Source organism: Streptomyces sp. NPDC031670 (assembly GCF_055580545.1).
On sequence record NZ_JBVILC010000015.1, the window covers coordinates 1 to 112,426 of the forward strand.

Genomic DNA, 112,426 nt, shown 5'->3' on the forward strand with positions numbered 1-112,426 from the left:
CCTCTCCTCCCCGACACCCTCCTTCGTCGTTCGGGACCCCCCCCCCCCCCCAGCCCCCCCCCCCCCCCCCCCCCCCCCCCCCCCCCCCCTCCCCCCCCCCCCCCCCCCTCCCCCCCCCCCCCCCCGCCCCGTGCCACCGTGCGTCCGCGCGTCAGCCCGCGTCGGCCTGGAGGCTCATCGGGCCGTAGATCTTCTTGCCGTCGTCGAAGAGGTGCACCTGGTCGGCCCCGCCCTCCAGCAGGTCCTTCCAGACCTCACCGATCCAGGACTCCGCGTCGCCCTGGGTCGTGAACTCCTCCGGTGCCACCGCCGGCTCGACCTCCGTCCCGTCGGACTTCTCGAATCGCCACGTCCACGCCATGTCCGCCTCCCGGGTCACGTTGCTGCCCGCAGCGTATCCGGGCGCGCACCGCCCGCGGTGACGCGGGAGGATCGTCTTCGTGGAACTGACTCTCCTCGGCACCGGCGCCCCCGACGGGCTGCCGCGCCCCGACTGCCCCTGCGCCGCGTGCGCCTCGGCCCGCGGTGACCAGGCGCGCGCCGCGACCGCCCTGCTCGTCGACGGCGCCCTGCTGCTCGATCTGACCCCCGGGGCGGCGCTGGCCGCCGCCCGGTCCGGGCACTCGCTCACGGGCGTACGGCAGGTCCTGCTCACCCATCCGCACGACGGGCCCGCGGTGGAGCTGCCGCCCGGGCTGCCCTCGGCGGGGCGGGTGCCGGACGGCCGGGTCCTGACGCTGATCAGCGGGCACCGGGTACGGGCCGTGCCGATGGACGCCCCGGGCACGGGGTACGAGGTGACCTCGCCCGAGGGCGAGCGGCTGCTGTACCTGCCGCCCGGCGGGGCGCCGTCGGGGATGGCCGGGGCCCCGCTCCCGTACGACATGGTGGTCTGCGACGTGCTGGGGCGGCCGGACGCGCTGGCCCGGCTGCGGGCGGCGGGCGCGGTGGGGGCCGCCACGGACGTGGTCGCCGCGCACATCGGCCACGACGTGCCCCCCGGGCACGAGTTGCGCCGCCGGCTGGCGGCGGCCGGGGCGCGGGCGGTGCCGGACGGGTCGACGCTGATCGTCGGGGAGTACCACGCGGTGCCCGATCTGCCGCGCCGCACCCTGGTGCTGGGCGGGGCGCGCTCGGGCAAGTCGGTGGAGGCCGAACGCCGTCTGGAGGCCTTCCCGGAGGTGGTGTACGTGGCGACGGGCGGCACCCGGGAGGGCGACCCGGAGTGGGCGGCCCGGGTCGGCCTGCACCGCGACCGGCGGCCGGGCGCCTGGCGTACGGAGGAGACCTGCGAGCTGGTGCCGCTGCTGGCCTCCGAGGGGCCCGCGCTGCTCGTGGACTGTCTGTCGCTGTGGCTGACCGACGCCATGGACCGGGCCGGGGCGTGGGAGGAGGAGAAGCTGCCGCAGGCGGTGCGCGAGCGGGTGGCCGAGCTGGTCGCGGCGGTGCGGGCGACCCCGAGGACCGTGGTGTTCGTCAGCAACGAGGTGGGGTCGGGGGTGGTGCCGGCGACGCGCGCGGGGCGGGTGTTCCGGGATGAGCTCGGCAGGCTCAACTCGGCGGTGGCGGCGGAGTGCGAGCACGTCCTGCTGGTCGTCGCGGGGCAGGCCCTGGTCCTGCGCGGCTGAGCCGCTGGGCGCCGGGGCCCGATCTCGCCGCACCACCGGTGGGGCGGGCCCGCGCTGCCGGTACTGTTCGGCGAATGAGCAGGCTGAATCTCGACGACTTCTCCGATCTGATCGAACGCCCCGACAGCGGTGTGCGGCGTGACGCCGAGGAACGCCGGGAGCGGCTGACCGTGCCGTCCGGCGCGCTCGGCCGGCTCGACGAGCTGGGCGAGTGGCTGTCCGCCGCGCAGGGCACGGTGCCGGTCAGGCCCATCGAGCACCCGCGCGTGATCCTCTTCGCCGGTGACCACGGCATCGCGGAACTGGGCGTCTCGGCGCGCCCGGCGGGCTCCGCGCACACCCTGGTGCGGTCCGTGCTGGACGGCGCGGGTCCCGTCTCCGTACTCGCCCGGCGGCTGGGCGCCCCCGTACGGGTCGTGGACGCGGGGCTGGACTGCGACCCCGCGCTGCTTCCCGAGGACGTCGTACGGCACCGGGTGCGGCGGGGCAGCGGGCGGATCGACATCGAGGACGCGCTGACCGTCGAGGAGGCCGAGGCGGCGGTGCGCCTCGGGATGCGGATCGCCGACGAGGAGGCCGACTCCGGCACCGACCTGGTGGTGCTGGGCGACCTCAGCGTGGGCGGCACCACGGCCGCGGCCACCCTGATCGCGGCGCTGTGCGGCACCGACGCCTCGGTGGTCACCGGGCGTGGCGGGGCGACGATCGACGACCTGGCGTGGATGCGCAAGTGCGCGGCGATCCGGGACGCGCTGCGCCGGGCGCGGCCGGTTCTGGGCGACCAGCTGGAGCTGCTGGCGGCCGTCGGCGGGGCCGACCTTGCCGCGACCACCGGTTTTCTGCTTCAGTGCGCGGTGCGCCGAATGCCGGTCATCCTGGACGGGGTGGTCTCGTCGGCCTGCGCGCTGGTTGCTCAGCGGGCCGCCTTCCGGGCTCCGGACTGGTGGCTGGCCGGTCAGCTGAGCGGGGAGCCGGCCCAGTCCAAGGCATTGGACCGGATGGCACTCAACCCCCTGCTCGACCACGGCGTCACTGTGGGTGAAGGAACCGGGGCCCTGCTCGCCCTCCCTCTCGTGCAGGCCGCCGCCGCCCTGGCCGCGGAGCTTCCCGAGCGCGCGGAGACCGAGGGGGATCGCGCCGAAGACTGAGCCGCGGTGCGGCCGGGCGCCGCCCGGCCGCGGCCGTGACCGCCATGAGGCGCGATGTCCGATGCCCCATATGATCGCGTTTCATGGGAGAAGTCCGCTTGACCACCGAAGGATTGAACCGGAACACCGTCCGGTCGCGACGCAGTGCGGCATTCGCCGTCTGGTACCTGCGAGCCGTGACGTTCATCAACTTCCTGAGCGCCGTGTGGGTTTCGCTGGGCCAGGACCTTCGGCGTCACAACACGGACAACTATTTCACGCCGTACCTGCTCGACGCGGGGTTCGCCTCGGGCGTGTTCACGCTGTTCCTCGCGGTCACCATGCGCCGCCGCAAGCGTGCCGCCTGGATCCTCAACATGGTGCTCAGCAGCCTCGTCCTGCTGCTGTTCGCGTTCGTCATGGTCTTCCCGGAGATCCGGCAGTACGCGCAGAACTGGGTGTCCCTGGTCCTCACCGCGGCCTTCGTCGTCGCCCTGCTGCTCGGCCGCCGCGAGTTCTACGCCAAGGGCGACCGCGCCAACCCCCGTCTCGCGGCGGTCGTCGCGGCCGGCGGCCTGCTGCTCACCTCGCTGCTGGCCACGCTCCTGGTCACGGTCACCAACACGTACGAGGGCAGCCAGCACTCGACGTTCCTGGGCCGCTGGCGCTACGGCGTGATGCGGCTCGTCTCGCTCGTCCCCGACGACCACGACATCACCGGGATCGACACCCCGGGCTGGGTCAACGTGGCCATCAACGTGCTGTCCACGCTGCTGCTGATCGCCGTGATCTACGCGGCCTTCCGCAACCGCAGGGCCGTCGACCCCCTCTCCGTCGAGGACGAGGAGAAGCTGCGCGCGCTCCTGGACAAGCAGGGCGAGCGCGACTCGCTCGGCTACTTCGCGCTGCGCCGCGAGAAGAGCGTCATCTGGTCCCCCACCGGCAAGGCCGCGGTGGCCTACCGGGTGGTGGGCGGTGTCTCGCTGGCCTCCGGCGACCCCATCGGCGACCCCGAGGCGTGGCCGGGCGCGATCGAGCCGTGGCTCGCCGAGGCGCGCGAGCACGGCTGGACCCCGGCGGTGATGGGCGCCAGCGAGGAGGGCGGCACCGTCTACGCCCGGCACGGCCTGGACGCGCTGGAGCTCGGTGACGAGGCGCTCGTGGAGACCGCCGACTTCACCCTGGACGGCCGCGCCATGCGGACGGTGCGTCAGGCGTACAACCGGGTGAAGCGTGCCGGGTACGAGGTGAGGATCCGCCGCCATGCGGACATTCCTGCCGATGAGATGAGTGAACTGCTGCGCAAGGCCGACGACTGGCGCGACGGCGCCACCGAGCGCGGCTTCTCCATGGCCCTGGGCCGCCTCGGGGACCCGGCGGACGGCCAGTGCGTGATGCTGGAGTGCACCGACGGCGAGGGCGCCCTGCGGGCCGTCCTCAGCTTCGTGCCGTGGGGCCCCAACGGGCTCTCGCTCGACCTGATGCGCCGCGACCGCGACTCCGAGAACGGCCTGATGGAGTTCATGGTCATCGAGCTCCTCCAGCGCGCCAAGGAGATCCAGATCACCCAGGTCTCGCTCAACTTCGCCATGTTCCGCTCCGTCTTCGAACGTGGCTCGAAGCTCGGCGCGGGTCCGGTGCTGAGGCTGTGGCGCTCGCTGCTCAGCTTCTTCTCCCGCTGGTGGCAGATCGAGTCGCTGTACCGCGCCAACGCCAAGTACCGCCCGATCTGGGAGCCCCGCTTCATGCTCTTCGAGAAGTCCGCCGACCTGCCGCGCATCGGCATCGCCGCGGCTCGCGCCGAAGGCTTCCTGGAGGCGCCCGGACTGCCCAAGTGGCTGCACCGCAGGCATCTGGAGTCCCAGAGGTGAAGGTCCCCCTCTCCCTGCCGGGCAACGGACCAGTACGTCGGTTCGCCCGGCGGGAGTGGGGTCCCCTCCACCTTGCCGTCCGCTACGCGCTCTCCACCCAGCGCTGGCGGGCGGTCCCCATGACGCTCGGCGCGGTCGCGCTGACATCGTTGTTCCAGGTCGTGCAGAACCAGCCCTGGGGCTTCCGCCCGGTCCAGCTCATCGGTTCGGTGAAGGCCGAGGACGCCCTGTGGATCTCCCTGCTGCGCACCCCGCTCTCCCTCTTCGTCCCGGCCCTCGACCTGCCGGTGTGGGGCGCGCTCGCCCAGCTGCTGCTGGTCTTCGGGGTCGCGGAGATCTGCATCGGCCGCCGCCACACCCTGCTCATCGCCTACGCGGCGACCCTGGCCGGGACGATGTACGCGCGCGTGGGCATCGCGCTCGGCCCCGACGGCGTGCTGGGGCTGCCCGCCTCGGACGCCCGGATGGTCGACACCGGCCCCTCGGCCGCGGTGGTGGGCCTGGCGCTGTACGTGTGCTGGCGCTACCGGGCGTACTGGACGGCCGGGGTCGTGGCCGCCTCGATGGCCGTCGAGGTGCTGGCCAAGGACAATCTGGCGGGCAAGGAGCACATCGCGGCCATCGTCGCGGTGGGCGGGCTGTGCTGGGTCACCTCGGTGCGCCAGAAGCGCCGCCGCGCCCGCGCGCGTCAGGGGCGGCGCACGGGCAGCCTGTCCGGGGCCCCGCCGATGAAGTCCTGAGCCCGCCGCCGCAGCCGCGTCCAGCGCCGGTCGTGCCGGTAGAGCCGCAGGGCAGACCGGGCGCGGGCCCGGGCGCGCCCGCGGTAGAACCGGCGCGCCCACGGGGAGCCCGGCCGGGCGAGTCGGACCGCGGCGACGAGCGCCACGAACGGGACGAGCGCGCCCACCACGGCGAGCCGGAACTTGCCCTTGACGAGCGCGATCAGCACGAACCCGAAGTTGACCGCGACGGTGAGGATGAACGACGCCCGGTCGTGGCTCTCCTGCGGGGTCACGTCGTTGACGCCGAGCGGCGAGAACCCGGCGAGGGCCAGCAGCACCAGGGCGGCGGTCATCACCACCACCTCGACGCTCTTGCGGCCCTGCTCGGTCCAGTAGACGTCGTCCAGGTGCAGGATCAGCGCGAACTCGTCGAGGACCAGGCCCGCGCCCATCCCGAAGACCACCGCGAAGACACCGGCGCCGATCCCGTGCCGCCCGCTGGCGACCGCTCCGAACCCGCCCACCACGGAGAGGACCACCCCCGGCACCACATGGTGGATGTGCAGTCCGCCCGGCCGGATGTTGCGGAACGGGCCGCGCCCGGCCCGGATGAGCCGGGTGATCGTACGGGTGACGACGAAGGTCAGCACGAACGACGCCAGGGCGAGCAGCATCGGCAGCTTCCCCGGCTCGACGAAGTTCCGGTTGAACCAGCTCATCCCCATCCGATCCACATGGTGGCAATAGGGGCAATTTACCCCTGTGGGGCTTCGGACGGCGGCCGGGATAGCCTGCGCCCGATGAATCCCATGGACGGCATACGCTTCGCCTTCGGCACGCTCACCGTGCTCCCGGTACGGGTCACCCGCTGGGACCGCGAGGCGGCCCGCTCCGGGATGCTCTGGGCCCCCCTGGCGGGTCTGGTGGTCGGCGGCTGCGCGGCGGCCGTCGGGGGCGCGCTGCTCCTGCTGGACTCCGGCCCGCTGCTCGCCGCCGTCGCCACGGCGGCGGTCCCGGCCGCGCTCACCCGGGGCCTGCACCTGGACGGGCTGGCGGACGTGGCGGACGGCCTGGGCAGCGCCAAGCCCGCCGAGGACGCGCTGCGGATCATGAAGCAGTCGGACATCGGCCCGTTCGGGGTGCTCACCCTCGTCTTCGTCCTGCTGGGCCAGGTGGCAGCGCTGGCCGAGCTGTACGCGGCGGGCTGGGCCCGGGGCGCGCTCGCGGCGACGGCGGCGGCCGTCACGGCCCGCCTCGCCCTCACCCTGGCCTGCCGCCCCGGAGTCCCCCCGGCCCGCCCGGACGGCCTGGGGGCGGCGGTGGCGGGGGCGGTGCCGTGGCGGGCGGCGGGCGGGGTGGCCGTAGTGGTGGCGGCGGGGTGCGCGGCGGCGGCCGGGCTGACGCTGGGCCCCGGCGCGGCCCTGCACCACACCCTGGCGCTCCTGGCGGCCCTGACGGCGGCCCAGCTGCTCCTGGCCCACTGCGTACGCCGCTTCGGCGGGGTGACGGGAGACGTGTTCGGCGCGGTGGCCGAGACGGCGGCGACCGGGGCCCTGATCGTGGCGGCGCTGGGGGCGCGTTAGGAACCGCGGGCCGTCCGGGGCCGAGCACGGCGTGGAAGACGGGGGGTGGCCCGCGTAGCCGTAACTCTCCGCCGCCGTGATCGGAGCGCGTCCGCGCGCGTACGCTCGTATCCGCGCCCAACTCGGCCGAATTACGATGCGCCGGGGCACAGCCGACCCATCCCTCGGCTCGAGAACTCAACGGAAGAGAGACTTCACCACCGTGACTGCTCTGACTCTCAGCACTGCCGGTGCCGCGACGCTGCGCGCCGACGCCGTGGTCGTCGGCATCACCAAGGGCACCGGGCCCAAGGGGGGTCTGGTCGTCGCGCCGGGCGCCGAGGCCGTGGACAAGGCGTTCGGCGGCAAGCTCGCCGGCGTCCTGGAGACCCTGGGCGCCTCCGGTGCCGAGGGCGAGGCGACCAAGCTGCCGTCGCCGTCCGGTCTGAAGGCACCCGTCGTGCTGGCCGTCGGACTCGGCACGGCCCCCGACGAGGACGAGACCTTCGCCGCCGAGGTGCTGCGCACGGCCGCCGGTGTCGCGGCCCGCGCCCTCACCGGCACCAAGAAGGCCGCGTTCGCGCTGCCCGTGGAGGCGGCCGAGGACGTGGCGGCCATCGCGGAGGGCGCGCTGCTCGGCTCGTACGCCTTCACCGCGTACCAGGACGGCGCCAAGAACGGCAAGGCGCCGCTGGCCGAGATCGCCCTGACCGGCGCCAAGCCGCGTGACAAGGCTCACAAGGCGGCCGTCGAGCGCGCGGTCGCGCTGGCCGAGGAGATCAACCGCGCCCGCGACCTGGTGAACACCCCGCCGAACGACCTCTACCCCGAGTCCTTCGCCGCCGTCGCCACCGCGGCCGGCAAGGAGCACGGCGTCAAGGTCCAGGTGCTCGACGAGAAGGCCCTCACCAAGGGTGGCTACGGCGGCATCCTCGGCGTCGGCGCCGGCTCCGCCAACGCCCCGCGCCTGGTGCGCATCGGCTACACCCACCCCAAGGCGGAGAAGTCCCTGGCCTTCGTCGGCAAGGGCATCACCTACGACTCGGGCGGCATCTCGCTGAAGCCGGCGGGCCACAACGAGACGATGAAGTGCGACATGGCCGGCGCCGCCGCCGTCTTCGCCGCCGTCGTCACGGCCGCCCGCCTGGGCCTGAAGGTGAACGTCACCGGCTGGCTGGCGCTCGCCGAGAACATGCCCTCGGGCACCGCCACCCGTCCGGGCGACGTGCTGCGCATGTACAGCGGCAAGACCGTCGAGGTCCTCAACACCGACGCCGAGGGCCGGCTCGTCCTGGCCGACGCCCTGGCCAAGGCGTCCGAGGAGAACCCGGACGCGATCGTCGACGTGGCGACCCTGACCGGCGCCATGATGATGGCGCTCGGCAGCCGCACCTTCGGTGTGATGGCCAACGACGACGCCTTCCGCACCGCCGTCCACGAGACGGCCGAGGAGGCCGGCGAGCAGTCCTGGCCGATGCCGCTCCCCGCCGACCTGCGCAAGGGCATGGACTCCCCGACCGCCGACATCGCCAACATGGGTGAGCGGATGGGCGGCGGCCTGGTGGCCGGTCTGTTCCTGAAGGAGTTCGTGGGCGAGGGCATCACCTGGGCCCACCTGGACATCGCGGGCCCGGCCTACAACGAGGGCGCCCCCTTCGGCTACACCCCCAAGGGCGGCACCGGCTCCGCGGTCCGCACCCTGGTCCGGCTGGCCGAGCGCACCGCCGACGGCGAGCTGGGCTGACCCCTGTGACACGGATGGCCTCGGGCATATGCCCGAGGCCATCCGTGTTCACCCCTCGCACGCGGCCGGGTTCCGCTGTGGACGAAATCCGGGGATACGTACCCGGTGATCGCCCGCCAGAGGGACGATCGGCCGTCTCAGACCCCGGCCCCGCGTCCCGCCTTCAGTCAACAAGTGCGAAGATGGGTTCTCGGCAGGACAGGGCCCCCACCACAGGGCCGAAGAAAAGCGGCCGAACACCAGCCGCCGCCGGTCATCGACGACCGCGCCCGGCGCACATGCATGGAGGACGTGACGTGGCGAACGACGCCAGCACCGTTTTCGACCTAGTGATCCTCGGCGGTGGCAGTGGCGGGTACGCCGCGGCCCTGCGCGGAGCGCAGCTGGGCCTGGACGTCGCACTGATCGAGAAGAACAAGCTCGGCGGCACCTGCCTGCACAACGGCTGCATCCCCACCAAGGCCCTGCTGCACGCCGGCGAGATCGCCGACCAGGCCCGCGAGGCCGGGCAGTTCGGCGTCAAGGCCACCTTCGAGGGCATCGACATCGCGGCCGTCCACAAGTACAAGGACGACGTGATCTCGGGCCTCTACAAGGGCCTCCAGGGGCTGGTCGCCTCCCGCAAGGTGACGTACATCGAGGGTGAGGGCCGGCTGTCGTCGCCCACCTCGGTCGACGTGGGCGGGCAGCGCGTCCAGGGCCGCCACGTCCTGCTGGCGACCGGCTCCGTGCCGAAGTCGCTGCCGGGCCTGGAGATCGACGGCAACCGGATCATCTCCTCGGACCACGCGCTCACCCTGGACCGGGTCCCGCAGTCCGCGATCATCCTGGGCGGCGGCGTCATCGGCGTCGAGTTCGCCTCGGCGTGGAAGTCCTTCGGCACCGACGTCACGGTCGTCGAGGGCCTCAAGCACCTGGTGCCGGCCGAGGACGAGAACTCCTCCAAGCTCCTGGAGCGCGCCTTCCGCAAGCGCGGCATCAAGTTCAACCTGGGCACCTTCTTCCAGAAGGCCGAGTACACCCAGAACGGTGTCAAGGTCACGCTGGCCGACGGCAAGGAGTTCGAGGCCGAGGTCCTCCTCGTCGCCATCGGCCGCGGCCCGGTCTCCCAGGGCCTCGGTTACGAGGAGCAGGGCGTCGCGATGGACCGCGGCTACGTCCTGGTCGACGAGTACATGCGCACCAACGTGCCGACCATCTCGGCCGTCGGTGACCTCGTCCCGACCCTCCAGCTCGCGCACGTCGGCTTCGCCGAGGGCATCCTGGTGGCGGAGCGGCTGGCCGGTCTCAAGACCGTCCCGATCGACTACGACGGTGTGCCGCGCGTGACGTACTGCCACCCCGAGGTCGCCTCCGTCGGCATCTCCGAGGCCAAGGCCAAGGAGATCTACGGTGCGGACAAGGTCGTCGCTCTGAAGTACAACCTCGCGGGCAACGGCAAGAGCAAGATCCTCAAGACCGCGGGCGAGATCAAGCTCGTCCAGGTCAAGGACGGTGCCGTGGTCGGCGTCCACATGGTCGGTGACCGTATGGGCGAGCAGGTCGGCGAGGCCCAGCTGATCTACAACTGGGAGGCTCTGCCGGCCGAGGTCGCGCAGCTCATCCACGCGCACCCGACGCAGAACGAGGCGCTCGGCGAGGCGCACCTGGCGCTGGCCGGCAAGCCGCTGCACTCCCACGACTGATTGCCCTCGGGCGCGACGACCACTTCCGCAAATCTGTAAGGAGAAACTGAAACCATGTCGGTTTCCGTAACCCTTCCGGCGCTCGGCGAGAGCGTCACCGAGGGCACCGTCACCCGCTGGCTCAAGGCCGAGGGCGAGCGCGTCGAGGCCGACGAGCCGTTGCTCGAGGTCTCGACCGACAAGGTCGACACCGAGATCCCGGCCCCCGCCTCCGGCATCCTGGCCTCCATCAAGGTGGCCGAGGACGAGACCGTCGAGGTCGGCGCCGAGCTGGCGATCATCGACGACGGCTCCGGCGCCCCGGCCGCCGAGGCCGCCCCGGCGCAGCAGGCTCCGGCGCAGGAGGCTCCCGCTCAGGAGGCCCCCGCACCGCAGGCCGCGCCGTCCACCGAGACGCAGACCCCCGCCCCGGCCCCGACGGCCGAGGCCGCGTCCGGCGGCAGCTCCGCCGAGGGCACCGACGTCGTCCTTCCCGCGCTCGGTGAGAGCGTGACCGAGGGCACCGTCACCCGCTGGCTGAAGCAGGTCGGCGAGGAGGTGGCCGAGGACGAGCCGCTGCTGGAGGTCTCGACCGACAAGGTCGACACCGAGATCCCCGCCCCGGTCGCCGGTGTGCTGCTGGAGATCGTGGTCGGCGAGGACGAGACCGCCGAGGTCGGCGCCAAGCTGGCCGTCATCGGCGCCGCGGGCTCCGCGCCCGCCGCGGCTCCCGCCCAGGCCGCCCCGGCCCCGGCCGCGGCACCCGCCCCGGCGCAGCCCGCCCCGGCCGCGCAGGCCCCGGCCCCCGCGCAGCCCGCCCCGGCGCAGCAGGCCCCGGTGCCGGACCCGGCTCCGCAGACCCCTGCCGCCGCCCCGCAGGCCCCGGCTCCGGCCCCGCAGCCCGCCGCGGCGCCCGCCGCCCCGGTGCAGCAGGCCCCGGCCGCCGCTCCGGCTCCGGCCGGCGGCGCCGGTGACGACGGCGCGTACGTCACGCCGCTGGTGCGCAAGCTCGCCTCCGAGTCCGGTGTGGACCTGGGCGCGGTCAAGGGCACCGGTGTGGGTGGCCGTATCCGCAAGCAGGACGTCATCGCCGCGGCCGAGGCCGCCAAGGCCGCCGCCCCGGCGCCGGCCGCCGCCGCCGCGCCCGCCGCGAAGGCCGCCCCCTCCCTGGAGGCGTCCCCGCTGCGCGGCCAGACGGTGAAGATGACCCGGATGCGCAAGGTCATCGGCGACAACATGATGAAGGCCCTGCACTCGCAGGCGCAGCTCACCACGGTCGTCGAGGTGGACATCACGAAGCTGATGAAGCTGCGTGCCGCCGCCAAGGACTCCTTCGCCGCCCGTGAGGGCGTCAAGCTGTCCCCGATGCCGTTCTTCGTGAAGGCGGCGGCCCAGGCGCTGAAGGCCCACCCGGTCGTCAACGCCCGGATCAACGAGGACGAGGGCACCATCACGTACTTCGACTCGGAGAACATCGGCATCGCCGTGGACTCCGAGAAGGGTCTGATGACGCCGGTCATCAAGGGTGCGGGCAACCTCAACCTGGCCGGTATCTCCAAGGCCACGGCCGAGCTGGCCGGCAAGGTCCGCGCCAACAAGATCACCCCGGACGAGCTGTCCGGCGCGACCTTCACGATCAGCAACACCGGCTCGCGCGGCGCGCTGTTCGACACGGTCATCGTGCCGCCGAACCAGGTCGCCATCCTGGGCATCGGTGCCACGGTCAAGCGCCCGGCGGTCATCGAGACCGCCGAGGGCACGGTCATCGGTGTCCGCGACATGACCTACCTGTCGCTCTCCTACGACCACCGTCTGGTCGACGGCGCCGACGCGGCCCGCTACCTGACGGCCGTCAAGGCGATCCTGGAGGCCGGCGAGTTCGAGGTCGAGCTCGGCCTGTAGGACCCGCGGCCGTACGGTCTGTGACGAAGGCGCCCCCGCCCGGAGTGATTCCAGGTGGGGGCGCCGCCGTATTGTCTAGAGGTCACCGCTCGCGCGTGAAGGAGCCCTCATGACCCCGCCCGTCGTCCACTCGCTGCGCGAGCAGATCCGCGAGCACATCGTGGAGGGGATCGTCAGCGGTCGCTGGAAGCCGGGCGAGCGGATCGTGGAGCGCCGGATCGCGGTCGAGCTCCAGGTCAGCCAGACGCCGGTCCGGGAGGCCCTGCGGGAGCTGGAATCCCTGCGGCTGATCGAGTCGGCGCCGAACAAGGGCGTACGGGTACGGAACCTGACGGCGGCCGACCTGGAGGAGAGCTACCCCGTACGGGCGGGTCTGGAGCAGATCGCCGCGGAGCTGGCGGCGGACCGCCTCGCCGCGGACTGCTCGGCCCTGGAGCCCCATGTGGCGGCGCTGTACGAGGCGGACGCGGCGGCGGACGGGACGGCGCAGGTGCGGCACACGGTGGGGTTCCACCGGGAGCTGGTGCGCGCGGCGCACAACGGGGTCCTCCTGCACACCTGGGAGGGCCTCGGGATCGAGGTGTTCACGGCGCTGTCCATCCGGTGGCTGGGCACCGTGCAGAAGTCGTACGCGGAGGAGCACCAGGAGCTGGTGGAGGCGTTCCGGCGGCACGACCCGCGGATCGGCACGCTGGTGAAGTCCCACGTCCTGGGCTGCGCGCCCCGAGCGTAACCCCCTCCGGAGCCGCGCCCCCCGCTTTCCCGGCCCCCAGCGACCCGCCTATAACACCCGAAGTGCCGACCCTGCGACCCCACCAGGGCTGACCGCGCAGTTCCCCGCGCCCCTTGAAAGGCCGTCGGTCATCCGCGCGCCGTCCCGGGTTGCTCGCGCAGTTCCCCGCGCCCCTAGGTGGTCTGTGGCTGAGCCAAGTTCCCCGGCTACCGGAACCCCCCTAGGGGCGCGGGGAACTGCGCGACGAGCCCCCACCGGCCCGCAGACAAACACAAGGGGGCCCGGGGCGCAGCCCCGGTTCGTTGGAGGGAGAGGGGTGCGTGACCCCGCTCAGAATCCGGCGCACCCGCTCATCCGAACCCCACCCCACCTGGGAAAACAAGGCACCCCGTGCCCCCATCCACGGCACCCTGTGCCGACTTTCCCCGTAACGAGAAGTTTTTCGCTCAACACTTTGATCGATCATCGATCGTCGGCTTACAGTCAACGGCGGACTTACCCGGTCCACGAGCCCTGTCCTGCCAGACACGGCACCCTTCTCCACCCCCCTCCTGTCCGGAAGGCGGCGATCATGATCGACCCCACGCGCAAGTCTCCGAGCGAGCTCGACCAGCTCCCGGACCGTGACACCGAGGAGACCGCCGAGTGGGCGGCCTCCCTCGACGCCGTCGCCAAGGCCGCCGGCCCCCACCGGGCCGCGTATCTGATGCGCCGCACGCTCCAGCACGCCGAGGGCGCGGGCCTGGCCCTGCCCAAGCTGCTGGAGACGGACTACGTCAACACCATCCCCACCTCCGCCGAGCCCGCGGTCGACGGTGACGAGGAGATGGAGCGCCGGATCACGGCCTGGAACCGGTGGAACGCCGCCGCGATGGTCACCCGCGGCGCCAAGCACGGCGTCGGCGGCCACATCGCCACCTTCGCCTCCGCCGCCTGGCTGTACGAGACCGGCTTCAACCACTTCTTCAAGGGCAAGGAGGCCGACGGGTCCGGCGACCAGCTCTACATCCAGGGCCACGCCTCCCCCGGCATCTACGCCCGCGCCTTCCTCGACGGCCGGCTGAACGAGAGCCACCTCGACAACTTCCGGCAGGAGTCCGCCGGCCACGGTCTGCCCTCCTACCCGCACCCCCGCCGCCTCCCCTGGCTGTGGGAGTTCCCGACCGTGTCCATGGGTCTGGGGCCGCTCTCCGCCATCTACCAGGCGCGCTTCAACCGGTACCTCACCAACCGGAAGATCAAGGACGTCTCGGGCTCCCACGTGTGGGCCTTCCTCGGTGACGGCGAGATGGACGAGCCCGAGTCGACCGCCGCACTCGCGCTCGCCGCGCGTGAGGGCCTCGACAACCTCACCTTCGTCATCAACTGCAACCTCCAGCGCCTCGACGGCCCGGTCCGCGCCAACTTCAAGATCGTGCAGGAGCTGGAGGCCCAGTTCCGCGGCGCCGGCTGGAACGTCGTGAAGTCGCTGTGGGGCGGCGCCTGGGACGAGCTGTTCGCGCTCGACATCACCGGCGCCCTCGTCCGCCGGCTCCGCGAGGTCCCGGACGCGCAGGTGCAGACGTACCAGACGCGGGACGCGGCCTACATCCGCGAGGACTTCTTCGGCAAGGACCCGGTGCTCGTCGAGATGGCGAAGCTGATCGGCGACGACAAGATCCTTGAGTGCTTCCACCTCTCCCGCGGCGGCCACGAGCCCCGCAAGGTGTACGCCGCCTACAAGGCCGCGCTCGAGTTCAAGGGCGCGCCGACCGTCATCCTGGCGCAGACCGTCAAGGGCTTCACCCTCGGTGAGGGCTTCGCGTCCAAGAACGCGAACCACCAGATGAAGAAGCTCTCCAACGACGAGTTCAAGAACATGCGGGACCTTCTCGAACTCCCCATCTCGGACGCGCAGTTCACCGACGGCGTGGTGCCCTACGGCCACCCCGGCGCCGACTCCCCCGAGGTCCGCTACCTCCAGGAGCGGCGCGCCGCCCTCGGCGGCCCGGCCCCGGCCCGCCGCACCCACGCGCTGGCCCCGCTGCCCGCCCCGGCCGACAAGGCGTTCGCCGCCTTCGACAAGGGCTCCGGCAACCAGTCCATGGCCACCACCATGGCCTTCGTCCGGCTGGTCAAGGACCTCATCCGCGACAAGGAGACCGGCCGGCGCTGGGTCCCGATCGTCCCGGACGAGGCCCGCACCTTCGGTATGGAGAGCCTCTTCCCCTCCCTCGGGATCTACTCCCCCAAGGGCCAGACGTACGAGCCGGTCGACCGCGACCAGCTGATGTACTACCGCGAGGCGACGGACGGCCAGATCCTCAACGAGGGGATCACCGAGGCCGGTTCGATGGCCGACTTCATCGCCGCCTCCACCGCGTACGCCACGCACGGCGAGGCGATGATCCCGTTCTACATCTTCTACTCGATGTTCGGCTGGCAGCGCACCGCCGACCAGATGTGGCAGCTCGGCGACCAGCTGGGCCGCGGCTTCCTGGTGGGCGCCACCGCCGGCCGCACCACGCTGACCGGTGAGGGCCTCCAGCACGCCGACGGCCACTCGCCGGTGATCGCCGCGACCAACCCGGCGGCGCTGACCTACGACCCGGCGTTCGCGTACGAGATCGGCACCATCGTCAAGGACGGTCTGCGCCGGATGTACGGCGAGGCGGCCCCGGGCGAGGACCGAGACGTCTTCTACTACCTCACCGTCTACAACGAGCCCATGCCGCAGCCCGCCAAGCCGGCCGGGATCGACGAGGGCATCGTCAAGGGCCTCTACCGGTTCAACACGGCCGAGTCGGCCGGGCTCGACGTGGCCGCCGTCAACCCGCCGCGCATCCAGCTGCTCGGCTCCGGCACGGCGATCCACTGGACCCTGCAGGCCCAGAAGCTGCTCGCCGAGGAGTGGGGCGTGGCCGCCGACGTGTGGTCCGCGACCTCCTGGACCGAACTGCGCCGCGACGCCCTGGAGGCGGACGCCGCGCTGCTGCGCGGCGAGGAGAGGATTCCGTACGTACGTCAGGCGCTGGCCGGTGCCGAGGGCCCGGTCCTCGCGGTCAGCGACTACATGCGCCAGGTCCCGGACCAGATCGCGCAGTGGGTCGAGCAGGACTGGTCCTCGCTCGGCGCCGACGGGTTCGGCCTCTCCGACACCCGTGACGCGGCCCGCCGCCACTTCGGTGTGGACGCCGAGTCGATCGTGGTCGCGGCCCTGGCCCAGCTGGCCCGGCGCGGCGAGGTCAAGACCTCGGCCGTGAAGGAGGCCCGCGAGCGGTACGGCCTGTAGGCCGGCCGAAGCGGTGTACGCCCCCGGGGGCGCGGCTCTGTGCCGCGCCCCCGGGGGCGTTCCTGTCCCGCCGCGCGGGTGCCCGTGGGGGCGCGGGCATCATTGCCTCATGCGTGCCGCCCGGCTCATCAAGATGGTCCTGCTCCTCCAGTCACGGCCCTCCATGTCCGCCGCCGAGCTGGCGCGCGAGCTGGAGGTCTCCGAGCGGACCGTCACCCGCGACGCGCAGGCGCTGGCCGAGGCGGGCGTCCCGGTGTACGCGGACCGGGGCCGGGCCGGGGGCTACCGGCTGGTCGGCGGGTACCGCACCCGCCTCACCGGGCTCGCCAGGGACGAGGCCGCCGCGCTGTTCCTGTCCGGGGTGCCGGCCGCGCTGCGGGACATGGGCCTGGAGGACGCGGCCTCGGCCGCCCGACTGAAGGTGTCGGCGGCCCTGCTCCCCTCGCTGCGGGACGCGCCCGCGAGCGCCGGGCGGCGCTTCCATCTGGACGCGCCCGCCTGGTGGCGGGAGCCGGGGACGCCCGGCCATCTGCCGGCCGTCGCCCGTGCCGTGTGGGCGGACCGGGCTCTGCGGGTGGTCTACCGGCGCCGCGACGGGGAGGCGGTCGAGCGCCGTCTGGAGCCGTACGGGCTCGTCCTGAAGGCCGGGGTCTGGTACGTGTGCGCCCGCGCCGACGGGGAGCGCCCGGGCTTCCGGGTGTACCGGCTGGACCGGTTCGACGAGGTGCGCGAGGGCGAGGAGGTGTTCGTCCGGGACGAGTCGTTCGACCTGGCGGGCTTCTGGGCCGAGCGCGCGGCCGGCTTCGCCCGGGCGATACTCCGGGAGACCGTGCTCGTGCGGGTGTCCGAGGCGGGCGCCGCCCGGCTGCCGCACGTCATGGGCGACCGGGAGCCGGTCCTCGCGGCCCTGGCGGCGGCCGGCGCTCCGGACGAGCGGGGCCGGACGACCGTGGTGCTGCCGGTGGAGTCGTACGACGTGGCGTTCGCCCAGCTGATGTCGCTCGGGCCGGAGGCGGAGGTGCTCGAACCGGCCGCGCTGCGGGGGCGGTTCGCCGCCGCGGCCCGTGCGATGGCCGGACTGTACGACCGCGTGCCGGACGGTCGGGGCGAGTGAGACGGGGCCCGTGGGGCCCGTGGGGCGATCGGTCCGCCCGAAGGGCTGATTTGTACGGCTCCGCGTGCGCGCCCACCCGCCAGCCACGATGCTGGACACCGTGATGGACGAGACGGAATTCTGGGAGCTCATCGACAGCACCCGCGAGGACGCCGAGGGCGACCCCGAGGACCACGCGGAGCTGCTGGTCGAGCGCCTGCTGCAACTCGACCCCGAATCCGTCCTGGACTTCGCCCGGCACTTCGAGGCCCGCTACAACCGCGCCTACGCCTGGGATCTGTGGGGCGCGGCGGCCGTACTGCTGGGCGGCGCCGGTGACGACGCCTTCGACTACTTCCGCTGCTGGCTCATCGGGCAGGGCCGCGAGGTGTTCGAGGGCGCCGTGCACGAGCCGGACCGGCTCGCCGAGCTCCTGGACGACTTCGACGAGGAGATCGACGGGGACGGCGAGGACCTCGGCTACGCGGCGGACGAGGCGTACGAGCAGCTCACCGGGGCCGTCACGCCCGATCTGGGTATCTCGCCCCAGCCCGCCGAGCCGGTGGGCACCGCGCTCGACCCGGAGGACGAGGGCGCCCTGGCGGAACGGTTCCCCCGGCTGTGGGAGCGGTTCGGCGGCTCGCTCTAGCCCGGGCGGTCCGTGGCCAGCGCCAGCAGTGCCACATCGTCCTTGGCCCGGCCCGCGTACCGCACGAGGTCGTCGCGTACCGCCTCGGTGAGCGTCGCCAGGCCGTCGCGCGGGGCCAGCGCCGCCAGCCGTTCGGCGAGCGGGTAGAAGACCCCGGCCCCGTCGCGCGCCTCGGTCACCCCGTCCGTGTACGCGAGGATCCGGTCCCCCTCCGCCAGCTCCACCCGCAGCTCGCGGGGCGGCGCGAGGCCCGCAAGCCCCAGGCCCAGCGGCGGCGCGGGCTCGGCGGCCAGCTCGGCGGCGCCGCGCCCGCGCAGCAGGAACGGCCGGGGGTGCCCGCAGCTGACCACCCGTACGACCCGCTCGCCGGGCGGGAACTCCAGCAGGAGCGCGGTGGCGAACAGCTCGCCCTGGCCGTCCGCTCCCGCGTCGGTCACCAGGCGCCGGTCGAGGCGTGCCGCGACGCCCGGCAGCGTGGGCTCGTCGAGGACCGCTTCGCGGAAGGCGCCGAGCAGCGCCGCCACCGTGCCGACCGCCGCCAGGCCGTGGCCCTGGACGTCCGCGATCACCGCCCGGACGCCGTGCGGGCCTTCGCGTACGTCGTAGAAGTCGCCGCCGACCAGGGTGCCGCTCTGGGCGGCCTGGTAGAGCCCGGCGCAGCGCACCGGGCCCACCGCGTCCGGCAGCGGCGGCAGCACCGCGAGCTGCGCGGCCTCCGCCACGGTACGGACGGTGACCAGCTGGTGTTCGCGGTGCTGACGCACCCGGGCCACCACGACGCTGAAGACCACGACGACCGCGAGGGTGAGGATGTCGCCGGGGTGCGGGTACCAGTCGCGGGTGTGCGGCAGCAGGACGCCGACGAAGGTGACGGTGGCCAGCACGACCGTGCCGAGCGGGCCGTAGGCGAAGGCGGCGAGCGGCGGCACGGCGGCCAGGAAGTATCCGAGCTCGACCCCGTTGGGGGTGGCGAGCTGGGCGGCCGTGATCGCGGCGAGGACCACCACCGGCAGCGCCCGCTGCCACAGGGGCCGGGGGGCGACCGGCAGCAGCCCGGACGCGTCCTCGACCGCCATGGGGAAGCTCCTCGTCCGCCGGATTTCTGCTGTTACCTCCTGTTCTACGTCACTCGGTGAGCGAGCGCCCCATCAGCACGTCGTCCACGTACTCCCCGTCCAGCAGGAACTCCCCGGGCAGCACGCCCTCGACCGTGAAGCCCTCCGAGGCGTAGAGGGCGCGGGCGGGGGCGTTGTGGCCCAGGACGCGCAGGGTCAGCCGGCGCGCGCCCTGGCGCCGGGACTCCTCGACGGCGGCGCGCAGCAGCGCGCGGGCCAGGCCCCGGCCCCGGGCGCCTTCGGAGACGGCCAGGCCCCGGATCTGGCGGACGTGGCCGTTGCACTCCAGGCCGGTGGGCGGGACCAGCCGCAGATATCCGGCCACCCGGCCGTCGAGCTCCGCCACCAGGTGGCACGCGGGCGGGTTCGCGGGGTCGAAGAACGGGGCGAACGGAGGCTGTGGCGGGGGCTGGACCGAGTGCAGCGGCGACCAGACCTCGCGGTCGATCTCGGTGAGGGCGGCTGCGTCAGCCAGACGGGCGGGACGTATGTACGGCACGGACATGGGGCAACTGTGCCATCGGGTACGGATGAGGAAGCATGGTTTTCGCCCCGGAGCGGGGCACCCTCCACCATCGGGAGAAGGCGGCATGCGGATCGCGATCACGGGCTCGACCGGGCTCATCGGCACGGCGCTGGGACGGTCGCTGCGGGCGGACGGACACGAGCTGGTCCGTCTGGTGCGGCGTCCGGCGCGGACCGGCGACGAGGTCGAGTGGGACCCGCGGCGCCAGTACGTGGACGCGGCGGGGCTCGCCGGGTGCGAGGCGGTGGTCCATCTCGCCGGCGCCGGGGTCGGGGACCACCGGTGGACCGAGGCGTACAAGAAGGAGATCCGCGACAGCCGGGTGCTCGGCACGGCCGCCCTCGCCGAGGCCCTGGCCTCGCTCGACCAACCGCCGAAGGTGCTGCTGTGCGGCACGGCGATCGGCTACTACGGCGATACGGGCACGCGCGCGGTGGACGAGGAGGCGCCGCCCGGCGACGGCTTCCTCGCGCGGGTGTGCGTGGAGTGGGAGGAGGCGGCGGCCCCGGCCCAGGAGGCGGGCATCCGTACGGTGTTCGCCCGCACCGGGCTGGTGGTCGCCCGCGAGGGCGGCGCCTGGGGCAGGCTCTTCCCGATCTTCAGGGCGGGGCTGGGCGGGCGGCTCGGCGACGGCCGCCAGTACTGGTCGTTCATCTCCCTGCACGACCACATCGCGGCCCTGCGGCACCTCCTGGACTCCCCCGGCCTGTCGGGCCCGGTGAACCTGACGGCCCCGGAGCCGGTCACCAACCGCGAGGTGACGGCGGCGATGGCCCGGGTGCTGCGCCGGCCGGCGCTCTTCCCGGTCCCGGCCCCGGCGATCCGGCTGGCCCTGGGCGAGTTCGCCCAGGACGTCCTGGGCAGTCAGCGGGTCCTGCCCCACCGGCTCCTGGAGTCGGGCTTCAGATTCGCGTTCCCGGGGATCGACGGGGCGATCAGGGCGGCCGGGTAGGCGCCGGGCAGGCGCGGGGCGGGACTCCGGCGGCCGTCGGCGGGGCGGGCTCCGCGTACCCGTCTCGCGTACCCGTCTCGCGGGCCTGTCTCGCGGGCCCGGTCGAAAGGACACCCGGCGCACGGGGTGCGCCGCCGTGCATCCGTGCCCGGTCGTGTGCGCGACCCGTGGAATCGACCGCGCTTTCTAGTCTCTCTCTCCGAACTCCTGCATTTCGTGAACCGGTTGGGGGCATGAGGCCTCCACCAAGCCGCGCCGACCTCAGGGAGGGGCACGTGCTCAGTACCGCACATCAGGCGGACGTCGTCATCGTGGGAGCCGGGCTCGCCGGCCTGTCAGCGGCTCACCAGCTGACCGGCGCGGGGGTCTCGGTCATGGTCCTGGAGGCCGCCGGGGAGGTGGGCGGGCGCATGTCCACCGAGCACCTCGACGGCTTCCGCCTCGACCGGATCGGCCAGTTGCTCTCCACCTCGTACCCGGAGCTGACGCGCACGCCCGGCCTGGACGGCCTGGCCGTGAGCGCGTTCGCGCCCGGGGTGCTCGTCCACAGCGCGGGCCGCCACTACCGGGCGGGCGTGCCGCGGAGCGCGCGGGGCGCACTCGCAACAGCGCGCGCCCTCGCAAGCGCCCCCAGGGGAGGCCCCCGGGGCGTGCCCAGGAGCACCGCGCGGGGCGCCGCCACCCCGCTGGGCGGCGCGCTCGACCAGGCCCGGCTGGGCGCCTCGCTCGCGCGCCTCGCCGCGACGCCGGTGGAGCGGCTGCTCGCCCGGCCCGAACTGCCCATCGGAACGGCCCTGCAGACCCGGGGGCTGCCCGCCCGCACCCTCGACGGGTTCGTACGCCCGCTGCTCTCCGCGCTGCTCTGCGACCCCGACCTCACCACCTCAAGCCGGTGCGCGGACCTCGCCCTGCGCGGCTTCGCGCGCGGCCGGCTGTGTGTGCCGTCGGGGGGCGCCTCGGCCCTGCCCGAGCTGCTCGCGGCGGCGCTGCCGCCCGGCACGGTCCGCAGCGGCGTCAAGGTCACCTCGGTCGCCACGACCGCGGTGACCACGGCCGACCACGGCGTGATCGGCTGCCGCTCGCTGCTGCTGGCCACCGACGCGCGCGCCGCCTCCGAGCTGCTGCCCGGGCTGCGGGTGCCGCCGTTCCACCCGGTGACGGTGGTGCACCACACCGCCCCCGCGTCCCCACTGGCCGAGCCGGCGCTGCTGCTGGACGCGGACGGGGGCGGGCCGGTGGCGCACACGGCGGTGATGAGCGAGGTCGATCCGGCGCGCGCGCCGCGCGGGCGGGCGCTCATCAGCTCCACCGTGCTCGGCCCGCCGCCGCCGGACCTGGAGGCCTCGGTCCTGGCCCACCTGGAACGGCTGTACGGCACGTCCACGACGGACTGGGAGCTGCTGGCCGTCCGCCACACCCCCGAGGCGGTCCCGGCCATGCCCGCACCCCACGACGTACGCCGCCCCGTGCGGCTGCTGGCGGGCCTGTACGTGTGCGGCGACCACCGGGACACCAGCACGGTCCAGGGGGCGCTGTACTCGGGCCGCAGGGCCGCGCACGCACTCCTGACCGACCTGGGCCTGCGCCCGGCAACCCCGGAGCCCACGACCATGAGGCCGGCGGCCTGAGCCCGATCGCCCACGGCGCCGCGGGCGGTGATGTCGCCCGCGGCCCGTGGGCGCCTGGCCACGCGGTTCCCCGCGCCCCTGGGCTTTTAGGGGCGCGGGGAACGGCGCGAGCAACCCACCACAACCCGCAGACAACCACGGCCCAAGGGGCGCGGGGAACTGCGCGACCAGCCCACCACCGCCCCGCACACGACCACCGGGCAGAACAGCCGGCGGCGCCTACCCGAGCGCGGCGACCCGGTCGCGATACGTCCGTACCGCCGCCGCGTCCCGATACGGCTCCAACCGCCGCTCGAAGTCCCGCACGTACTCGACCGCCCGGACCGACCGCATCTCACTCGCCTGCTGCGCCGCCTCCGCGGCGAGCGCGCACGCCTGGTCGAGCTCCCCGAGCCCGAGCCGGGCGCACGCCAGCACCACCCGGCAGAAGAGCCGGGACCGGGCGTACGCCGGGGCGCGCAACTGCAAGGAGCGCTCGGCGTGCTGCGCGGCGGCCCGGTACTGCTGGAGGTCGCGGTGGCAGTGCCCGAACTCGTCCGCCAGCTGCGCGTCGTCGAAGAACCGCGCCCAGTGCGGCACCTCGTCCCCCGGCCGCGCCGCCTCCATCGCCCGTTCCGCCCGTACCAGCGAGGCGGTGCACGCCCGGATCTCGCCGAGCACCCCGTGTCCGCGCGCCTCCACGGAGTGCAGCAGGGCCTGCACCACCGGCGGCGCCGAGGACCCGACGCCCTGCTGGGCGACCCGGGCCAGTTGCACCGCCTCCCGGCCGTGGCCGAGGTAGACGGCCTGGCGGCTCATGGTGACCAGCACATACGACCCGTACGCCCGGTCACCCGCCGCCTGCGCCAGACGCAGCGCCTGGACGAAGTACCGCTGCGCCAGCCCGTGCGCGGCGATGTCGTACGAGGTCCAGCCCGCCAGCCGGGTGAGGTCGGCAGCCGCCGCGAAGAGCCTGCGGCCGACGTTCTCGCCGTAGCTGCCGCGCAGCATCGGCTCGGCCTCGTGCTCCAGATACCGCACCAGGGCCTGTCGCGCGTGGCCGCCGCCGTAGGCGTGGTCCAGGGTGCGGAAGAGCTCCCCCACCGAGCGCAGGGCCGCGATGTCGCCGCTGGTCACCCGCTGTCCGGGGCCGCGCTCCGAGCCGCGCTGCCGGGGCACGGCGGGCCGGCCCTGGGTGGGGATGCGGGGGGCCGCCGCGGCCGTCTCGCCCGCGAAGCGCGGGGTGGGGTCGCCGTGGCTCACGCGTTCGTCGGCGCGTCCGATCAGCCAGTCCCGGCTGGGCACCACGAGCCCGGCCGGGGTGAAGGCGATCTTCCGGAGCTCGACGTGGCTGCCGGAGTCCTTGCGCCACAGACCGCTGACGATGTCGACGGCCTCCTCCGGGGTCGCCGCGAACTCCAGCCCGGCGTACACCGGCGCACAGGCGTCGAGCCCCAGGTCCTGGGCCGAGAGTCTGCGCCCCAGGCGCCGGGTGAACACTTCGGCGATCAGCGCGGGCGTGGTGCCGCGTGGCTGCTGCCCGCGCAGCCACCTGGTCACCGACGTCTTGTCGTACCGCAGATCCAGGCCGTGCTCCAGGCCTAGCTGGTCCACGCGGCGCGCGAGCCCCGCGTTGGAGAATCCTGCCTCCGCGATGAGCGCGGCGAGTTGTCGGTTGGGTGTGCGCTGCGCGGGTCGTTCCGTCATCAGCTGTGCGATCTCCTGCCTTCCGGGCCAAGCGGGCAGCCCTCATGGAACGGGGGGAATTTAGCGGCCAATAACGCCCTGACCGCCGCCTTCGCCCCGCATTCATCCGATCGTGTGAGGAGGTGCCGTTTCTGCCCGCCGCACGCTGCCGTCGAACGCGGTCGTACAGTGGCTGAGGCGGATGGATGCACTGGGTGAGGAGCCGGCGTGAACGAGCTGCGATTTGTCCGATTGGGTTTCGGTGACGACGCGGTCGAGTACCAGGAGGCCTGGGACGAGCAGCGGCGGGTGCACGCGGCCCGGTTCGCCGACGAGATCCCGGACACCTGTCTGCTCGTGGAGCACCCGCCGGTCTACACGGCGGGCCGGCGCACGGACCCCAGCGAGCGCCCCCTGGACGGGACGCCGGTGGTGGACGTGGACCGGGGCGGCAAGATCACCTGGCACGGCCCGGGGCAGCTCGTCGGCTACCCGATCCAGAAGCTGCCGCGCCCGGTGGACGTGGTCGCGCATGTGCGCCGCCTGGAGGAGGCCCTGATCCGTACGGCCGCCGACTTCGGTCTGGAGACCACCCGGGTCGAGGGCCGCAGCGGGGTGTGGGTGCTGGGCGACCCCGTCGAGCAGCGCCCCCGGCCGGGCGGCCTCTCTCTCGACTTCGACCCGCGGCTCACCGACGAGGAGTTCGACCCGCGGCTGAACGGCCCGGAGTACGCCCCCTCGAACGCGGGCCAGCGCCGCGAGGACCGTAAGCTCGCCGCGATCGGCATCCGCGTCGCCAAGGGTGTGACCATGCACGGCTTCGCGCTGAACGTGAACCCGGACAACACCTGGTTCGACCGGATCGTGCCGTGCGGCATCCGCGACGCGGGCGTGACCTCGCTCTCGTACGAACTGGGCCGCGAGATCACGATCGCCGACGTCCTGCCGGTCGCCGAGAAGCACCTCAAGGAAATCCTGGAGAACGCGGAGCCGGCGCCGCGGGAGATCGAGCGGGCTACCGCCTAGTACGCCGGGGCGCACCCGGGAAACGGGAATGCGCCCCTCTGGCCATGGGTTGGCCAGACGTAATGCCACGCAAATAACGGGCGTACCCTGGTGTCCGCCGAAGAATCGAAGTCATAGGGAGCACGTCGTGTCCGCAGTCGCACCCGACGGACGCAAGATGCTGCGCCTGGAGGTCCGGAACAGCCAGACCCCCATCGAGCGCAAGCCCGAGTGGATCAAGACCCGGGCGAAGATGGGCCCCGAGTACACCAAGATGCAGAGCCTGGTGAAGAGCGAGGGGCTGCACACGGTCTGCCAGGAGGCGGGCTGTCCCAACATCTTCGAGTGCTGGGAGGACCGCGAGGCGACCTTCCTCATCGGCGGCGACCAGTGCACCCGGCGTTGCGACTTCTGCCAGATCGACACCGGCAAGCCCGAGGCGCTCGACCGCGACGAGCCCCGCCGGGTGGGCGAGTCCGTGGTCACCATGGACCTGAACTACGCCACCATCACCGGCGTCGCCCGCGACGACCTGGCGGACGGCGGCGCCTGGCTGTACGCGGAGACCGTGCGCCAGATCCACGCGCAGACGGCGGACCGCGCCGACGGCCGCACCAAGGTCGAGCTGCTGGCCCCGGACTTCAACGCGGTGCCCGAGCAGCTGGCCGAGGTCTTCTCGTCCCGGCCCGAGGTCTTCGCGCACAACGTCGAGACCGTGCCGCGCATCTTCAAGCGCATCCGCCCCGGCTTCCGCTACGAGCGCTCGCTCGACGTCATCACCCAGGCGCGCGACTACGGCCTGGTGACCAAGTCGAACCTGATCCTCGGCATGGGCGAGACCCGCGAGGAGGTCAGCGAGGCGCTCCAGCACCTGCACGACGCCGGCTGCGAGCTGATCACCATCACGCAGTACCTGCGGCCGTCGGTGCGCCACCACCCCGTGGAGCGCTGGGTGAAGCCGCAGGAGTTCGTGGAGCTGAAGGAGGAGGCCGACGAGATCGGCTTCTCCGGTGTGATGTCGGGCCCGCTGGTCCGCTCCTCGTACCGGGCCGGCCGGCTCTTCCAGCAGGCGATGGAGCGGCGGGGCGCGAAGGCCGCGACGGAGGGCGCCGCCGTCGGCACCGCCGCCGAGACCACCGCTGAGGCCGCCCCCCTCGGCGTGTGAATTCGCGCACAAAGTATTACCGGCCGGTAATGGCCGATTCGACGCGGTTCCCGCACCCTTCGCAGGTAGGAGGGGCGCGGGGGCCGCGTCGCTGTTTCTCCGGCGCGCGTCAAGGTTTCATTGCCGTTTGACCGTCCGGACACGCCCTGGTAACACCAGTCAGTGACGCTGTCTTCACGCACCGCGCACGCTCCCCGTGTGTGCGCCCGCGTGCACGCCCCGCTGCTTGTCCTGTCCTAGGGAGGACCCCATGACGCAGTCCGCGACGACCGTACGCGCCACCGCGCTCCCGTCCGTCACCGACGCGCTGCGTGCCATGGAGTCCGTCCTGCTGGCCGCCGGCCAGCGCACGGCCCGCCGCAACGCCTGGACGGCGGTCCTGGAGGACCGCCGCCGCGCCAAGGACCGGACCGAGGCCCAGCACGTACTGGAGGCCGTGGCTAGCCGTCGGCCCTGAGCCACGTAAACTTCGGTTCATGGCGAGGAAGGAAATCGCAGACACTACTGCGAACACCGGGCGACTGAAGCAGATCGCCCTCACGTACAAGATGACCCGCAAGGCCGACTCCAAGGTCGGTCTCGTCGTCGCGGCAGTGGGAATCGTCACCTTCGGCGTCTTCCTCGCGCTCGGGTTCCTGATCGGTCACCCCATCTACCTGGGCATTCTCGGCTTCCTGCTGGCCTTCCTCGCCATGGCGATCGTCTTCGGACGCCGTGCCGAGCGCGCTGCCTTCGGGCAGATGGAAGGACAGCCGGGGGCCGCGGCGGCGGTGCTCCAGAACATCGGCCGCGGCTGGACGACGACCCCGGCGGTGGCGATGAACCGCAGCCAGGACGTCGTGCACCGGGCGGTCGGCAGGGCCGGCATCGTGCTGGTGGCCGAGGGCAACCCGAACCGGGTGAAGTCGCTGCTGGCGGCCGAGAAGAAGAAGATGGCGCGGATCGTGGTGGACGTCCCCGTCCACGACGTGATGGTCGGCGACGGAGAGGGCCAGGTGCCCTTGAAGAAGCTCCGCACCACCCTGCTCAAGCTCCCGCGCGTCCTGGCGGGGCCGCAGGTCACCGCGGCCAACGACCGGCTGCGGGCGATGGGCGACCTCATGAGCAACATGCCGCTTCCCAAGGGGCCGATGCCCAAGGGGATGCGGATGCCGCGCGGCGGGAAGGCGCGCTGACCCTCCGCCCAGGCGGACGGGAAGGGGCCCGGCGGAACCGAGAGGTTCCGCCAGGCCCCTTCCTTTTACCGTTCTCTTCCCCTGTGGCCCTCTGCCCTCTGCCCTCTGCGCCCTCTGCTAGATCCGGACCTGGACCGCTCGCGAGAGGCGGTCGTGGAGGCCGCGGCCGTCCCGGTCCCAGACCAGGGCGGGGATCGCCAGGCACAGCAGCACACTGCGCAGCAGGGCCCGGGGGAAGCTCAGCCGCCCGCCGCCCTCCGCGATCAGACGCAGACCCAGGAGGCGCTTGCCGGGCGTGGAGCCGACCGTGCCGACGGTCAGGATGCTCATCACCAGGAAGACGACGAGCGCCCAGTTGTTGGTGAGGTGGAGCTGACGGTGAGCGAGCAGCCCGTATGCGATCAGGGCGCTCACCGCCCAGTCGATGAAGATGGCGCCGAAGCGCCGGCCCAGGGGGGCGATGGCGCCCGGCCCCTCCTGCGGCAGACCGAGCTGCTCGCCCCGGTAACCGAAGTCGACGCCCATCTCCTCGGCCGCCGCCTTGGGCCCGGAGAGCCACGATCCGATTGCTTGCCTGTTGTCCACGCTTCCACGGTACCGGCCGGGGTACGCGACCCGGCCCCCGGGATGGCCCAGAGGCCCGGGTATATCCGATTTGTACGGGTCTTGATGTGACCTCGGCCCGAGCCCCGGTTAACTTGGGCGAAACAAACGGGTCACGCTTGAGAAATCCCGCCTGCCTATGGTCGGGTCCAGCGTGTGCCACCGCACTGGCCGCACCACGAGCTACAACCCCGTCTCCCCCGGACGGGAGTAGGAGGAGTTGGATGTTCCAGAACGCCGACGACGCCAAGAAGTACATCGCCGACAACGACGTCAAGATGGTCGACGTCCGGTTCTGCGATCTTCCCGGCGTGATGCAGCACTTCACGATCCCGGCGACGGCGTTCGACCCGGCCGAGGAGCTGGCGTTCGACGGCTCGTCGATCCGCGGCTTCCAGGCCATCCACGAGTCCGACATGGCGCTCCGCGCCGACCTGTCGACCGCGCGCCTGGACCCGTTCCGCCGCGACAAGACGCTGAACATCAACTTCTTCATCCACGACCCGATCACGGGCGAGCAGTACAGCCGCGACCCGCGCAACATCGCCAAGAAGGCCGAGGCCTACCTCGCGTCGACCGGCATCGCGGACACGGCGTACTTCGGCCCCGAGGCCGAGTTCTACGTCTTCGACAACGTCCGTTTCCAGACGTCGGCGAACGAGAGCTTCTACCACATCGACTCCGAGGCCGGCGCCTGGAACACCGGGTCCACGGAGAACAACCGCGGCTACAAGGTCCGCTACAAGGGCGGCTACTTCCCGGCCCCGCCGGTGGACCACTTCGCCGACCTGCGGGCCGAGATCTCCCTGGAGCTGGAGAAGTCCGGCCTCCAGGTCGAGCGCCAGCACCACGAGGTGGGCACGGCCGGCCAGGCGGAGATCAACTACAAGTTCAACACGCTGCTGGCCGCGGCCGACGACCTGATGCTCTTCAAGTACATCGTGAAGAACGTCGCCTGGCGCAACGGCAAGACCGCGACCTTCATGCCGAAGCCGATCTTCGGCGACAACGGCTCGGGCATGCACGTCCACCAGTCCCTGTGGACCGGCGGCGAGCCGCTCTTCTACGACGAGCAGGGCTACGCGGGCCTGTCGGACACCGCCCGCTACTACATCGGCGGCATCCTCAAGCACGCCCCGTCGCTGCTGGCCTTCACCAACCCGACGGTGAACTCCTACCACCGCCTGGTCCCCGGCTTCGAGGCCCCGGTCAACCTGGTGTACTCGCAGCGCAACCGCTCCGCCGCGATGCGCATCCCGATCACGGGCTCGAACCCGAAGGCCAAGCGCGTCGAGTTCCGCGCCCCGGACCCGTCCTCGAACCCGTACCTCGCCTTCTCGGCGCTGCTCCTCGCGGGCCTGGACGGCATCAAGAACAAGATCGAGCCGGCCGAGCCGATCGACAAGGACCTCTACGAGCTCGCCCCCGAGGAGCACGCGGGCGTCCCCCAGGTCCCGACCTCCCTCCCGGCGGTGCTGGAGGCCCTGGAGGCCGACAACGAGTACCTCCAGGCGGGCGGCGTCTTCACGTCCGACCTGATCGAGACGTGGATCGACTACAAGCGCACGGCGGAGATCGCCCCGATCCAGCTGCGCCCGCACCCGCACGAGTTCGAGCTGTACTTCGACATCTAAGAACAACGTGGTTGGACGGCCGGGGCCGGGCCCCGGCCGTCCGGCACGCACATGAGGGCCGCCGTTCCCCGTGGATGGCGGCCCTCACGCGTACCCGGAACATCGGATACGTGAAGCCCTCCGCTAGCCGAGAGCCTTCGTTGCCTCGTCCATCAGCAGGTAGAGCAGGCCGACCAGGCTGCCACTGCTGACGATCTCCCGGCGGTCGATCATTCCCCGGATCTCCGAGATCGGGATCCATTCGATCCGGTCCGACTCGTTCAGTTCTGTCGGCGGGCCCGCGTATGTGGCGCCGTCGGCGCGGAAGACGTGGTGCTCGGAGTCGGTGATGCCGTTCGCGGGCTGCGCGTAGACGAGGGGCTTCATGGCCTCGACCCGCCAGCCGGTCTCCTCCTCCACCTCACGAGCCGCGGCCCGCTCCGGTGTCTCCTCCGCCTCGATGAGACCCATGGGAAGCTCCCAGCCCCAGGTGTCGGTGATGAACCGGTGGCGCCACATCATCAGAACCCGTTTGCGGTCGTCGACCACGGCCGCCACCGCCAGGTGCCGCATACGGACGACGTGGTGCTCCCAGCGGCGGCCGTCGGGCTGCTGGACGTCCACGAGCCACAGATTGACCCAGGGGTTGTCATAGATCTGCCGTTCGCCATGGACGGTCCACCGCATGACCCGACTCCCCTTCGCCGCCGATCCGGATTCCAGGATGCACCCCCGGGAACAGTCCTGACGCACCGCGCGGGCACCGCGCGCCGTCGATCGTGAACTCGACCTCCCCGCCCTCCCCTTGGCAAGATCAGGCCCCCGGCCACCCCCACCCCCGTCGGGCCGGTCACCTCCGAGAGGAACCCCCCTTGCCCTCGCGCCCCGCCCTCCGCACCGCCGCCCTCGCCGCCGCCCTCCTCGCCTCCGTCCTCCCCACTCGGGCCGGCTCCGCCACCGCCGCCGACGTTCCCCTCAAGACCGAGGCCGTCTTCAACAACCCCCTCGGGACCGCCGCCGAGCAGCAGGCCGTCGTCGCGCGGCAGGTGGAGCTCGTCGGCGGGGCGCCCGCGGGGGCGCGGATACGGCTCGCCATGTTCTACGCCGACGATCCGGCCCTGCCGGACGCGCTGGTCGCCGCTCATCGGCGGGGCGTCGAGGTGCAGGCGGTCTTCGACGAGAAGGCCGTGGGCATGGCCCCGTACAGGAGTCTGCTGGCCGAGCTCGGTGGGGACACCGCCAAGGCCTCGTGGGTGATGAGCTGCGGGGCCGGGCGCGGGTGTGTGGGGACGCGGGCGCTCGGGAGCGTCGACGCCATCAACCACAACAAGTTCCTGCTGCTGTCGGAGACCGGGGGCACCGCGCACGTCGTCGTGCAGTCCTCCGCCAACCTCCACGCCGGCCGCGACGGCACCAAGGGGTGGAACAACGCCCTGGTGCTGGTGGGGAACGAGGGGATCTACTCCGCCTACGACGGGTACTTCGACGACCTCAGGGCCCGGCGCGCCAACAACGACTACTACAGCACCGGGCGGCCCCCGGTCGCCTCCGGCAACGCCAAGGCGCACTTCTATCCGCGCGCCGAGAGCAACGGCTCGCCCTACGACGACCCGTCCGAGGACACCGTCGCCACGGTGCTGGACAACGTGAGGTGCTTCGGGAACTCCACGTACGGCACGAGCGACAACCACCGCACCCGCATCCGGGTCGGCATGACCATCTTCAGCCGGCCCTACCTCGCCGAGCGGCTCGCCGAGCTCGACGCCCAGGGGTGCTACGTGGAGGTGTCCGAGACGTACAACCCGGACAGCGCGCTGGAGAAGCAGTCGCTGGAGACGCTGCTGAAGAAGACGTCCAGTGTGTACGGCGGCGTCATCACCAAGTACTACTGCCAGTCCGACTCCACCTGGATCCACGACAAGTACCTGCTGGTGGAGGGGAACTACTACAACACCCCGGACCGCAAGGTGCTGTGGACCGGCAGCCACAACTGGAGCGGGAACTCGCTGCGGCAGAGCGACGAGACGATGCTCCAGCTGGAGGACGGCGGCGTCTTCGACTCCTACGTCGCCAACTTCAACAAGCTGCGCGCCGCCACCACCCACCAGCCCGCCAACGGCGCCCCGGCCTCCTGCTGAGGCCCTCGGCGGGGAGTGGGGGGGGGGGGGGTGGGCGGGGGGGGGGGGGGGACAACCCCACATGCCTCCAAAGGACATCAACAGAACACCCCCCACCCCCTCTTCTCCCCTTTGTCGCCAACTCCACCACCCTGCGCCCCCCCCCCCCCCACCACCCCACCCATTGCACCCCGCCCTCCTCCGACTACCCCAGCCTGGGATCCCCCCCCCCCCCCCCCCCCCCCCCCCCCCACCCGCACCGTCAGCGGCCCGAGCGGATCAGGGCCCGGACCATCCGGCACGTCGTGTCCGACGGCGGGTGCACACCGATCAGCTCCGCCGTGCTCCGTATCTTGCGGTTGGGCGCGTGCTCGGGCTGGTAGACCCCCGTGTCGAGCAGCGCGATGGCCAGGCGCATCGCCTTGAGGCGCCTGTTGTGCGTCTCGTACCACACCCGCGGGCGTCCGGCGGGCAGCGGCACCTTCTTCAGGGACATCAGGGACAGCTGTTGCGGGGCGCGCGACGTCAGTACGGCAGCGGCCATGGGCATCCTCCTGGGCTGTCGGGAACCCTCACGAACTGCCTCAATTTTACTGCCCACCACTGACAATCGCCGCTGGTCGGACGGTCTTTGACCAGGTCACAGGCGTACCGGCGGTACCGTGTCCCCCATGGAGATCTGGATCAACCCCGCCTGTTCCAAGTGCCGCAGCGCGGTCGACCTGCTGGACGCCGAGGGCGCCTCGTACACCGTCCGCCGCTACCTCGACGACGTGCCCTCCGAGGACGAGATCCGGGCCGTGCTCGACCGGCTCGGCCTGGAGCCGTGGGACATCACGCGCACCCAGGAGGCCGAGGCGAAGGAGCTCGGGCTCAAGGAGTGGCCGCGCGAGGACGCCTCCCGCGGGCGCTGGATCGCCGCGCTCGCCGCGCACCCGAAGCTCATCCAGCGCCCGATCATCACGGCGGACGACGGCACGGCGGTGGTGGGCCGCACCGAGGAAGCGGTACGGGACGCGCTCTCGCGGTGACCCCTTGTCTCGCGTACCGCCCTTTGCCCCCACTGGCGGTGACGTCCTCTTGCGCTGACGCCCCGGGGCCGGGCGCGCCCGGCCCCCGTCAGCGCGCGGCCCGGCCCCTCACGCCTCGCCCAGCTGCCGTTCCGCCCGCGCCAGCACCTCGCTCACCCGCGCCCCGAACCCCGCGTCGCACGGGTGCGGCACCCCGCCGCGTACCGCTTGCAGCAGCGCGTCCAGCGCCGCCGCGAACCCCTCCTCCGCACCGCCCCAGTCCGGCAGCCGCTCCACGCCCCGCTCGCCCAGGAGTTCCACGCCAAGACCCGCCACGGCCTCGGGCGCGCCGAAGCCCAGCGTCACCGTGGCGGAGGCGCCCGAGGCGTGGCGCAGGACCAGATGGACGGTGTCCTCGGGGCCGGGCGCGGCCGTCACCCGTGTCACCTCGCCGAGCACCGGCAGCAGCACCGACAGGACGTGCGGGCCGACGTCCCACAGCGCGCCCTTCTCCCGGCGCCAGGGCGAGGCCGCGTACGGGCTCGGGGAGGCGCCGGGGGTGAAGAGCGAGCCGAGCCAGTGCGCGTGCGCGGTGAACCAGCCGTCCGCCGCGGCCCGCTGGTCGATCCAGCCGGCCGTGGCCGGGGCGAAGCGCAGGGTGAAGAAGACCACGGAGGCGACCCCGGCGCGCCCGGCCGCCTCCGCGACCTCGCGCGCCCGGTCCGCGTCGGTGGCGACCGGCTTGTCGAGCAGCAGATGGCAGCCGGCCCCGGCGGCCCGTACGGCCAGGGGCGCCTGGACGTCCGGTGGCAGCGCGAAGGCGACCGCGTCGCACGCCGCGAACAGCTCGTCCACGTCCTCGTACACGGGAACGGAGTGCGCGGCGGCCAGTTCGGCCGCGGCTTGCGGGCGGCGGCCCCAGATCCCGGCGAACTCGACGTCCGGGTGCGCGGCGAGCGCGGGCGCGTGGGTGGCGACGGCCCAGGGACCGGTGCCGAGGAGGCCGACACGCAGGGGTGCGGGGCGGGTGGTGGGGGCGGATGCGGCGCCCGATACGTCGGTCATACCGAGCAGTGTGCTCGCCGGTCGCGCAGGAAACCCTCGGGTTTACGGACGAAACCCGGGTAACACCGGGTTCACATGCGGGCAACGGACGGGAAATCCCGGGATGTGAGGCTGCCCCCAGCAGCCCCGGACGCCCCGCACGGCGCCGACGGCCCCGCCGCACCGCGGCTCCCGCACCACCAGCAGCTCCCGCAAAGGATGGCTTCCGTGACGTTCAAGGCTGAGTACATCTGGATCGACGGCACCGAGCCGACCGCCAAGCTCCGCTCGAAGACCAAGATCATAGCGGGTGTGCCGGACGGCGCCGAGCTGCCGGTGTGGGGCTTCGACGGCTCCTCCACCAACCAGGCCGAGGGCCACGCCTCCGACCGGGTCCTGAAGCCGGTCTTCTCCTGCCCGGACCCGATCCGCGGCGGCGACAACCTGCTGGTCCTGTGCGAGGTCCTGGACATCGACGGCACGCCGCACGCCTCCAACACGCGCGCTCTGCTGCGGCCGGTCGCCGAGCGGTTCGCCGCGCAGGAGCCGATCTTCGGCATCGAGCAGGAGTACACGTTCTTCGACGGCGCCCGCCCGCTGGGCTTCCCGGTCGGCGGCTTCCCGGCCGCGCAGGGCGGCTACTACTGCGGTGTCGGCGCCGACGAGATCTTCGGCCGCGAGATCGTCGAGAAGCACCTCGACCACTGCCTCGCCGCGGGCCTCAGCATCTCCGGCATCAACGCCGAGGTCATGCCGGGCCAGTGGGAGTTCCAGGTCGGTCCGGTCGGTCCGCTGGAGGTCTCCGACCAGCTGTGGATCGCGCGCTGGCTGCTCTACCGCACGGCCGAGGAGTTCAACGTCTCGGCGACGCTGGACCCGAAGCCGGTGAAGGGCGACTGGAACGGCGCGGGCGCGCACACCAACTTCTCCACCAAGGCGATGCGTGAAGGCGACCAGGGCTGGGGCGCGATCATCACCGCGTGCGAGTCGCTCGGTGAGGGCTCCAAGCCGATGGACCACGTCAAGAACTACGGCGCCGGCATCGACGACCGCCTGACCGGTCTGCACGAGACCGCCCCGTGGAACGAGTACTCCTACGGCGTCTCGGACCGCGGCGCCTCGGTGCGCATCCCGTGGCAGGTCGAGGTGGACAAGAAGGGCTACATCGAGGACCGCCGCCCCAACGCGAACGTCGACCCGTACGTGGTGACCCGGCTGATCGTCGAGACCTGCTGCACCGGCCTGGAGAAGGCCGGCCAGGTCTGAGCCGAACGACGTGCCTCCGAGGGCGCCCCCGCACACGCGGCGGGCGCCCTCCGGGCTTTGCGGCAGGGCGAGTTCCGGCCATCGTGCGGCCGAGTTCCGTACCGGTGTGGGGGACGACACTGCTCGCCGCCGGGGGCATCTGGTTCAATGTGCACATGGCCAGCCATCCGAACCCCGCGACAGGTCGCAGTGACCTGGAGCCGTTCTGGCCGTCCCGTCAGCACCACGACTTCGACCGGGTGTGTTGCCGCGCGACGAACGCGCCGGCCCTCTAAAGCCTCCCCCTCACCGAAGGCCTTCGGCCCGCGCGCGACGACGTACGTCCCCCGACGACTCCGCGCGAAAGAGCTGACCTCTCATGGCGAACGCCCCTGTTTTCTCCACCTCCGCCGCGACCGCCGCCCGCCCCTCCCCCGTCCCGCCGGGACGCCACCGGCTCCGTGCCGTCGACCGCGACGAAGTGGCCGCCACCGGCACGGTCGCCGACTTCCTTCCGCCGGGCGCCACTTGGCTGCCCGCGCCCCCGCACACCCTGCCCGTGCTGCCCGGCCGGCCGCCGATGGTCGGCTATCTGGTGCTCCTCCCGGCCGACCAGCAGCCGCCGCCGGCCGCCACCGCGCCCACCGCAGCGGCCGTTCCCGTCCCGGCCCCGGCCCCGGCCCGGGAGCCGGGCGCCGATCCGGCGACCGAGGGCGACGCGCCCGTACGTATCGACACCGCCCGCCGCACCGCCGAGGTCGACGGGCGCCCGCTCGACCTCACGTACCTCGAATTCGAGCTGCTGGCCCATCTGGTGGCGAACCCCCAGCGGGTGCACACCCGCGACCAGTTGGTGACCACGGTGTGGGGGTACGGCCACGTCGGCGACGGCCGGACCGTGGACGTCCACATCGCCCGGCTGCGCCGCAAGCTGGGCGCCCCGCACCGCCACGCGATCCAGACGGTCCGGCGGGTGGGGTACAAGTACGCCCCCTGATCCGCCGCCCTCGGGTCCGTCCCCGGACCGCCCCGGCCCCTCCCGCCCCGCGACCGGCGCGGGAGGGCAGGATACGAGGCCGGGGGGTGGTGCCAGGTACACCCCGGCCGGGGGGACCGGCCCCGTGACCGCGCCCGTGCGGCGCGGCCAGACTGGGTCCGCAGACACGCGGGGCCCACGAAGGGGGACGAGGACGATGGTCACACGTATACGGGCGGGGCTGGTCGCCGGCGGCAGGGGGTTCGGTCTGTCGACCAGCGCCATGGCCGTCGGGATCTTCCTGTTCACCCTGGCCGTCGTGTCGATCGCCCTGATCCCGGTCGGCGTCGGGGTGTTCACCACCCCGGCCGTGCTCGACGCGGTACGGGTGTACGCCAACCGGCGCCGCTCCCTCGCCCGGGAGTGGCTGGGGATCGAGATCGCCGTGCCCTACCGGGCCCTCCCCCGCGAGCGGGCCGGGGTGATCGGTGCGGCCGAGCGGTGCCGGCTGCTCCTGAGGGACCCGGCGACCTGGCGCGACCTGGAGTGGCTGTTCGTCGACATGACGGCCGGCAGCCTCGTCGCCGCCCTGGCGCCGGCGCTGCTCCTCTACAGCGTGTGGGGCACGGTGCTCGCGGCAGGCGTCTGGAAGCCGATCGACGAGGCGGGCGGCGGTCTGTGGTTCACCTTCCTCCACGTCACCTCGCAGTCCACGGCCGTCCTCGCGGCGCTCCTCGGCATCGCGTACACCGTCCTCGGTCTGTTCGTGAACCCGGCACTGATCCGGGCCAACTTCGCGATGTCCCGGTCGCTGCTCTCCCCCACCCGGGAGCAGGCGCTCGCCCTGCGGGTGGAGCGCCTGACCGAGACCCGGCACGACGCCGTGGACACCTCGGCCGCCGAACTGCGCCGTATCGAGCGCGATCTCCACGACGGGGCGCAGGCACGGCTCGTCGCGGTGGGCATGAGCCTGGGGACCGTCGAGGCGCTGATCGAGAAGGACCCGGCGCGGGCCAAGGCGCTGCTCGCCAGGGCGCGCGAGTCGTCCGCCGAGGCGCTGACGGAGCTGCGCGACCTGGTCCGGGGCATCCACCCGCCGGTGCTGGCCGAGCGCGGTCTGGGGGACGCGGTGCGCGCGCTGGCGCTGCGCCTGCCGGTGCCGGTCGAGGTCGACGTCCAACTGCCGGCCGGGCGCGCCGACGCCCCGGTCGAGTCGGCCGCGTACTTCGCGGTGAGCGAGGCCCTCACCAACGCGGTCAAGCACGCCGAGGCGGACCGCATCTGGGTCGACCTGTCGTACTCGTACGAGAGCGGGACGCTGCGCATCACCGTCACCGACGACGGGCACGGCGGGGCGCGGGTGGGCGGCGGGTCCGGGCTGAGCGGTCTGGAGCGGCGACTGGGTACATTCGACGGCGTCCTGGCCGTCAGCAGTCCCGTGGGCGGCCCCACCATGGTGACCATGGAGATTCCTTGCGCGTTGTCCTAGCCGAAGATCTCTTCCTGCTCCGCGACGGGCTCGTACGGCTTCTGGAGGCGTACGACTTCGAGATAATCGCGGCGGTCGAGAGCGGGCCCGAACTGACCAGGGCGCTGGCCGAGTCGGAGCCGGACGTGGCGATCGTCGACGTACGGCTGCCGCCCACCCACACCGACGAGGGCCTCCAGTGCGCCCTGGCCGCGCGCCGGGCCCGGCCGGGGCTGCCGGTGCTCGTGCTGTCCCAGCACGTGGAGCAGTTGTACGCGCGCGAGCTGCTGGCCGACGGGAACGGCGGGATCGGCTATCTGCTGAAGGACCGTGTCTTCGACGCGGAGCAGTTCGTGGACGCGGTGCGGCGGGTGGCGGGCGGTGGCACCGCGATGGATCCCCAGGTGATCTCGCAGCTCCTCTCGCGCCGGGCGCGGGAGTCGCCGGTGGGCCAGCTCACCCCGCGTGAGCTGGAGGTCATGGAGCTGATGGCCCAGGGGCGGTCCAACGCGGCGATCGCGCAGCAGCTGGTGGTGACGGAGCGGGCGATCGCCAAGCACACGTCCAACATCTTCGCGAAGCTGGGGCTGCCGGTGTCCGACGACGACAACCGGCGGGTGCTGGCCGTGCTGGCCTATCTGGAGCGCGGCTGATCGCGGGCTGTCCGGCCCCCTCCACGCGTCGGTGGCGCGGAGCGCCGGCCGCGGCGGGTTAGCCTGGCGGACAATGAACCGGATGACCACGCCCTGGGGCGCGTACGAGCTGACCCGTTTTCCCGAGGACCCGCGCGACCCGCTGCGGGCCTGGGACGCCGCCGACGAGTATCTGCTGCGGCATCTGGAGGGGATCGACCTCTCGGGGTCCGTGGTCGCCCTCGGGGACCGGTGGGGTGCCCTGACGACCGCCCTGGCGGCCCGGGGCGCGGGCTCGCTCATCCAGATCGGCGAGTCCTTCCTCGGCCAGGAGGCGACCCGGGCCAACCTGGCGCGGGCGGGCGTGGCCCGGGACTCCGTCACGCTGCTGTCCACCCATGACGAGCCGCCCGCCCGGGTGGACGTGCTGCTGGTGCGCGTACCGAAGAGCCTGGGTCTCCTGGAGGACCAGCTGCACCGGCTCGCGCCCGCCGTGCACGCGGGCACCGTGGTCGTCGGCACCGGCATGGTGAAGGACATCCACACCTCCACCCTGAACCTCTTCGAGCGCCTCCTCGGCCCGACGAAGACCTCGCTGGCCGAGAAGAAGGCCCGGCTGATCTTCTGCGAGCCGGACCCGGACCTGGCCCGGCCGGTGAACCTGTGGCCGCTGACGTACTCGCTGGAGATGGGCATCGGCCCCGCCTCCGGGCTCGCCGTCACCAACTACGCGGGCGTGTTCTGCGCCGACCGCCTCGACATCGGCACCCGCTTCCTGCTCCAGCACCTGCCCACGCGTACGGGCCCGGACCGGGTCGTCGACCTCGGCTGCGGCAACGGCATCGTGGGCACCGCGGTGGCGCTCGCCAACCCCGAGGCGCGGGTGGTGTTCACGGACGAGTCGCACCAGGCGATCGCCTCGGCCCGCGCGACCTTCCGGCTCTGCGTGGGCGCGGCCCGGGAGGCCGACGCCGAGTTCCGGCTCGGCGACGGGCTGAGCGGGTTCCCGCCGGGCACGGCCGATCTGGTGCTCAACAACCCCCCGTTCCACACCCATCAGGCGACCACCGACCGCACCTCCACGCGGATGTTCACGGACGCGCGCGAGGCGCTGCGGCCGGGCGGCGAGCTGTGGGTCGTCGGCAACCGGCACCTGGGCTACCACCTCAAGCTCCAGCGGCTCTTCGGCAACAGTGAACTCGTCGCCAGCGACCCGAAGTTCGTGGTGTTGCGCGCGGTCAAGCGCTGACCGGTGTTTCTGGAGATACCTACGAATTAGCCGGGGCGTTGAACGCCCCACGCGCCCCTTGCGTATGGAACGACGCGCTGCTTCAAGCGAAGGAGTTCCATGGGACGCTCAATACGAAAACGGCCGACCTTCCCTCGGCGGATGACGATGGCCGCCGCGGCACTCTTCATCGGTGGGGGCGGCCTTGTCGCGGTGAATGTGTACGCCTCGGCGAGCGACGATCCGGGGAAGGCCCAGGTACGGGCCGCCCCGGTGACGAACGCCTCGACGATCGACTGCCCGGACGTGTCCAACAGCCTTCCGGACGTGCCGGAACCGGCCCGCCCCGAGGTGGACCGGGAACTGGCGGCCATTGATACACAGATCACCGACGCATACGAGAAGTTCGCCTCGAACAAGGATCAGGTCGACCGCGATCCCGGCTATGCCCAACAAGCCGTACTGGGTCCGCTGAAGGACAAGCGGACGGCGTCGCTCGACCGGATCGCCGTGGCCGTCGGCCGCAGTGGCGGCAAGCAGCCGCAGGGCATGCAGGGCCTGGCGCCGTGCACCCTGCGCGCGGACGACGACGCCAGGGGCGGGGGCGGCTCGGGAGCCGCCGGCCAGGCCCAGAACCAGGGTCAGAACCAGGGCCAAGGTCAGGGTCAGGGTCAATGGCCCGGCCAGGGCCAGGGTCAGAACCAAGGCCAGAACCAGGGCCAGGGCCAGAACCAAGGGCAAGGCCAGAACCAAGGGCAGGGTCAGGGGCAGAACGTCGGGAACGGGCCCGCGAAGAGCGACTTCGTCGACATCCGCTCCGTCCGGCCCAACGTCCAGGCCCCCCGCACCCAGCGCAACGGCTCGACCGGGTTCTTCACCAGCAGCTGCGGCGTCAACCAGAACGCCAAGCGGAACCCCGACAACGTCATCGTCGCGCCCGGTGTCAGCAATGGCGCCCACCATATGCACGACTATGTCGGAAACCAGGCGACCGACGCCTTCTCCAGCGACGCCGATCTGGCCAAGGGCGGCACCAGCTGCCGTAATCAGGGTGACAAGTCCACCTATTACTGGCCCGTACTGCGCCTTCAGAACGGGCAGAACGAGAACGACGCCAATGCGGACGGCGGCGGCCGGGACAAGAACGTCGGAAAGATCCAGACGCCCTCCCAGGTGACCATCAAGCTCGCCGGAAATCCCGTCAGCAAGGTCACCGCCATGCCGCGCTTTCTGCGCATCATCACCGGCGACGCGAAAGCCTTCACCAACGGCAACGCGAATGCCAACGCGTCCTGGAGCTGCACCGGATTCGAGAACCGCCAGCTCAAGGACAAATACCCGATCTGCCCCCAGGGCAGCAATGTCGTCCGCACCTTCAATTTCCAGAGCTGCTGGGACGGGAAGAACACGGACAGCGCGAACCACCGGACGCACGTCGCCTTCGCGGGCAGGAACGGTGCGTGCCCGCGCGGCTTCAAGGCGATCCCGCAGCTCCAGCAGCGGATCGTGTACGCCGTGCCGCCGGGCCCCGGGTTCGCCGTCGACTCCTTCCCGGAGCAGCTCCACAAGCCGGTCACCGATCACGGTGACTTCATCAACGTCTTCAGCGACCAGCTGATGAGGAAGGCGGTGACCTGCATCAACACGGGGCGCAGTTGCGCCTGACAGCCAGGGCGCGCACGCCCCTGGAAACCCGCTCCCCCTGATGCGCTCCCCCGGGTCACCCCACCCGGGGGAGCACGCACCGCGCGGTCAGCTCATGTGGTGGTGTCCGGAATGGTTGGTCCCGGTCTCGACACTGCCACCGAGCCGGCCGCGCAGTGCGTCCACCACGCTCTCGTCGCCCACGGCGACCCATTTGCGGCCCACCAGATAGGCGCCGCCGTAGTCCTTGGCGCCGTTGATCCACTCCCGCTGGCCGCGGTCGGTGGCGAAGGTCGCCAGGACGTACCTGCCGTCCGCGGTGTCGCAGTTGGCCTGCCGGAGCTCGGCCGCGTTGGTGGAGATCTTCGGTTTGCAGGCGGCCTGGGCCGCTATCTCTTCGAGGGTTCCGCCGGCCGTCTTGGGCGCGTCGTGGCCGCCCCCGCCGCAGCCCGCGGCTAGGGTCACGACCGCGGCTGCCAGGGCCGCTCGTACAAGGGTGCGCATACCTCCATCGTGCCTTCAACCACCCCTCCCCCGCGCGCATTTGGCCATTTCAGTGGCCCCATGACCCGACGGTCGCCCCGCCGTCACCGTGCGCTCCGCAAGCGCCCGCTGTCCCCCCTTACGACCCGAGGAGCGCCGAGCCCATGACCGTCGCGCCGCCCCCGCCGAACGCGCCGCGCGCGTCGGGACGTACGGCGCCGGGCACCTCGGGAGCCACCGGCGCCGGGTCCGTCGCGGGGGTGCCGGACCCCGCGCCCGCGGCCCCGGCGCCCTCCGCGGTCGCACACCCGCTTGACAGCGGCACCGGCCGCACCAACCTGGCGGCCCGCGCCCGGCCGCCCCTGCCCCAGGGGTGCGTCCGCCCATGACCGCGATCCCCGCCACCAGCGTCGCCAACCTCCGCGATCTCGGCGGCGTCCAGCTCGCCGGCGGCCGTACGGTCCGGCCCGGCCTGGTCTTCCGGGCCGGGGCGCTGGACCGGTTCGACCCGGCCCGGGACCCGGCGGTGGCCGGGCTCGGGCTCCGGACTGTCGTCGACCTCCGTACGGACGCCGAGCGCGCCGAGCGGCCCGACCGGCTGCCCGACGGGGCGCGGCTGGTCGTCGCGGACGCGCTGGCGGACGCGGTGAGCGCCTACGGGGCGCCCCCGGCCGCCCAGCTGCGGCGGGTGCTGGCCGACCCCGTCGCGGCCGAGCAGCACCTGGGCGGGGGCCGCGCGGCGGCGGTGTTCGGGGACCTCTACCGGAGCCTGGTGACGTCGGAGTCGGCGCGGGCCGCGTACCGGACGCTGCTGAACGAGCTGGCCGCCGAGGACGCGGGGCCGCTGCTCTTCCACTGCACGGCGGGCAAGGACCGTACGGGGTGGGGGACGACGGTGCTGCTGTCCCTGCTGGGGGCCGGGCCGGAGGTGGTGGAGCGGGAGTACCTGGCGGTGAACGCGGCGGTGCGGCAGGCGTTCGCGCCGCTGGTCGAGGGGTTCACGGCGCAGGGCGGCGACCCGGAGGTGGCGCTCGCGGTGATCGGCGTGGTGCCGGAGTACCTGGCGGCGGGCCTGGAGGAGGTGGCGTCGCGGTACGGGTCGATGGAGGCGTACGTACGGGACGGGCTGGGGGTGGACGACGGGACACTCGGGCGTCTGCGCTCCCGGCTGACGAGCGCCCCCTGAGCCGGGTGCGACCCCGCGGACGGGGGCCGGGCACGGGCAGGCGCGGTGACCATCCCACGATTCGCTCGTTTTGCTGAACGTGGCCCCGCCCCAGGACATCCTCACCCGCCCCACCCCCATCGGCATCGAGCAGGCCGAAGCCGCGCTCGTGGAGCACTACCCCCGGCTGACCCGGCTCGCCTATCTCGTGCTGCCGCCCTCCCTCGGGCGCAACCGCCGGGTGCTGACCGCGCACGCGCTGGTGCAGCGGTCGCTGCCCCGGGGCCGCGCCGCCACCCGGGCGGCGATCCCGGCGCCCCGGCGCGGCGACCCGGGGTACGGCTTCGTGCGGCGCCAGGTCGTCCGGCAGGCGCTGGAGGCCGGGCTGCCGCTGCGGCGGCGGGCCTGGCCCAAGCGGGCGCAGTTGCCGCCGGTGCTGCCGCAGGTGTGGGGGCTGCGGCTGTTCCCCCGCTCGGGCGGCGCCGATGAACTCGCCCTGGACCAGCGGCTCTCCGCGCTGAGCGGTCCCGCGCGGGCCGCCTTCGTGCTGCGCGGTCTCGACGGGCTGAGCGACGCCGAGGTGCGCAGGGAGCTCGACGCCGTGGGCGTCGAGGACGCCGGGGCCGCGGTGGAGGAGGCGGGCGAGCCCGGCGCGGCGGCGGCGCTCCTGGAGGCCGCCGAGTTCGACCCCTGCTCGCTCCAGGCCCGGCCCACCGACCTGATGCGCCGCCGCCAGCATCTGCGCGCCGCCCTGGTCGCCGCCGCGGCGCTGGCCGTCTGCGGCACGCTGCTGGGGCTGCCGGGCGACGGCTGGGGCCCGGACGGCGCCGCCGCGCCGCCGTACGCGCGCAACCCCGCCGCCGAGGCCGCCCTCGACCCCGCCCGGGTCGTCCGGGTGGACGCGGCGGTGTGGCGGACCTCGCCCCGTACCGACTTCTCCGTCTGGCCCGCCCGGGGCCCCCTCACCGGCGACAGCGCGCTGCTGCGGCGCGCGCTGGCCGTCTGGGCGCGGCCGGGCCGCTCCGTGCAGGTCTCCGCCACGCCGAGGACGCCGTCCGGCCCGCCGATGGGCGCGCCCCAGCTGCTGTACGCGGGCAAGGTCGACCGGGCCTCGGTGGTGCTCTTCTACGACGGCCTGCGGGTCGCCCGGTACGCGGAACCGCTGGAGGGCACCGCGGGCGCGGCGCTCGACTTCGCGCGCGTGGACGGGGCGGACACCGCGTCCGCCGGGGCGCTCGTGGTCGGCCGCACCGACGGCAACGTGCGCTATCTGACCGCCCCCTGGGTGCGCGAGGCGGCCGTGCGGGACCTGCTCGCCCCGGGGGCCGCCCCCCGCCCGCTCGTCCGCGACGGGGACGGTGTGACCGCCCCGCTGGTCTCGCCCGCGCAGGCCCGCGACTGCACCTCCTGGGACGTGCTCCAACTGCGCGACGCGTCGGCGGCGCGGCTCCTCACCGACCTCGGCGAGCTCGCGCCCGCCCGGCTCACCTGGGGGGCGCCGGACGCGCCCGGGGACATCACGAGCGCGTCCGCCCGCGAGGCCTGGGCCCGTACCGCCTGTCTGCTGCCCACGGTCCGCTCGCACGGCGTGCGGACGGTCAACTCCTGGCAGTACGCGCGCCAGCCGCTGCCCGAGGCCAACGGGACCGCCGCCTGGCTCTGCACCCGGGCCGACACCTGGTCCGGCACCGACAGCCGGGTGCTCGCCCAGTTCCAGGCGCCGGGCGCGCCGAAGGGGGCGGCGGGCGCGGTCGCCGCGCGCGCCGACGACAGCGCCGCCTGCGGCACGCACCGGCCGCAGGTGCTCGCCGGGGTGCTGTGGAAGTCCCGGGGCGGGCACTGGTACGTGCTGGCGGCCGGCAGCGAGGATCTGGCCGGGGTCGCCGTCTCGGGCGGGGTGGAGGCGTCCGAGCGCGGCCATCTGCTCGCCGTGCGCACCCAGGAGGGCGCCCGCGCCCAGCTGGGCGGGCGGCTCGCGGACGGCACCGAGGTCGCCGCCCTGCGCTGAGCCCGGGCGCGCGGGGTGCGCGGTCCGTACGGACAACTCCTCGCGCACCCCTGTTGCCAGATGCTTACCCGTCAGTACATTGACGCCATGTCTAATACGCCGCGGTCCGCTCCGGTGGTCTCGGAGCACCGAGAGCTCAAGGCCAGGAACGTCTCGTTCGCCTGGGAGGGGACGCCGCTGCACTGGATACCCGGCGACCCGTTCACCGGGCACACCATCAACGTGCTGCATCTGCTGCTCCCGGCGGGCGAGCGCTGGTTCGTGCAGGTGTACAAGCAGGTGCTGCCGTACATCCGCGACGAGCGGCTGCGCGAGGACGTGATCGGGTTCATCGGCCAGGAGGCCACGCACTCGGCGGCCCACGACGACGTGCTCCCCCACCTCAAGGCGCTCGGCCTGGACCCCACCCCGTACACCGCGCAGGTCGACTGGCTCTTCGAGAAGCTGCTCGGCGACCGGAGGCTGCCGCCGGGGCGGGCGCGCCGGTGGTGGCTGATGGAGCGGGTCGCCACCATCGCGGCCATCGAGCACTACACGGCGTTCCTGGGCGACTGGATCCTCAACGCCGACGCCCTGGACGAGCGCGGCGCCGACGCGGTGATGCTGGATCTGCTGCGCTGGCACGGCGCCGAGGAGGTCGAGCACCGCTCGGTCGCCTTCGACCTGTTCCAGCACGTCGACGGCGGTTACCGGCGCCGGGTGCGGACCTGGGCGACCGCGTTCACCGCGCTGGTCTTCCTCTGGCAGCGCGGCGCCCGCTTCTTCATGGAGAACGACCCCACGCTGCTGGACGGCAAGGCCACCTTCGGCGCGTTCCTGCGCGCCGGACGGCAGGGCACGCTGCCGACCGCCGGGGCGATGGCGCGCTCGGTCCCGCGCTATCTCAGCCGTACGTACCACCCCTCGCAGGAGGGCTCGACGGCGCAGGCCATGGCCTATCTGGCGAGCTCGCCCGGCGCCAACGGAGGCCGCTGACATGCCCCGTACGAGCTCCGTGGCGCTGGCCGCGGGGGCGGCGCTGCTGGTGCGGCGGGCGGTCCGCCGCCGGATCGCCGCCTCCCCGCTGTGGCCGCTGCCCGCGCTGGAGACACCCGTCTCCGGCCGGGGCGGGCGCAGGACGGCCTCGCTGCGGCTCACCGTCGCCGAACGGACCGTGCCCGCCGAGGGCGTGGCCCTGCTGCGGCTCGCCTCACCGACGGGCGCGCCACTGCCCGAGTGGCGGCCGGGCGCCCATCTGGACCTGCTGCTGCCGTCGGGGCTGGTCCGGCAGTACTCGCTCTGCGGCGACCCGGCCGACCGCACTGCCTACACCGTCGCCGCCCGGCTGATCGAGGACGGGCGGGGCGGCTCCCGTGAGGTGCACGAGCAGTTGGGCGTGGGCGCCGGACTGGTCGTGCGCGGGCCGCGCAACCGCTTCCCGCTGACCGAGGCGCCCTCGTACGCCTTCGTCGCCGGCGGCATCGGCATCACCCCGGTGCTGCCCATGCTGCGGGCCGTCGAGGCGGCGGGCGGTGAGTGGCGGCTGCTGTACGGGGGGCGGTCGCGGGCCTCCATGCCGTTCCTGGACGAGATCGAGAAGCTGGGGGCGGGGGGCGCGCGAGTCGCCGTGGTGCCCGAGGACGAGGCCGGACTGCCCGATGTGGCCGCGTTCCTGGCGGGTTCGGACGGGGGCGCGGCGGTGTACTGCTGCGGCCCGGAACCGCTGATGGACGCGGTGGCGGCGGCCCTGCCCGAGGGCCGCGCCCTCCATCTGGAGCGGTTCACGCCCGGCGCGAGCACCGCGCAGCCCGGCACCTTCGAGGTCGAACTGCGCCGCACGGGCCGCACCCTCACGGTCCCGGCGGGCCGCTCGGTGCTCGCCACGGTCCGCGACGAGCTGCCGAACCTGCCGTACTCGTGCGAGCAGGGCTTCTGCGGAACCTGTCAACAGCGGGTCCTGGAGGGGGCGGTGGACCACCGGGACGAGCTGCTCACGGACGCGGAGCGCGAGGACTCCATGCTGATCTGCGTCTCCCGCTGCCGGGGACGCAAACTCGTGCTCGACCTGTAGGTACCCTGTTCGCATGACGACCGGGGTGCGGCGCAGGATGGGCGTCGAAGAGCGCAGGCGACAGCTGATCGGGGTCGCGCTGGAGCTGTTCAGCCACCGCTCCCCCGACGACGTTTCCATCGACGAGATAGCGGCGGCGGCCGGGATATCCCGGCCGCTCGTCTACCACTACTTCCCCGGCAAGCAGAGCCTGTACGAGGCGGCGCTGCGGATGGCCGCCGACGAGCTGGCGGCCCGGTTCGTGGAGCCGCACGAGGGGCCGCTCGGGGCCCGGCTGCTGCGGGTGATGGGCCGCTTCTTCGACTTCGTCGAGGGCCACGGTCCGGGCTTCGCCGCGCTGATGCGGGGCGGACCCGCGGCCTCGGCGGGCAACTCGACCACGGCCAACGCCATGATCGACGAGGTGCGGCACGCCGCCTACCTCCAGATCCTCGCCCATCTCGGCGTCCAGGACCCGCCCGCGCGGCTGGAGTTGGTGGTGCGCTCCTGGGTCTCGCTCGCCGAGTCCACGGCCCTGATCTGGCTGGACGGCCGCCGCATCCCGCGCGGCGAGCTGGAGTTGCAGCTCGTGCACGACTTCGCGGCGCTGGCGGCGGTGAGCGCGGCCTACGACGAGGAGATGGCGGCGGTGGTCCTGCGCATGCTCGCGGAGGAGCCGCCGGAGGGCCCGTTCGGGGACCTGGTGGCCAGGCTCATGGCGCTGGCGTCCCGCTAGTCAGGGGGCCGTACTTTGATCACCATGACGACATCGACGGAGACGCTCTCCTTCCGCCTCGCCGACGAAGAGGATCTGCTCGCGCTCGTGGCCCTGTACGACGGCGCCGCCCGCTGGATGCGGGGCAGCGGCATCGACCAGTGGCGGCCCGGCGAGAAGGACGCGGACCACTTCCGGCGGCGGATGGCCGAGGGCGAGGTCTGGCTGGCGCTGACCGGCGACGGCCGGGCGGCCGGGGCGTACGAGCTGTGGTGGCGGGACGAGCCCGCCTGGGGCGTACGGCCGCCGGAGGCGGGCTATGTGCACCGGCTGATGACCGACCGGGCGCTGGCCCCCGCCGGGACCGGCCGGGCCCTGCTCGCCCACGCCGAGCAGCGCATCGCGGCGGCCGGGCGCCCGCTGTCCCGGCTGGACTTCAAGGCCTCCAGCCCGGGGCTGCGCGCCTACTACGAGCGGGCCGGGTACGCGGTCGCGGGCGAGCAGCCCTTCAAGGAGGGCGGGGGCGGCAGCGCCTACGCCGTCGTCCTGATGGAGAAGCGGCTCGGCTGAACCGGACCCGCCTCAACCGCCCTGTGCGACATCGCCCTTGAGGGCGTCGCTGAGCCCCTGGTCGAGCCCGGCGCGCGCCCCCCGGTGGAAGGCGCTGTCGTACGCCTGGTCGCCCAGCGCGGCCCTGGCCCGGCGCTCGCACTCCTCGCGGACGGCGGCGAGCCGGGGCGCGCCCATCTGGGCCTTGCCGACGGTACGCCAGTACTCCTGCCCGGTGCCGAGGACCAGGGCGCCCCGCTCGCCGTCGCCGCGTGCGGCGAGCGCGCAGGCGAGCATGTCGAGGCCGAGGGCGATGCCGAAGCTGTCGTGGAGCAGCCGTTTGCCGGTCAGCATGGCGCGGGCGTGCTCGGCGGCCTCGGTGGCGCGGCCCAGCGCCAGCGCGGTGACGGCGAGCATGTAGTCCGCGTACGCCCGCATCCAGCGCTCCCCGCGGCTCGCGCACCGGTCGCGCAGCCAGGTGGACTCGGCGGCGGCCTCCTGGTGGCGGCCCAGATCGACGAGGGCGTAGACGCGGACGAGCGCGCACAGGGCGAGGCCGGGCGAGAAGTCGGTCTCGGCCGCGTCGATGGCGGGGGTGCAGATGTCGAGGGCGCCCGCCGCGTCGCCCGGCATCAGGACGGCGGCGGCGAGCAGATGGGCGGCGCGCAGCCGGCACTCGGGGTCCGTGGCGCGCGCGACGGACCGCCGGCCGTGGCGCAGCGCGGTCTCCAGGTCTCCCTGGAGGAGGGCGATGGCGCCGAGCACCCATTCGGCGCGGTCGCGGCGGCGGCCGGGCTCGGGGCCGAGGGCGAGGGCGCGCTCCAGATAGCCGCGGCCCTCGTGCAGATGGCCGCAGCAGAACCAGAAGAACCACAGCGAGGACGCCATGTCGAGGGCGGCTTCGGGGTCGTGGGCGAGCAGGTGCTCAAGAGCGGCGCGCAGATCGGCCTGTTCGGCGTCGACCCGCTCGTACCACTCGACCTGGTCCGGGCCCAGCCACTCGGCCTCCGCGGCGCGGACCAGCCGGCGGCAGCGCTCGGCGTGCCGACGGGCCACGGCCGCCTCCTCGCCGAGCTCGCGGAGCCACTGGCGGCCGTACTCGCGGATGGTGTCGAGCATCCGGTAGCCGGGCCGGCCGCGGTGCGGGCCGGCCCGGACGACGGACTTGGCGGCCAGGCCCGCGAGCGCGGCCGTGACGGCTTCGGGGGCGAGCGGACCGCCCGCGGCGACGTCCTGGGCCGCCGCCAGGTCGAAGCCGCCGGCGAACACCGAGAGCCGGGCCCACAGCAGCCGTTCCAGCGGGGCGCACAGTTCGTGGCTCCAGCCGATGGTGGTACGCATGGTCTGGTGCCGGGGCAGCCGGTCGGAGCGGGTGTCGGTGAGGACCTCGAAGCGCGAGTCGAGCCGTTCGGCCAGCTGCTCGACGCTCCACAGCCGCAGCCGGGCGCCGGCGAGTTCGATGGCGAGCGGGATGCCGTCGAGCCTGCGGCAGACGGCGGCGGCGGCCTCGGCGCGGGCGGGGGTCTCGAAGGATTTCAGCGACAGGTGCGGGACGGCGTCGACGGCACGTTGCTTGAAGAGGGTGAGGGCCGCGCCGGCGGGCGGCAGCGGGCCGAGCGGGAAGACCCGTTCCTCCGGGCGTCCCAGGGGCTGCCGGCTGGTGGCCAGGACGGTGAGCCCGGGTGAGGTCTGGAGCAGCTCGCCGATGAGGTGGCCGCAGGCGGAGACGAGGTGTTCGCAGGTGTCGAGGACCAGGAGCAGCCGTTTGTCGGCGAGCCGGCCGCAGAGCGCCTCGGCGGCGCTGCGGGTGGTCTGGCCGGTGACGCCGAGGTGGTCGGCGACGGTGGCGTCGAGGAGTTCGGCGTCGCACAGGGGGGACAGCTCGACCCACCACACCCCGTCGGGACAGAAGGCCAGGCGCCGGCGGGCGCCGCGCAGGGCGAGCCGGGATTTGCCCACGCCGCCCGGGCCGGTGACGGTGACGAGCCGGTGGTCGAGCAGCAGCTTGTCCAGGGTGGCCAGCTCCGCCGACCGGCCCACGAAGCTCGTGGTCTCCGCTGGAAGATTCCCCAACACGGGCACAGTCTGGACCAGACGATCGCCCGCTCCCGCTCCGAAGGCTGGTTCAACCGGAAACAGTCGCAATGCGGCCAGGATTGATCAGATCGACGCCAGTTGTGCCCGCCCGGAGAACACTCCTGACACCCCATGCCACTCCATGACGGCCCGCGCCACCCGATGGCGCCCGTTCGGTCAGTCCCGTACGCGCGCGGTGGACCCCCGTACCACCAGCTCCGGCTGGAACACGAACTCCGTCCGCTGCACGGGGTTGCCCCGGATCTCCTCCAGCAGCGCCCCCACCGCGGCCGTCGCCATCGCCCGCACCGGCTGGCGGACCGTGGTCAGCGGCGGGTCGGTGAACGCGATCAGCCGTGAGTCGTCGAAGCCCACCACCGACACCTCACCGGGCACCGCGAGCCCGCGCTCGCGCGCCGCGCGCACCGCGCCGAGCGCCATCATGTCGCTGGCGCACACCACTCCCGTACACCCCTGGTCGAGCAGCGCGCCCGCCGCCACCTGGCCGCCCTCGACACTGAAGAGGGTGTGCCCGATGTACGCGGCGGCCTCCTGGGCGCGCAGCCCGAACCGCTCCCCCAGCGCGGCCGTGAACCCCTCGGCCTTGCGCCGCGAGGGCACATACCGCGCCGGACCGGCCGCCAGACCGATCCGGGTGTGTCCCAGATCGGCGAGATGGCCCACCGCCATCGTCATCGCCGTGTGGTCGTCGGGCGAGACGAAGGGGGCGGGGATACGTTCGTTGTACCCGTTGACCAGGACGAACGGCACTCCGCGCTCGCTGAGCGCCAGATAGCGGGCGGGGTCGGCGGCGGTGTCGGCGTGCAGCCCCGACAGGAACACGATGCCGTTGACCCCGCGCTCCTCCAACTGCTCGACCAGCTCGTCCTCGGTCACCCCGCCGGGCAGCTGGGTGCAGAGCACCGGGGTGTACCCGTGCCCGGCCAGCACCTGCTCCACGGCCTGGGCGAAGGCCGGGAAGATGGGGTTGGTGAGCTCCGGGGTGACCAGGCCGACCAGTCCGGCGCTGCGGTGGCGCAGCCGGGCGGGCCGCTCCCAGCCGAGGACGTCCAGGGCCGCGAGCACCCGCTGCCGGGTGGTGTCGGCGACACCCGGGCGCCCGTTGAGCACCCGGCTGACGGTGGCCTCGCTGACGGCCGCCTGGCAGGCGATGTCGGCGAGGCGCGGCCCGGCGTCGGTCACACCGCCCACCACACGGTGGTGTCGGAGCCGAGGACGAACTCCCCGTCCTCCACGACGACCTCGCCGCCCCCACTGGAGAGCAGGACCTTCCCCGATGCGGGCGCGGGCAGCCGGACCCGCTCACCGGTGAGGTTGACCGTGCAGACGAACCCCTCGCGCGCGAAGGCGAGCACGCCCTCGGGCGCCTCCAGCCAGCGGACCGTGTCGCCCCTGCCGAGACCGGGGTGTTCGCGGCGGGCGGCGAGGGCGGCGCGGTAGAGCTCCAGGGTCGAGTCCGGGTCGCCGGTCTGGGCCTCGACGGAGAGCGCGCCCCACCCGGCGGGCTGCGGCAGCCAGCTGCCGCCGCTGCCGAAGCCGTGGCTGGGCCCGTCCTCGGTCCACGGAATCGGGACCCGGCAGCCGTCGCGGAAGCCGTCCTGGCCCTCGGCGCGGAAGAAGGACGGGTCCTGGCGCACCTCGTCGGGCAGGTCGGTGACGTCCGGCAGGCCCAGCTCCTCGCCCTGGTAGAGGTAGGCGGAGCCGGGCAGCGCCAGCATCAGCAGCGTCGCGGCCCGCGCCCGGCGCAGCCCCAGCTCACGGTCGCCCGGGGTGCGCAACTGGGTGCCGAGGCCCGGCGGGTTGGCGAAGCGGGTGGCGTGCCGGGTGACGTCGTGGTTGGAGAGCACCCAGGTCGCGGGCGCGCCGACGGGGCGCATCGCGGAGAGCGAGCCGTCGATGACGTCCCGCAGCGCGGCGGCGTCCCAGGGGGCGCCCAGGTACTGGAAGTTGAAGGCCTGGTGGAGCTCGTCGGGGCGTACGTAATGGGCGGTGCGCTCGACAGTGGGCGTCCACGCCTCGGCGACGGCTATGCGCTCGCCCGGGTACTCGTCGAGGATCAGCCGCCAGGAGCGGTAGATCTCATGGACGCCGTCCTGGTCGAAGAACGGCATGACATCGTTGCCGAGCAGCTTGAGCTGCTCACTGCCGCCGATGTCGGGCAGCCCGGCGGCCTTGACCAGGCCGTGCGCGACATCCACGCGGAACCCGTCGACGCCCATGTCCAGCCAGAACCGCAGGATCGAGCGGAACTCGTCGGCGACGGCGGGGTGCTCCCAGTTGAAGTCGGGCTGCTCCGGGGCGAACAGGTGCAGATACCACTCGCCGTCCTCGGTACGGGTCCAGGCGGGCCCGCCGAAGATGGACTCCCAGTCGTTGGGCGGCAGCTCGCCGCTGTCGCCGCGGCCCGGGCGGAAGTGGTACCGCGCCCGCAGCGGCGATCCCGGCCCCTCCCGCAGGGCCCGCTTGAACCACTCGTGCTGGTCGGAGGAGTGGTTGGGGACGAGGTCGACGATGATGCGCAGCCCGAGGTCATGGGCGTCGCGGATCAGGGCGTCGGCGTCGTGCAGGGTGCCGAACATCGGGTCGATGGCGCGGTAGTCGGCGACGTCGTAGCCGGCGTCGGCCTGCGGGGAGGCGTAGAAGGGGGAGAGCCAGACGGCGTCGACGCCGAGGTCACGGAGGTAGGGGAGGCGGGCGCGGACGCCGTTGAGGTCACCCATCCCGTCGCCGTTGGCGTCGGCGAAGCTGCGCGGATAGACCTGGTAGATCACGGCGTCCTGCCACCAGCCGGCGCGGGCGGTCCCGGTGGGGGTGGTGGCGGGGGCGGTGAGGTGCGGGGTCATTTCTTCCCTGGGTCCTGGGTCGGTGTGGTGGTTTCTCTGGGCGGGGCGCCCTTGTTTGGGCCCGGGCTTCGTCTGCGGATCGTGGTGGGCTGGTCGCGCAGTTCCCCGCGCCCCTTAAGGGCCGCCCTCGGGCGGGGCGATCAAGTCCCTTCGGCGTTTGAGGAGCGGGGGCCGGGGCGGAGCCCCGGTTCTTCAGGGGCGCGGGGAACTGCGCGACCAGCCCCCGCGGACCCGCGGACGAACACGAACCGGGGTCCAGGGGCCGCAGGCCCGGGGGTGCTGGGGGCGTAGCCCCCGGCCGGGGGTCCGGGGGCAGGCCCCCGGAAACAGACGTCACCCCTTCGTCGCCCCCGCCGTCATCCCCGCCACCAGATGCTTCTGCGCGAACAGGAAGAACACCGCCGCCGGCACCGCGATCAGCACGGACGCCGCCGTCATCGGCCCCCAGTTCGCCGTGTACTGGGTGACGAACGTCTGGAGCCCGCCCGCCAGCGTCAGGTTCTCGTCCCCGACCATGAACGCCGACGAGTACGCGACCTCGCCCCACGCCGTGATGAAGGAGTAGAAGGCCGTCACGGCGAGCCCCGGCTTCGCCAGCGGCAGGATCAGGCGCCAGAACGTGCCGAACGGGTTCAGCCCGTCCACCCGCCCCGACTCGTCGATCTCCACCGGGATGCCGTCGAAGAAGCCCTTCATCATCCAGGCGCAGAAGGGGACCGCGATCGTCAGATACGTGATGATCAGGCCCACCGGCTGGTTCAGCAGCCCCAGCTGGCCCATGAGGTTGTAGAGCGGGACGATCAGGATCGCCATCGGGAACATCTGGGTGATCAGCAGCGTCCACATCAGCGGGCGCATCCCGGGGAACTTGAAGCGGCTCACCGCGTAGCCGGTGGTCGCGGAGATGAAGACGCCGAGCAGTGTCGTCACCCCGGCGATCAGCGCCGAGTTCCCGAACCAGGTGAAGAAGCTCGTCCTGTCCACCAGGTAGCGGTAGTTGTCGAGCGTCGTGTCCTTGAAGAAGTCCGTGGTGATCGCGTACTTCGCCGGCTTCAGCGAGGTCAGCAGCACCCACAGGACGGGGAAGACGGCGATGACCGACGCCACGATCAGCGTGGCGTGCAGCCCGACGGAGGCGAGCGGCGAGCGCCTGCCCCGCACCGGCCCCCGCGCGGACGCGGACTCCGGTCCCGGACCCCGCCCGCGCGCACCCTCCCGTACCGGAGCACCCGTACGCGCGGACTCCCGTGCCGACGACATCGTCACCACACCTCTCCCTGCTTGCGAAGCGAGCGCCGGTACACGAGCGCGAAGACCATCAGCACCGCGAGGATCAGCACGCCCCACGTCGCCGACCCGGCGAAGTCCCGCGGGCTCTCCACGAAGGCCTGCCGGAACGCCTGCGTCACCAGGATCTCGGTGGAGTCGCCGGGACCGCCCCGCGTCAGCAGGAAGATCACCGGGAACATGTTGAACGTCCAGATCGTGGAGAGCAGGATCACCGTGGAGGAGACCGCCCGCAGGCCCGGGACCGTGATGTAGAGGAACCGCTTCCAGGGCCCGGCCCCGTCCATCTCGGCGGCCTCGTACAGCTCGCCCGGGATCGACTGCAGGCCGCCCAGGAGCGCCACCATCATGAACGGGACGCCCAGCCAGACGTTGACCGCGATGACCGAGAACTTCGCCCAGGTCGGGTCGTCCAGCCACGGCACCGCCGAGATGCCGCCGCCGTCCAGGACCTTGTTGAGCAGGCCGTTGTCGCGGTTGAAGAGGAAGCGCCAGGCGAACACCGACACGAAGCCCGGTACCGCCCACGGCAGGATCAGCATCATCCGGTAGGCGGCGCGGCCCCGGAACTGCCGGTTGAGCATGTTCGCCAGCGCCAGGCCGAGCAGGAACGTGGTCGCGACACAGCACACCGTCCACACCACGGTCCACGTCAGCCGCTGCAGGAAGACCGGGTCCTTCAGCACGTCCACGTAGTTGTCGAGGCCGACGAACGTGTACGTGGCGTCGATGTGGTTGGCGCCGATCGTGCGGCCGACGTTGCGCTCGTTGGCGTCGGTGAGCGACAGATAGACGCCGCGGCCGAGCGGCCATCCGATGATCACGCCGAGGACGATCACCACGGGGGCGACCATGGTCCAGGCGTACCAGTGGGTCGAGAGCGCCCGCCGGAGCCGGCCGGGGCGCTCGCCGGTCGCGCGGCCCCGGCCGCGGGCGTCCTCGCCCGCGGCCGTCGCCGTCGACTGGCCGGTGTGGACAGTCATGTCAGTCAGTACCCGTCTCCCGCTGCCCGTCCGCTACTTCCAGTCCTTGAGGATCTTGTGGAAGGCGGTGGCGGCGTCCTTGGCCGCCTCCTCGGGCGAGGAGGCGCCGGTCACGGCCTTGGTGAACTGGAGCTTCAGCGGCTCGAAGAGGGCGCCGTTCTCCGGGATCCAGGCGCGCTCGACGGCCTTGTCGACGGCAGGCTTGAAGAACTTGACCATCTCGTTGGACTTCACGTCCGGCTGGTCGTACGCGGCGGTCCGGGTCGGCAGCAGGCTGAGCGCCTTGGTGGTCTGCACCTGGACGGTCTGCGAGGTCAGGTAGTCGACGAAGGCGTGCGAGGCGTCGCGGTTCTTGGAGCCCGCGTAGACGGCGAGGTCGTGGCCGCCCTGCGGGGCGCCCTGGGCGGCCGAGCCCGCCGGGACGACGGCGACACCGAGGTTGGACTTGTCCTTGAACTCGTCACCCGCGTAGACATCGGCCACCGACCAGGGGCCGTTGACCATCATGGCGACCTTGCCCGACTTGAAGGCGGTCTCCATGTTGTTCCACCCGTCGGTGGCGTTGGTGATCGCGGCGCCGGAGGTGACCAGGTCGCGGGCGGCCTTGAAGGCCTTGACCCCGGCCGGGGCGTCCACGGTGACCTTCTTGTTCTTGGCGTCGACCAGGTCGCCGCCCTCGCCGTAGATGAACGGCAGGAACCAGAAGGAGTCGTCGCCGCGCAGGTAGAGGCCGGTCTTGCCGGTCTTGGACTTGATGGCGGCGGCGGCCGTCTTCACCTCCTCCAGGGACTTCGGCGGCTCGACGCCGGCGTCCTTGAGCATCTTCTTGTTGTAGAAGAGGCCGAGGGTGTCGATGACCTGCGGGACGGCGTACATCTGGCCGTCGTACTTCCCGCTGGCCGCGGCCTGCTTGAGGAAGGCGGAGTCCACTTCCTTGGCCTTGGCGTCCGGGACCTTGTCCAGGTAGCCGAGCGAGGCGAAGTCGGAGACCCAGCCGACGTCGGCGCGGATCACGTCCGGCGCGTCGGAGCCGCCGCTGAACGCGTTCTTGATCTTGTTCTGCGCGTCGCCGTACGGCACGTTGACGTACTTGACGGTGACCTTGGGGTGCTGCGTGTGGAAGTCCTCGGCGATCTTCTTGAACGTGTCCTTCTCGGTGTCGTTCGAGGTGTCCCACCATGTGACGGTGCCGGAGAGCTCGCCCGAGCTCTTCTTGTCACCGCTGTCACTGCTGTCACTGTCGCCGCAGGCCGTCGCCGCGAGCGCCAGGGTCGCGACCAGCGCGGTGGCCGCTATGCCACGTCGCATGTGAACTCCTTCAACGGGTGCCGCGCCATCACGGCGCCGGATCGCCAGGAACGTAACAAGGATGAAAGAAGACCGAAAGACCTTGCGAAGAATTTCTGCAAGGCCGGTCGATCGTTACATCCGCGTGTCCACACGGTTGCCGACGTGCGCCTTGCCAAGCGGCCCTTCTGTACTCCATGGGCACGTACGGGAGGCCGACGCCGCTGTTGCAAGGCTTCCGCAAGACCTTGCAGGACTGTTACCTTCGACGGGCAGCGGCGTTGATCCCGTAGGCGCAGGAACCCCAGGCGCAGGACCCGTGCAGGCCACCGGAGAGGGACCCGTTCATGACACAGGAGCCGAGCACGACCACCGCCGTCGCGGACATCGAGGACCGGGCCCCCGCGCACGGCACCGGCTGGTGGCGCGACGCCGTGATCTACCAGGTGTACGTGCGCTCCTTCGCGGACGGCGACGGTGACGGCATCGGCGATCTGCCCGGTATCCGGGCCCGGCTGCCGCACCTGGCCGCGCTCGGCGCGGACGCCGTCTGGTTCACCCCCTTCTACGCCTCCCCGCAGGCCGACGGCGGCTACGACGTGGCCGACTACCGGGCCGTCGACCCGCTCTTCGGGGACCTCCAGGACGCCGACGACCTGGTCCGCGAGGCCCATCGGCTCGGACTGCGGGTGATCGTCGACATCGTCCCCAACCACACCTCCGACCAGCACAGCTGGTTCCGCGCCGCGCTGGCGGGCGGCCCCGAGCGCGAGCGCTACCACTTCCACCCCGGCAGGCGCGGCGCCGTGCCCGCCCAGGGCGGCGCCACCCCGCCCAACGACTGGGAGTCGGTCTTCGGCGGACCGGCCTGGACCCGTACCGAGGACGGCGACTGGTATCTGCACCTGTTCGCCCCCGAACAGCCCGACCTCAACTGGGAACACCCCGAGGTGCGGGCCGAGTTCGAGTCGGTGCTGCGCTTCTGGCTCGACCTCGGTGTCGACGGCTTCCGGATCGACGTGGCGCACGGCATGGTCAAGGCGGCCGGGCTGCCCGACATCGGCGCCCGCGAGCAGGCCAAGCTCATCGGCGCCCAGGAGCTGCCCTTCTTCGACCAGGACGGCGTCCACGAGATCCACCGCTCCTGGCGCCGGCTGCTCGACTCCTACGAGGGCGAGCGCATCGCGGTCGCGGAGGCCTGGGCGCCCTCGCCCGAGCGGCTCGCCCTGTACGTACGCCCCGACGAACTGCACCAGGCCTTCAACTTCCAGTTCCTCACCTGCCCCTGGGACGCGGCCGAGATGCGCGCGGTCGTCGACGCCTCGCTCGCCGCGACCCGCTCGGTCGGCGCTCCCGCCACCTGGGTGCTCTCCAACCACGACGTGGTGCGCCACCCGACCCGTTACGGCGGCGGCGCGCGGGGCCTGCGCCGGGCGCGGGCCGCGGCCCTGCTGATGCTGGCGCTGCCCGGTTCCGTCTACCTCTACCAGGGCGAGGAGCTGGGCCTGCCCGAGGTCACGGACCTGCCCGACGAGGTGCGCCAGGACCCGTCCTTCTTCCGTGCCGAGGGCCAGGACGGCTTCCGCGACGGCTGCCGGGTGCCCATCCCGTGGACCGAGGACGGGCCCAGCCACGGCTTCGGCAGCGGCGGCAGCTGGCTCCCGCAGCCCGAGTCCTGGCGCGGCCTCTCCGTCGAGGCCCAGACCGGCGATCCGCGCTCGACCCTGGAGCTCTACCGCTCGGCCCTCGCCCTGCGCCGCGAGCTGCCGGGGCTCGGGGACGGCGGGATGGAGTGGCTGGAGGCGCCCGAGGGCGTGCTCGCCTTCACCCGCGAGGGGTTCGTCTGCACGGTCAACACGGGCGCCGACGCGGCCCGACTGACGGTTCCGGGACGGCCGTTGCTGTCGACCTCGGCGCTGGAGTTCACCGGCGGTACCGTCACGATCCCCGCCGAATCCGCAGTCTGGTGGGCAATCTGACGTGCGACCGGTACAGTCCAATCCCGTGACCGCACGGCTTGCCGACATTGCAGCCCAGGCGGGGGTCAGCGAAGCCACAGTCAGCCGCGTGCTCAACGGCAAGCCCGGCGTGGCCGCGGGCACCCGTGAATCGGTGCTGGCCGCCCTCGACGTCCTCGGCTACGAGCGGCCGGTGCGGCTGCGCAGGCGCAGCGCCGGTCTGGTCGGTCTGATAACGCCGGAGCTGGAGAACCCGATCTTCCCGGCGCTCGCCCAGGTCATTGGCCAGTCCCTGACCCGCCAGGGGTACACCCCGGTGCTGGCCACCCAGACGCCCGGCGGCTCCACCGAGGACGAACTCACCGAGATGCTGGTGGACCGGGGCGTCTCGGGCATCATCTTCGTCTCCGGGCTGCACGCCGACACCACCGCCGACATGGAGCGCTACGAGCAGCTGCGCGCGCAGGGCGTGCCGTACGTGCTGGTGGACGGCTTCTCGCCGAAGGTGCAGGCGCCCTTCATCTCCCCCGACGACCGGGCGGCGATGCGGCTCGCGGTCACGCACCTCGCCGCGCTCGGCCACACCCGTATCGGCCTCGCGGTGGGCCCCAAGCGGTTCGTGCCGGTGCTGCGCAAGATCGAGGGCTTCACGGCCGCGATGGAGGACTCGCTCGGGCTCACGCCCCGGGAGGCCGAGGCGCTGGTCCAGCACTCGCTGTACACGCTGGAGGGCGGCCAGGCCGCCACCACCGCGCTGATCGCGGTCGGCTGCACGGCCGTGGTGTGCGCCAGCGACATGATGGCGCTCGGCGCGATCCGGGCGGCCCGCCAGGCCGGGCTCGACGTGCCGAAGGACATCTCGGTGGTCGGCTTCGACGACTCCCCGCTCATAGCGTTCACCGACCCCCCGCTGACCACGATCCGCAAGCCGGTGACGGCGATGGGGCAGGCGGCCGTCCGCGCGCTCCTGGAGGAGATCGGCGGCACGCCTGCGCCGCACAGCGAGTTCGTGTTCATGCCCGAGCTGGTGGTTCGCGGTTCAACCGCTTCTGGACCCGCGCCCAAGTAGTTCTCCGGTGGGGCGGGCGCCCGCTTCGGCCTAAAATCGGGGGAAGAGTCACCCTCTCGTCCGTGAGGAGTCCTCCACCAGGAGTACGAATCCGGACCGAACCCGACCGGAGGACGATCTGCGGGGAGGGGGTCCGTCTGGCAGACTCTCTCGCTATGGGTGAAATGACCGTGAAGACTCTGGAAGGTACGGCGGACACCCCGTCGGCCGCCGCGTCGGCTGCGCCCACCCCCCTCTCGGAAGAGCACCCCACCGAAGCACCGACGCCGCCGGTCCCGGCAGCACCCGCCTCACTCCTCCAACGGCTGCGCACCCCGCGCCGCCCCCGGATCTGGTTCGAAGTCCTCCTGATCGCGGTGAGTTACTGGACGTACTCGCTCATCCGCAACGCCGTCCCCGAGCAGCGGACACAGGCGCTCGACAACGCCGACTGGCTCTGGTCGGTCGAGCAGCACCTCGGCATCGCCGTGGAGCGCTCCGTCAACCACGGCGTCAACTCGGTGACATGGCTCATCACCGGCATGAACTACTACTACGCCACGCTCCACTTCGTGGTGACGATCGGCGTCCTGGCGTGGCTCTTCCGCAGCCACCCCGGCCGCTACGCCGCGTCCCGCCTGGTCCTCTTCGCCACCACCGGCGTGGCCCTGGTGGGCTACTACTTCTACCCGCTGGCGCCGCCCCGCCTGATGAACGGCGGGGGCTTCGTCGACACCGTCCTGGCCCACCACACCTGGGGCTCGATGGCCTCGGGCGACCTGAAGAACATGTCGAACCAGTACGCGGCGATGCCGTCGATGCACATCGGCTGGTCGCTCTGGTGCGGTCTGACGGTCTTCGCGCTCGCCAGGGCGCCCTGGGCGCGAATCCTGGGCCTGCTCTACCCGGCGGCGACCCTGGTCGTCATCGTCTCGACGGCCAACCACTTCTGGCTGGACGCGGTGGGCGGCGTCCTCTGCCTCTCCTTCGGCTTCCTCCTCTCCCGCGCCTGGTACGGAGAGCTGCCGCACCGGCTGCCCCGACGGATCACCGCCCCGCCCCGCGCCCGCGTGGTGACGGGCACGGCACGTGCCTGACCCCGCCTCGCCCGTCCCTTCCCGGCCCGCTCCGGATAGGCTCGTTCCCGACCTTGATCCGGCGCGGAGCCGGGCGCGGTGGCAGGAGGAGGCGGCGGTATGACGGCGGTGCCCGGACGCAGGAGCAGCACCTTCACACGGCTGCTGCGGTTCGGCTTCACCGATCCGTCGGCGGCCGAGCGGCTCCTCGACGTTCCCGAGCTCGCCTCCGTACGCACCGATCCGGTGCTCCTGGACGCGCTGGGCGCCACCGCCGACCCGGATCTGGCGCTCACCGGTCTGGTACGGATCGTGGAGGCGCAGGACCCCGCCGAGCGGCGGGCGCTGCTGGACACCCTGATCACCGCCAAGCCGCTGCGGGACCGGCTGCTGGGGGTCCTGGGGGCCTCCGAGGCGCTCGGCGACCATCTGGCCCGCCACCCCCGCGACTGGCACGCCCTCGTCACCTACGAGGCCGCGGACCTGCATCCGGGGGTCGCCGAGTTCGAACGGGGGCTGGCCGGGGCCCGGGACCCGGTGTCGCTGCGGATCGCCTACCGCCGGTGCCTGCTGGCCATAGCGGCCCGTGACGTGTGCGGGACGACCCACGTGGCCGAGACCGCGGCCGAGCTCGCGGACCTGGCCACCGCCACCCTGCGGGCGGCGCTCGCCATCGCCCGTACCGCCGCCCCCGAGGACGCCGCGATATGCCGACTCGCGGTGATCGCCATGGGCAAGTGCGGCGGTCATGAGCTGAACTACGTCTCCGACGTCGACGTGATCTTCGTCGGGGAGCCCGCCGAGGGGGCCGACGAGCGCAAGGCGCTCCAGGCCGCCACCCGGCTCGCCTCGCACCTCATGCGGATCTGCTCGGAGACCACCGTCGAGGGCACCATCTGGCCCGTCGACGCCAATCTGCGCCCCGAGGGCCGCAACGGCCCGCTGGTGCGCACCCTCTCCTCGCACCTCGCGTACTACCAGCGCTGGGCCAAGACCTGGGAGTTCCAGGCGCTGCTGAAGGCGCGGGCGGTGGCCGGGGACCCGGAGCTGGGGGCCGCCTACATCGAGGCAGTCTCACCTCTGGTGTGGCAGGCCGCCGAGCGCGACAACTTCGTGGCGGACGTGCAGAAGATGCGCCGCCGGGTCGTCGCCACCATCCCGGCCGCCCAGGTGGAGCGCGAGCTGAAGCTGGGCCCCGGCGGGCTGCGGGACGTCGAGTTCGCCGTCCAGCTGCTCCAGCTCGTGCACGGCCGCAGCGACGCCACCCTGCACAGCGGCACCACCCTGGACGCGCTCGGCGCCCTCGCGGCGGGCGGCTATGTGGGGCGCGCGGACGCCGCCCAGCTCGACGAGGCGTACCGCTTCCTGCGCGCGATGGAGCACCGCATCCAGCTGTACCGGCTGCGCCGCACCCATCTGGTGCCCGAGGACGAGGCCGACCTGCGGCGCCTGGGCCGCTCGCTGGGCCTGCGCACCGAGCCCGTCAGCACGCTCAACCGGGAGTGGAAGAAGCACGCCTCCGTGGTGCGGCGGCTGCACGAGAAGCTCTTCTACCGGCCGCTGCTCGACGCGGTCGCCCAGCTCTCCCCCGGTGAGACCCGGCTCAGCCCGCGCGCGGCGGGCCAGCGCCTGGAGGCCCTGGGGTACGCCGACCCCGCCTCGGCCCTGCGGCATCTGGAGGCGCTCTCCTCCGGCGTGACCCGCAAGGCCGCCATCCAGCGCACCCTGCTGCCGGTGCTGCTCGGCTGGTTCGCCGACTCCGCCGACCCGGACGCCGGTCTGCTGGGCTTCCGCAAGGTCTCCGACGCGCTCGGCAAGACGCCCTGGTACCTGCGGCTGCTGCGCGACGAGGGCGCGGCGGCGGAGAACCTCGCCCGGGTGCTCTCGGCCGGCCGCCTCGCGCCCGACCTGCTGCTCCGCGCCCCGGAGGCGGTGGCGATCCTGGGTGCCCCGGGGGGCCTGGGGCCCCGGCTGCGCGAGCCGCTGGAGCAGGAGGTGCTGGCCGCGGTGGGCCGCTCCGAGAGCGCCGAGGGCGCGGTCGCGGCGGCCCGTGGCGTACGCCGCCGGGAGCTGTTCCGCACCGCCGCGGCCGATCTGATCGGCAGCTACGGTACGGAGGAGAGCCCGGCCGAGGAGGACCCCGGGGCGCTGGTCGACCGGGTAGGCAACGCGGTCACCGACCTGAACGCGGCGACGCTCTCGGGCGCGCTGCGGGCGGCCGTGCGGGCCGAGTGGGGCGAGACGCTGCCCACCCGGTTCGCGGTCATCGGCATGGGCCGCTTCGGCGGGCACGAGCTGAGCTACGGCTCGGACGCGGACGTCCTGTTCGTCCACGAGCCGCGCGACGGCGTCGACGAGCAGGAGGCCAGCCGGGCCGCCAACCGGGTCGTCACCGAGATGCGCCGGCTGCTCCAACTGCCCACCGCCGACCCGCCGTTGCTGATCGACGCGGATCTGCGCCCGGAGGGCAAGAGCGGCCCGTTGGTGCGCACCCTGGCGTCCTACGCCGCGTACTACCGCCGCTGGTCCCTGGGGTGGGAGAGCCAGGCGCTGCTGCGTGCCGAGCCGATGGCGGGCGACGAGGAGCTGGGGCGGCGGTTCGTCGAGCTGATCGACCCGCTGCGCTACCCGGCCGACGGGCTCGGGGAGGACGCGGTGCGCGAGATCCGCCGGCTGAAGGCCCGGATGGAGTCGGAGCGGATGCCGCGCGGCGCCGACCCGACGCTCCACACCAAGCTGGGGCGCGGCGGCCTCTCGGACGTCGAGTGGACGGTCCAGCTCCTGCAGATGCGCCACGGCCGGGACGAGCCGGGCCTGCGCACCACCCGCACCCGGACCGCGCTGCGCGCCGCGCACGCGGCGGGCCTGATCACCACCGAGGACGCGGTGACGCTGGACGACGCGTGGGTGCTGGCGACGCGGGTGCGGAACGGGGTGATGCTGGTGCGGGGGCGGCCCGGCGACACGTTCCCGTCCGACGGGCGGGAGCTGGCGGCGGTCGGCCGCTATCTGGGCTACGAGCCGGGCCATGTCGGGGACATGCTGGACGACTACCGGCGGGTCACGCGGCGGGCGCGAGGTGTGGTGGAGAGGTTGTTCTACGGGGCGTAGCGTTGCTGGTGGGGCGCGGTCGGCCCGCGCCCGGCCGGGCCGCGCGCCGTGGACACGGACACACCCAACCGTTCCCGTTTCCTTCACCCGCACGGATCTTCCCGTCGTCGGACGTCCGCCCTACCCTCACGGTGCACCGCCCCCCACGTCCCCACACCGGAGGTACCGCCGTGTCCGGCTGGTCCATACCCCGTCGCCGTACCCGCACCGCCCTCGTCACCGCCGTCGGCCTCGCCGCCGCGTCCGCCGGCCTGTGGGCCGGGCTCGGCGGCACGTCCGCCGCCTCGACGACGACGGCCCCGCCCACCCCCGACCACACCGTGGTCGTGGTCTTCGAGAACCACGCGTACAACCAGGTCATCGGCAGCTCCAGCGCCCCGTACATCAACACGCTCAAGAGCGGCGGCGCCAGCCTCACGCAGTCGTACGCCGAGACCCACCCGAGCCAGCCCAACTACTACGCGATGTTCTCCGGCTCCACGCAGGGCATCACGGACGACAGCTGTGTGCGGGTCGGCTTCTCCTCCGCGCCCAACCTGGCGTCCGAGATCATCGCCAAGGGGAAGACCTGGGCGAGCTACAACGAGACGCTGCCCAGCCAGGGTTCGACCACGTGCGGCAGCGGCCGGTACGCGCAGAAGCACAACCCGTGGTTCGGCTTCTCCAATGTGCCGACGTCCAGCGCGAAGACCTTCGCGCAGTTCCCGACGGACTTCACCACACTGCCCACCGTCAGTTACGTGGTGCCGAACCTGTGCAGCGACATGCACGACTGCTCGGTCTCGACCGGTGACACCTGGCTGAAGAACAACCTGAAGGCGTACGCGGACTGGGCCAGGACCCACAACAGCCTGCTCGTCGTCACCTTCGACGAGGACAACCGGCTCGCGGGCAACAGGATCGCGACCGTCCTCTACGGCCAGCAGGTCGTCCCCGGCTCGACCTCCTCGACCACGTACAACCACTACGACGTGCTCCGCACGATCGAGGACATGTACGGCACCACGCACGCCGGCCAGGCCGCCAACGCCTCGGACATCACGGGTATCTGGGCCTCCTGACGTGTACGTAGCAGACAGCCGCGGCACTCCCGCGGCCCCCGCCGCCCGGCTCACCACCGGGCGGCGGGGCACCGTGGCCCCGACCGTGCTCGCGCTGGGCGCGGTCAGCCTGATCACCGACGTCTCCTCGGAGATGGTCACCGCCGTCCTGCCGCTCTACCTGGTCACGGGCCTGGGCCTGTCCCCGCTCGGCTTCGGCCTGCTCGACGGCGTCTACAACGGCTTCAGCGCGCTCGTCCGCCTGGTCGGCGGTCATCTGGCCGACCGGGGCGGACGCCACAAGTCGGTCGCGGTCCTCGGCTACGGCCTCTCCGCGGTGTGCAAACCCCTCCTGCTGGTGGCGGGTTCGCTGCCGGTGATCGGCGCGGTGCTCGCCGCCGACCGTACGGGCAAGGGGCTGCGCACGGCGCCACGCGACGCGATGATCTCGCTGGCCTCGGCGCCCGAGGCGCGCGGGCGGGCGTTCGGTGTGCACCGCGCGATGGACACGGCCGGCGCCCTGCTGGGGCCGCTGGCCGCGTTTCTGATCCTCCGTCAGGCGGTGGACGGGTACGACGCGGTGTTCACGGTCAGCTTCTGCGTGGCGGCGGCGGGCGTCCTCGTCCTGGTGCTCTTCGTGCCCGCGCGCACCGCCCCCGAGCGGGCCCCGGACGCGCCGCGCGCCTCGCTGAGGGCCGCGCTCGCGCTGCTCGGCGAGCGCGAGGTGCGCCGGCTGGCGCTCTGCGCCCTGCTGCTGGGCCTGGCCACGGTCAGCGACTCCTTCGTCTACCTCCTGCTCCAGCGGCGCCTGGACGTACCCGACCGCTGGTTCGCGCTGCTGCCGCTCGGCACGGCGGCGGCGTTCCTGCTCCTGGCCGTGCCGCTGGGCCGCCTCGCCGACCGGGTGGGCCGCTGGCAGGTCTTCCTCGGCGGCCACGCGGCCCTGCTCTGCGCGTACGCCCTGCTTCTGCCCGGCTGGCGCGGGGCGCCGCTGCCGTACGTCGTCCTCGCCCTGCACGGCCTGTTCTACGCGGCGACCGACGGCGTCCTGATGGCCGCGGCGGCGGGCGCGGTCCCCGCCCGACTGCGCTCCAGCGGGCTGGCGTTGATCCAGACCGGCCAGGCGTCGGCCCGCCTCGTCTGCTCGATCGCGTTCGGCGCGGCGTGGACGGCGTGGGGCGACCGGACGGCGCTGAGCACGGCGGCCCTCGCGCTCGCGGCCTGCGCGGCCGGCGCGGTGCTGCTGCGCCCGACGGACCCGTACCGCACCGACGGGGGAACCCCGGCATGAGCCCGCTGACCCGGACACCGCCCATGACCCTGCGCAACAAACTGATCGTCCTGGTCACGGCCCTGGTCGTGCTCGCGGGCGTGGCCACCGCGTCCGTCCTGCGCGCGGCGGACCGCGAGGACCGCAGGAACCACGTCCAGGCGGACGGGCCGCCGGTACGCGGCGGCGAGGTCTCCCTCGCCCCCGGCGCCGGGCGCCGGATCGTCTTCCGCAACATGGCCTGGGGCCCGCACCGCGACGAGCTCGCCACGGTCCCGGCCGCCGCCCCGTCGGGGCCGCGCACCGCCTCCGGGGTGAAGTGCCTGCGCTTCTACGCGGCCGGCGGCACCGGGGTGTGCCTCCAGGCCGAGCGGGGCGCGGTGCGGGACGGCTACCGGGCGGTGATCCTGGACGCGGAGCTGAGGGAGCGGGCCCACTACGGCCTGCCGGGCATCCCGACCCGGGCGCGGGTCTCCCCGTCCGGGCACCTGGCCGCCTGGACGGTCTTCGTGGGCGGCGACTCGTACGCGGGCACCAACTTCTCCACCCGCACGGCGATCCTGGACACCCGGACCGGCAGGCTCACCAAGACCCTGGAGGACTTCGCGATCGAGCGCGACGGGCATCCGTACCGCGCCTCGGACGTGAACTTCTGGGGTGTCACCTTCGCCGACGACACCCGCTTCTACGCGACGATGGCGACGGCCGGGAAGACCTATCTGGTCCGCGGCGACCTGCGGTCCCGCAGCCTCACCACGCTCCGCACCAACCTGGAGTGCCCGTCCCTCTCCCCCGACGGCACCCGCCTCGCCTTCAAAAAACGCGTCCCCGGCCTCCCGGCGGACGCGCCCTGGCGCCTGTACGTCCTGGACCTCGCCACCCTGCGCGAGACCCCGCTGGCCGAGCCGCGCAGCGTGGACGACCAGCTGGTGTGGCAGGACGACAGGACGGTGACGTACTCCCTGCCGGGCGACTACGGAGCCGACCTCTACACCCTCCCCGCCGACGGCACGGGCAGCCCCCACCGCCTGCTGACGGCGGGGCTGGCGCCGGCGTATCTGGGTTAGTCCGGCGGCCGACCGTCCGGGTCAGTCCTTGTACGAGCGGTAGGACTCCCGCTCCATCTCGCGGACCTCGACCATGACCTGGAGCCGGTGGCCCTCGGAGGCCTTCGCGTGCCGGACGGCGATGTCGCGGACCGTCTCGGCCAGCTTCTCGCGGGTCTCGCGGGTGCGGCCGGTGAGGATCGAGAGCTGTATGAAGACGGCGTCGACGCTGTCGTCGCCGTCGCCGAAGTAGGACTCCTCGATCTGCCGGAAGCGCGTCTTGAAGCCCGCGCTCGGGGCGTCGACGACGGTCGGCGCGGTGGTGTGCACCTCGCGCGCGAAGGCCTGGCGGTCGAAGGTCCGGCTGAGGCGTTCCGAGTACTCGACATGGACGAACGGCATGCTCAATCCTTAGGTCGCACGGCAGAACCGGCTGGCTCTCAGCAGCCGCAACCGGCCCCCGCCGGGCGGTATTCCCGCCCCCGTACGAGGGCGGGCCCGCCGTGCGCGCCCGTCAGGAGGGCTGGACCAGACCGATCACATTGCCGTCGGCGTCCTTGACCGAGGCCGTCAGCCGCCCGCCGCCGACGTCCTGGACGCCCTGGAGCGACTCGGCGCCCGCGTCGAGCAGGGCCTTCACGGTCTTGTCGATGTCGTCGACGTGCCAGTACGGGACGGGTCCCGTCATCCCCTTGCCGTGGCCGTTGGGGTCGAGCCCCACTTCCTGCCCGGCCGCGTTGAACTGCACGTAGTACGGCTCGTCCATCACGGGCTCGGCCCCGAGCAGCCCGCCGAACAGGGCCTTCGCGGCGGCGATGTCCTTGACGGGGTAGATGATCGTCTTCAGGCCTTGGGTCATGGGGGTGCTCCTCGCAGTGCATGGCGCGGGACGGCGTACGGCCGCCCCTGCCATGACACACCCCACCGGCCGGACCCGCCCGCCGGGACCGCCCGAATGCCGGACCCCTACGCCCTACAGCACCGGCAGGTTCTTCCGCAGCTCGAAGGCCGTGACCTCCGAGCGGTACTCCTCCCACTCCTGCTTCTTGTTGCGCAGGAAGAAGTCGAAGACGTGCTCGCCGAGCGTCTCGGCGACCAGTTCGCTCCGTTCCATCAGGGAGATCGCCTCGCCCAGGTTCTGCGGCAGCGGCTCGATGCCCATCGCGCGGCGCTCGGAGTCCGACAGGGCCCAGACGTCGTCGTCGGCGCCCGCCGGGAGCTCGTAGCCCTCCTCGATGCCCTTCAGACCCGCCGCGAGGAGCAGGGAGTAGGCCAGGTACGGGTTGCAGCCGGAGTCCAGGGAGCGGACCTCGACGCGGGCGGAGCCGGTCTTGCCGGGCTTGTACATCGGGACGCGGATCAGCGCGGAGCGGTTGTTGTGGCCCCAGCAGATGTACGAGGGGGCCTCGCCGCCCGCACCCGCCGTGCGCTCCGAGCCGCCCCAGATCCGCTTGTAGGAGTTGACCCACTGGTTGGTGACGGCCGAGATCTCGGCGGCGTGCTTGAGCAGGCCCGCGATGAAGGAGCGGCCGACCTTGGAGAGCTGGTACTCGGCGCCCGACTCATAGAAGGCGTTGCGGTCGCCCTCGAAGAGGGAGAGGTGGGTGTGCATACCGGAGCCGGGGAACTCCGAGAAGGGCTTGGGCATGAAGGTCGCCTGCACCCCCTGCTCCAGCGCCACCTGCTTCATGACCAGGCGGAAGGTCATGATGTTGTCGGCGGTGGAGAGGGCGTCGGCGTACCGCAGGTCGATCTCCTGCTGGCCGGGCGCGCCCTCGTGGTGGCTGAACTCGACCGAGATGCCCATCGACTCCAGCATGGTGATCGCCTGGCGGCGGAAGTCCATGCCGACGTTCTGCGGGGTGTGGTCGAAGTAGCCGGAGTTGTCGGCGGGCACCGGGCGGGTGCCGTCCAGCGGCTTGTCCTTCAGCAGGAAGAACTCGATCTCGGGGTGGGTGTAGAAGGTGAAGCCCAGGTCCGAGGTCTTGGCGAGGATGCGCTTGAGGACGAAGCGCGGGTCCGCGAAGGACGGGGAGCCGTCGGGCATCAGGATGTCGCAGAACATCCGCGCGGTGCCCGGGGCCTCGGCGCGCCACGGCAGGATCTGGAACGTGCCCGGGTCCGGCTTCGCGATCATGTCGGACTCGTACACCCGGGCGAAGCCCTCGATGGCCGAGCCGTCGAAGCCGATGCCCTCGTCGAACGCCTGCTCCAGTTCGGCAGGAGCCACCGCGACCGACTTCAGGAAGCCGAGCACATCGGTGAACCACAAGCGCACGAACCGGATGTCACGCTCTTCGAGAGTGCGGAGCACGAACTCCTGCTGCTTGTCCATAAGCCACATCCTTGCAGTTCAGACGGTCTGTGCACCACCGCCCGGGCATGAGGGGGAGACATCAGTATCAGGGCCCGGGATTACCGACACATTACGCACCCGGAATGAGCCGTCCCATGTCGCCTCCCCACCCTCGCACCGGGTGCCGCGCGGGGCGAGGCCGTGGGGGGTACCGGCTGCCCGCCCCATGCGGAAACGTCCCGGCGGACGGTCGCTCACGGGTGCCCGGACCCGGGCCCGTCCACACCCCCGTGTGCGGTGGCCGGATCTTGGCCGACCCCACCCTGCCGCGCGCCGCGCTTCCTCGCCTAGCATCTGCGCCTATGGGGGGAGTGCGAGGCCTTCGCATCACACGTCCCATGGCGCTGGTGAGCGCCATGGCGACGCTCCTCGCCGCGCTCTTCCTCTGTCTGAGCGCGGGCGGCGGGGCGAGCGCGGACGCCGCCGCTCCGCGGGCCCACCACGCCCTGGCGACGGGCGGGGCGGCGCAGTACGGCTGTCCGGACGACCGCGGTGACTGCGGGCTCTTCCCGCACGCGGACCCGGCCGTGCTCACGGCCCCGGCGCCGCTCGACGCCCCGGCGCCGGGGGGCGCGCACACGGTACGGCCCGCCGCCGCTCCGCCCTCGGGGGCGCCGGTCCGGGGCGGGGTCCGGCCCCGGGCCCCCGATCTCCATGCCCTTCAGGTGCTGAGGTCCTGAGCCGAGGTCCTGAGTGCGCCGCCGGGCGCGCGCTCCCGCGGGCCGTCTCCGGACCGGCCGCGTCCGCGTGGCGGCAGCCGCAGGACGGCACAGCCCCGCGCCCCGGAGCAGCACCGGGCCCCGCGGGTCCGCAGAACCTCCCCCGACCTCTCCCTCACCAGAAGGACTTGAGCCCCCATGGCCACCAAGGAATCCAAGAACTCGCGTCAGGCGCGCATAGCCGAGATGCGGCGTGCCGAGCAGGCCCGCGAGCGCCGCAACAAGATCGTCGCCATCACCGCGTCGGTGGCGATCGTCGCCGGGCTCGTCGGCGTCGGCGCGTACCTGCTGAACAAGGAGTCCGACGACAAGGACAAGCAGCAGGCGCAGAAGGCAGCCGACGCCAAGGCGACCATCGCGGGCGAGAAGGACTGGGACGCCAAGAAGCTCACCCGCAACCACGTCAGCAAGAAGGTGACGTACCCGATGAAGCCCCCGGTCGGCGGTGACCACGACCAGGTGTGGATGAACTGCGGCGGCGCGGTCTACAAGAAGCCGCTCCCGGACATGAACGCGGTGCACTCCCTGGAGCACGGCGCGGTGTGGGTGACGTACAACGACAAGGCGCCCGCCGCCGATGTGCAGAAGCTCTCCGACAAGGTCTCCAAGACGCCGTACTCGCTGATGAGCCCGTACCAGGACCAGTCCGGGTCGATCATGCTCAGCGCCTGGGGCAAGCAGGTGACGGTGACCAGTGCGGACGACCCGCGGGTCAACCAGTTCTTCGCCAAGTACGTACAGGGCCCGCAGACGCCGGAGCCGGGCGCGGCCTGCACCGGCGGGCTGGACCAGAAGTGAACCGCACCTACTGGGCGTCCCTGGCGGCCGTCGTGGCGGCCCTGGTGTTCGCGACCGTGGCCACGGTCGCGAGTGCCACCGGCGGGGACTCCGAGCCCGCCGCCCGTACCCCCGCGGCGGCCTCGGCGGACGCCGGCTTCGCCCGTGACATGGCCGTCCACCACCAGCAGGCGGTGGAGATGTCGTTCATCGTGCGCGACCGCACGAAGGACGAGGAGGTCCGCCGCCTCGCGTACGACATCGCCAACACCCAGGCCAACCAGCGGGGCATGCTGCTCGGCTGGCTGGATCTGTGGGGGCTGCCCAAGTCGGACCCGGAGCGGCTGCCGATGGCGTGGATGGGCATGGGCAGCGAGCCCGGCGCGGACGGCGCGCTGATGCCCGGCATGGCGACCAACACCGAGCTCGGCCAACTGCGGGCCGCCGACGGCAGGCAGGCGGAGATCCTCTACCTGCGGCTGATGACCGAGCACCACAAGGGTGGTGTCCATATGGCCCAGGGGTGCGCCCAGCAGTGTACGACCGAGGTGGAGCGCGCCCTGGCGCAGGGCATGGTCGACTCCCAGCGGTCCGAGATCGACCTGATGGCACAGATGCTGAAGGCGCGCGGGGCCGCACCGCGTACGTAACGCGGTGAGCGGGCACGGGCCGGGCGGCGTACGCAATACGCCCGAGTCCGTATTTGCGTCACCAAAAGAGCCCAAGTCTCGCCACGACGGCGGGACTTGGGTTTCTCTTGGGGTTCACATGTCCCCGGCATGAACCGTTCCTCACCAGAGTGACGCTGTGCATGTGCAGATCAAGTGCGCATGCCTCCCAGGTGAAGAGCCTTATGCAGGGGGTCACATGAGAACAAGCCGCACCAGGCGGCGTGCCGTGAGCATGGCAGCGACACTGCCTCTGCTCGCCGGCGCGCTCGCTCTCGGCATACCGTCCGCCCACGCGGCGGACCCCGTGCCGTCCGGGCGGGCCGCCCTCGCGGGCACCAAGCCCGCGTGGGCCACCGGCGCCGCGGACCAGGGCGCCACGGCGGACACGAACAAGGTCGACGCGCGGGTCTACCTCGCCGGCCGTGACGCCGAGGGTCTCGCCGCGTACGCCGCGGCCGTGTCGGACCCGAACTCCGCGTCGTACGGGAAGTACCTGAACGCCGCGCAGACGCAGCAGCGCTTCGGGGCGACCCAGGAGCAGGTCGCGGCGGTCACCGCCTGGCTGAAGTCGGCCGGTCTGACCGTCACGGGCACCAACCAGCACTACGTCTCGGTCTCCGGCGACGTCGCCGCGGCGGAGAAGGCGTTCGCCACCGAGCTGCACAACTACCGCAAGGGCGCCCGTACCTACCGCGCCCCGGTGAAGACCGCCTCCGCGCCGGGCGCGCTGGCCCACGCGGTGCTCACCGTGACGGGCCTGGACAACGCCCCGCACAAGGCGACGCACCACGACACGCTGCCCGGTCCGGGCCCCGCCTTCAAGAACTCCGGGCCGTTCTCGACGTACTACGGCTCGAACATCGCCACCACCCTGCCGGACGCGTACGGCACCAAGGTCCCGTACGCGGTCAAGGGGTACACCGGCACGCAGCTGCGCGCGGCGTACGGCGCGGGCCGCTACACCGGCAAGGGCGTGACGGTCGCGATCACCGACGCGTACGCCTCGCCGACGATGGCGAAGGACGCCCAGCGGTACGCGCTGCGCAACGGCGACAAGGCGTACAAGCGCGGCCAGTACAGCGAGGTGAAGCCCGCCGACTACAACAGCGTGGAGGCGTGCGACGCGGCCGGCTGGTACGGCGAGGAGTCCCTGGACGTCGAGGCCGTGCACGCGGTCGCGCCGGACGCGGACATCGTGTACGTGGCGGGCGCGTCCTGCAACGACCCGGATCTGCTCGACGCGCTGAACAAGGTCGTCGATCACCGTCTCGCCGACATCGTCTCCAACTCGTGGGGCGACATCGAGGCCAACGAGACGCCGGACGTGGCGGCGGCCTACGACCAGACGTTCAAGCTGGGCGCGGTCGAGGGCATCGGCTTCTACTTCTCCTCCGGCGACGACGGCGACGAGGTCGCCAACACCGGCAAGAAGCAGGTCGACACCCCGGCCAACTCGGCGTGGGTGACGGCGGTCGGCGGCACCTCGCTGGCGGTCGGCAAGGGCGACACGTACAAGTTCGAGACGGGCTGGGGCACGCTGAAGTCCACCCTCTCGGCCGACGGCAAGAGCTGGACGAACTTCCCCGGGGCGTACACCTCGGGCGCGGGTGGCGGCACCAGCTCCACGGTGAAGCAGCCGTTCTACCAGCGGGGCGTCGTGCCCGACTCGCTCGCCAAGGCGAACGGCGCGGCGCGGATGCGCACCGTCCCGGACATCGCGGCGGTCGCGGACCCCAACACGGGCTTCCTGGTCGGCCAGACGCAGACGTTCCCGGACAAGTCGGTGAAGTACGACGAGTACCGCATCGGTGGTACGTCGCTGGCGGCGCCGGTGATCGCGGGTGTGCAGGCGCTGGCACAGCAGGCGCGGCACTTCCCGATCGGGTTCGCGAACCCGTCGATCTACGCGCGCTACGGCTCGCCGCTGTACCACGACGTCACGGACCACCCGCTGGGTGCGCGTGGCCTCGCGGTGGCGCGGGTGGACTTCGTGAACTCGGTCGACGCGTCGGGTGGCCTGGCCACGTCGGTGCGGACGCTGGGGGCGGACAGTTCGCTGCACGCGGTGCGCGGGTATGACGACGTGACGGGTGTGGGTACGCCGTCGCGGGGTTATGTGGCGTCGTACGGGTACGGCTTCCGCCGGTAGTTCGGGTGGGGCGCGGGCCGCCTGTGCCGATCGCACAGCCCCCCGCGCCCCTTCAGGGCCCGGACTTTCACCTGCCGACCGGTGGGGGTCGCTCGCGCAGTTCCCCGCGCCCCTGAGGCCTGGGGCTGCGCCCCGGCCTCCCCTCCCCCGGACCATGGCGTCCCGGGGCAGGCGTGCGACCCAAGGGGCGCGGGGAACTGCGCGATCAGCCCCCACCGGCCCGCAGATCACCACACACCACGGCGCAGGGGCGCAGCCCCAGCCTTCAGGGGCGCGGGGAACTGCGCGAGCAACCCTCCACCGGCCCGCGGGTAACCACACCGCAGCGCGCAGCCCCACCCCTCAGGGGTGCGTGGAGGGCCGCAACACCCCCTCCACCACCGCCCCCGCCGCATCCAGCATCACCAGATGCCCCGCCCCCTGCACCACCACCAGCCCCCCTCCCAGCACATCCGCCAGCTCCCGCTGCCGCGTCAGCCACCGGGGGCCGCCCGCGCCGCCCGCCAGGACCGTCACCGGGACGGACGGCAGGGGGAAGCGGTCGCGGAGGGTGAGGAGTTCGGCGGCGACGGGGAGGTAGCGGGCGTTCTCCAGGAGCAGGCCCCGCCACACCCGCGACGTCCGGTAGCACGCCCGGACCAGCGCCCGCCCCGCCGGATCACCCCCGCCCGTACGCGACAACCGGACCGTGGCCCGCCGCAGCAGCGGGCCGAGCGCCGCCGGCATCCCCGCCGCCGCCAGCACCGCCCCGGCCGCCCGCGCCGCCGCCACCCGCGCCCCCGCCGCCACCGGCACCCGTACATCCGGCTCCACACTGGAGTCCACCAGGACGAGCGCGGCCGTGCGGTGCGGGTACAGCCGGGCGAAGGCCTCGGCGTGGAAGCCCGCGATCGAGTGCCCCACCACCGTCACCGGCCCGGCCACCCCCGCCGCGTCCAGCACCGCCGCGATCCGGTCGGCCTCCCCCGAGGCCGTCGGCGGCGCCGGGACCGGGCCGGAGAGGCCGTGGCCGGGGCGGTCGAAGCGGACGACCGTGCGGTGCGGGGCGAGCAGCGCGGCCACCTCGTCCCAGTCGAACCAGGCCATGCCCAGGCCCGCGCTGAGCAGCACGGGCGGACCGTCGCCCGCCACCACCACGTGGTGCGGCACCCCGTCGATCCGTACAAAGGTCATACTCGATTCTCGCGCCCGACCGCGTACGCGAGCACCCCCAGCCACACCGCCACGACCAGTACCTGCGTCCGCTGCCCGGCCCCCAGCCACCAGGTGCCGCGCCCGGCCTCGAACGCGGCGACAGCCACCAGCGTCCACACCGTGGCGGCCACCTCGAGCGCCAGCAGGACCGGCCCGGACCGGGCCAGCGGGGCCCACCGGCCGTAGCGGCGGGCGGCGACCGTGAGCGCCACGACGGCGGCCAGCGCGCCGGTCATCGCGAGGCTGCTGCTCACCACGTGCGCGGCGTGCGTGGCCGGGACCAGACCGGCCGTCTCCCGGGCCGCGCACTCGGGGTCGGCGGTCGGCGCGCAGCTCAGCGGGAGCCGGGAGTCGGCCACGGTCGCCGCGCCGAACAGCACGAGCCCCGACCACCCGGCCACCGACCAGCCCCGCCGGTCGCACCGCCACAGCGCCCACGCCGACCCGGAGAGCACCAGCACCCCGGCCGTCAGATCGGTGGCCCGGAAGAGCCCGCCGAGCGGCTGGTCGGCCGCGGCGAGCTCGCTCACGTACGTCTGGACGGGGTCGAGCCCGGTATGGAGGACCACTTCGAGCACCCACGCGGTGTACGAGAGGGCGCCGAGCGCCAGCAGGATCACGGCGGGCCGGACGCGTGAACCGATCGGGTGCATGGTGGCGCTGATGGTACTTATCGCGGTCTCCTCATGGGCCCATGCTCACCGCGGCGCCCCGGCCCCGCACGTCGGGGTATACCGGGTGGGGGTAAGGTGCGGTCCATGGGGAGCGGGCGCGGGACGACGGTGTACGGGCAGCTGCTGCTCTGCGCCGCGCTGCTCCTCGGCATCTTCACGATGCACACGCTCGGGCACCCGGTCGGGCACCGGGCCGGGCACTCCTCCTCGACGACGGCTGCGGAGCACTCCACGGCGCCCTCCCCGAGGACCCTCTCGATGTCCTCCACGGCGTCCTCCCCGGGGACCCTCTCGATGGCCTCCTCGATGTCCGGTGGGACGACCGCCGGAGCGCGGCACGTCGCCGCCCACCACCCCCACCGGCCCCTGCCCGGCATGGACCCGGGGTCCGTGTGTCTCGCGGTACTCGGGGTGTGGGGCCTCGCCCTGCTCGCCGCACGGCTGGTGTCGGCGCGCGGGCGGACGGCCGGCGCTGCCGTCGCGCGCGGCCGGACACCGCGGCCCCGGTGGCCCGACCCTCCCCCTCCCTACGGGAGTTCCGTCGCCGCCTTGTCGGTACTGCGCCAGTAGGAGCGCGCGAAGCAGGAGACGCGCCCCTACCCGTTCGCACACCCACACCACGAGGTGCACCCCGTCATGTCCGCACACCCCACCCGACGCGCCGTGCTCGGCGCCACCACCGCCGTCGCGGGCGGCGCCCTGCTCGCCGCCTGCTCGGGATCCGGTTCCATGGACGGCACGGCCCACGGCACGGCCCACGGCGCCGGGCCGTCGGCGGCCCCCGGCGGCTTCGTCGACCCGGCCGGGCCCGAGGTCGCCGCCGCCGAGGCCCGGCGCGGCTCCGGGCGCGTCCGCGAGGTCCGGCTCACCGCCACCGCGACCCCGCTCGACCTGGGCGGCCGTACCGTCCGGTCCTGGGCGTACGGCGACCGGCTGCCGGGGCAGGAGGTGCGGGTCACCGCGGGCGACACGCTCGCGGTGACCCTCGCCAACCACCTCCCCGAGCCGACCTCGCTGCACTGGCACGGCCTCGCCCTGCGCAACGACATGGACGGCGTGCCGGGCCTGACCCAGCGGCCCGTCGCGCCGGGCGCGTCCTTCGCCTACCGGTTCGCCGTCACCCACCCCGGCACCTACTGGTTCCACCCGCACTCGGGCGTCCAGCAGGACCGGGGGCTCTACGCCCCGCTGATCGTCGAGGACCCCAAGGAGCCGCTGGGGTACGACCGGGAGTGGGTCGTGGTGCTGGACGACTGGGTCGACGGGCTGGACGGCTCCACCCCGGACGCGGTCCTCGCGGAGCTGCGCGCCGGAATGGGCGGCGCCCCCGGGGAGGACATGGGAGACATGGCCGGGGCGGGCGGCATGGACCACTCCGGGCACGCCATGCCCGGGACGGCGGCACCCGCGCCCCGTCCGGCCCGCCCCACCGGCCCCTCCCGCATGCTCATGGGCGCCACCAGCCCGCTGCTGGGCGGCGACGCGGGCGATGTCGCGTATCCGTACTACCTCGTCAACGGCCGTACCCCGCAGGCCCCTTCCTCCTTCACGGCCCGGCCGGGCGACCGCATCCGGCTGCGGATCGTCAACGCGGGCGGCGACACCGCCTTCCGGGTGGCGCTCGGCGGCCATGAGCTGACCGTGACCCACGCGGACGGCTTCCCGGTCCGGCACACCCCGGCGGACGCGCTGCTGATCGGTATGGGCGAGCGGTACGACGTGCTGGTCACGGCGGGCGACGGGGTGTTCCCGCTGGTGGCGCGGGCCGAGGGGAAGGACGCGGGGGCGCTCGCGGTACTGCGCACCGGCGGCGGGGCCGCGCCCGACGCCTCCGTACGCCCCGGGGAGCTCACCGGGCGGCTGCTCACGGCCGGCCGGCTCGTGCCGGACGCGTCGGTGGCGCTGCCCGCCAAGGCGCCCGACCGGACGGTGAGGCTGACGCTGACCGGCGGGATGGCGAAGTACGACTGGGCCTTCGACGGACAGCCCTACCGGTCCGACGCGCGGCATCCGGTCCGCGCCGGTGAGCGGGTGCGGCTGGTCTTCGCCAACACGACCGCGATGTGGCATCCGGTGCATCTGCACGGTCACACCTTCGCGCTGGCGGGCGGCGCGGGCGGGGCCCGCAAGGACACGGCCCTGGTCCTGCCGGGGAAGACGCTGACCGTGGACTTCGACGCGGACAACCCGGGGCTGTGGATGGTCCACTGCCACAACGTCTACCACTCGGAGGCCGGGATGATGACGGTCCTGGGCTACCGGAAGTAGGCCGGTGAGGGGGAGGGAGCGGGGCGCCGCGCCGCGCTCCACCCCCCATCGCGTCGCTTTGACGATTACACTGGCGGGGTGCCTCAACTACGTCTCGCTCTGAATCAGATCGACTCGACCGTCGGCGACATCGCCCAGAACGCCGAGGCCGTCGTGCGCCGGACCCGGCACTGCGCCGAGCAGGGGGCGCACCTCGCCGCCTTCCCCGAGATGATGCTGACCGGCTACCCCGTGGAGGACCTGGCGCTGCGGTCCTCGTTCGTCGAGGCGTCCCGGCAGGCGCTGACCGCTCTGGCGGCGCGGCTGGCCGCCGAGGGCCTGGGTGAGCTGCCGGTGGTCGTCGGCTATCTGGACCGGTCCGAGGCGCGCCCCCGCTACGGCCAGCCCGCGGGCGCCCCGCGCAACGCGGGCGCCGTGCTGCACCGGGGCGAGGTCGTGCTCCGGTACGCCAAGCACCATCTGCCCAACTACGGCGTCTTCGACGAGTTCCGCTACTTCGTGCCGGGCGACACCCTGCCGGTGATCCGGGTCCACGGGGTGGACGTGGCCCTCGCCATCTGCGAGGACCTCTGGCAGGACGGCGGCCGGGTCCCGGCCACCCGCTCCGCCGGGGCCGGGCTCCTGCTCTCCGTCAACGCCTCCCCCTACGAGCGGAACAAGGACGACACCCGTCTGGAGCTGGTCCGCAGGCGCGCCCGGGAGGCCGGGTGCACCACCGCCTATCTGGCGATGACGGGCGGTCAGGACGACCTGGTCTTCGACGGCGACTCGATCGTGGTGGACCGGGACGGCGAGGTCGTCGCCCGCGCCCCGCAGTTCACCGAGGACTGCGTACTGCTCGACCTGGAGCTGCCGGCGGCGGGCCCGGTCCCGTCCGGGACGGTCGACGACGGACTGCGGATCGAGCATGTGACGCTGTCGGGCGAGCCCGTCGCGGCGTACGAGCCGGAGCACACCGGCGGGCAGGCGGAGCGGCTCGACGACGACGCGGAGGTCTACTCGGCGCTGGTCACCGGGCTGCGCGCCTATGTCGTCAAGAACGGCTTCCGGTCCGTACTGATCGGGCTGTCCGGGGGTATCGACTCGGCGCTGGTCGCCGCGATCGCCTGCGACGCGGTGGGCGCGGAGAACGTGTACGGCGTGTCGATGCCGTCCCCGTACTCCTCGGAGCACTCCAGGAGCGACGCGGCCGAGCTGGCCCGGCGCACCGGTCTGAACCTGCGCACGGTGAGCATCGAGCCGATGTTCAGCGCGTACATGACCTCACTGGGCCTGACCGGGCTCGCCGAGGAGAACCTCCAGTCGCGGCTGCGCGGCACCATGCTGATGGCGATCTCCAACCAGGAGGGGCACCTGGTCCTCGCGCCGGGCAACAAGTCCGAGCTGGCGGTGGGGTACTCGACGCTGTACGGCGACTCCGTCGGCGGGTACGGGCCGATCAAGGACGTCTACAAGACGACCGTCTTCCGCCTCGCCCGGTGGCGCAACAGGGCGGCGGAGGAGCGGGGCGAGGTCGCGCCCATCCCGGAGAACTCGATCAGCAAGCCGCCCAGCGCCGAGCTGCGCCCGGGGCAGGTCGACACGGACTCGCTGCCGGACTACCCGGTCCTGGACGCGATCCTGTCGCTGTACGTCGACCGCGACCAGGGCCGCGAGGCGATCGTGGCGGCCGGGTTCGACGCGGAGCTGGTGGCGAGGACGCTGCGGCTGGTGGACGCGGCCGAGTACAAGCGGCGGCAGTACCCGCCGGGCACCAAGATCTCCGCGAAGGGCTTCGGCAAGGACCGGCGGCTGCCGATCACCAACCGGTGGCGCGAGTCGGTCTGAGGGCCGCCGGCCACCGGCTCAGATCTTCAGCCTGGCCGCGATCGGCAGGTGGTCGCTGGGGGTGCGCCCCAGCGTCCACGACGACTTCGGCTCGACGCCCTTGACCATGATCTGGTCGATCCGGGCCATCGGGAACGACGCCGGCCAGGTGAAGCCGAAGCCGTTGCCCGCCGCGCCCTGGGTGGAGCGCATCTGCGAGGTGATGTTGTTCAGGGCGCGGTCGTTCATGGTGCCGTTGAGGTCGCCGAGCAGGACCACCTTCCTCAGCGACTCGCCCGCGATCGCGTCGCCCAGGGCGTCCGCGCTGGCGTCCCGCTGGCGGGCGGTGAACCCGGCGCTCAGCTTCACCCGGACCGAGGGCATGTGCGCCACGTACACCTTCACCTGGCCGGCCGGGGTGCTCACGGTGGCCCGCATGGCGCGGGTCCAGCCCATCTTGATGTCGACCGGCTCGGCGTCGCTCAGCGGGAACCGGGACCACAGGCCGACCGTGCCCTGCACCGAGTGGTGCGGATAGGCCGCGGCGAGCGCCTTCTCGTACGCGCCGACGCTGTTGCCGGGCAGCTCCTCCAGGGCGAGGACGTCGGCGCCGGAGGCGATGAGGTCGCGGGCGGTGCCGGCCGGGTCGGGGTTGTCGGCGTTCACGTTGTGGGTGGCGACGACCAGGTTGCCGCCCTTGCTCTCCTTGTCGGTGAGCAGTCCGCCGAAGAGGTTCAGCCAGACCACCGCCGGCAGGACCAGGGCGATCAGCGCGGTCGCCGAGCGGCGCCACAGGGCGAGGCCGAGGAGCACCGGGACGAACAGGCCCAGCCACGGCAGGAAGGTTTCCGTGAGGCTGCCCAGGTTGCCGATCCGGTTGGGGATCTTGGCGTGCACCAGCATGACCAGGGCGATCAGCACCGCGGCCCCGGCCAGGACCAGGCCGCGCCGCCAGATGCCGGGGTCGTTGCGCCAGCCGTCCAGCAGGCGCCGGACCCGGGATCCGGAGCGCTCGCCCTCCGCGCTGCCGCTCCCCGTCTCCGCCACGTACGCCCGCGTCATACCGCTGTCCTCACTGCCTTGCCGTTCGCACACCGTCGCCCCGATGACCCTAGGCGATGAAGGGTGCCTTTCCCTGCTGTCGTACTGCCTCGATGACGACCGCACGCCGCGCCGGGTTCCCACAGGTCACGGCCAGAGGGGTGGCTGTGACAAAACGCGCATATTTGCGGCCCAGAGTGGTTTAAAGCTCATCCAATTACGTGACTCTGGCACCCACTTCCCGTCGGCGGGGGTGGGATGCCACCATGGAAGTGGTCCGGAGACGCCGTCAGGGCGCTTCGAGATGACGAACAGGAGCCGTTGCGATGACGCAACAGATCAAGGCTGCGCAGAATCCGCCCGCACGTTCCGACAGCAGCAAGGCGCTGTACGGGGGCACGTCCACGCGCCGCGTCACCATCCACGACATCGCCTCCGCCAAGGCGCGGGGCGAGAAGTGGCCCATGCTCACCGCGTACGACGCGATGACCGCCTCCGTCTTCGACGAGGCCGGCATCCCGGTCCTGCTCGTGGGCGACTCGATGGGCAACTGCCACCTCGGCTACGAGACGACCGTCCCGGTCACGCTCGACGAGATCGCCATGCTCTCCGCCGCGGTCGTCCGGGGCACCAGGCGCGCCCTCGTCGTCGCGGACCTGCCGTTCGGCACCTACCAGGAGGGCCCGGTGCAGGCGCTGCGCAGCGCCACCCGCCTGGTCAAGGAGGCCGGCGTCGGGGCCGTCAAGCTGGAGGGCGGCGAGCGCTCGCTGGCCCAGACGGAGCTGCTTGTGCAGTCCGGCATCCCGGTCATGGCCCACCTTGGCCTGACCCCGCAGTCCGTGAAAGCCATGGGCTACCGGGTGCAGGGCCGCTCCGACGAGGCCGCGCACCAGCTGCTGCGGGACGCCAAGGCCGCGGAGTCCGCGGGCGCGTTCGCGGTGGTGCTGGAGCTCGTCCCGGCCGAGGTGGCCGCCGAGATCACGCGCTCGCTGCACATCCCGACGGTCGGGATCGGCGCGGGGGTGTCGTGCGACGCGCAGGTGCTGGTGTACACCGACATGGTCGGGCTCACCGGCGGGAAGGTGCCGCGGTTCACCAAGCAGTACGCGGACATGCGCCGCATCCTCGGTGACGCCGCCAAGGAGTTCGCGGGCGAGGTGGCGGGCGGCGCGTTCCCCGCGGAGGAGCACACCTTCCACTGAGCCCTGGCGTGACGCGGGGCGGTGGCGCACCCGCCACCGCCCCGCGTTCCTGAGAGGTCCCACAGCCCGCCGGCGACTCCTGTCGGCGGGCTGTCGGCGTCCGCGGGCGTCTGTAGGCGGGATGTCGGTGGATTGTCGGTGGGGCCTGGCACCTTGAGGGCATGACGCGAATCGACGACAACCCCGAAGGCGGCGCGGCCAACGCCGTCACGGTGCGGGGGCTGGTGAAGCACTTCGGCGACACCAAGGCGCTGGACGGCGTGGACCTGGACGTACGCGAGGGCACGGTCCTCGGAGTCCTGGGTCCCAACGGCGCCGGCAAGACCACCCTCGTCCGCTGCCTGTCCACCCTGATCGTGCCGGACGCCGGCACCGCCCACGTCGCCGGGTACGACGTGGTGCGCCAGCCCCGCCAGCTGCGCCGCACCATAGGCCTCACCGGGCAGTACGCCTCGGTGGACGAGAAGCTGTCCGGCTGGGAGAACTTGTACATGATCGGGCGGCTGCTCGATCTGTCCCGCAGGGACGCCCGGGCCCGCGCCGACGAGCTCCTGGAGCGCTTCTCGCTCACCGAGGCGGCGAAGCGGCCCGCGATGAACTACTCGGGCGGTATGCGCCGCCGGCTCGACCTCGCGGCCTCGATGATCGGCAGGCCGGCCGTGCTCTACCTGGACGAGCCGACCACCGGTCTGGACCCGCGCACCCGCAACGAGGTGTGGGACGAGGTCCAGCGGATGGTGGCCGAGGGCGCCACCGTGCTGCTCACCACCCAGTACATGGAGGAGGCCGAGCAGCTGGCGAGCGAGCTGACGGTCATCGACCGCGGCAAGGTCGTCGCCAACGGCGGTATCAACGAGCTGAAGGCGAAGGTCGGCGGCCGGACGCTCCAGATCCGCCCCACCGACCCGGCGCAGCTCGGCGCGATGGCGCGGGCCATCACCGAGGCCGGTCTCGACGGGGTCTCCGGCACCCAGGCGGTCCCCGACGAGGGCCTGCTGAACGTGCCGATCCTCAGCGACGAGCAGCTGACCGCCGTGGTCGGCCTGCTGGGCGCCCGCGGTTACGGCATCGCCCACATCGGCACCCATCTGCCCAGCCTGGACGAGGTGTTCCTGGCCATCACCGGCCAGAAGCCCACGCTCCAGGACTCCGAGAGCGACGAAACGACCGAGGAGGTCGCGGCATGAGCACCGCCACCACCGCCCAGGCGGCCCCCGCGAAGCAGCCCACCGGCATCCGCCCGCCCGTCATGGACGCCGACGGCCGGATCGGGCCGCGCGCCAATCTGCGGCACATCGGCGCCCTGGTGCGCCGCAACGCCCTCCAGATCAAGCAGGACCCGGAGTCGATGTTCGACGCCGTGTTCATGCCGATCATCTTCACCCTGCTGTTCGTGTACGTGTTCGGCGGCGCGGTCTCCGGCAAGGGCAACCAGGACGCGTACGTCAACTACCTGATCCCGGGCCTGATGGCGATGCAGGGCCTGAACATCGCGATGGCGGTCGGCACCGGCATCAACGACGACTTCAAGAAGGGGGTGATGGACCGGTTCCGGACCATGCCCATCGCGCGGTCGTCGGTACTGATAGCCAAGATCGTGGTCGAGATCGGCCGCATGATCGTCGCCACCACGATCCTGCTGATCATGGGCTTCATCCTCGGACTGTCCATCCACACCTCCGTCCTCGAACTGCTCGCGGCGGTCGGCCTGTCGCTGGTGTTCGGCGCCTCGCTGATGTGGATCTTCATCCTGCTGGGTCTCACCATGAAGACGGCCCAGGCCGTCCAGGGAGTGGCGATGCTCGTGCTGATGCCGCTGCAGTTCGGCTCGTCGATCTTCGCCAAGCCGACCACCATGCCGGGCTGGCTGCAGACCTTCACGGACTACAACCCGCTCTCCAACCTCGCGGACGCCGCCCGCAACCTGGTCAACGGCGGCCCGGTCGCCCACTCGGCGCTGATGACGCTGGGCTGGGCGGTGGCGATCACCGTGGTGACGGCTCCGCTCGCGGTCGCCAAGTTCCGCAAGCGGACGTGACGGTGACGGGACGTCAGTCCCGCTCCCGCTGCGCCAGGGCGGCGGCCTCCTCCAGCGAGAGGCCGCCGCCCTCGGCGTACGCGGCGGCGTAGGCGGCCTCGTCGAGCAGCGGGCGGACCAGCGCCTCCACCTTCTCCCGTACCTCCACCTCCATCGAGGAGGCGTAGTGGATCGCCGGCATCAGGGTGTCGTGCGCCCCGATCAGCCGCGCGGCGTCATGGGCGGCCCCGGCGCCGGGCTCCGCCGCTCCGGCCCACGCCCAGGCGACCGAGAGCAGGTGCACCGGGACCATCTGGGGCGCCACCACCAGCGCCATCGGCGCCACCGAACGGGCGAGCGCCGCGCGGGAGTCCACCAGGGCCTTGTCGTAGGCGCCCTCCATGTTCTCCAGCCAGGCCCGGATGCCGATCACGAAGCCCTCGAAGAGCGCGAGGTTGCTGGCCATGAACTCCTCCAGCATCACCGCGATCTGCTCGTGCGCCTCAGCCAGGCGCCCGGTGCGGCCCAGCCACATCGCCAGGAACATCCGGGCGGCGGGCTGCGCCTCGTACCCCGCCTGGCGGCCCGCGGCGACGATCTCGCGCAGCATCGCCTCGCCCCGCTCGCCCTCGCCGGTCTCCAGCAGCACCGAGGCGAGCCGCGCCTTCAAAAGCGACACCTGGCCCTGGGCGCCGAGCCGTTCGGCGTACCGCACGGCCTCGCTGTAGTCCTCGCCCGCCAGCGCGTACTCACCGCGCCGCTCCCGGGCCTCGCCGCGCGCCGACAGCGCCTCGGCGGCGCCCCAGTCGTCGCCGAGGCGGCGGAAGATGTCCAGCCCCGCCTCGGCGTCGCGGGTGGCCTCCCCGGCCCAGTCGCCGCGGTTGGCCAGGACGTTGGCCCGTATCTGGAGGGCGTTGGCGAGCTCCCACTCGTAACCGAACTCCTCACAGGCCGCGACCGTCGCGTCCAGCAGCTCCCGGAGCGCCTGGGCGTCACTGGTCATGATCACCGGGAAGAACCAGAGCGCGCCGGGCATCCGGCAGGTCTGCGGCAGCCCCGGCCGGTAGACGCCCACGATGGCGCGCAGCCGCTGCTCCGCCTCGGGCGTCGTCCAGTCGTCGCCGGTGTGGTCCATGGAGGCCAGCAGGAACAGCCGCACCCCGCGCCGGGCCTCCTGGAGCACCTCGGGCTCCATGGGCGGCGGGCTGTCGGTGCAGCGCGCGAAGACCGGGGGCGCGGGCTCGGCGGGCGGCGCGAACGGGTCGGGCCCCAGCTCCGCCGTGGCCTGCGCCCAGCGGCGGGACTCGGCGCGCAGATCGCGCATGTGCCAGTACGAGGAGAGCGCGTGCACCATGCACAGCGCCTCCTGCTCGTCGGCGAGGTCCACGGCCCGGCGCAGCGCGGTGCGCAGGTTCTCGTACTCCCGCTCCAGGAGCTCGACCGCGGCGCGCTGCCCCCGCCCGCGCAGCTCGGGGTCGGTGGTCCGGGCCAGCTCGCGGTAGTGCACCAGATGGCGGCGTTCGGTGGGGCCCCGGTCGCCCGCGTCGTCGAGGCGCTCGGCGGCGTACTCGGCCACCGTCTCCAGGAGCCGGTAGCGCATCTCGCCGCCGTCCCCGGGCGCGGCGACCACCAGCGACTTGTCGACGAGGGAGCCCAGGAGCGGGGCGACGTCGCGGGCGGCGACGCCCTCGCCGTCCGCGCAGACCGCCTCGGCCGCCGCCAGGACGCAGCCGCCCGCGAAGACGGAGAGCCGCCGCAGCACCGTGCGCTCGGGGCCCTCCAGCAGGTCCCAGGACCAGTCGACGACCGCGCGCAGGGTCTGCTGACGCGGCAGTACGGTCCGGCTGCCGCTGGTCAGCAGGCGGAAGCGGTCGTCGAGCCGGTCCGCGATCTGGCGTGGCGTCAGCATCCGCAGACGGGCCGCGGCGAGCTCCACCGCCAGCGGCAGACCGTCCAGACGACGGCAGATCTCGGCGGCGGCCCCCGGGTCGTCCTCCACCCGGAACCCCGGCCGCGCCGCAGCGCCCCGGTCCGCGAGCAGCCGCAGCGCCACCGGCGCCGGCAGCGGCTCCACCGGCCGCACCACCTCGCCCGGCACGCCCAGCGGCTCCCGGCTGGTGGCGAGGATGGTCAGCCCCGGGCAGCGGGCGAGCAGATGCTCGGCGAGCGCGGCGGCGGCGTCGATCACATGCTCGCAGTTGTCCAGGAGCAGCAGCATCCGGCGGCGCTCGCAGTGCGTGGCGAGATGGGCCAGCGGGTCGCCCGCGGTGCGGTCGGCGGCCCTCAGCTCCTCGGCGCCGGCGCCGTGCAGCACGGTCTCGCGGGCGCCGACCGAGGTGAGGACGGCGGCGGGCACGGCCGCCGGGTCGGTCACCGGGGCGAGCTCGGCCAGCCACACCCCGTCCGGCCAGCCGTCCCCGGCCGCGCCGACGGCCTCGGCGGCCTCCTGGGAGAGCCGGGTCTTGCCCGCCCCGCCGGGCCCGAGCAGCGTCACCAGACGCGCGGCGCCCAGATCCCCCCGGATCGCCTCGATGTCGGCCTCGCGCCCCACGAAGGAGGTGAGCCGGGCGCGCAGATTGCCCAGGGCGGCGGGGCGGGCGGGCGCGGGAGCCGGTGCGGGCGCGGCGGGCGCGGCCGGGGGCGCGTCCGGGGTGTGCAGCAACGCGCCGTGCAGCGCCCGCAGTTCGGGGCCCGGGTCGGCGCCGAGGCGGTCGGCGAGGGTGCGGCGGACCTCCTCGTACGCGGCCAGCGCCTCGGCCGTGCGGCCCGCCGCGCGCAGGGCGCGGATGCGCAGGGTGTGCAGCGGCTCGTCGAGGGGGTGGGCGGCGCAGAGCGCGGCCAGCTCGGGCAGCACCTCCTCGGCCCGGCCCAGGGCGAGGGCCGCGGTGAGGCGGGCGCGGCGGGCCTCCAGACGGCGGGCCTCCCAGCGGGCGGCCTCCGCGGTCCGGTCGGGCAGGTCGGCGAGGACCGGGCCGGTCCACAGGGCCAGCGCGTCCTCCAGCCGGGACAGGGCCTTCGCCGGGTCGCCCTGCTCCAGGGCGCGGGCGCCCTCCCCGGCGAGCCGCTCGAACCGGTACAGGTCGATGTCGTCCGGCTCGGCGTCGAGCCGGTAGCCGCCGCCCTCCACCGAGGCGACCGCGCCGGGCCCGGCCGCCCTGCGCAGCCGGCCCACCAGCGCCTGGAGCGCCCCGGCCGCGTCGGCGGGCGGCTCCCCGTTCCACACCTCGTCGACGAGGTGGCCGACCGGGACCGTACGGCCGGGTCGCAGGGCGAGCACGGTCAGCAGGGCGCGCAGACGCGCCCCGCCGACGGCGACCGCCGTGCCTTCGGGGTTGAGCAGCTGGGTGGTGCCGATGATCCGGTAGCGCACCGCCCCATTGTCCGTGACGTACGCCTCCTCCGTGCCCAGGCCCGCCAACTCCCGGCCACGCGACGGTGACCAGGGGCGGAACTCCTGCGGGATGGCCGGACGTTCCCGGGGTATCACCTGTACGGTCGGGGCCGTCCGACCGCACTTCCACCCGGGGAGCCCCATCCATGGCCACCGCCACCTCGCGCCGCAGCGACCGGAGCGTCAGCCCGGTCTTCCTGGGGATCGCCGCCGTCACGGCGGTCGCCGGATGGGCGGTGTGGACGGGCTTCTCGACCGCGCCGGGCTTCGCCGTCTTCCTCTTCGTGACGGGCGCCTGGGTCGTGTCCCTGTGCCTGCACGAGTACGCGCACGCCCGCACCGCCCTGCACGGCGGGGACATCACGGTGGGCGCGAAGGGCTATCTGACGCTCAATCCGCTGAAGTACACGCACGCGATGCTGTCGATCGTGCTGCCGGTCATCTTCGTGATCATGGGCGGCATCGGTCTGCCGGGCGGCGCCGTCTTCATCGAGCACGGCCGGATCCGGGGCCGGTGGAAGCACAGCCTGATCGCGGCGGCGGGCCCGCTCACCAATGTGCTCTTCGCCGTCGTCTGCACGGCGCCGTTCTGGCTGCACGCGCTGGACGGTGTGCCCGCCGGGTTCCGCTACGCGCTGGCGTTCCTGGCGCTGCTCCAGGTGACGGCGGCGATCCTGAACTTCCTGCCCGTCCCGGGTCTCGACGGGTACGGGGTGATCGAGCCGTGGCTGTCGCACGGGGTGCGCCGCCAGATCGAGCCGTTCGCGCCCTTCGGGCTGCTCGCGGTCTTCGCGTTCCTGTGGGTGCCGTCGGTCAACAGCGTGTTCTTCGACGCCATCCACGCGGTGCTGCGCGGGCTCGGCGTCACCGAGTGGGACACCTACTGGGGCCAGCGCCTCTACCGCTTCTGGCAGGGCACGCCGGAGGTCCCCTCGCTCATCCGCTGACGGCCGCCGAGCGCCGGGCGTCGGCCTTCGCCCTGCGCAGGTAGTACCAGGCCATGTTCGAGGAGAGCCCGGCCAGCAGGATCCAGACGACACCGGTCCAGTTGCCCTGGACGAAGGAGACCACGGCCGCGGCGACCGCGAGGACGCAGACGACGAGGGCGTACAGAGCGAGGCGGGGCATGGGGTCGGCTCCTGTCCGGGTGCGGCGCTGATGCCCGTCCAGTGTCCCCCATGCCCCGGCCGGGCCTACACGTCGGTCACCCGCAGCCCGGCGTGCGCCTTGTAGCGGCGGTTGACGGAGATCAGGTTGGCCACCAGCGACTCCACCTGGTGGGCGTTTCGCAGCCGCCCGGCGAAGACGCCCCGCATCCCCGGGATGCGGGCGGCCAGCGCCTGCACCAGGTCGGTGTCGGCGCGGCTCTCGCCGAGCACCATCACATCGGTGTCGATCTCCTCGACCGAGGTGTCCTGGAGCAGCACGGCCGACAGGTGGTGGAAGGCGGCGGTGACCCGCGAGTCCGGCAGCAGCGCGGCGGCCTGCTCGGCGGCGCTGCCCTCCTCCGGCTTCAGGGCGTACGCGCCCTTCTTGTCGAAGCCGAGCGGGTTGACGCAGTCGACGACGAGCTTGCCGGCCAGCTCCTCGCGCAGCGCCTGAAGCGTCTTGGCGTGCCCGTCCCACGGCACGGCGACGATCACGATGTCGCTGCGGCGCGCGCACTCGGCGTTGTCCGCCCCCTCGACACCGAGGCCGAGCTCGTCGGCGGCGGCCCGCGCCCGCTCGGCGGCCCGCGAGCCGATGATCACCTTCTGGCCCGCGCGGGCCAGCCGGTAGGCGAGCCCCCGGCCCTGGTCGCCGGTGCCACCGAGGACACCGACGACCAGGCCGGAGACGTCGGGCAGGTCCCAGGGGTCCTTGGCGGCGGGCTTCGGGGTGTTCTCGGCGCTCTCAGTGGAAGTCATGGCCCGACCTTACGTCGCGTGCCCCGGGCCATCGCCCGCCCGGGTGAGGAGTGACGGATGCCGCCCGCCGGGGCGTGCGGTGCGGCAGGATGCCGGGGCATGGATGCCGTACGCGTCGCACTGTTGCGGGAAGTCCTCGCGGGGACGGAGTGGCTGCGCGGGACCCGCCGGTTCGCGGGGGTGCTGCGGGGGTCGGTGGTGCCGAACGGCGGCGGGCTGCTGCTCGTGGGCACCGAGGCGTACGAGCCGTGGCACCTCGCGGCGCACCTGACCGACGAGGCGGCGTGGTCGGGGGTTCCCGAGCTCACCCCCACGCTGGTACGCCACCGGGTCGAGCCGGGCCGGGGGCCGCACCTGTCCGTCGGGCTGGGGCGTCTGGAGGCCGCCGGGCGGGGCGAGACGCTCCTGCTGGTGGCCCCGGACCGGCCGGACGGAGGCCTCCTGGAGCGGGTGCACGACGCCCGGCGGGCGGGGGCGCGGGTGCTGGCGCTGGACGGGGGCGACGCGGAGGTGCGGGGCCTGGTCCACGAGTCGCTGACGGTGCCGCCGGGGGCGGAGGTGGATCTGGACACGGTCCAGCATCTGGTGAGCGCGGCGGCCGGGGAGAACGGGCTGCCCGTGCAGCGGGGCCGGCGGCGCCTGCGCGACCGCCTCTCCCGCCTGGCGGACCAGCTGACGGCACCGCCGCCGGCGCGATGGTGACCTCGCGGGGCGGGCCCGGTCTTCGTCCGCGGGTGCACTGTGGCCGGCCGCGCAGCCCCTGCGGGGCGGGCCCGGTCTTCGTCCGGCGGGTGCACTGTGGCTGATCGCGCAGTTCCCCGCGCCCCTGAAACCCGCCTTCGCCCGCAGGCCGTGGTCGGTTGCTCGCGCAGTTCCCCGCGCCCCTGAAAACCCGCTGCCGCCCGGGGCTCGCGCCCGTGAAGGGGGGCCGGGCTGAGCTGGGTTTCCCGGGGGCAAGGGGGTTGCCTCAGGGACGCGGGGAACTGCGCGAGCAACCCACCACCACCCGCACACGAACACCGGCCCTCACTCCCCCTGCCCCACCCCCTTGTCGTGCCACTTCGGATCCGTCTCCCACTCCAGGTTGCGTTCCTGGGCGGTCTGCATCGCGTGCTCCGCCTCCTCGCGGCTCGCGTAGGGGCCGAAGCGGTCCTTGGCGGGACACTCCGGGCCCTCCTCGACCTTGCCGTGGACCAGGCAGTAGAACCACTCGCCCGGCTTTCCGGCCGTGCGCTTCTTGAACAGGGCCATACAGAGGCTCCTTCCTCGGTCCGTCCTCGGACCTTCTCGACCATGCTGCCCCAACGCGGCTCGATAGACTCGCCGGCATGTCTGGCCAGTCGCTGCTCGTACCAGGGGAGCTCTCTCCCACCCGCTCCGTCCCGGGCAACATCCGCCGCCCCGAGTACGTCGGGAAGCCCATGCCCGCGCCGTACACCGGCCCCGAGGTGCAGTCCGCCGAAACGATTGAGCTCATGCGGATCGCGGGCCGTATCGCCGCCCGCGCCATGGAGGAGGCCGCCAAGCTCATCGCACCCGGCGTGACCACCGACGAGCTCGACCGGGTCGCGCACGAGTACATGTGCGACCACGGCGCGTACCCCTCGACACTGGGCTACCGGGGCTTCCCCAAGTCCCTGTGCAGCTCCGTCAACGAGGTCATCTGCCACGGCATCCCCGACTCCACCGTCCTGAACGACGGCGACATCGTGAACCTGGACGTCACGGCGTACATCGGCGGCGTCCACGGCGACAACAACGCCACCTACCTCTGCGGCGACGTCGACGAGGAGTCGAAGCTGCTGGTCGAGCGGACCCGGGAGTCGCTCAACCGCGCCATCAAGGCCGTCAGGCCCGGCCGCCAGATCAACATCATCGGGCGCGTCATCGAGTCGTACGCCAAGCGGTTCGGCTACGGCGTCGTGCGCGACTTCACCGGCCACGGCATCAGCACCGCCTTCCACTCCGGGCTGATCGTGCCGCACTACGACGCGCCGCACGCCACGACCGTCATCAAGCCGGGGATGACCTTCACCATCGAGCCGATGCTGACGCTGGGGACGCACGAGTACGACATGTGGGAGGACGGCTGGACCGTCGTCACGCGCGACCGGAAGCGGACGGCCCAGTTCGAGCACACACTGGTGGTGACCGAGACGGGCGCGGAGATCCTCACGCTGCCCTGACCGTCGCCCCGCTTCTCCGGAGGCACGCCTTGGACACGCCGCTCCCCACACCCTCCCCCACGCGCTTCTCCACCCGTATCCGCACGGCGTCGCACGAGCGGCACACGGAGGCGGAGAACTCCGGCTTCATGAGCGCCCTGCTCGGCGGCCGGCTGGGCGTGGAGGCGTACGCCCGGTACACCGAGCAGCTGTGGTTCGTGTACCGGGCGCTGGAGGAGGGAGCGGCGGCGCTGCGCCACGACCCGGTGGCGGGGCCGTTCATCCGGCCGGAGCTGATGCGTACGCCCTCGCTGGAACGGGACCTGGCGTATCTGCGGGGCGCGGGGTGGGAGCGCGAGGCCGTGCCGCTGCCCGCGACCCGGGCCTACGCGGCGCGGGTGCGGGAGTGTGCCGTGACGTGGCCCGCCGGCTATGTGGCGCACCACTACACGCGGTACCTCGGGGATCTCTCCGGCGGCCAGATCATCCGGGACCGGGTTGAGAAGACGTGGGGGTTCGCCCGGAAGGGCGACGGGGTGCGGTTCTACGTGTTCGAGTCGATTCCGAATCCCGCCGCGTTCAAGCGGGGGTACCGGGAGCTGCTGGACGCGGTGGGGGTGGACGAGCTGGAGAAGCAGCGGGTGGTGGAGGAGTGCCGGCGGGCGTTCGCGATGAACACGGCGGTGTTCTCGGAGCTGGGGGAGGAGTTCCCGCGGAGTGCTTAGCCCGGACTCCGTCCGGGGATCGCCCCCTCACGCCGTGCGGCTGCCCTCCAGACGGACCCTGCCGCCCAGTTCTATCGTCTCGTCCGGGCCCGGGGCCGTCAGGAGCTGCGAACCGGCGCCCTGCGTGATGTTCAGGGCGCGGCCCAGCCGGGCCGTGAGGAGCAGGGCCGCCGCTCCCGTGGCCTCGTCCTCCGTGATGCCGTCGCCCCGGCCCGGGAACGCTCTCGCCCGGACGCGGCCCGCGGCCTCGTCCTCCCAGGCCCAGGCGTACACCCACTCCCCCGGCTCGGGCACCTCCAGGGCGTCCACCTCGGCCGCCGAGGCGTACCGGCGCAGGGTGCGCGGCGGGGCCCAGCCCGGGTGGGCCGTGATCCAGGTGAACTCGCCGTCCTGGCGCGCGAACACCTCCCCGACGGGCAGCTCCAGTACGTCCACGTCGAGCAGCCAGGCCGCGCCGACCAGCGGATGCCCCGCGAAGGGCAGCCGCAGGCCCGGTGTGTAGATGTCGACGGCGCCCCGCTCGGGGTCGTCCACGAACACCGTCTCGCTGAAGCCGAGCTCCTTGGCCAGCGCCTGCCGGGCCGCCTCGTCGGGCAGCAGCGAACCCTCGCGCACCACGCCGAGGGCGTTGCCGTGGCGGCCGTCGGGACCGCAGAAGACCCTCAGTACGTCGATGAGGACGCCGGGTACGCCGTTTTCCGTCACCCCCGCATTCAACCCCACCGGCGAAGGCGCGGGGCCGGTGTTCACCCGGACGGGATCACAGGGGCGCAGGGAAGCGCGCGGGGGCGCGGGAAATCAGCCATGCGCAGGGGTGTGAGCCCGGGGCAAACCGGATGGATCATGGTCCACGCAGCGCCGCTTGACCGCTCCTTGACCTCGCCATGGCTTTCTTGTGATTGGCCTGTTATCGACCGGTGTCACCTGGGGCGAGGTGAGAGCTGAATCACGGACCCGATGGGTATCGGTCAGGTAAGCCTCGGTTAAGTTAGGTCCGCCTCACCCCCTGACCGAAACCAGTGTGGAGCCCACATGCGAGCCGTCCGTCTCTCCGTTGTCACCGCTGCCACGGCCGCGGCGGCGCTGGCCGCCGTCACGGGCTGCTCCTCGAAGAGCGACTCCAAGAGCGCTGACGGCGCCATCCAGGTCACCGCCTCGGACGACGCCTGCAAGGTGTCCAAGACCGAGTTCGCGGCCGGGCACGTGCAGTTCGCCATCGAGAACAAGGGCTCCAAGGTCACCGAGGTCTATCTGCTCTTCCCGGACGACCGGATCGTCGCCGAGCGCGAGAACATCGGCCCCGGCCTCAAGCAGAACCTCACCGCCGAGGTGAAGGCCGGCTCGTACGAGATCGCCTGCAAGCCCGGCATGAAGGGCAACGGCATCCGCCAGAAGGTCACCGTGACCGGCGGCGGCCAGACTCCCAGGCGCGACCCGAAGCTGGACGCGGCCGTCGCCGCCTACCGCACCTATGTGCAGCAGCAGGCCGACGAGACCCTGCCGAAGCTGAAGACCTTCACCGACGCCGTCGCGGCCGGTGACGTCGAGGGCGCGAAGAAGGCGTACGCCCCCTCGCGCATCGGCTGGGAGCGCACCGAGCCGGTCGCCGAGTCCTTCGGTGACATCGACCCGAAGACCGACACCCGCGAGGACGGCCTGGAGAAGGGCCAGACGTGGACCGGCTGGCACCGCCTGGAGAAGGCGCTGTGGGCCGACGGCAGGATCGGTGACGAGGAGAAGAAGCTCGCGGTCCAGCTCTCCACGGACATCGCCGACTGGCAGAAGCGCGTCGGCACCGCCGACATCACCCCGACCTCCATGGCCAACGGCGCCAAGGAGCTCCTGGACGAGGTCTCCACCGGCAAGGTCACCGGTGAGGAGGAGCGCTACAGCCACACCGACCTGGTCGACTTCAAGGGCAACGTCGAGGGCGCCCAGAAGGCGTACGAGCTGCTGAAGCCGGTCGCCGCCAAGAACGACCCGAAGCTCACCGCCGAGCTGGACAAGCAGTTCGCGGCGATCGAGGCCCAGCTCGACAAGTACCGCGCCGACAAGGACTCCTACGACTTCACCCCGTACGACAAGGTCGGCGCGAGCGAGCGCAAGCAGCTCTCCGACGGCGTCAACGCGCTCAGCGAGCCGCTCTCCAAGCTCGCCGCGGCCGTCGCCAAGTAACCCGTACGCGGACAGAACAGGAGGGGATACGCCATGAGCGACACGACCGACGCCGACGCCGGCACCACCACCGGCACCGCCGGGGACGCGAAGTCCTCGGCGCCGTCCCGCCGTTCCCTGCTCGGCTGGGGCGGTGCGGGCCTGGCGCTCGGCGCCGCCGCGGCCGGAGGCGCGGTCGCCGCGGTGCGCGGCGACGGCGGTGACGCGGTGCCCGCCGCCGAGTCCGGCGCGGCCGTGCCGTTCTACGGCGTCCACCAGGCCGGCATCGCCACCGCGGTCCAGGACCGGCTGCACTTCGCCGCGTTCGACGTGACCACCAAGGACCGCGCCGAGCTGGTCCAGCTCCTCAAGGACTGGACGGCCGCCGCGGCCCGGATGACCGCGGGCCAGACGGTCGGCGAGGGCGCCTACGGCGGTCTCGCCGAGGCGCCGCCGGACGACACCGGCGAGGCGCTCGGCCTCAAGCCGTCCCGGCTGACCCTCACCGTCGGCTTCGGCCCCTCGCTCTTCGCCAAGGGCCGCTTCGGCCTGGAGGGCAAGCGGCCCGAGGCGCTGGTCGACATCGAGAAGTTCCCGCACGACAACCTCGACCCGGCGCGCAGCGACGGCGACCTGTGCGTCCAGGCGTGCGCGGACGACCCGCAGGTGGCGGTGCACGCGATCCGCAACCTGGCCCGGATCGCCATGGGCCGCGCCGCGGTGCGCTGGTCCCAGCTGGGCTTCGGCAAGACCTCCTCGACCACGCCCGAGGCGCAGACCCCGCGCAACATGATGGGCTTCAAGGACGGCACCCGGAACGTCTCGGGCACCGACACCGCCGCGCTGGACCAGCACGTCTGGGTCGGCGAGAAGGACGGCTCGCCCTGGATGACCGGCGGCTCCTACCTGGTGGCCCGCCGCATCCGGATGCACATCGAGGCCTGGGACCGCACCGGTCTGCAGGAGCAGGAGGACGTGTTCGGGCGCGACAAGGGCGAGGGCGCCCCGGTCGGCAAGGCCAAGGAGCGCGACGAGCCGTTCCTGAAGGCGATGAAGCCGGACGCGCATGTGCGTCTGGCGCACCCCGACTCCAACGGCGGGGCGACGATCCTGCGCCGCGGCTACTCCTTCACCGACGGCACGGACGGGCTGGGCCGCCTGGACGCGGGCCTGTTCTTCCTCGCCTACCAGCGGGACGTCCGCAAGGGCTTCCTGCCCGTCCAGCGCAGCCTGGCGCGCCACGACGCGCTCAACGAGTACATCCAGCACGTGAGTTCGGCGATTTTCGCCGTCCCGCCCGGCGTCCGCGACAAGGACGACTGGTGGGGCCGGGCACTGTTCAGCTGATCGGCCGAGGGCTGAGGGGAATCGAATGTTCGGCAATTATCTGATCGGCCTGCGCGAGGGTCTCGAGGCCAGTCTGGTCGTCTGCATCCTCGTCGCGTACCTGGTCAAGACCGGCCACCGCGAGGCGCTGCGGCCCATCTGGATCGGCATCTCCGTCGCCGTCCTGGTGGCGCTGGGCTTCGGCGCGGGCCTGGAGTTCGGCTCGCAGGAGATGACCTTCAAGGCGCAGGAGGCGCTCGGCGGCTCGCTGTCGGTCGTCGCCGTCTGCCTGGTCACCTGGATGGTCTTCTGGATGCGGCGCACCGCGCGGTTCCTGAAGTCCGAGCTCCAGGGCAAGCTGGACGCGGCCCTGCGCCTGGGCACCGGCGCCCTGGTGGCCACCGCCTTCCTGGCGGTGGGCCGGGAGGGCCTGGAGACCTCGCTGTTCGTCTGGACCTCGGTGCACGCGGCCGGCTCCGACAGCGGCAACACCGACCCGCTGGTCGGCGCGCTCCTCGGGCTCGCCACGGCGGTCTTCCTGGGCTGGCTGTTCTACCGGGGCGCGCTGAAGATCAACCTGGCGAAGTTCTTCACCTGGACCGGCGCGATGCTGGTCGTGGTGGCGGCGGGCGTCCTCGCGTACGGCGTGCACGACCTCCAGGAGGCCGACTTCATCCCCGGCATCAAGAACCTGGCGTTCGACATCAGCTCCACGGTTCCGCCGGACAGCTGGTACGGCACGGTCCTCAAGGGCGTCTTCAACTTCCAGCCCGACCCGACCGTCCTCCAGGTCACGGTGTGGGCGCTGTACCTCATCCCCACGCTCGCACTGTTCTTCGCCCCGGTAGGGTTCGCGAAGTCCGCCGGGAGCGCCGCTCCCGCGGCGGCGGCCCAGCAGGCGGCCAAGAAGGACGAGGGGCAGAAGGCAGTCCATGAGCAGGGTGAGGCGGCTGACGGGGGCGCTCGCGGCGGTGACCGTACTGACGGTGACGGCGAGCGGCTGCGTGACGGTGCACGGCGAGCGGGAAGTAGTCCCGTCGGCGACCAGGGCTGAGGCCGCACAGGCGCTCAGGGACTTCACGGACGCGTACAACAGGGCCGACAAGGCCTACGACCCGGCCCTCGACGCGGGCCGGGTCACCGGCCCGCTCGGGGCGGTCAACCAGGCCGGGCTCCAGGCCCGCCACGTCACCGACCCGGGCGGCAACCCGCAGCACGTGCCGCTGGAGCTCACCGACGCGCGGTTCTCCATACCCAGGAAGGCGGGCTGGCCCCGCTGGTTCGTCGCGGACACCGACTCCAACCGCGACAAGGACACCGGGCCGACCGACACGCGCTGGCTGCTGGTGTTCGTACGCGCCGGGGCGGACGACGTCTGGAAGGTCGCCCACCTCTCGGTGCTGGCCCCCAAGGACGTACCGGCCCTCGCCGTGGACGAGGACGGCTTCGCCGAGCCCGTACGTCCCGACGACACCGGCCTCGCGGTCGCCCCGAAGGACCTGAGCGAGAGTTACGTGGCGTATCTGCGCACCGGCCGCCCCGAGACCTTCGCGCCCGGCCCGCACACCACCGAGTGGCGCGACCAGCGCAAGAAGAACGCGGTCCTGCCCGGGATGTCCACCCAGTACGTGGACCAGCCGCTGGACGGCGGCGACTTCGCCCCCCTGGCCCTGCGCACCCGCGACGGCGGCGCCCTCGCCTTCTTCGCCACCCGCCACTTCGAACGCCAGACGGCGGCGAAGGGGGTACGTCTGAACATCAACGCGGACGTACGGGCCCTGATGACGGGCGAGGCGAAGTCGACGGTGACGAAGGAACGCGTCTCGGACGACACGGCGCGGGTCCCTGCGGGGCGGGGGGCGGTGTCGGTGATCAACCGGTTGCAGGGGTTGGTGTCGGCGAAGGGGGAGTAGGTGTGGGGGCGGGTGGGTCGGTTGTCCGTCTGCGGGCCGGTGGGGGCTGGTCGCGCAGTTCCCCGCGCCCCTAGAGGCAGAAGGCCTGGCCCCGTACGGCAATGACATGCGGTCCGGGCCAGGTTTTCAGTGGTGCGGGGAACTGCGCCAGCAAGCCACCACCGGGCCGCAGGCGGGCAACAGTCCCCCGGGAGGGGTTACCGGCCGAGGGGCCAGACCACGGCGTGGGCGTCACCGGCGCCGTGCCGGGCGCACGCGTCCGTGAGGGACTCCAGCAGGGTCAGCGGATCGGGCAGATCGTGCTCGGGCCCTCGGACCCACGCCACGACGTGGTCTCCCGGCAGCCGGGCGGGCGGCACCAGCACATAGCTGCCCCGGCAGTGCCACCGCAGCCCGGGATGCTCGTCCATCGTCTCCGGATGGCAGTCCAGCTCGCACGGCCACCACTCGTCCTCGTCCTCCGGCGTCCCCCGCGTCGCCGTGAAGAAGAGCATCCGGGCCTGGTCGCCGACGCCCCCGGACTCGGCCACCGGGCCCACCTCGACGCCTTCCGCGAGCAGCCGCTCCAGCGCCTCGCGCCCCGCGTCGAGGGGGACGTCCAGCACGTCGTGGACCATTCCCGTCGCGGTGATGAAGTTCGCCTCGGGCTGCCCCAGCGCCCACCGCTCGATCTGGGCACGGTCGGTGGTCGACTGCGTCTGCCAGGCGAACGAGACCGGGTGCCGCGCCGGGGTGGGACAGCCCACGCGGTCGCAGGAGCACCGGTAGCCGACGGGATACGCGGCCGGGGCCAGCGGCAGCTTCGCGGCGGCGGCGGCGAGCAGCAGATCGAGACGGCCCGTGCCGGCGCCGGGGGCGTCCTTGGGACGCCTGCGCAGCCAGCGGGACAGCTTGCTCTCCGAGCTGCCGGAACGCCCGTACTCCGCGCCCATCTATCCCCTCACCTCACCGTTGCCCCGCGAGAACCTTCTCCCATGCTCCCACCATCCTGCGCCCGCCGAGGCCGTACCCCCCAACCCGGGCCCTCAGCGAGGGGCGAGTCCGCGCAGGGCGTACTCGACGACGGTGTCCGCATACGCGTGGGTGAGCGGCAGGGTGCGCAGCAGCCAGCGGTGCGAGAGGGGGCCCACCAGCAGTTCCAGGGCGGTGCGCGGGTCGACGTCGGCCCGTACCTCGCCCGCGTCCTGCGCGGAGCGCAGCCGGTCCACGTACAGCCTCAGCTGCGGCTCCAGGAGGTTGTGGACGAACGCGGCGGCGATCTCGGGGTCCACGATCCCCTCCGCCGCGAGCGCCCGGTACGGCGCCTCGGTGGCGTTGTCGTTGAGCTCGTCCACGGTGGCGCGCAGCACCAGCTTGAGGTCGGACTCCAGGTCACCGGTGTCGGGCAGGGACACCTCGCCCTGGACGGCCTGGCGGCTGAGGTCGACGAACGCCTCCAGCAGCACGGCCGCCTTCGAGGGCCACCAGCGGTAGATGGTCTGCTTGCCGACGCCGGCCCGGGCGGCGATGCCCTCGATGGTGGTCTTGGCGTAGCCCGTCTCGCCGACGAGGGAGAGTGCCGCGTCGTAGATCGCGCGCCGCGAGCGTTCGCTGCGGCGGGTGGAGTCGGGTGCCTTGGCGGGTGCCTTGGCGTGGGTGGCGGCGGGTGCCTCCGCACGGGGGGATTCGGGTGTCTTCTCGGACGCATGCCCCTTGTTCACCATGCCGGGATCCTAGCGTCACCGAGTCGAAACGTATCGTCTCTGTCAAGGGTGCGCGCGGGGCAACAGTGGGTGAAGCGGCGGAAAAACACCCGTACGGATCACTGCGGGAACGGCGGGCAGGCCGCACCATGGGCTGACCACCACCCGCAGATGCGGCGCGTGCAGCCGAAGTCGTCCGTGAGGAGCCCTCATTGCTCAGTGAGACCCGTGACCTCCGTGCACCCCGAGTCGCCAGACCCCGGCGCTATCTGATGTGCCCACCGGCACACTTCAAGGTCACGTACTCGATCAACCCCTGGATGGACCCCGCCAAGCCCGTCGATCTGCCGCTCGCACACGCCCAGTGGGAGGACCTGCGGGACCGGTACCGGGCGCTCGGCCACACCGTCGAGCTGCTCGAACCCCGCCCCGACCTGCCCGACATGGTCTTCGCCGCCAACGGGGCGACCGTGATCGACGGCCGGGTGCTGGGCGCCCGCTTCGCCCACCCGGAACGGGAGGCGGAGGCCGAGGCCCATCTGGAGTGGTTCCGCGCGCACGGCTTCACGGAGATCCACGAGCCGGCCCACATCAACGAGGGCGAGGGCGACTTCGCGGTCACCGCGTCCTATGTGCTGGCCGGGCGCGGCTTCCGGTCGAGCCCGCTCTCGCACGACGAGGCGCAGGAGTTCTTCGGGCGTCCGGTGATCGGGCTCGACCTCGTCGACCCGCGCTACTACCACCTGGACACGGCGCTGTCCGTCCTGGACGACTCGGCCGACGAGATCATGTACTACCCCGGGGCCTTCTCCCCCGGCAGCCGGGCCGTGCTCGCGCGGCTTTTCCCGGACGCGGTGATCGCCTCGGAGGAGGACGCGGCGGCGCTGGGCCTGAACGCGGTGAGCGACGGTCTCCATGTGCTGCTGCCGCAGGGGGCGGTGGGGCTGTTCTCGTCCCTGCGGGAGCGGGGGTTCGTTCCCGTGGGGATGGATCTGGGTGAGCTGCTGAAGGGCGGCGGCAGCGTGAAGTGCTGCACGCAGGAGCTGCGCGCCTGATCCACGGGATGCGTTGCCTTCGTGCGCGGGCCGTGCCTGGCCGGCCGCGCAGTTCCCCGCGCCCCTCAGGGGGTACCGGCCCGGCTCGATCAGCCACGGCCCGCCTTTAGGGGCGCGGGGAACTGCGCGAGCAAGCCGCCACCGGGCCGCAGACGGAGCGACCGGACAGGTCGGCCTACCCGGCCGGAGGCCAGGCGTCGCCCCACTCCGTGTCGCGTGCCGCCCGGTACACCTCCCCGTGCCGCTTCGTCACCGTCTCCCTCCGCAGCACCCCCTCCCCCGCGCACAGCTCCAGCAGCACCTGGCCCTTGCGGATCTGCGGGCGCCGCGTCACGCGGTTCACGGCGGGCTCGGCCGCCACCCCCCGGACCGCCGCCACATAGCTGAACTTCTCGTCCTCGTACGCCAGCGAACCCCCCTTGACCTGCCGGTGCAGGGACGAGCGGCTGACCCGGGCGGAGAAGTGGCACCAGTCCGTGCCGGGCTCGATCGGGCAGGCGGCGCTGTGCGGGCAGGGGGCCGCGACGGTGAAGCCGGCCGCGATGAGGCGGTCCCGGGCCTCGATGATCCGGGCGTAGCCGTCGGGGGTGCCGGGCTCGACGATGACCACGGCGCCGGTCGCCGCGCGGGCGACCGCGTCCACGAGGGCCCCGCGGTCCTCGGTGGTCAGCTCGTTCAGGACGTACGAGACGGTGACGAGGTCGGTCTCCGGCAGGCTCAGCGCCGTACCGATCCGGGCCCGCTCCCAGCGGATCGACCGCAGCCCCTCGACGCCGGAGGACTCGGCCAGTTCACGGCCGAGCGCGAGCGCGGGCTCGGCCCAGTCCAGGACCGTGGTCGCGGGGGACCAGGCCTCGGCGACGGCCCAGCTCGCCGCGCCGGTGCCGCCGCCGACGTCGGTGTGGGTGGCGGGAGACCAGTGCGGCACCGCGTCCTGGAGGGCGGCTAGCGCGGACCGTACCGCCTCGAAGGTCGCGGGCATCCGGTACGCGGCGTACGCGGCCACGTCGGAGCGGTCGCGCAGCACCGGCGCGTGCGTCTGGGTGGCACCCCGGTAGTTGGCGATCAGCCGGTCGACGGCCCGCGCGGCCTGCGACGGCGGCAGCCCGTCGAGCAGCCCGGCGAGGGCGGAGCGCAGGGCCTGCGGGACGGGGACGTTCTCGTTCACCTGGGGATTCTACGGGCGCGGCGAGCCGCGGCGGGCGCGCCCGGGGCGGCTCAGGCCGCGGTCTCCTGCCGCTGCCAGGGCCGGCACAGCAGCAGGAAGCAGAGCAGCGCCGCCACACCGGAGGCGAGCTGCACCACCGCCATCGGCACGGCCGTCCCTTCCCCCGCGATCCCCACCAGCGGCGATGCCACCGCCCCGATCAGGAAGGACGAGGTGCCGAGCAGCGCGGAGGCGGAACCCGCCGCGTGCGGGGTGCGCATCAGGGCCTGGGCCGTGGTGTTGGGCGTGGCCATGCCCATCGCGGACATCAGCACGAACAGCCCGGCCGCGACCGGCGCGAGGCCCGGCTCGCCGAACACCCCGGACGTCATGACAAGCAGCGCCGCCGCCGCGAGCACCACCGTGCTCAGCGAGCACACCAGCACCTTGTCGAGGCTGACCCGGCCCACCAGCAGCTTCCCGTTGATCTGCCCGGCGGCGACCAGGCCGACCGAGTTGAGGCCGAAGAGGAGCGAGAAGGTCTGCGGGGAGGCCCCGTAGATCTCCTGGATCACGAACGGGGAGGCCGAGATGTAGGAGAAGAGCGCGGCGAAGGCGAGGCCGCCGGCCAGGACGTAGCCGGTGAAGACGCGGTCCTTGAGCAGGGCGCCCATGGTGCTCAGGGCCTCGCCCACCCCGCCCTCGTGCCGGCGCTCGGGCGGCAGTGTCTCGCCCAGGAAGCGCCACACGAAGAGGGTGAGCAGCAGCCCGACCCCCGTGAGCACCACGAAAACCCCGCGCCAGTCGGTCAGCCGCAGCACCTGGCCGCCGATCAGCGGCGCGACGACCGGGGCGGCGCCGGAGATCAGCATCAGGGTGGAGAAGAACCGGGCCATCTCGACGCCGTCGTACAGATCGCGCACCACCGCACGGGCGATCACTATGCCCGCCGCGCCCGCCAGGCCCTGGAGCAGCCGGAACGCGATGAGCAGGGCGGCGTCGGGGGCGAAGGCGCAGACGGCGGTGGCGATCACGTACACGGCCATGCCGGCCAGCAGCGGCCTGCGACGGCCCCATTTGTCGCTCATCGGCCCGACGACCAGCTGGCCGAGCGCCATGCCCGCCAGGCACGCGGTGAGCGTGAGCTGCACGGTGGCGGCGGGCGCGTGGAGCGCGCCGGTCACCTCGGGGAGCGCGGGCAGGTACATGTCCATGGAGAGCGGCGGGAGCGCGGTGAGCCCGCCGAGGACGAGCGTGACCAGCAGACCGGCGCGGCGGGCGGCGACGGGGGCCGCGGCCGGTATCGGGGCCGGTGCGGTCCGGCTGCTCTCCGCCATGGGCGTCTCTCCCGCTTCCGGCCGTTGCGACCGTTGTAGTTTCAAGCATCCATGCTCTCAGCCCGCCGGGGGTGCTCCGGACCGGGGTGCGGGCCGGGGTGCGGGCCGGAGTGCGGGCCGGGGGTGCGGACCGGGGGTGCGGACCGGGCCCGTATCGCGGACGGCCGCGGCCCGGGCGCGGGCGGCTCCCGTACGCTCCCGGCCATGGACGCATCCGCAGCGCGCAAGACCGCCGTCGTCACCGGCGCCGGCTCCGGCATCGGCCGCTCCGTGGCGCTCACCCTGGCCGCCGCGGGCTGGTCGGTGGCCCTCGCGGGCCGCCGCCCGGAGCCGCTGGAGGAGACCGCGGCCCTGGCGGGCCCGGACGCCGATGTCCTCCCCGTCCGTACGGACGTGACCTCACCGGAGGAGGTGGCGGCCCTCTTCGCGGCGGTACGGGACCGGTACGGGCGGCTCGACCTGCTCTTCAACAACGCCGGCACGTTCGGCCCCGGCGGGGTCGCGGTGGAGGACCTGGCGTACGAGGCGTGGCGGCATGTCGTCGACACCAACCTCAACGGGGCGTTCCTGTGCGCGCAGGCGGCGTTCCGGCAGATGAAGGAGCAGGACCCGCGGGGCGGGCGGATCATCAACAACGGTTCGATCTCGGCGCACGCGCCGCGCCCGAACTCGGTGGCCTACACGGCGACCAAGCACGCGATGACGGGCCTGACCAAGGCGCTCTCTCTGGACGGCCGCCCGTACCGGATCGCCGTCGGCCAGATCGACATCGGCAACGCGGCCACCGAGATGACGGCCCGGATGACCACGGGTGTGCCGCAGGCGAACGGGGAGCTGGCGGTGGAGCCGGTGATGGACGCGGCGGATGTGGCGCGGACGGTGCTGCACATGGCGGAGCTGCCGCTGGAGGCGAACGTGCAGTTCGCGACGGTGCTGGCTACGGCTATGCCGTATATCGGGCGGGGATGAGCGCGGCCGGGGCGCGGACTTCGACTGCGGGCCGCGAGGGGCCGGGCGCGCAGTTCCCCGCGCCCCTTGGGGGGTGACCGCAGCCAGGGACCCAACCTCGGCCCCGGCCCCCCCAGGGGCGCGGGGAACTGCGCGAGCGACCCACCACCGGCCCGCAGACGGACCCCGGGCGCAAAAGGGGCGCGGGGAACTGCGCGAGCGACCCGGCACGGGCCGCAGACGAACCGACACCCCCAGGGGCGCGGGGCCCGGGCACGGGCCGCGCACGGACTCAGCCCCCGCGGAGCGGAATGCCGCGCCCCCGCGCCGAGTTGTCAGCGACATGACCGACGTACTGCGTTACACCGCCTTCTCCTCCGACCCCGCCGGAGGCAACCCCGCCGGGGTCGTTCTCGACGCGAGCGGGCTCGACGACGACGCCATGCTCGCGATCGCCGCCGAGCTGGACTACAGCGAGACGGCGTTCCTGACCGCGCCCCCCGAGGGACTCGGCGAGCCGGGGCGGGCGTTCACGATCCGCTACTTCAGCCCGAAGGCGGAGGTCCCCTTCTGCGGCCACGCCACCGTGGCGACGGCCGTGGCGCTGGCCGAACGGATCGGCCCGGGAGACCTGGTCTTCGCGACCCCGGTCGGTACGGTCCCGGTGACGGTCACGGACGACGAGGGCGTGCTGCGGGCCACGCTCACCAGCGTCGAGCCGCACAGCGAGGACATCGCGCCCGCCGACCTCGCCGAGGCGCTGGCCGCGCTCGACTGGCCCGCCGCCGACCTGGACCCCGCCCTGCCGCCGCGTATCGCCTTCGGGGGCAACCGCCACCTGGTCCTCGGCGCCGCCACCCGCGAGCGCCTGGCGGACCTCTCCTACGACTTCGAGCGGCTGGCCGCGCTGATGCGGCGGCTCGACCTGACGACGGTTCAGCTGGCCTGGCGGGCGTCCGACACGGTCTTCCACGTCCGCGACCCGTTCCCGGTCGGCGGCGTCGTGGAGGACCCGGCGACGGGCGCCGCGGCGGCGGCCTTCGGCGCGTACGTACGCGAACTCGGCCTGGTCCCCGAGGAGTCGGTCCTCACGCTCCACCAGGGCGAGGACCTGGGCCGCCCGGGCGTTCTGACGGTGACGCTGCGCGCGGGGGACGCGAGGGTACGGGTCGGGGGCGCGGGGGCGGTCATCCCGGCGTGACCGCGCCGCCGACCGCTCAGGCCTGCCCGGTCTCGAACCGGCCGACCTTCCCGTCCTGGACGTCGAAGCGCCAGGCGGTCCGCATCTCGCCCCAGGTGTCGTTGCGGTAGGAGGCGACGAGCGAGCGCCCGCCGTCGCTCTCCGCCTCGACGTCCATATGGCCGTTGCTGGAGAAGACCTCCCGCTCGGTCCAGTCGGCGACGTCCCGGTCGGAGCCGTCGTCGGACATGGTGGCGCCGGGGGCGAGCACGGCCTGGAAGGCGGCGCGGTCCCCGGCGTTGAGCGCGGTGACGAAGGCGCGGACGGCGGGGTCGCTGAGCTGGTCGACGGGGACGGACACGGAGCTCCTCCGGATGCTTGGCGGGACCACGGCGCACGTCCGCATCCGCGAACGGCTCGTCCCCCAGCTCACCCCATCCCCACGGGCCCCGCCACCGGTCGGGGCGCGGCGGGTGAGGGGCAGACGAGTCGGGCTGTACGCCGGGTTCTGTCGCCCGGTCGCCTCGCGGCGGCCGGGGAGACGGCCATCCATCTAGGACCGGTGTTGCCACCGGCCTCGTGCGGTCTACCCGCGGACTCGGGCGGGCAGCCCTCGAACGTCCGCGCAGAGCCGCTTTTCACGGCGGCTCCTCTTGACCTTGCTCCGGGTGGGGTTTACCTAGCCGCCTGAGTCACCCCAGGCGCTGGTGGTCTCTTACACCACCGTTTCACCCTTACCGGGGACCGAGGTCCCCGGCGGTCTGTTCTCTGTGGCACTGTCCCGCGGGTCACCCCGGGTGGGTGTTACCCACCACCCTGCCCTGTGGAGCCCGGACGTTCCTCGGGAGGATCCGAGGATCCCCACGCGGCCGTCCGCCCGGCTCGTCTGCCGTGCCGACCATGCTACCTGCCGGCCGGGCCCCTCCCGCCGCATCCGGCCGCCGCATCCGCCCGCCTCGTCATGTCCCGTCTTTCCCGCCCTGTCTCAGACCGGGCCGAACTCCACCTTCGCGGTGCCCGGGTCGGCCCGGGTGAGGCGGACGCGGAGGGACTCGCCCAGCGGGAGGGGCTCGGTGGTGCGGACCGGGGCCACCACGGCCGGGTCGCTCAGATGGACCGTGCCCGCCGTCGGCTCGTCGTCCTTGATGTCGACGACGGTCGCGTCGAAGACCTCCCCTACGCGGTCCTTGAGCAGGGCCGCCTCCACGAGGTCGACGCACTCGCGCTCCACCGTGTTGGCCCGGCGGGCGCCCTCGGCCATCACCTTGGGGAGCGCGTCGAGCCCGTCGCGTACCCAGGCGGGGATGTCGGCGCCGGCGACCGCCGCGAGGCAGAGCTCGGCGGCGTACCGGTCGACGAGGCGGCGCAGCGGCGCGGTGCAGTGCGTGTACTCGTCGGCGACGGCGGCGTGGATCGCCGGGCGGGGGATGTTCCCGCCGGTGAAGACGGTGTACCCGGCGCCGCGCAGCAGCGTCGTGCACTCCTGGAGGAACGCGGCGTGGTGCGGGTCGCGGGGGTCCAGGGAGCGGATGACCTGGGCGTACGGGACGTGGTGCGGCCAGTCGATGCCGAGCGCCACGGCGGAGCGGCGCAGCCGGGCGACGGCGCCGTCCGGGGCGCTGGGCAGGGTGCGCAGTACCCCGGTGCCGTACGCCAGCATCAGATCGGCGGCGGCGATGCCGGTGAGCAGGGAGATCTGGGCGTTCCAGCCGTCGGCGGGGAGCGGGGCGCGGTAGTCGAGCCCGTACCGGCCGTCGCGCTCGACGATCTCCTGCTCGGGGACGTTGAGCGAGATCCCGCCGCGGGCCACCTCCTGCTCCTCGCGCAGCCGCCCGATGTCCGCGAGGAGGGCGAGGGACGGCTCGGCGGTGCCGTCGTCGATCTGCCGCTGCACCGACTCGTAGTCGAGTTTGGCCCGGCTGCGGACGAGGGCCCGCTCGACGTGGGTGGCGGTGGCGGCCCCGTGGGTGTCCAGGTCGATGGTCCACAGGACGGCGGGGCGGACCCGGCCGGGGAGGAGGCTGGCGGCGTCCTCGGAGAGTACGGGCGGGTGGAGCGGGATGCGCTCGTCGGGGAAGTAGAGCGTGGTCACCCGGCGGTGGGCCTCGGTGTCGACGGGGCCGCCGGGGTCGACGAAGGCGGCGACGTCGGCGATGGCGTAGTGGACGCGGTAGCCGCCGCTGGCCCGGCGGGTGAGGTGCATGGCCTGGTCCAGGTCCATGGAGGCGGGCGGGTCGACGGTGAAGAAGGGGAGGTCGGTGGCGTCGCGGACGGGGAGGCGGGGGTGGCCTGCGGCGCGGTCCGCGTCGGCGAGGACGTCCGGGGGGAAGTTCTCGGGGAGGGCGAGGGTGGTGCGGAGGTCGCGCAGGGCGGCCCTCAGCGGGTCGGCTGGGCCGGTCATGTGGAGGTGACGGCGGGGCATGCACCGAGCGTAGGCCGGGCCCGGATGCTCGGCCTCTTTTCACGTCCCCGGGCTACGCCCCAACCCCCTCGCTCCGGGCTGCGCCCAGGCTTTCACCCCCACCCCGCCCCTTCCCGAAAGCCCTGGGCGGGCGGCCAGGTGTCCTGTCTGCGGGCCGGTGGTGGGTTGCTCGCGCAGTTCCCCGCGCCCCCAAAACAAGCCACCTCCAGCGCACCCCACCCACCCCCAAGGGGGCCGCAGGCCCCTTTCAGGGGCGCGGGGAACTGCGCGACCGGGCACCCAGCAACCCGCACGCCAGCGACGGGCCCCCGGCCCCCTCCCAGGGTTTGGGGAACCGGCGGTGTAGGGGCTTAATCTGGGCCGGGGCCGTCCCCCTCCCCGCCCACCCCCAAGGAGACCCCGTGCTCGTCCTGCTCCCCCCCTCCGAAGGAAAGGCCGACGGAGGACGCGGGACCCCCCTCAAGGAAGAGACGCTGGCGCTCCCCGCCCTGCGGCCCGCCCGCGCCGCCGTTCTCGACGAGCTCGTCGAGCTGTGCCTCGCGGACGAGGACAAGGCGCGCGAGATCCTCGGCCTCAGCGAGGGCCTGCGTGGCGAGATCGCCAAGAACGCCTCGCTCCGCACCGCCGGCACCCGCCCCGCCGGGGAGATCTACACCGGCGTCCTCTACGACGCCCTCGGCCTCGCCACCCTCGACCCCGCCGCCAGGCGCCGCGCCGCGAAGTCGCTGCTCGTCTTCTCGGGGCTGTGGGGCGCCGTCCGCATCACCGACCGCATCCCCTCGTACCGCTGCTCGATGGGTGTGAGGCTGCCGGGGCTCGGCGCGCTGGGGGCGTACTGGCGCGGCGTCATGGACCCGGTCATGACCGAGGCCGCCGGGACCGGTCTCGTCCTCGACCTGCGCTCCTCCGCCTACGCCGCCGCCTGGAAGCCCGGCGGCGAGGTGGCCGGGCGGACCGCGACCGTACGCGTACTGCACTCCCGGATCGTCGACGGCGTCGAGAAGCGCTCGGTCGTCAGCCACTTCAACAAGGCCACGAAGGGACGGCTCCTGCGGGACCTGCTCTCGGACGGCGCCGCCCCCGCCGACCCGGCGCGGCTCGTGGAGGCCCTGCGCGACCTCGGGTACGTGGTGGAGTGCGCCCCGCCAACCAAGGCCGGCAAGCCGTGGGCGCTGGACGTGGTCGTGGAGCAGATCCACTGACCCCCGTTGCGCAGGGTGCAACGCTCGTTGCGCCCTGCGACACCCCCCGGCAGGATGCCGGTATGACCTCCGTCCTGGACCTCGCCCCCGTCGTCCCCGTGGTCGTCCTGGACGACGCCGCCGACGCCGTACCGCTCGCGCGGGCCCTCGTGGCGGGCGGGCTGCCGGCGATCGAGGTGACCCTGCGTACGCCCGCCGCGCTCGACGCGATCCGGGCCATCGCGGACGGCGTCCCCGGGGCCGTGGTCGGGGCCGGGACCGTGGTGTCGGCGGCCGGGGTCGAACAGGCCGCGGCGGCCGGGGCGCGTTTCCTGGTCAGCCCGGGCTGGACCGCCGGCCTGCTCGACGCGATGACCGCGTCCGGGCTGCCGTTCCTGCCCGGCGTCGCCACCGCCTCCGAGGTGGTGGCGCTCCTGGAGCGCGGGATCGGCGAGATGAAGTTCTTCCCGGCCGAGGCGGCGGGCGGCACGGCCTACCTCACCTCGCTGGCCGGACCGTTCCCGGCCGCCCGCTTCTGCCCCACCGGCGGCATCTCGCTCGCCTCGGCGCCCCGCTATCTGGCGCTGCCGAACGTGGGCTGCGTCGGCGGTACGTGGATGCTGCCCCCGGACGCGGTCGCCTCGCGGGACTGGGGGCGGGTGGAGACGCTGGCCCGGGAGGCGGCGGGGCTGGGGCCGCGGTGAGGGGGCGTTCGGCCGCGGATCGCCGGGGGTTCACCGCGCCCCCGGGCAGTCCGCAGCCCAACGGCCGCTCGCCCCTCAGCGCAAGTGCGCCGTGTCGTTCAGCAGCCGCACCGAAGCGTTGCCGTCCCCGTAGTACGCCACCGCCGACAGCGACGCCGCCGACAGCTCCATCCGGAACAGGGACTCCGGCGGCGCGCCCAGGGCGAGCCGCACCAGCGTCTTGACCGGGGTCACATGCGTGACCAGCAGGACCGTACGGCCCGCGTGGGCGGTGAGCAGCCGGTCCCGGGCCGCCGAGACGCGCCGCGCCACCGACGCGAAGCTCTCGCCGCCGCCCGTCGGCGCGGCCTTGGGCGAGGCGAGCCAGGCGTCGAGGTCGTCCGGGTGGCGCTCACGGACCTCCGCGAAGGTCAGCCCCTCCCACGCCCCGAAGTCCGTCTCGCGCAGGCCCTCCTCGATCCGTACGTCCAGACCGAGGCGGCCCGCGACCGCCGCCGCCGTCTCACGGCAGCGCCGCAGCGGGGAGGAGACGACCGCCTGGATGGTGCCCCGGGCCGCGAGAGCCGCCGCGACCTGCTCGGCCTGGCGCCGGCCCGCGGCCGACAGTTCCGGGTCGGTGCCGCCGCTGCCGGAGAACCGCTTCTCCGGGGTGAGCGCCGTCTCGCCGTGCCGCAGCAGGACGAACGTGGTGGGCGTGCCCAGGTCGGGCGCGCTCCACCCGGCGGCCGGGGCCGCACTCGCACCGCGGGCGGGGGCCGGGACGGTGGCGACCGCGGCGGCCGGGGCCGCGAGAGCCGCCCGGGCCCGTGCCGCGCCCGCCGCCGCGTCCCCGACGACCCGCGCCGCGTCCGTGTCGGCGGGGCCGGCGGAGAGTGCCGCCGTGGAGGCCGCCGGCTCCCACTGCCTGCCGCGCTTGCCCGCGTCCATCGCCTCGTTGGCGAGCCGGTCCGCGTGCTTGTTCTTCTCGCGCGGGATCCACTCGTACGTGACCTGCCCGGCCGGCAGGATCCGGGCGGCCTCGGCCGCGAGCGGCTTCATGTCGGGGTGCTTGATCTTCCAGCGGCCCGACATCTGCTCGACGACCAGCTTGGAGTCCATCCGGACCCGCACCTTCGCCCCCGGGTCCAGGGCCTTGGCGGCCTTGAGCCCGGCGATCAGGCCCTTGTACTCGGCGACGTTGTTGGTGGCGACACCGATGTACTCCGCCGCCTCGGCCAGCGTCTCGCCCGTCACCGGGTCCAGGACCACCGCGCCGTAACCGGCCGGTCCCGGGTTGCCCCGGGAGCCGCCGTCGGCCTCGACAACGAACTGCCGCACTACAGGCCCGACTCCGCCGTACGGACCAGGATGCGGTTGCAGTTGCCGCACCGCAGCACGGTGTCCGGGGACGCCGCCTTCACCTCGTTGACCTCGGTGATGTCGAGCTCCAGCCGGCAGCCCTCGCACTTGCGCTGGTAGAGCCGGGCCGCGCCGACGCCGCCCTGCTTCTCGCGCAGCTTGTCGTAGAGCTTCAGCAGGTCGGCCGGGACGACGGCGGCGACGACCTCGCGCTCCTTGGCGACCTCGGCGGCCTCCGCGTCCAGCTGCTGGACGGCGGCGTCGCGGCGGGCGGTGGCGTCGTCGGTCCTGGACTGGACGGAGGAGACCCGCTCGGTGAGCTCGGCGACCCGCTCCTGGGCGGACTCGCGGCGCTCCATGACCTCCAGGACCACGTCCTCCAGGTCGCCCTGGCGCTTGGCCAGCGAGGCGATCTCGCGCTGGAGGGACTCCAGGTCCTTGGGCGAGGAGACGGCGCCCGAGTCCAGGCGCTGCTGGTCGCGGGCGGCGCGCTGGCGGACCTGGTCGACGTCCTGCTCGGCCTTGGTCTGCTCGCGGGCGGTGTCGCTCTCCTCGGTCTGCGCGGCGACCAGCAGGTCGCGCAGCTGCGTGAGGTCCTTGGTGAGCGACTCGATCTCGGCGTGCTCGGGCAGCGACGCCCGCTTGTGGGCGAGCTGCGACAGGCGTGCGTCGAGGGCCTGTACGTCGAGGAGGCGGATCTGGTCGGCGGGCGCGGCGTTCAGTTGGGGGCTCCAGAAGAGTGGTGGGATGACCAGGGGTCGGTGACCGTCTTCGAGACGTGGACCCGCAGGTCCCAGCCATGGCGGTCGGAAATCTCGTCGAGCTGTGCGGCGGCCTGCTCGCACCAGGGCCACTCGGTGGCCCAGTGGGCGGCGTCGATCAGGCCCAGCGGGCCGGAAGCGGCGGACACCGCCTGGGTCGCCTCCGACACCGGGTGGTGGCGCAGGTCGGCGGTGAGGAACGCATCGGCTCCCGACGCCCGTACGGCGTCGAAGAGGGAGTCGCCCGAGCCGCCGCTGACCGCGACGGTCCGCACCAGGGCCCCGGTGTCGCCCGCGACCCGGATGCCCTGCGCGGTGGCGGGCAGCCGGGCGGCGGCGCGGGCGGCGAACTCGCCCAGCGTCATCGGGTGGTCCAGCTCGCAGATCCGGCCCAGGCCCCGGCGCCCCGAGGGGTCCGTGGCGTCGGGCACGAGCGGGCGGACGACCCGGATGTCCAGGGCGCCCGCGAGGGCGTCGGAGACGCCGGGGTCGGCGGTGTCGGCGTTGGTGTGGGCGACGTGCAGCGCGATGTCGTGCTTGATCAGGGTGTGCACAACCCGGCCCTTGAAGTGGCCGGCCGCGACCGTCGTCGTCCCGCGCAGATAGAGCGGGTGGTGGGTGACGACCAGGTCGGCGCCGAGCTTCACCGCCTCGTCCACGATCTCCTGGACCGGGTCGACGGCGAACAGCACGCGCCGGACCTCGGCGTCGGGGTCGCCGCAGACGGTGCCGACCGCGTCCCATCCCTCGGCCCGCTCGGGCGGCCAGAGGGCGTCGAGTGCGGCGATGACTTCAGACAGACGGGGCACGGGGACAGGTTACCCGCGCTCCGGGCCCCGCCCACCATGGCTTCCGCCCCACCCGCCCCGGCGAACGCCCCGGACACGTCCCGCCCGGCCCGCCCCGCACTGCACATCCCTCGCCCCTCCCACCGGGGAATCGCCCGATGGCCATCCTTTGGTGTGAAGCGGGTGGTCTCGTGTTGTTCGGCAGGAAGTGCGAAAACTAGCTTCTTGGGCCGGAGGTGAGCCATCTCATGACGGCCTTGGCCATCGAGACCGCTGCCGGGAACGGCGACGCGGTCCGGCAGAGCGAGTTCACGATCACCGCGGACGGTTCCTACGCGGCCCGCCTGGTCCGGGCGCCGGGCGGGGACGACCGCTGGTTCCCCGAGCGGTGGACCCTCGACGGACCCGAGCCCTACGCGGTGCCGCTGCCCGGCAACCAGCCGGAGGACCCGGACGCCTCGGTGCTGCCGATGGGCGACGGGCGGGTGCTGATCCACCGCCGGATCGCGGACCGGGACGCCTTCGCCCTGCTGTATCCGACCGGCCCCGGCACCGGCGAACTCGCCCTCGGCACGGTCCCCCGCGATCCGCTGCGGCGGCTGGCGCTGCTGCCGCCGTCCCCGAACGGCAGCTGTGCGTACGCGCTGGCGGCCGGC

The 112,426-nt window shown here is 73.1% G+C and carries 101 protein-coding genes and 1 other RNA gene (1 of these 102 cut by a window edge); 64 read left to right on the forward strand and 38 right to left on the reverse strand.

The window, feature by feature from the left end; all coding sequences use genetic code 11:
- Positions 1-151: 151 nt before the first annotated feature.
- Entirely contained in the window at positions 152-361 is a 210-nt protein-coding gene (locus ACZ5ID_RS25600) for a hypothetical protein (RefSeq protein WP_468902215.1), read from the reverse strand.
- Between the two features lie 79 nt (positions 362-440).
- Between ACZ5ID_RS25600 and ACZ5ID_RS25605 the strand changes: the two genes are divergently transcribed.
- The 4 genes from ACZ5ID_RS25605 to ACZ5ID_RS25620 all read left to right on the forward strand — a co-directional run bounded on the left by ACZ5ID_RS25605 (position 441) and on the right by ACZ5ID_RS25620 (position 5,366).
- Positions 441-1,628 (forward strand): bifunctional adenosylcobinamide kinase/adenosylcobinamide-phosphate guanylyltransferase, encoded by a 1,188-nt coding sequence (locus tag ACZ5ID_RS25605; RefSeq protein WP_468902218.1) that lies wholly within the window; start codon positions 441-443, stop codon positions 1,626-1,628.
- A 74-nt stretch (positions 1,629-1,702) separates the two neighbouring features.
- Positions 1,703-2,776 (forward strand): nicotinate-nucleotide--dimethylbenzimidazole phosphoribosyltransferase, encoded by a 1,074-nt coding sequence (cobT, locus tag ACZ5ID_RS25610; protein WP_406556110.1) that lies wholly within the window; start codon positions 1,703-1,705, stop codon positions 2,774-2,776.
- 83 nt (positions 2,777-2,859) lie between these two features.
- The gene (locus ACZ5ID_RS25615; RefSeq protein WP_468902222.1) at positions 2,860-4,626 is read left to right on the forward strand and encodes a phosphatidylglycerol lysyltransferase domain-containing protein; all 1,767 of its coding nucleotides are present in this window, start codon (positions 2,860-2,862) and stop codon (positions 4,624-4,626) included.
- Positions 4,623-5,366, forward strand: a complete 744-nt coding sequence (locus ACZ5ID_RS25620; protein WP_468902225.1) for a hypothetical protein — start codon at positions 4,623-4,625, stop codon at positions 5,364-5,366. The genes ACZ5ID_RS25615 and ACZ5ID_RS25620 overlap by 4 nt, the downstream gene beginning before the upstream one ends.
- On the opposite strand, the gene ACZ5ID_RS25625 is transcribed toward ACZ5ID_RS25620, so the two are convergent.
- A complete protein-coding gene (locus ACZ5ID_RS25625) occupies positions 5,315-6,073 on the reverse strand; it encodes a hypothetical protein (RefSeq protein ID WP_468902227.1) in 759 nt (252 codons plus the stop codon). The genes ACZ5ID_RS25620 and ACZ5ID_RS25625 overlap by 52 nt on opposite strands.
- A gap of 75 nt (positions 6,074-6,148) precedes the next feature.
- On the opposite strand from ACZ5ID_RS25625, the gene ACZ5ID_RS25630 reads away from it, so the two are divergent.
- The 8 genes from ACZ5ID_RS25630 to ACZ5ID_RS25665 all read left to right on the forward strand — a co-directional run bounded on the left by ACZ5ID_RS25630 (position 6,149) and on the right by ACZ5ID_RS25665 (position 17,966).
- On the forward strand, positions 6,149-6,931 hold the full coding sequence (locus ACZ5ID_RS25630; RefSeq protein WP_468902230.1) for an adenosylcobinamide-GDP ribazoletransferase: 783 nt from the start codon (positions 6,149-6,151) through the stop codon (positions 6,929-6,931).
- Positions 6,932-7,133: 202 nt separating this feature from the next.
- Entirely contained in the window at positions 7,134-8,654 is a 1,521-nt protein-coding gene (locus ACZ5ID_RS25635; RefSeq protein WP_468902232.1) for a leucyl aminopeptidase, read from the forward strand.
- Between the two features lie 296 nt (positions 8,655-8,950).
- Positions 8,951-10,339, forward strand: a complete 1,389-nt coding sequence (gene lpdA, locus ACZ5ID_RS25640) for a dihydrolipoyl dehydrogenase (RefSeq protein ID WP_468902235.1) — start codon at positions 8,951-8,953, stop codon at positions 10,337-10,339.
- Between the two features lie 54 nt (positions 10,340-10,393).
- Complete coding sequence (sucB, locus tag ACZ5ID_RS25645) at positions 10,394-12,220, forward strand: 2-oxoglutarate dehydrogenase, E2 component, dihydrolipoamide succinyltransferase (RefSeq protein WP_468902238.1); 1,827 nt, start codon at positions 10,394-10,396, stop codon at positions 12,218-12,220.
- A 109-nt stretch (positions 12,221-12,329) separates the two neighbouring features.
- Positions 12,330-12,953, forward strand: coding sequence for a GntR family transcriptional regulator (locus ACZ5ID_RS25650; protein ID WP_358836434.1), 624 nt, complete (start codon positions 12,330-12,332; stop codon positions 12,951-12,953).
- Positions 12,954-13,524: 571 nt separating this feature from the next.
- Positions 13,525-16,224 carry a pyruvate dehydrogenase (acetyl-transferring), homodimeric type gene (gene aceE, locus ACZ5ID_RS25655; RefSeq protein WP_468902242.1) on the forward strand — a complete coding sequence of 900 codons (2,700 nt, stop codon included), beginning with the start codon at positions 13,525-13,527 and terminating at the stop codon, positions 16,222-16,224.
- 109 nt (positions 16,225-16,333) lie between these two features.
- Positions 16,334-17,338 (forward strand): helix-turn-helix transcriptional regulator, encoded by a 1,005-nt coding sequence (locus ACZ5ID_RS25660; protein WP_468902245.1) that lies wholly within the window; start codon positions 16,334-16,336, stop codon positions 17,336-17,338.
- A gap of 103 nt (positions 17,339-17,441) precedes the next feature.
- A complete protein-coding gene (locus tag ACZ5ID_RS25665) occupies positions 17,442-17,966 on the forward strand; it encodes a DUF4240 domain-containing protein (protein ID WP_468902247.1) in 525 nt (174 codons plus the stop codon).
- On the opposite strand, the gene ACZ5ID_RS25670 is transcribed toward ACZ5ID_RS25665, so the two are convergent.
- Positions 17,963-19,042: a PP2C family protein-serine/threonine phosphatase gene (locus ACZ5ID_RS25670; RefSeq protein ID WP_468902249.1), complete on the reverse strand. Its 1,080-nt coding sequence runs from the start codon at positions 19,040-19,042 to the stop codon at positions 17,963-17,965. The two genes, ACZ5ID_RS25665 and ACZ5ID_RS25670, sit on opposite strands and share 4 nt — an antisense overlap.
- Positions 19,043-19,091: 49 nt before the next feature.
- Positions 19,092-19,586, reverse strand: a complete 495-nt coding sequence (locus tag ACZ5ID_RS25675) for a GNAT family N-acetyltransferase (protein ID WP_468902252.1) — start codon at positions 19,584-19,586, stop codon at positions 19,092-19,094.
- An 85-nt stretch (positions 19,587-19,671) separates the two neighbouring features.
- Between ACZ5ID_RS25675 and ACZ5ID_RS25680 the strand changes: the two genes are divergently transcribed.
- Both ACZ5ID_RS25680 and ACZ5ID_RS25685 read left to right on the forward strand, forming a co-directional pair.
- Positions 19,672-20,559, forward strand: coding sequence for a TIGR01777 family oxidoreductase (locus ACZ5ID_RS25680; RefSeq protein WP_468902254.1), 888 nt, complete (start codon positions 19,672-19,674; stop codon positions 20,557-20,559).
- A gap of 275 nt (positions 20,560-20,834) precedes the next feature.
- Entirely contained in the window at positions 20,835-22,187 is a 1,353-nt protein-coding gene (locus ACZ5ID_RS25685; RefSeq protein ID WP_468902256.1) for an NAD(P)/FAD-dependent oxidoreductase, read from the forward strand.
- A 219-nt stretch (positions 22,188-22,406) separates the two neighbouring features.
- Here the strand turns inward: ACZ5ID_RS25685 and ACZ5ID_RS25690 are convergent, their stop codons facing one another.
- The gene (locus ACZ5ID_RS25690) at positions 22,407-23,873 is read right to left on the reverse strand and encodes a regulator (RefSeq protein WP_468902259.1); all 1,467 of its coding nucleotides are present in this window, start codon (positions 23,871-23,873) and stop codon (positions 22,407-22,409) included.
- Positions 23,874-24,080: 207 nt separating this feature from the next.
- Between ACZ5ID_RS25690 and lipB the strand changes: the two genes are divergently transcribed.
- The 4 genes from lipB (at position 24,081) to ACZ5ID_RS25710 (ending at position 27,197) form a co-directional block, all read left to right on the forward strand.
- Complete coding sequence (gene lipB / locus ACZ5ID_RS25695) at positions 24,081-24,878, forward strand: lipoyl(octanoyl) transferase LipB (protein ID WP_468902262.1); 798 nt, start codon at positions 24,081-24,083, stop codon at positions 24,876-24,878.
- Between the two features lie 127 nt (positions 24,879-25,005).
- Entirely contained in the window at positions 25,006-26,022 is a 1,017-nt protein-coding gene (gene lipA / locus ACZ5ID_RS25700; RefSeq protein ID WP_468902265.1) for a lipoyl synthase, read from the forward strand.
- A 250-nt stretch (positions 26,023-26,272) separates the two neighbouring features.
- Positions 26,273-26,479 carry an SCO2195 family GlnR-regulated protein gene (locus ACZ5ID_RS25705; protein WP_468902268.1) on the forward strand — a complete coding sequence of 69 codons (207 nt, stop codon included), beginning with the start codon at positions 26,273-26,275 and terminating at the stop codon, positions 26,477-26,479.
- Between the two features lie 19 nt (positions 26,480-26,498).
- Positions 26,499-27,197, forward strand: coding sequence for a DUF4191 domain-containing protein (locus ACZ5ID_RS25710; protein WP_389891864.1), 699 nt, complete (start codon positions 26,499-26,501; stop codon positions 27,195-27,197).
- Between the two features lie 117 nt (positions 27,198-27,314).
- Here the strand turns inward: ACZ5ID_RS25710 and ACZ5ID_RS25715 are convergent, their stop codons facing one another.
- Entirely contained in the window at positions 27,315-27,782 is a 468-nt protein-coding gene (locus tag ACZ5ID_RS25715) for an RDD family protein (protein ID WP_468902272.1), read from the reverse strand.
- Between the two features lie 242 nt (positions 27,783-28,024).
- On the opposite strand from ACZ5ID_RS25715, the gene glnA reads away from it, so the two are divergent.
- On the forward strand, positions 28,025-29,434 hold the full coding sequence (glnA, locus tag ACZ5ID_RS25720; RefSeq protein WP_406555492.1) for a type I glutamate--ammonia ligase: 1,410 nt from the start codon (positions 28,025-28,027) through the stop codon (positions 29,432-29,434).
- Positions 29,435-29,557: 123 nt separating this feature from the next.
- On the opposite strand, the gene ACZ5ID_RS25725 is transcribed toward glnA, so the two are convergent.
- On the reverse strand, positions 29,558-30,100 hold the full coding sequence (locus tag ACZ5ID_RS25725; protein WP_468902277.1) for an NUDIX hydrolase: 543 nt from the start codon (positions 30,098-30,100) through the stop codon (positions 29,558-29,560).
- Positions 30,101-30,285: 185 nt separating this feature from the next.
- Between ACZ5ID_RS25725 and ACZ5ID_RS25730 the strand changes: the two genes are divergently transcribed.
- Entirely contained in the window at positions 30,286-31,551 is a 1,266-nt protein-coding gene (locus tag ACZ5ID_RS25730; RefSeq protein WP_468902280.1) for a phospholipase D-like domain-containing protein, read from the forward strand.
- A gap of 241 nt (positions 31,552-31,792) precedes the next feature.
- Here ACZ5ID_RS25730 and ACZ5ID_RS25735 read toward each other — a convergent pair whose 3' ends face one another.
- Complete coding sequence (locus ACZ5ID_RS25735; protein WP_101388032.1) at positions 31,793-32,074, reverse strand: hypothetical protein; 282 nt, start codon at positions 32,072-32,074, stop codon at positions 31,793-31,795.
- Between the two features lie 127 nt (positions 32,075-32,201).
- Between ACZ5ID_RS25735 and ACZ5ID_RS25740 the strand changes: the two genes are divergently transcribed.
- A complete protein-coding gene (locus ACZ5ID_RS25740) occupies positions 32,202-32,561 on the forward strand; it encodes an arsenate reductase family protein (RefSeq protein WP_406557147.1) in 360 nt (119 codons plus the stop codon).
- Positions 32,562-32,669: 108 nt separating this feature from the next.
- Here the strand turns inward: ACZ5ID_RS25740 and ACZ5ID_RS25745 are convergent, their stop codons facing one another.
- On the reverse strand, positions 32,670-33,605 hold the full coding sequence (locus ACZ5ID_RS25745) for a Gfo/Idh/MocA family protein (protein ID WP_468902285.1): 936 nt from the start codon (positions 33,603-33,605) through the stop codon (positions 32,670-32,672).
- A gap of 207 nt (positions 33,606-33,812) precedes the next feature.
- Here ACZ5ID_RS25745 and glnII point away from each other — a divergent pair, with 207 nt between their 5' ends.
- From glnII to ACZ5ID_RS25775, 6 genes are all read left to right on the forward strand, one after another.
- A complete protein-coding gene (glnII, locus tag ACZ5ID_RS25750) occupies positions 33,813-34,850 on the forward strand; it encodes a glutamine synthetase (RefSeq protein WP_468902288.1) in 1,038 nt (345 codons plus the stop codon).
- 358 nt (positions 34,851-35,208) lie between these two features.
- A complete protein-coding gene (locus ACZ5ID_RS25755) occupies positions 35,209-35,826 on the forward strand; it encodes a winged helix-turn-helix domain-containing protein (RefSeq protein ID WP_468902293.1) in 618 nt (205 codons plus the stop codon).
- 196 nt (positions 35,827-36,022) lie between these two features.
- Positions 36,023-37,294 carry a sensor histidine kinase gene (locus ACZ5ID_RS25760; RefSeq protein ID WP_468902296.1) on the forward strand — a complete coding sequence of 424 codons (1,272 nt, stop codon included), beginning with the start codon at positions 36,023-36,025 and terminating at the stop codon, positions 37,292-37,294.
- Positions 37,279-37,926, forward strand: coding sequence for a response regulator transcription factor (locus tag ACZ5ID_RS25765; RefSeq protein WP_468902297.1), 648 nt, complete (start codon positions 37,279-37,281; stop codon positions 37,924-37,926). The genes ACZ5ID_RS25760 and ACZ5ID_RS25765 overlap by 16 nt, the downstream gene beginning before the upstream one ends.
- A gap of 82 nt (positions 37,927-38,008) precedes the next feature.
- Positions 38,009-39,154 (forward strand): methyltransferase, encoded by a 1,146-nt coding sequence (locus tag ACZ5ID_RS25770; RefSeq protein ID WP_468902299.1) that lies wholly within the window; start codon positions 38,009-38,011, stop codon positions 39,152-39,154.
- A gap of 99 nt (positions 39,155-39,253) precedes the next feature.
- Entirely contained in the window at positions 39,254-40,798 is a 1,545-nt protein-coding gene (locus ACZ5ID_RS25775; RefSeq protein WP_468902302.1) for a DUF1996 domain-containing protein, read from the forward strand.
- Positions 40,799-40,885: 87 nt separating this feature from the next.
- Here ACZ5ID_RS25775 and ACZ5ID_RS25780 read toward each other — a convergent pair whose 3' ends face one another.
- Both ACZ5ID_RS25780 and ACZ5ID_RS25785 read right to left on the reverse strand, forming a co-directional pair.
- On the reverse strand, positions 40,886-41,281 hold the full coding sequence (locus ACZ5ID_RS25780; protein WP_406557248.1) for a hypothetical protein: 396 nt from the start codon (positions 41,279-41,281) through the stop codon (positions 40,886-40,888).
- A gap of 118 nt (positions 41,282-41,399) precedes the next feature.
- Positions 41,400-41,585 carry a hypothetical protein gene (locus ACZ5ID_RS25785; protein WP_468902305.1) on the reverse strand — a complete coding sequence of 62 codons (186 nt, stop codon included), beginning with the start codon at positions 41,583-41,585 and terminating at the stop codon, positions 41,400-41,402.
- A gap of 60 nt (positions 41,586-41,645) precedes the next feature.
- Here ACZ5ID_RS25785 and ACZ5ID_RS25790 point away from each other — a divergent pair, with 60 nt between their 5' ends.
- The 6 genes from ACZ5ID_RS25790 to ACZ5ID_RS25815 all read left to right on the forward strand — a co-directional run bounded on the left by ACZ5ID_RS25790 (position 41,646) and on the right by ACZ5ID_RS25815 (position 47,747).
- Positions 41,646-42,446: a tyrosine-protein phosphatase gene (locus ACZ5ID_RS25790; RefSeq protein ID WP_468902308.1), complete on the forward strand. Its 801-nt coding sequence runs from the start codon at positions 41,646-41,648 to the stop codon at positions 42,444-42,446.
- Between the two features lie 73 nt (positions 42,447-42,519).
- Positions 42,520-44,433 (forward strand): hypothetical protein, encoded by a 1,914-nt coding sequence (locus ACZ5ID_RS25795; protein ID WP_468902630.1) that lies wholly within the window; start codon positions 42,520-42,522, stop codon positions 44,431-44,433.
- Positions 44,434-44,520: 87 nt separating this feature from the next.
- Complete coding sequence (locus ACZ5ID_RS25800) at positions 44,521-45,408, forward strand: metal-dependent hydrolase (RefSeq protein ID WP_468902311.1); 888 nt, start codon at positions 44,521-44,523, stop codon at positions 45,406-45,408.
- Between the two features lies 1 nt (position 45,409).
- Positions 45,410-46,483 (forward strand): PDR/VanB family oxidoreductase, encoded by a 1,074-nt coding sequence (locus ACZ5ID_RS25805; RefSeq protein WP_468902313.1) that lies wholly within the window; start codon positions 45,410-45,412, stop codon positions 46,481-46,483.
- A gap of 13 nt (positions 46,484-46,496) precedes the next feature.
- Entirely contained in the window at positions 46,497-47,198 is a 702-nt protein-coding gene (locus tag ACZ5ID_RS25810; RefSeq protein ID WP_468902316.1) for a TetR/AcrR family transcriptional regulator, read from the forward strand.
- Between the two features lie 24 nt (positions 47,199-47,222).
- On the forward strand, positions 47,223-47,747 hold the full coding sequence (locus ACZ5ID_RS25815; RefSeq protein ID WP_468902318.1) for a GNAT family N-acetyltransferase: 525 nt from the start codon (positions 47,223-47,225) through the stop codon (positions 47,745-47,747).
- Between the two features lie 12 nt (positions 47,748-47,759).
- Here ACZ5ID_RS25815 and ACZ5ID_RS25820 read toward each other — a convergent pair whose 3' ends face one another.
- The 6 genes from ACZ5ID_RS25820 to ACZ5ID_RS25845 all read right to left on the reverse strand — a co-directional run bounded on the left by ACZ5ID_RS25820 (position 47,760) and on the right by ACZ5ID_RS25845 (position 56,244).
- Positions 47,760-49,802, reverse strand: coding sequence for an ATP-binding protein (locus ACZ5ID_RS25820; protein ID WP_468902321.1), 2,043 nt, complete (start codon positions 49,800-49,802; stop codon positions 47,760-47,762).
- 177 nt (positions 49,803-49,979) lie between these two features.
- Positions 49,980-51,017, reverse strand: coding sequence for a LacI family DNA-binding transcriptional regulator (locus tag ACZ5ID_RS25825; protein ID WP_468902324.1), 1,038 nt, complete (start codon positions 51,015-51,017; stop codon positions 49,980-49,982).
- The gene (locus ACZ5ID_RS25830) at positions 51,002-52,666 is read right to left on the reverse strand and encodes a glycoside hydrolase family 13 protein (RefSeq protein ID WP_468902327.1); all 1,665 of its coding nucleotides are present in this window, start codon (positions 52,664-52,666) and stop codon (positions 51,002-51,004) included. The genes ACZ5ID_RS25825 and ACZ5ID_RS25830 overlap by 16 nt, the downstream gene beginning before the upstream one ends.
- Before the next feature lie 333 nt (positions 52,667-52,999).
- On the reverse strand, positions 53,000-53,926 hold the full coding sequence (locus ACZ5ID_RS25835; protein WP_468902633.1) for a sugar ABC transporter permease: 927 nt from the start codon (positions 53,924-53,926) through the stop codon (positions 53,000-53,002).
- Positions 53,927-53,928: 2 nt separating this feature from the next.
- Positions 53,929-54,936 carry a carbohydrate ABC transporter permease gene (locus tag ACZ5ID_RS25840; protein WP_468902330.1) on the reverse strand — a complete coding sequence of 336 codons (1,008 nt, stop codon included), beginning with the start codon at positions 54,934-54,936 and terminating at the stop codon, positions 53,929-53,931.
- 33 nt (positions 54,937-54,969) lie between these two features.
- Positions 54,970-56,244 (reverse strand): extracellular solute-binding protein, encoded by a 1,275-nt coding sequence (locus ACZ5ID_RS25845; protein WP_468902332.1) that lies wholly within the window; start codon positions 56,242-56,244, stop codon positions 54,970-54,972.
- 326 nt (positions 56,245-56,570) lie between these two features.
- Between ACZ5ID_RS25845 and ACZ5ID_RS25850 the strand changes: the two genes are divergently transcribed.
- From ACZ5ID_RS25850 to ACZ5ID_RS25880, 7 genes are all read left to right on the forward strand, one after another.
- Positions 56,571-58,202, forward strand: a complete 1,632-nt coding sequence (locus ACZ5ID_RS25850; RefSeq protein ID WP_468902336.1) for a glycoside hydrolase family 13 protein — start codon at positions 56,571-56,573, stop codon at positions 58,200-58,202.
- Positions 58,203-58,227: 25 nt separating this feature from the next.
- Complete coding sequence (locus tag ACZ5ID_RS25855; protein WP_468902339.1) at positions 58,228-59,250, forward strand: LacI family DNA-binding transcriptional regulator; 1,023 nt, start codon at positions 58,228-58,230, stop codon at positions 59,248-59,250.
- A 155-nt stretch (positions 59,251-59,405) separates the two neighbouring features.
- The gene (locus tag ACZ5ID_RS25860; protein WP_468902341.1) at positions 59,406-60,326 is read left to right on the forward strand and encodes a phosphatase PAP2 family protein; all 921 of its coding nucleotides are present in this window, start codon (positions 59,406-59,408) and stop codon (positions 60,324-60,326) included.
- A gap of 99 nt (positions 60,327-60,425) precedes the next feature.
- Entirely contained in the window at positions 60,426-63,416 is a 2,991-nt protein-coding gene (locus ACZ5ID_RS25865; protein WP_468902343.1) for a bifunctional [glutamine synthetase] adenylyltransferase/[glutamine synthetase]-adenylyl-L-tyrosine phosphorylase, read from the forward strand.
- 170 nt (positions 63,417-63,586) lie between these two features.
- Positions 63,587-64,477, forward strand: a complete 891-nt coding sequence (locus tag ACZ5ID_RS25870) for an alkaline phosphatase family protein (protein WP_468902346.1) — start codon at positions 63,587-63,589, stop codon at positions 64,475-64,477.
- Between the two features lies 1 nt (position 64,478).
- Positions 64,479-65,747: an MFS transporter gene (locus ACZ5ID_RS25875; RefSeq protein WP_468902349.1), complete on the forward strand. Its 1,269-nt coding sequence runs from the start codon at positions 64,479-64,481 to the stop codon at positions 65,745-65,747.
- A 23-nt stretch (positions 65,748-65,770) separates the two neighbouring features.
- The gene (locus ACZ5ID_RS25880) at positions 65,771-66,793 is read left to right on the forward strand and encodes a TolB family protein (RefSeq protein WP_468902636.1); all 1,023 of its coding nucleotides are present in this window, start codon (positions 65,771-65,773) and stop codon (positions 66,791-66,793) included.
- Between the two features lie 21 nt (positions 66,794-66,814).
- Here ACZ5ID_RS25880 and ACZ5ID_RS25885 read toward each other — a convergent pair whose 3' ends face one another.
- The 3 genes from ACZ5ID_RS25885 to ACZ5ID_RS25895 all read right to left on the reverse strand — a co-directional run bounded on the left by ACZ5ID_RS25885 (position 66,815) and on the right by ACZ5ID_RS25895 (position 69,107).
- Positions 66,815-67,174, reverse strand: coding sequence for a 5-carboxymethyl-2-hydroxymuconate Delta-isomerase (locus ACZ5ID_RS25885; RefSeq protein ID WP_468902352.1), 360 nt, complete (start codon positions 67,172-67,174; stop codon positions 66,815-66,817).
- A gap of 112 nt (positions 67,175-67,286) precedes the next feature.
- Complete coding sequence (locus ACZ5ID_RS25890; protein ID WP_468902354.1) at positions 67,287-67,631, reverse strand: VOC family protein; 345 nt, start codon at positions 67,629-67,631, stop codon at positions 67,287-67,289.
- A 114-nt stretch (positions 67,632-67,745) separates the two neighbouring features.
- Complete coding sequence (locus tag ACZ5ID_RS25895; protein WP_344075950.1) at positions 67,746-69,107, reverse strand: glutamine synthetase family protein; 1,362 nt, start codon at positions 69,105-69,107, stop codon at positions 67,746-67,748.
- Between the two features lie 359 nt (positions 69,108-69,466).
- Between ACZ5ID_RS25895 and ACZ5ID_RS25900 the strand changes: the two genes are divergently transcribed.
- The 4 genes from ACZ5ID_RS25900 (at position 69,467) to ACZ5ID_RS25915 (ending at position 73,444) form a co-directional block, all read left to right on the forward strand.
- Positions 69,467-69,808, forward strand: coding sequence for a hypothetical protein (locus tag ACZ5ID_RS25900; RefSeq protein WP_468902357.1), 342 nt, complete (start codon positions 69,467-69,469; stop codon positions 69,806-69,808).
- A gap of 177 nt (positions 69,809-69,985) precedes the next feature.
- Complete coding sequence (locus tag ACZ5ID_RS25905) at positions 69,986-70,645, forward strand: DUF3105 domain-containing protein (RefSeq protein WP_468902360.1); 660 nt, start codon at positions 69,986-69,988, stop codon at positions 70,643-70,645.
- Entirely contained in the window at positions 70,642-71,274 is a 633-nt protein-coding gene (locus ACZ5ID_RS25910; protein ID WP_468902362.1) for a DUF305 domain-containing protein, read from the forward strand. Before ACZ5ID_RS25905 ends, ACZ5ID_RS25910 begins: the two co-directional genes overlap by 4 nt.
- Positions 71,275-71,527: 253 nt before the next feature.
- The gene (locus tag ACZ5ID_RS25915; protein ID WP_468902638.1) at positions 71,528-73,444 is read left to right on the forward strand and encodes a S53 family peptidase; all 1,917 of its coding nucleotides are present in this window, start codon (positions 71,528-71,530) and stop codon (positions 73,442-73,444) included.
- Between the two features lie 342 nt (positions 73,445-73,786).
- On the opposite strand, the gene ACZ5ID_RS25920 is transcribed toward ACZ5ID_RS25915, so the two are convergent.
- Both ACZ5ID_RS25920 and ACZ5ID_RS25925 read right to left on the reverse strand, forming a co-directional pair.
- Positions 73,787-74,617, reverse strand: coding sequence for an alpha/beta fold hydrolase (locus tag ACZ5ID_RS25920; RefSeq protein ID WP_468902364.1), 831 nt, complete (start codon positions 74,615-74,617; stop codon positions 73,787-73,789).
- Positions 74,614-75,291: a DUF998 domain-containing protein gene (locus ACZ5ID_RS25925; protein ID WP_468902366.1), complete on the reverse strand. Its 678-nt coding sequence runs from the start codon at positions 75,289-75,291 to the stop codon at positions 74,614-74,616. The genes ACZ5ID_RS25920 and ACZ5ID_RS25925 overlap by 4 nt, the downstream gene beginning before the upstream one ends.
- A 105-nt stretch (positions 75,292-75,396) precedes the next feature.
- Between ACZ5ID_RS25925 and ACZ5ID_RS25930 the strand changes: the two genes are divergently transcribed.
- The 3 genes from ACZ5ID_RS25930 to ACZ5ID_RS25940 all read left to right on the forward strand — a co-directional run bounded on the left by ACZ5ID_RS25930 (position 75,397) and on the right by ACZ5ID_RS25940 (position 79,407).
- Positions 75,397-75,882, forward strand: a complete 486-nt coding sequence (locus ACZ5ID_RS25930; RefSeq protein ID WP_468902369.1) for a hypothetical protein — start codon at positions 75,397-75,399, stop codon at positions 75,880-75,882.
- Positions 75,883-75,948: 66 nt separating this feature from the next.
- Entirely contained in the window at positions 75,949-77,580 is a 1,632-nt protein-coding gene (locus ACZ5ID_RS25935; protein ID WP_468902373.1) for a multicopper oxidase family protein, read from the forward strand.
- A gap of 78 nt (positions 77,581-77,658) precedes the next feature.
- Positions 77,659-79,407 (forward strand): NAD+ synthase, encoded by a 1,749-nt coding sequence (locus ACZ5ID_RS25940; protein WP_468902376.1) that lies wholly within the window; start codon positions 77,659-77,661, stop codon positions 79,405-79,407.
- 18 nt (positions 79,408-79,425) lie between these two features.
- Here the strand turns inward: ACZ5ID_RS25940 and ACZ5ID_RS25945 are convergent, their stop codons facing one another.
- Positions 79,426-80,448, reverse strand: a complete 1,023-nt coding sequence (locus ACZ5ID_RS25945) for an endonuclease/exonuclease/phosphatase family protein (protein ID WP_468902379.1) — start codon at positions 80,446-80,448, stop codon at positions 79,426-79,428.
- Positions 80,449-80,753: 305 nt separating this feature from the next.
- Here ACZ5ID_RS25945 and panB point away from each other — a divergent pair, with 305 nt between their 5' ends.
- The 3 genes from panB (at position 80,754) to ACZ5ID_RS25960 (ending at position 83,667) form a co-directional block, all read left to right on the forward strand.
- Complete coding sequence (gene panB / locus ACZ5ID_RS25950) at positions 80,754-81,629, forward strand: 3-methyl-2-oxobutanoate hydroxymethyltransferase (protein WP_468902382.1); 876 nt, start codon at positions 80,754-80,756, stop codon at positions 81,627-81,629.
- A gap of 161 nt (positions 81,630-81,790) precedes the next feature.
- Complete coding sequence (locus ACZ5ID_RS25955; protein ID WP_468902384.1) at positions 81,791-82,816, forward strand: ATP-binding cassette domain-containing protein; 1,026 nt, start codon at positions 81,791-81,793, stop codon at positions 82,814-82,816.
- Positions 82,813-83,667 (forward strand): ABC transporter permease, encoded by an 855-nt coding sequence (locus ACZ5ID_RS25960; RefSeq protein ID WP_468902387.1) that lies wholly within the window; start codon positions 82,813-82,815, stop codon positions 83,665-83,667. Before ACZ5ID_RS25955 ends, ACZ5ID_RS25960 begins: the two co-directional genes overlap by 4 nt.
- Positions 83,668-83,680: 13 nt before the next feature.
- Here ACZ5ID_RS25960 and ACZ5ID_RS25965 read toward each other — a convergent pair whose 3' ends face one another.
- The gene (locus tag ACZ5ID_RS25965) at positions 83,681-87,016 is read right to left on the reverse strand and encodes an AfsR/SARP family transcriptional regulator (protein WP_468902640.1); all 3,336 of its coding nucleotides are present in this window, start codon (positions 87,014-87,016) and stop codon (positions 83,681-83,683) included.
- Positions 87,017-87,183: 167 nt separating this feature from the next.
- Between ACZ5ID_RS25965 and ACZ5ID_RS25970 the strand changes: the two genes are divergently transcribed.
- On the forward strand, positions 87,184-87,984 hold the full coding sequence (locus tag ACZ5ID_RS25970; protein WP_468902390.1) for a site-2 protease family protein: 801 nt from the start codon (positions 87,184-87,186) through the stop codon (positions 87,982-87,984).
- On the opposite strand, the gene ACZ5ID_RS25975 is transcribed toward ACZ5ID_RS25970, so the two are convergent.
- Both ACZ5ID_RS25975 and npdG read right to left on the reverse strand, forming a co-directional pair.
- Positions 87,974-88,165, reverse strand: a complete 192-nt coding sequence (locus ACZ5ID_RS25975) for a hypothetical protein (RefSeq protein WP_468902392.1) — start codon at positions 88,163-88,165, stop codon at positions 87,974-87,976. The genes ACZ5ID_RS25970 and ACZ5ID_RS25975 overlap by 11 nt on opposite strands.
- 65 nt (positions 88,166-88,230) lie before the next feature.
- Positions 88,231-88,944 carry an NADPH-dependent F420 reductase gene (gene npdG / locus ACZ5ID_RS25980; protein ID WP_468902395.1) on the reverse strand — a complete coding sequence of 238 codons (714 nt, stop codon included), beginning with the start codon at positions 88,942-88,944 and terminating at the stop codon, positions 88,231-88,233.
- A gap of 99 nt (positions 88,945-89,043) precedes the next feature.
- Between npdG and ACZ5ID_RS25985 the strand changes: the two genes are divergently transcribed.
- Positions 89,044-89,646, forward strand: a complete 603-nt coding sequence (locus ACZ5ID_RS25985; protein ID WP_468902397.1) for a hypothetical protein — start codon at positions 89,044-89,046, stop codon at positions 89,644-89,646.
- 324 nt (positions 89,647-89,970) lie between these two features.
- Here the strand turns inward: ACZ5ID_RS25985 and ACZ5ID_RS25990 are convergent, their stop codons facing one another.
- Positions 89,971-90,195: a hypothetical protein gene (locus tag ACZ5ID_RS25990; protein WP_468902400.1), complete on the reverse strand. Its 225-nt coding sequence runs from the start codon at positions 90,193-90,195 to the stop codon at positions 89,971-89,973.
- A 77-nt stretch (positions 90,196-90,272) separates the two neighbouring features.
- Between ACZ5ID_RS25990 and map the strand changes: the two genes are divergently transcribed.
- Both map and ACZ5ID_RS26000 read left to right on the forward strand, forming a co-directional pair.
- Positions 90,273-91,130, forward strand: a complete 858-nt coding sequence (gene map / locus ACZ5ID_RS25995; RefSeq protein WP_406554671.1) for a type I methionyl aminopeptidase — start codon at positions 90,273-90,275, stop codon at positions 91,128-91,130.
- 29 nt (positions 91,131-91,159) lie between these two features.
- Positions 91,160-91,834, forward strand: a complete 675-nt coding sequence (locus tag ACZ5ID_RS26000; RefSeq protein ID WP_468902403.1) for a biliverdin-producing heme oxygenase — start codon at positions 91,160-91,162, stop codon at positions 91,832-91,834.
- Positions 91,835-91,861: 27 nt separating this feature from the next.
- Here ACZ5ID_RS26000 and ACZ5ID_RS26005 read toward each other — a convergent pair whose 3' ends face one another.
- Complete coding sequence (locus ACZ5ID_RS26005) at positions 91,862-92,539, reverse strand: PhzF family phenazine biosynthesis protein (RefSeq protein ID WP_468902406.1); 678 nt, start codon at positions 92,537-92,539, stop codon at positions 91,862-91,864.
- Between the two features lie 327 nt (positions 92,540-92,866).
- Here ACZ5ID_RS26005 and efeO point away from each other — a divergent pair, with 327 nt between their 5' ends.
- From efeO to ACZ5ID_RS26025, 4 genes are read left to right on the forward strand one after another with little or no spacing between them, the layout of a single operon-like run.
- Positions 92,867-94,009, forward strand: coding sequence for an iron uptake system protein EfeO (efeO, locus tag ACZ5ID_RS26010; protein WP_468902409.1), 1,143 nt, complete (start codon positions 92,867-92,869; stop codon positions 94,007-94,009).
- Positions 94,010-94,042: 33 nt separating this feature from the next.
- On the forward strand, positions 94,043-95,335 hold the full coding sequence (gene efeB, locus ACZ5ID_RS26015; RefSeq protein ID WP_468902412.1) for an iron uptake transporter deferrochelatase/peroxidase subunit: 1,293 nt from the start codon (positions 94,043-94,045) through the stop codon (positions 95,333-95,335).
- Between the two features lie 25 nt (positions 95,336-95,360).
- Positions 95,361-96,368: an iron uptake transporter permease EfeU gene (gene efeU, locus ACZ5ID_RS26020; RefSeq protein ID WP_468902414.1), complete on the forward strand. Its 1,008-nt coding sequence runs from the start codon at positions 95,361-95,363 to the stop codon at positions 96,366-96,368.
- Positions 96,256-97,227: an SCO2278 family lipoprotein gene (locus ACZ5ID_RS26025; RefSeq protein ID WP_468902643.1), complete on the forward strand. Its 972-nt coding sequence runs from the start codon at positions 96,256-96,258 to the stop codon at positions 97,225-97,227. Before efeU ends, ACZ5ID_RS26025 begins: the two co-directional genes overlap by 113 nt.
- A 197-nt stretch (positions 97,228-97,424) precedes the next feature.
- Here the strand turns inward: ACZ5ID_RS26025 and ACZ5ID_RS26030 are convergent, their stop codons facing one another.
- Both ACZ5ID_RS26030 and ACZ5ID_RS26035 read right to left on the reverse strand, forming a co-directional pair.
- The gene (locus ACZ5ID_RS26030) at positions 97,425-98,159 is read right to left on the reverse strand and encodes a bifunctional DNA primase/polymerase (protein WP_468902417.1); all 735 of its coding nucleotides are present in this window, start codon (positions 98,157-98,159) and stop codon (positions 97,425-97,427) included.
- Positions 98,160-98,252: 93 nt separating this feature from the next.
- A complete protein-coding gene (locus tag ACZ5ID_RS26035) occupies positions 98,253-98,930 on the reverse strand; it encodes a TetR/AcrR family transcriptional regulator (RefSeq protein WP_468902420.1) in 678 nt (225 codons plus the stop codon).
- A 191-nt stretch (positions 98,931-99,121) separates the two neighbouring features.
- Here ACZ5ID_RS26035 and ddaH point away from each other — a divergent pair, with 191 nt between their 5' ends.
- The gene (gene ddaH / locus ACZ5ID_RS26040; RefSeq protein ID WP_468902423.1) at positions 99,122-99,964 is read left to right on the forward strand and encodes a dimethylargininase; all 843 of its coding nucleotides are present in this window, start codon (positions 99,122-99,124) and stop codon (positions 99,962-99,964) included.
- A 175-nt stretch (positions 99,965-100,139) separates the two neighbouring features.
- Here ddaH and ACZ5ID_RS26045 read toward each other — a convergent pair whose 3' ends face one another.
- Entirely contained in the window at positions 100,140-101,132 is a 993-nt protein-coding gene (locus ACZ5ID_RS26045; RefSeq protein ID WP_468902426.1) for a small ribosomal subunit Rsm22 family protein, read from the reverse strand.
- Positions 101,133-101,182: 50 nt separating this feature from the next.
- The gene (locus tag ACZ5ID_RS26050; RefSeq protein ID WP_468902428.1) at positions 101,183-102,448 is read right to left on the reverse strand and encodes a multidrug effflux MFS transporter; all 1,266 of its coding nucleotides are present in this window, start codon (positions 102,446-102,448) and stop codon (positions 101,183-101,185) included.
- 204 nt (positions 102,449-102,652) lie between these two features.
- Between ACZ5ID_RS26050 and ACZ5ID_RS26055 the strand changes: the two genes are divergently transcribed.
- Positions 102,653-103,417 carry an SDR family oxidoreductase gene (locus tag ACZ5ID_RS26055; RefSeq protein WP_468902431.1) on the forward strand — a complete coding sequence of 255 codons (765 nt, stop codon included), beginning with the start codon at positions 102,653-102,655 and terminating at the stop codon, positions 103,415-103,417.
- Between the two features lie 322 nt (positions 103,418-103,739).
- Positions 103,740-104,597 carry a PhzF family phenazine biosynthesis isomerase gene (locus tag ACZ5ID_RS26060; protein ID WP_468902434.1) on the forward strand — a complete coding sequence of 286 codons (858 nt, stop codon included), beginning with the start codon at positions 103,740-103,742 and terminating at the stop codon, positions 104,595-104,597.
- 16 nt (positions 104,598-104,613) lie between these two features.
- Here the strand turns inward: ACZ5ID_RS26060 and ACZ5ID_RS26065 are convergent, their stop codons facing one another.
- The 3 genes from ACZ5ID_RS26065 to ACZ5ID_RS26075 form a co-directional block, all read right to left on the reverse strand.
- A complete protein-coding gene (locus ACZ5ID_RS26065; protein WP_468902436.1) occupies positions 104,614-104,937 on the reverse strand; it encodes a nuclear transport factor 2 family protein in 324 nt (107 codons plus the stop codon).
- Positions 104,938-105,057: 120 nt separating this feature from the next.
- Positions 105,058-105,461: RNase P RNA component class A (rnpB, locus tag ACZ5ID_RS26070), an RNA gene on the reverse strand.
- Positions 105,462-105,561: 100 nt separating this feature from the next.
- Positions 105,562-106,998, reverse strand: coding sequence for an RNB domain-containing ribonuclease (locus ACZ5ID_RS26075; protein ID WP_468902439.1), 1,437 nt, complete (start codon positions 106,996-106,998; stop codon positions 105,562-105,564).
- A gap of 401 nt (positions 106,999-107,399) precedes the next feature.
- Between ACZ5ID_RS26075 and yaaA the strand changes: the two genes are divergently transcribed.
- Positions 107,400-108,200 (forward strand): peroxide stress protein YaaA, encoded by an 801-nt coding sequence (yaaA, locus tag ACZ5ID_RS26080; RefSeq protein WP_468902442.1) that lies wholly within the window; start codon positions 107,400-107,402, stop codon positions 108,198-108,200.
- A gap of 62 nt (positions 108,201-108,262) precedes the next feature.
- Positions 108,263-108,883, forward strand: a complete 621-nt coding sequence (eda, locus tag ACZ5ID_RS26085; RefSeq protein ID WP_468902445.1) for a bifunctional 4-hydroxy-2-oxoglutarate aldolase/2-dehydro-3-deoxy-phosphogluconate aldolase — start codon at positions 108,263-108,265, stop codon at positions 108,881-108,883.
- Positions 108,884-108,958: 75 nt separating this feature from the next.
- Here eda and ACZ5ID_RS26090 read toward each other — a convergent pair whose 3' ends face one another.
- Genes ACZ5ID_RS26090 through ACZ5ID_RS26100 form a run of 3 tightly spaced genes read right to left on the reverse strand, consistent with a single transcriptional unit; the run spans position 108,959 to position 111,791 of the window.
- The gene (locus ACZ5ID_RS26090) at positions 108,959-110,200 is read right to left on the reverse strand and encodes a bifunctional RNase H/acid phosphatase (RefSeq protein ID WP_468902448.1); all 1,242 of its coding nucleotides are present in this window, start codon (positions 110,198-110,200) and stop codon (positions 108,959-108,961) included.
- Positions 110,200-110,943, reverse strand: coding sequence for a zinc ribbon domain-containing protein (locus ACZ5ID_RS26095; protein ID WP_468902645.1), 744 nt, complete (start codon positions 110,941-110,943; stop codon positions 110,200-110,202). Before ACZ5ID_RS26095 ends, ACZ5ID_RS26090 begins: the two co-directional genes overlap by 1 nt.
- Positions 110,940-111,791 carry a Nif3-like dinuclear metal center hexameric protein gene (locus ACZ5ID_RS26100; RefSeq protein WP_468902451.1) on the reverse strand — a complete coding sequence of 284 codons (852 nt, stop codon included), beginning with the start codon at positions 111,789-111,791 and terminating at the stop codon, positions 110,940-110,942. Before ACZ5ID_RS26100 ends, ACZ5ID_RS26095 begins: the two co-directional genes overlap by 4 nt.
- A 227-nt stretch (positions 111,792-112,018) precedes the next feature.
- Between ACZ5ID_RS26100 and ACZ5ID_RS26105 the strand changes: the two genes are divergently transcribed.
- Positions 112,019-112,426, forward strand: the 5' end (the start) of a protein-coding gene (locus tag ACZ5ID_RS26105; protein WP_468902453.1) for a hypothetical protein. The gene runs 702 nt beyond the window's last position; the window shows 408 of its 1,110 coding nt (coding positions 1-408); the start codon lies at positions 112,019-112,021; the stop codon falls past the right edge of the window.

Bases quoted from the DNA above. Each gene is read 5' to 3' on its own strand.
- ACZ5ID_RS25600 (WP_468902215.1), bottom strand. From the start codon at position 361: ATGGCGTGGACGTGGCGATTCGAGAAGTCCGACGGGACGGAGGTCGAG.
- cobT (WP_406556110.1), top strand. From the start codon at position 1,703: ATGAGCAGGCTGAATCTCGACGACTTCTCCGATCTGATCGAACGCCCC.
- ACZ5ID_RS25615 (WP_468902222.1), top strand. From the start codon at position 2,860: ATGGGAGAAGTCCGCTTGACCACCGAAGGATTGAACCGGAACACCGTC.
- ACZ5ID_RS25625 (WP_468902227.1), bottom strand. From the start codon at position 6,073: ATGGGGATGAGCTGGTTCAACCGGAACTTCGTCGAGCCGGGGAAGCTG.
- ACZ5ID_RS25630 (WP_468902230.1), top strand. From the start codon at position 6,149: ATGAATCCCATGGACGGCATACGCTTCGCCTTCGGCACGCTCACCGTG.
- sucB (WP_468902238.1), top strand. From the start codon at position 10,394: ATGTCGGTTTCCGTAACCCTTCCGGCGCTCGGCGAGAGCGTCACCGAG.
- ACZ5ID_RS25650 (WP_358836434.1), top strand. From the start codon at position 12,330: ATGACCCCGCCCGTCGTCCACTCGCTGCGCGAGCAGATCCGCGAGCAC.
- aceE (WP_468902242.1), top strand. From the start codon at position 13,525: ATGATCGACCCCACGCGCAAGTCTCCGAGCGAGCTCGACCAGCTCCCG.
- ACZ5ID_RS25660 (WP_468902245.1), top strand. From the start codon at position 16,334: ATGCGTGCCGCCCGGCTCATCAAGATGGTCCTGCTCCTCCAGTCACGG.
- ACZ5ID_RS25665 (WP_468902247.1), top strand. From the start codon at position 17,442: ATGGACGAGACGGAATTCTGGGAGCTCATCGACAGCACCCGCGAGGAC.
- ACZ5ID_RS25670 (WP_468902249.1), bottom strand. From the start codon at position 19,042: ATGGCGGTCGAGGACGCGTCCGGGCTGCTGCCGGTCGCCCCCCGGCCC.
- ACZ5ID_RS25675 (WP_468902252.1), bottom strand. From the start codon at position 19,586: ATGTCCGTGCCGTACATACGTCCCGCCCGTCTGGCTGACGCAGCCGCC.
- ACZ5ID_RS25680 (WP_468902254.1), top strand. From the start codon at position 19,672: ATGCGGATCGCGATCACGGGCTCGACCGGGCTCATCGGCACGGCGCTG.
- ACZ5ID_RS25690 (WP_468902259.1), bottom strand. From the start codon at position 23,873: ATGACGGAACGACCCGCGCAGCGCACACCCAACCGACAACTCGCCGCG.
- ACZ5ID_RS25705 (WP_468902268.1), top strand. From the start codon at position 26,273: ATGACGCAGTCCGCGACGACCGTACGCGCCACCGCGCTCCCGTCCGTC.
- ACZ5ID_RS25710 (WP_389891864.1), top strand. From the start codon at position 26,499: ATGGCGAGGAAGGAAATCGCAGACACTACTGCGAACACCGGGCGACTG.
- glnA (WP_406555492.1), top strand. From the start codon at position 28,025: ATGTTCCAGAACGCCGACGACGCCAAGAAGTACATCGCCGACAACGAC.
- ACZ5ID_RS25725 (WP_468902277.1), bottom strand. From the start codon at position 30,100: ATGCGGTGGACCGTCCATGGCGAACGGCAGATCTATGACAACCCCTGG.
- ACZ5ID_RS25735 (WP_101388032.1), bottom strand. From the start codon at position 32,074: ATGGCCGCTGCCGTACTGACGTCGCGCGCCCCGCAACAGCTGTCCCTG.
- ACZ5ID_RS25740 (WP_406557147.1), top strand. From the start codon at position 32,202: ATGGAGATCTGGATCAACCCCGCCTGTTCCAAGTGCCGCAGCGCGGTC.
- ACZ5ID_RS25745 (WP_468902285.1), bottom strand. From the start codon at position 33,605: ATGACCGACGTATCGGGCGCCGCATCCGCCCCCACCACCCGCCCCGCA.
- ACZ5ID_RS25755 (WP_468902293.1), top strand. From the start codon at position 35,209: ATGGCGAACGCCCCTGTTTTCTCCACCTCCGCCGCGACCGCCGCCCGC.
- ACZ5ID_RS25760 (WP_468902296.1), top strand. From the start codon at position 36,023: ATGGTCACACGTATACGGGCGGGGCTGGTCGCCGGCGGCAGGGGGTTC.
- ACZ5ID_RS25770 (WP_468902299.1), top strand. From the start codon at position 38,009: ATGACCACGCCCTGGGGCGCGTACGAGCTGACCCGTTTTCCCGAGGAC.
- ACZ5ID_RS25775 (WP_468902302.1), top strand. From the start codon at position 39,254: ATGGGACGCTCAATACGAAAACGGCCGACCTTCCCTCGGCGGATGACG.
- ACZ5ID_RS25780 (WP_406557248.1), bottom strand. From the start codon at position 41,281: ATGCGCACCCTTGTACGAGCGGCCCTGGCAGCCGCGGTCGTGACCCTA.
- ACZ5ID_RS25790 (WP_468902308.1), top strand. From the start codon at position 41,646: ATGACCGCGATCCCCGCCACCAGCGTCGCCAACCTCCGCGATCTCGGC.
- ACZ5ID_RS25800 (WP_468902311.1), top strand. From the start codon at position 44,521: ATGTCTAATACGCCGCGGTCCGCTCCGGTGGTCTCGGAGCACCGAGAG.
- ACZ5ID_RS25805 (WP_468902313.1), top strand. From the start codon at position 45,410: ATGCCCCGTACGAGCTCCGTGGCGCTGGCCGCGGGGGCGGCGCTGCTG.
- ACZ5ID_RS25810 (WP_468902316.1), top strand. From the start codon at position 46,497: ATGACGACCGGGGTGCGGCGCAGGATGGGCGTCGAAGAGCGCAGGCGA.
- ACZ5ID_RS25815 (WP_468902318.1), top strand. From the start codon at position 47,223: ATGACGACATCGACGGAGACGCTCTCCTTCCGCCTCGCCGACGAAGAG.
- ACZ5ID_RS25830 (WP_468902327.1), bottom strand. From the start codon at position 52,666: ATGACCCCGCACCTCACCGCCCCCGCCACCACCCCCACCGGGACCGCC.
- ACZ5ID_RS25835 (WP_468902633.1), bottom strand. From the start codon at position 53,926: ATGTCGTCGGCACGGGAGTCCGCGCGTACGGGTGCTCCGGTACGGGAG.
- ACZ5ID_RS25840 (WP_468902330.1), bottom strand. From the start codon at position 54,936: ATGACTGTCCACACCGGCCAGTCGACGGCGACGGCCGCGGGCGAGGAC.
- ACZ5ID_RS25845 (WP_468902332.1), bottom strand. From the start codon at position 56,244: ATGCGACGTGGCATAGCGGCCACCGCGCTGGTCGCGACCCTGGCGCTC.
- ACZ5ID_RS25850 (WP_468902336.1), top strand. From the start codon at position 56,571: ATGACACAGGAGCCGAGCACGACCACCGCCGTCGCGGACATCGAGGAC.
- ACZ5ID_RS25860 (WP_468902341.1), top strand. From the start codon at position 59,406: ATGGGTGAAATGACCGTGAAGACTCTGGAAGGTACGGCGGACACCCCG.
- ACZ5ID_RS25865 (WP_468902343.1), top strand. From the start codon at position 60,426: ATGACGGCGGTGCCCGGACGCAGGAGCAGCACCTTCACACGGCTGCTG.
- ACZ5ID_RS25880 (WP_468902636.1), top strand. From the start codon at position 65,771: ATGACCCTGCGCAACAAACTGATCGTCCTGGTCACGGCCCTGGTCGTG.
- ACZ5ID_RS25885 (WP_468902352.1), bottom strand. From the start codon at position 67,174: ATGCCGTTCGTCCATGTCGAGTACTCGGAACGCCTCAGCCGGACCTTC.
- ACZ5ID_RS25890 (WP_468902354.1), bottom strand. From the start codon at position 67,631: ATGACCCAAGGCCTGAAGACGATCATCTACCCCGTCAAGGACATCGCC.
- ACZ5ID_RS25895 (WP_344075950.1), bottom strand. From the start codon at position 69,107: ATGGACAAGCAGCAGGAGTTCGTGCTCCGCACTCTCGAAGAGCGTGAC.
- ACZ5ID_RS25900 (WP_468902357.1), top strand. From the start codon at position 69,467: ATGGCGCTGGTGAGCGCCATGGCGACGCTCCTCGCCGCGCTCTTCCTC.
- ACZ5ID_RS25905 (WP_468902360.1), top strand. From the start codon at position 69,986: ATGGCCACCAAGGAATCCAAGAACTCGCGTCAGGCGCGCATAGCCGAG.
- ACZ5ID_RS25915 (WP_468902638.1), top strand. From the start codon at position 71,528: ATGGCAGCGACACTGCCTCTGCTCGCCGGCGCGCTCGCTCTCGGCATA.
- ACZ5ID_RS25920 (WP_468902364.1), bottom strand. From the start codon at position 74,617: ATGACCTTTGTACGGATCGACGGGGTGCCGCACCACGTGGTGGTGGCG.
- ACZ5ID_RS25925 (WP_468902366.1), bottom strand. From the start codon at position 75,291: ATGCACCCGATCGGTTCACGCGTCCGGCCCGCCGTGATCCTGCTGGCG.
- ACZ5ID_RS25930 (WP_468902369.1), top strand. From the start codon at position 75,397: ATGGGGAGCGGGCGCGGGACGACGGTGTACGGGCAGCTGCTGCTCTGC.
- ACZ5ID_RS25935 (WP_468902373.1), top strand. From the start codon at position 75,949: ATGTCCGCACACCCCACCCGACGCGCCGTGCTCGGCGCCACCACCGCC.
- ACZ5ID_RS25945 (WP_468902379.1), bottom strand. From the start codon at position 80,448: ATGACGCGGGCGTACGTGGCGGAGACGGGGAGCGGCAGCGCGGAGGGC.
- panB (WP_468902382.1), top strand. From the start codon at position 80,754: ATGACGCAACAGATCAAGGCTGCGCAGAATCCGCCCGCACGTTCCGAC.
- ACZ5ID_RS25955 (WP_468902384.1), top strand. From the start codon at position 81,791: ATGACGCGAATCGACGACAACCCCGAAGGCGGCGCGGCCAACGCCGTC.
- ACZ5ID_RS25960 (WP_468902387.1), top strand. From the start codon at position 82,813: ATGAGCACCGCCACCACCGCCCAGGCGGCCCCCGCGAAGCAGCCCACC.
- ACZ5ID_RS25970 (WP_468902390.1), top strand. From the start codon at position 87,184: ATGGCCACCGCCACCTCGCGCCGCAGCGACCGGAGCGTCAGCCCGGTC.
- ACZ5ID_RS25975 (WP_468902392.1), bottom strand. From the start codon at position 88,165: ATGCCCCGCCTCGCTCTGTACGCCCTCGTCGTCTGCGTCCTCGCGGTC.
- npdG (WP_468902395.1), bottom strand. From the start codon at position 88,944: ATGACTTCCACTGAGAGCGCCGAGAACACCCCGAAGCCCGCCGCCAAG.
- ACZ5ID_RS25985 (WP_468902397.1), top strand. From the start codon at position 89,044: ATGGATGCCGTACGCGTCGCACTGTTGCGGGAAGTCCTCGCGGGGACG.
- ACZ5ID_RS25990 (WP_468902400.1), bottom strand. From the start codon at position 90,195: ATGGCCCTGTTCAAGAAGCGCACGGCCGGAAAGCCGGGCGAGTGGTTC.
- map (WP_406554671.1), top strand. From the start codon at position 90,273: ATGTCTGGCCAGTCGCTGCTCGTACCAGGGGAGCTCTCTCCCACCCGC.
- efeO (WP_468902409.1), top strand. From the start codon at position 92,867: ATGCGAGCCGTCCGTCTCTCCGTTGTCACCGCTGCCACGGCCGCGGCG.
- efeB (WP_468902412.1), top strand. From the start codon at position 94,043: ATGAGCGACACGACCGACGCCGACGCCGGCACCACCACCGGCACCGCC.
- efeU (WP_468902414.1), top strand. From the start codon at position 95,361: ATGTTCGGCAATTATCTGATCGGCCTGCGCGAGGGTCTCGAGGCCAGT.
- ACZ5ID_RS26030 (WP_468902417.1), bottom strand. From the start codon at position 98,159: ATGGGCGCGGAGTACGGGCGTTCCGGCAGCTCGGAGAGCAAGCTGTCC.
- ACZ5ID_RS26035 (WP_468902420.1), bottom strand. From the start codon at position 98,930: ATGGTGAACAAGGGGCATGCGTCCGAGAAGACACCCGAATCCCCCCGT.
- ACZ5ID_RS26050 (WP_468902428.1), bottom strand. From the start codon at position 102,448: ATGGCGGAGAGCAGCCGGACCGCACCGGCCCCGATACCGGCCGCGGCC.
- ACZ5ID_RS26055 (WP_468902431.1), top strand. From the start codon at position 102,653: ATGGACGCATCCGCAGCGCGCAAGACCGCCGTCGTCACCGGCGCCGGC.
- ACZ5ID_RS26060 (WP_468902434.1), top strand. From the start codon at position 103,740: ATGACCGACGTACTGCGTTACACCGCCTTCTCCTCCGACCCCGCCGGA.
- ACZ5ID_RS26075 (WP_468902439.1), bottom strand. From the start codon at position 106,998: ATGCCCCGCCGTCACCTCCACATGACCGGCCCAGCCGACCCGCTGAGG.
- eda (WP_468902445.1), top strand. From the start codon at position 108,263: ATGACCTCCGTCCTGGACCTCGCCCCCGTCGTCCCCGTGGTCGTCCTG.